This is a genomic window from Staphylococcus sp. GDH8C109P (assembly GCF_017893405.1).
In the GTDB taxonomy this organism is placed as follows: Bacteria; Bacillota; Bacilli; order Staphylococcales; family Staphylococcaceae; genus Staphylococcus; species Staphylococcus cohnii.
The window spans coordinates 170,016-285,358 of sequence record NZ_JAESMX010000014.1 but is presented as its reverse complement, the minus strand read 5'-3'; the positions used below and the strand labels follow the sequence as shown (position 1 = coordinate 285,358).

Below are 115,343 nucleotides of genomic sequence, written 5' to 3'. Positions count from 1 at the left end.
TAGCTTCTGTTGAAGTTCCTACCACTTTTAATGTTCCTGCTTCAACACCTTCTGGGCGCTCTGTAGTATCTCTTAGTACAAGAACAGGTTTACCTAATGATGGTGCTTCTTCTTGAACACCTCCGGAATCCGTTAAAATTAAATATGATTGATTGGCAAAATTATGGAAATCAAAAACATCTAATGGTTCTATTAATTCAATTCTTTCATGGTTTTTCAAATATGTTTTGGCTATTTCTCTTACTTTTGGGTTTTTATGAATTGGGTAAACAACAACTACATCTTCGAACTCATCAGCTATATTTCTGACTGCTCGAAAAATATTATGCATAGGTTCCCCAATATTTTCACGTCTATGTGAAGTTAATAATATTATTCGTTTGCCTTTATGCTTTTCATTTATTTCTGAATAATATTTTTCATTAATTGTTGTCTTCATCGCATCTATAGCAGTATTACCTGTTATAACAATTGTATCTTCAGGTTTATTTTCATCTCTTAAATTTTTCGCCGCAATACTCGTAGGTGCAAAATTCAAGTCAGCCATAGTACCTACCATTTGTCTATTCATCTCTTCTGGGAAAGGAGAATATTTATTCCATGTACGCAACCCTGCCTCAATATGACCTATTGATACTTGATTATAAAACGCAGCTAGACCTCCTGCAAATGTAGTCATAGTATCTCCATGAACTAAAATCATGTCTGGTTTCTCAAATTGTATAATATCATCCAATTTTGTAATTACTCGTGATGTAATTCGTGATAATGTTTGATTTCGCTTCATAATATCTAAATCATAATCTGGTATAATTTTGAATATTTTCAAAACGCTATCCAACATTTCACGATGTTGAGCTGTAACTACTACAACTGGTTCTAAACCATCTGTTTGTTGCAACTCTTTCACTAACGGTGCCATTTTTATAGCTTCGGGCCGTGTACCAAAAATCGTCATTATTTTTTTCATCTTCTATTCTCCTATTTAAATATTAATATTTTATTCTTATTTTTAGATGATATTCAGAAATACAGCATTAACCTAATTATCTTTAAAACAAAAGTCATCCAATCTTACTATACTAGCAAATTCTATATGCATATTTATCTACAAAAAACTGTTGGTTACTTAAAAAGTAATGAACAGATAAGTTAAAGTTTCAGTATTTTATTTTAACTTTAACTTAGCTTTATAATATTTAATAGTTTTTCATTATCTCTTAGATAGAATCAATAAAGTTCACCATTACCTAACGTTTTTTAGCATTTCACTGTGTGATGATTTAAAGATCTTTGAGCTGCTTTATTGTCAGATCTAATTACATTTATCTCTGTTAAACTTAAATTCTTCTTTACATTATCTTCGACAGAATTAAAAATTGTGTTGCTTATCATAATAGAGCTTAGTTTAAGTGATTTTTAACAACTTCTCAATTACAAGTTACTGTAGTTCCAGTCTATTTTCGTCTCTATCTGTCCTGTTTTTCTACTTCTCGTTAGGACTAAAGCTTCTCCCCTAACCATATGGTGGCTTTTTCATTCTTCAAAGTTATAACCTTGTGCATTAAAATTATCCTTACTCATATCATCAACACCTTTGATTTTGTCGATAAGTGTAGAAACGCCATCCTTATTACTTTTAATCCAGATAAATTTAAATCATGTCCACTATTAAATAAGTGTACAGAAAACAGAAATTATACTATAGAAATTCGTAGACTTGTTTGGCAAGATGATTTAAATATAATCGAAGATTTAAGATTTCTCGATACAATTAAAAAAGTCTACAAACTTAGAAGTCAGAAAGTAGAAAGACGATTTAGTGATACAAAAGAACAGCATGGTAATGGTATGAGATGGACTAGATATAGAGGTATTAAAAAATTCCCATGGATAGCAGCTTATTTGTACTGCCACGAATCACAAAAATTGGCAATGTGGCTCGTAAAAGAGCCACAAACAGCCTAGTTTTAGCTTATTTTTTATTATCAAAATTCCATTAATTCTGATATATCGAGTATTTTTAATCATTATTTTTCTAATAATAATACATTAGATATTTAAAAAATTTCATTTAATTTTTAAAGTTTGAATATACGATTCAGTTTCTTCAATAAAATTATCATTATAATTCACTTCATCTATATTCCTTGAATACACTAAATTTCCATATAATTTATTTAAGATTGACATTTTTCTAAATAATTTTAATAAACTACTTGGTAATTTAATACTGAGAAATTTTTTATCTTGTATTCTTCTCATTTCAAAAATTGCATGATTAGTATTTAAGTAGTAATTATTTTGAGGATGAAATATACCTGAACTTTCATTCTTAATAAGTTCATTAATATAAATTTTAAGATTTTCAATATATATACTACTTCTTTGATTTTCAATACGAGGATAACAAGGTAATATTCTAGATAACTTAATCAACTTACTAAAATTACCTGGAGCTGATTCCCCATAAATCATTGGTGGTCTTAAAACAGCTACCTTAAATGCATTTGATTGAATTTCATGTAACATTTCTTCTGCACGTAGTTTTGATATTCCATAAGAAGTTGTCGGTTTAGTTAAAGTGTTATTATTTATAATAACTTCTTTCCCTACTTCGCCATCAAGTCCAAATACGGACATTGTACTAAAGAAAATAAACTGATTAACGCCTTCGGTTTTAGCTTTTTCAGCTAGCTCTTTAGTTAAATGGTAATTTACATTCATATAATCTACCATAGTAGCATTTGGGTTATTATTATGTACAATTGCGGCTAAATGTATAACGACGTTATATTTACTAAAATCTAATGCTTTCCAATGATTTCCTCTAACATTAATTTGATCAACAACATGACCTTGTGCTTTTAAATAATCATTTAAACGATTCCCAACATATCCATTCTTACCAGTGATTAAAATTGTTTTTGCCATTAATGTTTCACACCCTCAGATGTTATCGTGTTTCTAATCGTTTTGTATATAATAAACATATCTAAAATAAAAGTTTGATTTTCAACGTAATATTTATCATATTGAACTTTTTGATCATCTGTAATATCATCTCTACCCATAACTTGTGCTAAGCCTGTTAGTCCAGGTTTTACCGTATGTACATTTTCATTCGTTCTTTTAGCAATCAAATCATATTGATTATATAAAGCTGGTCTTGGACCAACTACAGACATATCGCCTTTAATAATATTAAATAATTGAGGCAATTCATCGATTGAAGTTCTTCTAATAAAACGTCCTGATTTAGTAATGTACATATTTGCATCAATTTTATCAGTTGCTACATCTGGCGTTTCAACTTTCATAGATCTAAATTTATAAATATTAAAGATTTCATTATTTATACCAGGTCGTTTTTGTTTAAAAACGATTGGACCTTTGGATTCTAGTTTAATAGCTATAGATGTGACGATTAATATTGGTGAAAAAATAAACACTGCAAATAAAGAACAACATATATCAAATAACTTTTTCATAATTCTCCACCTTTATTTCAGTAAATTATAATACTTTTCTGTACTTAATTCTCTTGTATAATTTTCTTTGTAAATTTTATATGCATTACTGCCCATTTGTTCAAAGTCTTTAGGACTATTATTTTCCACAAAGTTTATAATCGATTGAGAATCTTGATTATTGACATGAAGACCTGCATTATAAGATTTTATTTGTTTAACAATATCTGTTTCTTTATCCATAATTGCGATAAGTGGCTTTCCAGCAGCTAAATATCCATAATTTTTACTTGGTACTCCTAGACCAATACCCTCGGGTATGAGTGAAGCAATGCAACAATCTGCAATATTAAGTACATCAGAATAATCTGTTCCAGTAAGAAAATCATAAACAAAAGCATTCTCTATATTATTATTTTCAATAAAATTATCTACTATTTCTTTTTTCTTACCGTGTCCACATAAAACAGTAGCTACTTCTTTGTTGTCTTTAACACCATTAAGAAATTGCATTATCGTTTCCATATCTTGAAGTTGTCCCATATTTCCACTATATAAAAGTATTTTATTATATTTACTTTTAATATCTTTAAAAGCATCATTATATACTGTGTCTTTACTTAATGATTTTTCATCATACCAATTAGGTATAACATGAATATTATTTTTATTATTAGAAATTTTATTCTCTAATATATAATTTTTCATTTCAGTACCTAAGACAATAACATGCTCTGCATTTTTATAAACATGTTTATTAATATATTTCATTACCTTATCAATCATACTACCTGGTTTAGTAGCCCTTGTTTTAATTGCATTATCTGGTGCTATATCATAAGCAACAAACGAATATTTCTTCTTAAATATTCTGTGTATCAAATCAGGTATAAAAGGTAGAATTGGAGGATTAGAATAAACAAGAATATGATCGTATTTCAACATTCTTGGCATATTAATTAAGAACATTGCAAATAACGAGAAGAAGTTTATAAGTCTACCAATTTTTGACTTATTATTAAATTGAGCATATTTCAACCTTCTAATATTTATTCCATTATACTTTTCTTTTTTCAATGTTTTATGTGATTGAGAGTATTCATATGGCCAACCACACATAACATCTATTTTTATACCTTTATCTACTAAATCTTCAGCCATTTGTGTTGGTAACGTTGCTGATGAAACATATTCAGGATAAAAATACTGACAAAGGATTAATATCTTCTTGGTTTTCATATTTTAAACCTCTTTTGTACTATAAATGTTATTGAAATTGTAATATTTAATTTCTTCAGTATTTCCAACAATATTTTTAGTATCAAATACAATATTTTGTTTCATTATTCCATTCACATAGTTAGCTAATTCTTTATACTCATTATGATCAGTTAGAACTAATGCTAAATCACTATTTTCAAGTGCTTTTGTGATATCATTTTCAACCCAGTCAAGTTGTACATGGCTATCTTGTGCAACAACTTCATATTTAGATTTTAATTTTAATTCATGATAAATATCTAGTGCTGGAGATTCTCTTATATCATCAATATTCCCTTTATAAGTTAAACCAAGAACAGTTAATTTTTTACCTTGAATGGAATCCATAATACTATTCACTTTTTCAATTACATATTTAGGCATACTATTATTAATTCTACGTGCATTTGCAATTATTTCTGAATTTTCAGGGTCACTTGCAACAATGAAATATGGATCAACAGCTAGACAATGACCACCCACACCTGGCCCAGGTAGATGAATATTTACTCGAGGATGTTCATTTGCTAGTTTAATTACATCTAGTGCATTAATATTTAACTTTTCGCTTATTTTAACTAATTCGTTTGCTAATGCTATGTTTACATCTCTGTAAGTATTTTCCATTAATTTAGACATTTCTGCAGTACTTGCTTTTGTTTCAAGTAATTTACCATGTACTAATTGTTTATACAACTCAATAGCTTTTTTAGCACATGCTTCAGTAATTCCACCTATAATTCTATTATTATGAATCATTTCATGAATAATTTTTCCAGGTAAAACTCTCTCTGGACAATGAGCAAGATAAACATCTTTTCCGACAGTATAACCAAAAGATTCAATCATAGGTTGTACAATATCTTCCATAGTCCTTGGTCCTATTGTAGACTCTACAATTATAGTGTCTCCATTTTTAATAACATTTTTAAGCTTCATAATTGCATCTTTTAAATAAGAAACATCGCAACTATTATCCTGTAAATGTGGAGTTGGAACAGCAATAATATAATAGTCCGACTGTTCTACTGCAGTTGAAGCTTTGAAATTATTAGAATCTACTGTTTGTTCTAATAACTGTTGTAGCCCGTTCTCTTCAATATGTAATTCTTTGTTGTTCAATTTTTCTACAACAGCTTCATTAACATCAACACCAGTAACTTCGATACCTTTTGATGCAAATAATAAAGCTGTAGGCAAACCAATATAACCCAAACCTGTTACTGAAAGTTTCATTTTTATCTCCCTTTACTCTTATTGATTAATTTCAGCCACTCGCTTTTAATTTTAGTACTATCAAATTCCTCATTATACAAAATGGTATTTTTCGAAAATTTCTTTCTTAAATTAGGATCATTAAGTAATTTTATTATTTTATCTTTCATTTCATCTATGTTATTATCCTCAACTATAAATCCATTTATATTACTTGTTATTATCTCTGAAGTTATTCCCTTACATGAAAATCCAACAACTGGAATTCCTGCCATTTTAGCTTCAAGTGTTACAAGCCCAAATCCTTCACTTCTAGAAGTTAATACAAAAATATCTGAACTTTTTAAATAAGTAGATATATCCTTTTTATATCCAACAAAAAAAACATTATTTTCTAAATTATGTTCTTTTATTTGTTCCCTCATTTTATTAAGTAACGGTCCATCACCAACAATAATCCATTTCCATTCTTTATAGTTATTAAAAATTTCTTTACCAATATCAACAATATGATCAAATCCTTTAATATAATCAATTGTACCTATACTTAAAATAGTTTTACTCTTTCCCGAAAAATAATTACTATAATTATTTTCATTAAAGTTATAAATCATAACTACTTTTTCTTTTTTTCTTAAGAATAAATCTTGATTAAAATTAAAGAAATCTTTTTTAGTTATTGAAATTATTTTATCCATAAAAATATACGAAAATATTTTCCCTATCCAATTTAGACTCATAAACTTTATATTACTGTATGCTGAATGAGACCAAATCATTTTAGTATAATGTTTACCCAAAACTGATAAAAATGGAGCATAAAATAATCCACAACCAATAACAATATCCGAATCATTGCTCCTAAAATGTTTTTTTAGATTAATCAATAAGTTAAAATAAATTTTCTTGAAATTACGAGACCCTTCGTATATATATGTAATTTCACATTTACCTTGTATTTCATCTATAATTTTATCTGACTTATTAGTTTTGAAGACCGAAACTATACTTATTTTTTCAATATCATTATGTAGTTGATTTACAAAATTTTTAACAACATTTTGTACTCCGCCATCATTCGAAATATCTGTTAACAAAATTGTGATTTTCATTAAGTCTCCCTCTCCATATACTTAAATCCAGTGTATATCATTAGAAAATATCGTATAACATTTGTACTAGTAACAGAAATAAAAAATCCCATGAGTCCCCAAGCTAATGTAAGTGGAATACATAGTAAAAAATAAAGTATAAAATATATAGTTTGTACAATAGTTTGATATTTTATATTCGTGTATTTAATATTCATGGGAAATAGTATATTGCCCATGATCAAGGTAATAACGCTTAAATTCCCAATAATTAAATATCTGTTTATAGAACTATAATTAATATCATATAAATGAACTACTACATATTTTGAAATAGGTAAAACTAATAAAATGGTTAATAAACCTACTATTAAAGAAGAAAAAATTGCATACCTATATATTTTCAAAGTATTCGCCTGTGTTCTTGTCGAAATATATGTTAATATAACACCATTTATAGGTGAAACTATTCCCGATAAAATTTTACCTACAAAAGTTGCCACAAAGGATATTGTTACAACATTTCCTCCTAGTACTGAGTATATTAAAAATCTATCAAAATAAATTATTAAGTTATTAACAAAATTCACACTTGATAGTTGCCAGAATTTTATATTTAATTTTTTAAAATTTATATGAGTTGTATTGAATGAATATCCCTTATTTACAAATTGAGTTAGTAAGTATAATAAACCAGCAAGTTCACCTATCAATATAAATATCCACCAAGACATATTAATTTTTAATACATATACTAAAAAGATTATTACTAAACCTTGTATTATTGACATCACTAGCAGTTTATTAAACAATAGTTCTAATCTCAAATAGACTTGTAAATAGTTTTTCAATATCATTATCACTATTATTATATTTAATATGATTATTTCACCAAGATTATACTTAAAATTAAATATAAAAATTAAAGTTGTAATTAGAATATTAAAAAATATACTAATTACAATAAGCTTTAAATAATCAATACCAAATTCTTTATTTTTGTATATATTAGAATCTAGCAATCTTAAGTTATTAAGCGTATTTCCTATTACTACTGTTGATATTGAGAAAATACTATATATAGTTAAAATTTCTCCAAAAACTTCACTTGTATGCTTATTTGAAAAATAAGGGAATAATACAAATTGAATAACTACCATCAAAAAAGTTGTACTCAATAATGTTTTGATTGAGTCATTGATAAACATTTTTACACTCATTTTTCCTCTCCCTTGTAACACTAATAACATAAAATATAACAAACCATAGTTCACTTAATATTAAAAAATTACCGCTAAATAATAGGAATACAATGGGATAAGCAAAAATATATATAACTAATTTATCGATAGAGTCCTTTTTATATAATTTAATAAAGTTGTAAATATAATAAAAAGTTATAAATAAAGCTATAATCAATCCCAAAAATCCAGATATTAATAATATTTCTAAAAAGATATTATGTGGAGTGCCTCCTAATAAAGGATAGTAATTAAACATACCGTATCCCGTTAATAACTTTTCTTTTATTAATTCAATACTATTGCTATACAAAATATCTCTACCAGAAGTATTTCCAATTTGAAACTGACCGTCTTTAAAATAAGATAGTATTCTGTTTTCTTTTAAATTCATAAATAGTACATATGCTAAGAAGATTAATAAAAAGCCAAAAACAATAAATCTCACTTTTTGAACAAGTCTCATTGATTTATTATTAATCAGTTGTATAACTGTAAATAATCCATACAATATAAGTAAAATAAACCCTCCTCTACCTTGAATTATGAAGATAATTGGTACCATTAATATTACTAAAATCAAATATAAAAATTTAAATTTCACATTAGGTTCACTCAAAAAATATAGTCCAATTCCAAAAATAAATGCAGTAATATAAGAGGCATTTTGATAATTCAATAATCCACTACTAATGAATGTAGAGGCTGATCCTGTAATAAATGGAATTATAAATAAAAATACTAAGCAAATAGAAAAACTAAAGAATATAAATTTAAAGAAATTAGTAAAAGTTACTTTTTTAAAATTTCTAGATTCAATACCACATATACACCCTGGAACAGCCCATAACCAGAAGAATAAAATTGAATTTCTTATATCTTCTTCCATTTTGAATGGGCAAGCGATGTATGAAATCATGACAATACTAATAATTAACACTAAAAAGAAGTAGGTTTTATTAATTCTTTTTGTAACAATTATTTTAGTTAAGGGAAAAAAAATAGTATAACTTGCAATTATAGACATAACTATAAAATAACTATTACCAACATCAATATTTAATATGTCGTTTAAAAAAGTAGAATAAATTATAAAAATATTCATACTCATAATTCCTAATAGTAATATATATTTCATATAAACCTCTTTTATGTATTTTTTTTCGTGTAAATCTCTATTAATTTTAATTCCTCATTTTGCCACTTTAATTCATCTGCAGCTTTAATCGCATTTTTTTTAAGCTTATTATAAAGTTCTTTATTATCATTTAATTTGAGTATTTCTTTTGCTATTAACTCTGGTTTAACCTCATCTATTACTATGCCAAAATTATATTTATTATTTAGGTAAATATGTTCTTTAACTGGAGATAAAATTACTGGCATTCCAGCATGTAAACATTCAAATATTTTATTGGATACAGTATACTCAAAATTAATTGAAGTAGGTTTTGTTAAAACTACGCCAACATGACTATTACTCATGGCTTTTACTAATTGACTCATTTCTACTGGATCTTCAATATCTACATTTTTAATATTTGTTTTAATTTTTAATTCTTTAAGCTTATTTTCTAAGTGTCCAAAACCTCTTATAATTAATTTTATATTTTCATCATTAATATATCTTCCAGCATCCAGAAACTCTTCATAACCCCTGTTTGAAACTAATTGTCCTTGATAAACAACTTCAAAATTATTTCTTCCATTATTTTTAATTTTTATATTTTCTTTAATTGGTGCATTTGTTATTACAATAGGTTCTTTTTTATATCCTTTTGAAAGATAATAATTTTTTGCTGCATTACTTACTGTTATAAAGGAATCTACTCTATTGATTATTTTTTTCTCAATAAATTGAATAATTCCCGATAAAACCTTAACTTTATTAATAAATGCGTTTTTAGAATATATTTCGTGAGCATCATATACTATTCTAGCTTTTGTATATCTTGATAAGAAAACTATAAATAATACATCAAAATCATTAGCATGTATTACATCTGGTTTATAACTTTTAATAAACAGAATAACACTTCTTCCAAATTTTATTCTGTTTATTATTTTCTTTATGATAGAATTTTCTTCTATATTTTGACCGAATAATTTGTAATTAAAATTCAATGTTTTTAATCTTTCATCCGTAACATTAATATTACTTTTTCCTAAAACAATATAATCTTCTGTAATTTGTTTTATAGTTTCCATCTGCTTCAAAATTCTCGGATCTTGAACAATATTACTAGATACTATATTTAAAATTCTCAATAAATATCATTCCTTTTATATAAGCCTTATAAATTAAATTGTGAATCTATTAATTCTTTAGCATCTCTTTCCCACCATTTACTCTCTAGTAATTTTTGAATTGTCGATTCATCAAATCTCCTTTTTATTACCTTAGCAGGTACTCCACCTACAATTTCATATTCTCCGACATTTTCCGTGACAATACTACCTGCAGCAATTATAGCTCCATTACCAATTGTTACACCATCTATAATAATTACATTAGTTCCAATCCAAACATCATTTTCAATAATTGTTAAATCAGGACGATCATCATATTTAACCTTATTTATGTTTAGATTAAATGGATTTTTACTTGAATAAAATATTGGTGAAGTACTAAAAAAATTTATAGGATGTTTCCCTAAACCAATTTTCACGTCGGATGAAATAGAGCAATAACTCCCTATTTGAACATTATTTAAATCTGAGTTAAAACCAATATAACTATAATTTCCAAATGATGTGTTACGAATTCTACATAATCTATCGACAAAGTTATTACCACTAAAATTTGAATTAACCACATATGCAAGAGGGTTAATTATTACATTTTTGCCTTTTACATTGTTTTTACCCTTAATTATTTTAAACAATAATTTCTTTAACATTACTTCCTCCAAGTATTTCTATTAATAATTTCTGTATAACTTTGAATTATTTTCACTACTTTTTGAGAAACATTATCGTCTTTATAGTCAATTGCATCTATTATAGGTTCATTATTATTTTGCATGTCTCTTGCAAGTTCTACTGATTGGACTAAATTATCATATTTAATTCCTCCAATTATAACTGTTCCTTTATCCAAAACTTCCGGTCGTTCGGTAGATGTTCTGATGAGTACGCCTGGGAATTTTAATATTGATGACTCTTCTGACAAAGTTCCACTATCTGAAAGCACAACAAAAGCATTTTTTTGTAATGCATTATAATCAAAGAAGCCGAATGGTTTAAGTTGTTGTACTAATGGATGAAACTCAAATGATCTTTCTTCGATTTTCTTCCAACTTCTTGGATGAGTTGAATATATAACAGGTAATTCATATTTCTCTGCTATCTCATTTATAGCATTCATTAAAGAATTGAAATTATTCTCTATATCAATATTCTCTTCTCTATGTGCAGAAACTAAGATGTATTTGTTCGGTTCAAGATTCAATGTTTTTAACGCATCACTTGTATTAATTTTTTCTTCATATTGCTCTAATACTTCACGCATTGGTGAACCAGTTACAAAAATGTTTTCTTTTTTGAATCCTTCATCTAATAAATATCTTCTACTATGTTCTGTATATGGTAGATTCACATCACTAACATGATCCACTATTTTTCTATTTATTTCTTCAGGTACATTTTGATCAAAGCAACGATTTCCTGCTTCCATATGAAATACAGGTATCTTTAATCTTTTAGCTGATACTGCAGCTAAACAACTATTTGTATCTCCAAGTATTAATAATGCATCTGGTTGTTCTTGTGCTAACACTTCATAAGATTTAGCAATGATATTACCCATTGTCTCACCTAAATCTTTACCAACCGTTTCAAGATAATAATCTGGTTCTCTTAATTCTAATTCTTCAAAGAAAACTTGATTCAATGTATAGTCATAATTTTGACCTGTGTGTACAAGAATCTGATTAAAATATTTATCGCACGCTTTTATTGTTGCTGATAATCTAATTATTTCTGGTCTAGTTCCAGCGATAGTCATTAACTTCAATTTATTCATTTTAAACCTCCAAGTAATATGTGTCTGGATTTTCTGGGTCAAACATTTCATTAACCCACATAATAGTTACCATATTTTCGTCACCTAAATTTTCAATATTGTGGGTATAACCTACTGGAATATCCACTACTTCTAATTCTTCACCTGACACATAATATTCTAGAATTTCATCTGATTCAGGTAATCTAAATCTAATTACACCCTTACCAGACACAACTAAAAACTTTTCATTCTTTGTATGATGCCAATGATTACCTTTAACTATTCCTGGCTTTGATATATTGACAGATACTTGCCCTCGATCCGGTGTTTTTAAAAACTCAGTAAATGAACCTCTTTCATCAATGTTCATTTTAAGCGGATAGCTAAATTCATTCTTTGGTAAATAACTTAAATAAGTGCTATATAATGCTTTTTCAAAATCATTATTTAAATTTGGTAAAGTTTTATTAGCTCTCATATCTTTAAATGAATAAATCAAATCACTTATCTCACCAAGATTTACTTTATAGACATTCGGCACTTCAACTTTATTATTAATAATTGTTGGTTTTCCTTCTATAGCTCTTTTTATTTCTGCAATTACATCATCAATGTAATTTAAGTTCAATTCAATTTTTCTGTCATTAATATGAATATCTTTATCATGAGCAATATTATGACAAAATGTTGCAATTACGGAATTGTAATTAGGTTTACTCCACTTTCCAAATAAATTTGGGAATTGATAAACATAAACTTTATTTCCATATTTTTCAGAAAAGCTTTTCAGTAAATTTTCTGCCTCATTTTTACTTTTTCCATATAAATTACCACTGTTTGCTTGAGTAGATGATGATAGTATTATTGACGGTTTATTAGGATTATCTTTAATAATTTCAAGCATTTCTTGTAACAATGATACGTTACCTTCATAAAATTCATCTTCATTTTTAGGTCTATTAACACCTGCTAAGTGAACTATACAGTCTACTTTAAGTAGATAATCAATTGTATCTTCGATAAAAGTATCTCTTGATATCTCCAATATTTCATAATCAGTTGTTTGATATAAATCATGCTTTAAATTTTTACCTACAAAACCATTCGCTCCTGTTATAACGATACTTTTCATATAAACCTCCTATATAACATTATCTTTGTATAGAGTTAGTTCTTTTTGTACATAATCTAATGTAAGTAATTTTTCTTTAATTTCTTCAATAGAAAGTCTATAAGTATTATCAGAATTATATTCAAACGCTTCAGTAATTTCTTTGCTACCATCCTCAAAATAATTACTATAATTTAAATCTCTTGAATCTGCTGGAATTCTATAATAATTACCCATATCTTCTGCTTGAGCATATTCTTCTCTAGTCAGTAGCGTTTCTGCCTGTTTCTCACCGTGTCTAGTACCAATAATTTTGATTTCATTTTTCGCTTCAAAGAGCTCTAATAATGCTTGTGCTAAATCTCCAACAGTAGAAGCTGGTGCTTTTTGTACCATTATATCTCCTGTTTCAGCATGTTTAAATGCATGTATAACTAATTCAACTGCTTCTTCTAAACTCATTAAATATCTTGTCATGTTAGGATCTGTAACTGTTAAAGGTTCATTATTTTTTATTTTTTCTATAAATAAAGGTATTACAGAACCTCTTGATGCCATTACATTTCCATACCTTGTTCCACAAATTAATGTTTGATTTTTATCAACATTTCTTGATTTAGCAACAAAAACTTTTTCCATCATAGCTTTTGAAATACCCATAGCATTAATTGGATATGCAGCCTTATCAGTAGAAAGACAGATAACTTTTTTTACATTCGCTCTTATTGCGGCCTGCACCACATTTTCAGTACCTAATATGTTTGTTTTAACAGCTTCTATTGGAAAGAACTCACATGAAGGAACTTGTTTTAAAGCTGCTGCATGAAACACAAAGTCCACACCTCTCATAGCACTCTCTACACTTACAACGTCCCTTACATCACCTATATAAAATTTTAATTTATCATTGTTGTATTTCTTCCTTAAATCATCTTGTTTTTTTTCATCTCTAGAAAACACTCTAATTTCTTTTATATCCGTATGTAAGAACCTTTTCATTACAGCATTACCAAATGAACCTGTACCACCCGTAATTAAAATTGTTTTCCCTTTGAACATTTCCTCACCCATTACTCTTTTATTTTTCTATATGCCTTACTATCTACATAATCATTTGTAAAATGTATTATTTTTTCTTTAGTAAAGTTATCAATGATGTCCGTAATAAATTCATTAACCTCTTCTATATTTATTTCTCTTACTTTCCCGCGATAAATTTTCTCATAAACTTGTTCTGGATGTATCTCATCTTTATTGAATAATTCTTCAAATAATTTTTCACCTGGTCTAATGCCACTGAATTCGATACCAATGTCCTCTTCTTTATATCCACTTAATCTTATTAAATTCTTAGCTAAATCAACTATTTTGACGGGTTTACCCATATCTAATACAAATACTTCTCCACCTGTTGCTAATGCACCTGCTTGAAGTACAAGTCTTGAAGCTTCAGGTATGGTCATAAAGTATCTTGTCATTTCTGGATGTGTCACAGTTACTGGTCCGCCTGCTTCGATTTGCTTCTTGAATAGTGGTATTACAGATCCTCTTGAACCGAGTACATTTCCAAATCGTACTGCCACGAAATCAGTGTTACTTGTTTCATTGTTCATACTTTGAATAATCATTTCTGCAACTCTTTTAGTTGCCCCCATGACATTCGGTGGATTGACTGCTTTATCAGTTGATACCATCACAAATTTACTTACTTCAGCAAGTTTTGCAGCTTCAGCTGTATTTCTAGTACCAAGAATATTATTTTTAATAGCTTCATGTGGGTTGTACTCCATTAAAGGTACATGCTTATGTGCTGCGGCATGATAAACAACATATGGCTTATATGTTTTCATAACATCTTTCATGCGCTCTTTATCTTGAACATCTGCAATAACTGGTATAATCTCTATTTCGTCTTTATAATATCCACTCAGCTCTTGATGAATATGATAGATGCTATTTTCTCCGTGACCCAATAAGACGATTCTTTCAGGTTGGAATTTACAAACTTGTCTACAAATTTCAGAACCGATAGAACCACCAGCACCTGTAACAAGTATGGTCTTATGTGTTAACTCTTTAGAAATAGAATTCATGTCTAGTTCTACTGGATCTCTGCCTAACAAATCTTCTACTTGCACTTTCTTTAATTGGTTTACTTCTATGTCCCCTGACATAACATTTTCAATGTTAGGCATCTTAAATACTTCTACATTTTGACCTTCACATAATTGATTAATTTCTCTTAATCTACTTTGTGAAAGTGTCGGAATTGCTATAATTATTTTTTTAATATTAAATTTCTTAACTAAATCCGGTATATCTGTAATGTAACCTTGAACTTTAACGCCCGTTGCAATTGACATTTTCTGTTTATTTGGATCATCATCAACTACTAACACAGGTTCCATTCCCATATAAGGTGTATTTCTCATTTGACGTATAAGTAGTGAACCACCTCTTCCGCCACCTACAATAAGAGTTGGTTTTTTCTTAACATCTTTATTGATAAACGTTTTCCTATAAACTCTCCAAGACAGTCTAGAACCACCTATTAACAATAAGTGCATCATCCAAGTTATAAAATATAACCTTAAAAATGGTGGTTGATGTGTCAATAATGGAACGATAATTGCGGTAGCAATAATGGAACCTGTAATCGCTTTAACAATTAAGATTAATTCACTTACACTCGCATATTCCCATGCTCTATGATACAAATCGAAGATTTGAGCAAATATATGGTGAGAAACCAGTAGAATAATTGATGACAAAATTAATAGTTTTGTCGAATATCCTTCAAAAAATGGTTCTAAAATGTAGTAACCTAAAAATACTGAAAATGTCACGATAAGTGAGTCTATAATTAATAACAAAACTAGCCTCTGCTTAGCTGATATAACTTTCAATTTTCATTCCCCGATTCCCTAATTAAAATAGACCGAAAAATTTACTTTTACTAAATTCAATAGGTCTTTCCCTTCTTATATACTTATCTTGAATTAATGCTTTATTATTTTGTAAAAACATTTCTATATCCGCTTCTATATTTTTTAACTTTGGATTATTAAATAAGTTATTTAACGTAAATGACCTGTTTAATGCATGATGCGCATCCGATGCAATAAAATGAATTAAATTATGTTCAATCATTTTTATAGATATCTTTTGCAAATTTTTCCCGAGTTCACCATTTAGAGATGACGCTGTAACTTGACTTAAAGCACCATTATTAATTAATTCATAAAGTAAATTTATGTCTCGTGCGATAGCTTTATTTCGCTCAGGATGAGCGATTATTGGTATAAAGCCTTTATTTTGAATTTCATATAGAAGTTTCATAGTGTAATGTGGCACTTCATTAGATGGAAGTTCAATAAGTAAGTATTTTGTATCATTTATCCCGTATATCTTGTGTTGTTTGATGTCTTGTAATATTTGATCTGATAATCGTATTTCTTGACCTGGGTAAAGTTGAATATTTAACTTTGCTATTTCATCGATTTTATTTAATTCTTCGATACCTTTTGCAACAGTATCAAACGTATTTTCATATTTTGGATGTAAATGATGTGGCGTCACAACAATATCATTAATACCTTGTTCTTTAGCTTGTTGTAATAATACTATTGCCTCATCTATAGATTTCGGGCCATCATCTGCCCCCACTAAAATATGATTATGAATATCAACCATTATTTATCTTTCCCGTAATAATAGTAATAGCTAGATGACTTATCTTCAGGTGCTTTATTTAATACAACGCCTAATATTTTAGCACCAGCTTTTTCAATCAATTCTTTACCTTTTTTTATGGCATTTCGATCATTTTTTTGCACATCAATAACATACACTACATATTTAGCAATTTCTGAAAACAGTTGTGCATCCGTAACTGTATTTACTGGAGGTGTATCAATAATAATGAAATCATATTCACTTCTTAAATAATCAAATACTTCTAATGATTTTTCAGATCCTATTAATTCAGAAGGATTTGGTGGTATTGGACCTGACGTTAGTAAGTCTAAATTGACTATATCTGTCTTATGAATTGCTTTATGATAATCCGTCTTATTAATAATTAGATTTGAAAAGCCATCCATATTATCTGTGTTAAATAAGTAATGTTGTGACGGTTTTCTCATATCTCCATCAATCAATAATGTTTTATATCCTGCTTGTGCATATGTAATTGCAACATTTGCCGAAATTGTTGATTTGCCAGCAGCAGGCTTTTCTGATGTAAATACAATTGTTTGGACATCATTGTCTGCAGTTGAGAACAGGATATTTGTTCGAATCCCTCTAAATTTTTCACTTATGACTGACTTTGGCTTTTCCACTGTTATCAGTGGGTTAATAATTCTATTTTTGGCCATTAGTTTACCTCCCTTTACTTACTAAAATTTTGTATTGTTCCCAATACAGGTAAGTCTAAAATTTCTGAGACATCTTCTTCTGTTTTAATTCTCTTATCCAATATTTCTTTCAAAAATATTATGATTAGTGCGACAATTAAGCCCGAAAAAATACCGACCACTGAATTAACGAGCGGTTGAGGCGAGATTTGGTTTCCTTTTGTGTCTGCTTTGGATAGTATTGAAACATTATCTACATTCATAATTTTACTTACATCTTTACTAAATACATTCGCAATTTCATTAGCAACTTTACGTGCAGCTTCCCGACTTTCATTTTCAACTACAATATTTAATATTTGCGATTCTGATTGGTTACTAACAGTAAGCATTCCTGAAATTTCTTTACTAGAGTATTTACCTTTTAGATTTTTAGATACTTTATCTAGTATTCTTGGGCTTTTAATAATTTCTGAATATGTATTGACTAGTTGTAAATTAGATTGTACTTGTTGTGCCATCATTTGATTATCTATTTCTTTTTGGTTAACAAGCACTTGAGTAGAAGATGAATATTTTGGTGTCATAAATACAAATGTGATCACCATGCTTAATACTAGAAAAACAATTGGTAGGATAATTAAATACTTCATGTTTTTCTTTAAAATTGTAAATAGTTTGCTTAAATCAATTGTTTCTTCCATAATACCCTCCGCAATTTTGATTATGCACAATTTTAATTTGCACTTTTTTATATTATACACCTTTGTTGTATACATTCAAACTAATTTTTAAACTAAAAATTATTAATTATATTTACAAAAAAACAAATAAAATGTTATAAATATAGGATAATAGAAGCTTCAAAAGTAATAGAAGAATTCCTTCAAATGGCTAAAGAAATTAAGCAAGAACAAAATCGAGGTAATGACTTAGGTTTAAGTACTGAGGAAATTGCTTTTTATGATGCGTTAGCTTCACATGAAACAGCTAAAGAAGCTTTAGGCGATAAAGAGTTAAGAGCCATTGCACATGAGTTAACTAAAACAGTTAAGGATAACATGAGTGTTGATTGGTCTAAACGAGACAGTGCTAAAGCTAAAATGAGAGTTCAAGTTAGACGCCTATTAAAGAAATATGGCTATCCACCAGATCTTCAAAAAATGGCTGTGGAACAAGTTGTAGAGCAAGCAGAATTAATGGCAAGTCAGCAATAAAAAAATAAATCATAATGCGGTTAGAGAAACATTTCTCTAACCGCATTTATTAGTATCCTCGTTCAATTAATTTTTGTTTTTCCTTCTCAAGTTCAGGAATATCTTCTTCATCTGGTAATGCATCTATATAATCTACTCCTAGATGATTTAATGCTGTTTCTAAATCAACATCCTCGCTTTCCATGTACCTCCAAACTTTCAAACTAATATATTCATCATAAACCTCATTGTAATGGTAATTACCAACAATCATTTTATCACCCTTCGCCATATAATTAAGCTTATTCTAAACTAAAGGTCAATATTGGTCAATGTTTTATTCTTAATTAATTTTCCATCATCATACACTATAAATGAGTTAGTGACTGAACCTTTCTTGTATATAATTTTCCAGCTAATTATAATTAAAGTAAAATAAATGTACCATCTATGCATTATTAAAAAAACTCTATTTGAATACTTTACAATTTGGTGGGGACTCGTAATTCGTCTTTTAAGATAACTCAAAGTATCTATTTTAATCATTTGCAGTGAAACGATGTTGATTTGTTTTGTTTCCATATTGACCTCCATGTATTTGCTATGATTTCAAAATCCATTTTTGACGTGCCTTAGGGTTGAGTGGATGCATAATTTCATTCGTTTCTGGGTTGATGAGTTGTTTCACTTTCTTTTTATGTGGTTTCAACATCTCTAATACTTCATTGACACGTGCTTCAACAACTGGCTTCTTAGCATAGGCGCCCCAAGCTAATATCACTTCATCAGATTCTTTCACAGCTTTCATAATTTGAATATCTGTATGCTTATCATAAGCATTTTCCAGATGTTTTAGGTTGATTGGTGTTGTTATATTGGAGTATAGGTTCACAAAATGGATTGAACCAAATACACCCATTTCTGAAACTTTGTTCATAATCAGTTGTGTTGTTAAGTCTATGTTGAGTACGCCATCATAATGTGGATACATAGTAATGATTGTGATAACTTGTTTATCTTTATCCCATGTCTTTTTAAGTAGATAGCGATGTTGTTGGTCATCACTGAAAATAGCTTCAGTTTCTAATGTGTTCTTTATTGTCTGCATGTTTGTTTCCTCCTAGTTAATATTCTTCTGGTAATAACATGACGTAATAAGAAAGGTCTACATCATCTTCTCGAATAATGTAGACCTTATTAATATTGATAGCTTTTGAATAATTAGTTTTATGAATTTTGACATACTCAGAACGTTCTTGTTTGTGTTTTACATATAATTGATTATTGTACATGTTGAACTGGAAGACATGAAAGTAATCTATTTCTTCTAGTTCCTTGGACTGTTCGTTTTCACGTTGCGCTACAAGTTGCCATAATTGATGTTGTAATGTGGTAGGTAAGTTTTGGGCAATACCACGAGTGATATATCTATTCATAAGAGACTTCCTTTCGTTCTGATTCTTTCATCCAAATAATAACTTCACTAAGGATTGTGATGACTAGTTGCGTGATTTTGATGTATTTATGCATATTATTTTCCTCCTGTTAGTAAGTATCGTTGATCCAAAAGGGGTATGACTGTGTTGTGTAGATATAAAAAATTCATATCGTGATTTTCATCGATATAGCCGATGGCTATGAGCTGTTTTTGATAGTAGAGAATGAAAGGATAGATATTACTTTCGTGAAGTATTTCAGAATAATAGGTATACGTATGAAGTATTTTGTTGGATAGTGGACCAAGCCTTACATACTTGTCAGGAAGAATATCATTAGCTATTTCATCGATTGCTTCACAGTCCCATACCTCGTCTTTGGGTAGGTTGAATAAGTTTGTTATATAGTACTTGAGTTGTTGTTCCAATGTCATTGTCATGACCTCCTAATATGTTTTCACGATGTATTCAATTGCTACATCGTATTGATAATATATATTTCATTTTTATTTCATTTCGCTCACTTTTATCACTTATGACAAAGTGGCAAAAGTGGTAATTTCGTCGATAGAATATTTCTGTGTACCATAAATCACAAAATGAATTTTTGGCATAAAAAAAGACCCCCAATCTTTTTTCAAAGATTGAGGTATAAGGCTTTCGTCAATTTTGTATCGTACAAGCTTCACTTTCTTATCTGTGGTAATTTCAATAGAGTCAATCAACATCTTCATAAGCTGATTCTTTGCTTCTGGACTCGCTTCTTTGAGATAAATACTAAATCTACTAATCATCATGGTTAAGCGACTCTTCAACTTATCGAAGTCTGGAACTTTTGTTTCTGCTTGATTAGATTGTTGAGCCTTTTTTATTTGTTCTTCAAGTATCTGGAGTTGATTATTCAATTGATGCTGTTTTTCTTTCAACATTTCACTATCCATTTGATCATCTAAGAACAATTCCAACAGGCGTTCTTGTTGTGTTTTAATTTTAGCTTTTTGCTTTTCTAGGCTATCGGTATCAATTATAATCTTACCTTTAGTATTATGCTTACGTTTCAGTTCTCCTATCACATTTGTCGCAATCTGCTTAATAACATTTGGTTGGGAAAGGATACGATTAAGATGAACGTTAATGACTCTTTCTACAACTTCGGCATTAATGGCATTGCTATGGCACGCTGAACTTCCAGAACGGTTGAACAATGAACAAATGTAATAGCGTTTGATTATGCGTTCTTTTGATTTTTTCGTGTTGTAATAAGTTCGTCGACATACCATATTATTACCGCACTCTGGACACTTAATTAGTGAACGTAAATAAAAGTCTCCACCAATCGGACGTCCTGGTTTGAAACTTTTAGCTGCTAATTTTTCATGAACCTGATCAAATACTTTTTCGCTTATGATTGCTTCATGCTTTCCTTTCACCAAAATGACATCATTTTCATCACTTTTCCCACTTCTTCGTTGTACAGCCCAATTTTGATGGTTATTAAATCTGACATAACCTTTATATACTGGATTATTTAAAATGTATTTAACACCAAATACAGAAAACGGCTTTTGATTAATAGTGCGGTATCCTTTTTGATTCAGTACGATTGTAATGGCTTTGAGTCCTTTATTATGATTCAAATATAAATCGAAGATTTCACGTACGATATTAGCTTCATTTTCATCAATAACTAAATCATTTTTCTGCGTAAGTGGATTAAGTGACAACTTATATCCGAGCACTCTACCTGTAATAGCCTCTCCACTACGTGCTTTGGCATTCATCGACATCTTGACGTTACTGATAAGTGTTGAACGTTCGATTGATCCTATTAATCCAAACATAGTCACGAGCACTTCCCCAGAGGCATTCGATGTATCAATATTCTCAGAAATCGACTTATATCCTACGCCATGTTCTTTGAATTCATGAATGATATTAAACACGTCTCTCATTGATCGTGAAATGCGATTCAATTTCCAACTTAACACCATTTCGATTTTATTATCTTTAACATCTTGTAATAGGCGTTTCATTGCTGGTCGACCTTCAATATTTTTACCTGATATACCGGAATCGATATAAGTTTCATAGTCATAACCCGGGAAATTTTTAACAACTTCTTTAATGAGCACTTGTTCCTGTTCATGGATTGAATATCCATATTCTGATTGTTCGGATGTACTCACTCTTGAATAAAGTGCAATTTTCTTCTTCATAAATAATGTCGCTCCTTTTAATGAATGATTGCTATAGACCATCGGTCTTATAACATCATATTGATAATATATATTTATAACTTCGTTTCATTTTTATCACTTTTACCACTTAAAAACATGAGTACTACAGGCCAATACCTGTAGTACATAATTAGCTTACTTACCTTTATGAATACGTTCTTCTATAATAGGTACAAGCACTTCTACAAATGCTTCAATTTGTTCATTATTCATCGTCAAATTCCTCCCAATCAAAGTCCAAGTTCTCTTCTTGTAATACTTCATCATCTGTTACGTGCTCATTTTTATCAAAAGTTATGATGTTATCTGCTTTAGAAATATTATGAGTTACTTCTTCGTCAGTATTTTTCCAACCTAAATCAGTCCAATATTCATAACCATCATTTAGTTTAGTTTGAGTACCAAAGTTAGCCAAAACTAGTTTTTTGATAACCTGACTGCTTATATTAATTTCTTTCTTAATTATGTTATTAATATCAGCCACTTTAATCCGAGACCCCGAATCATTTTTAATTAGCTCTCTGAGTAAGTTAATGCATATTTTCTGATCTTTATTATTAACTGATTTGCTAGGAACAAATTCATATCCAAAATTCAGCCAATCATGTGATATTTCAGTGACGCGCTCATTTTCGAGATATTCCCTATCTTCATTAACAATTTGCTGATAGACATGCATCAAATAGAGGAAGATCGCTTTCTTTTCATTCTGTAACTTTTCACTTAAATTCGGATCAGCTTTTTCGACATAGTATTCACAAGGTATAACAGCAATTCGACGCTCTAGTGCTTTCGCATGAGCAGATGGAAAATTAAGTCTTGCATTTGTACCAAAAGCAAGTTTTAAATCCAAAGTAGTTTCAACTTGTGTTTTACCTTTACGATCAACGTGCACTGGTTCAACAGATACTAACTTTTTTAAATCATTTACAATCTTTTCTTGAATCCTTGATTCCCCAATTTCGTCACTTGCCATAAGTTTTTTACCCACCAAGCTCTCTTTGTCAAAACGGCCTTGAAGCTCGTTAAGTGCTTTAGACACAATGTCTTCGCTGTAGAAAAATGACCTAACTAAATTTATAAATACGGATTTACCATTCTTAGCTCCACCATATAATAGTAAGGCTCTGCGATACTTTGTGTTAGCTGTAAGAAGCACCGCTGTATGTTGAAAAAGAAAGTACTGTAAATCAGAATCAAAATTAGCAAACTCTAACATGTATCGATTAAAATGTGGAGGTGTTTTTTCAGTTATGACATCACTTTTAACCAACTCTAAATTCAACCGTGTTGCGGGGAAAATCTTTATAGAATTTCCAACCACTTCAAATGCGTCTAGATTAAACATGTTATGACCGCATCCAATGTACTGTTTATTCTCAACTAGTTCTTCTACATCTATTGAATTTTGTAAGCCAACCACTACATTCTTTAGAATACTTAATGAGGGCTTATAATCAACTAGCAACACTTGTATCATTTTAGATATCAGCCCTTGCAATTCATCTTCATTTACCTTTTGCCAACCTTTATCTTTGAAAACAAACAACTCTGAATCAAAACGCTTGATATGAAAAATACTTATCATCATTTCCACTAATATTGTGTCATTTGGCTTTTTTTGAATACCAAAATAACTGTATATGTTAGGTCTATAGTCGACATCTTTAGGAATGTTAAGCTGTAGTTTATCGATAAGCTCGTTATACACCATTACAGCTTGTTCAGAATCATCCATTTCATCATTTCCAATACTACTAGTTAGGATGGCAATCAGACCTTTACGGTCGATTGCCTCCATACCCACTTTTAATAATTTTATTAACATTTCTAAAATATGATTCATTACAATACCCCTCCAAATCCATCTAATGGTGCTACATCTTGAACATAATAGTTTCCGTTATATTGACCCACATAGATTAAATGCTTTCTATCAATGTAAGGATCATAATTCTCATGAGTGGAACTATAATTACTATGACGTCTAAGCCAATCAGTAATTGATAACTGCTTATCGGTAGCATCTTTCGAAATACTACGATTCACATAAATAACTTTCTGATCTATCTTTATTTCATACGTAAACTGGTGTTTAACATCACCATTGAAATCTGTTTGGGTTACAGAATATAATGAAGCAACGTATATATAGCCTTCTGTTAGTGGGGTGCATTTTGGAATTTGTAAACTTTGACCTCTATCATTATTCATTGCTTACACCTCCTAATGCTTCCACTGTCACGTGCGCAAACTCACCATTAAACAATTTATTAGCTTTACTTTTCATTAGTTGGGCTACACTTTGTGCTGTTTCTTCATCGTCGCACTCAATCATAATGGCATCATGAATTGGCAAAATGATTTGAAAGCTCTTTTGTGTACACTGCGCTTTATAAACTTCCAATAGAATGTGTTTGAAAATATAACTCGCTACAGTTTGTACATAAATTGCCATAATACTGCTACCTTGAAATGCGCTCATATTATGCTCAATACTATAAGGCATAGGCATGGAATTACTCTTTTCAACGTGCTTCTTAAGTTCAATGACTTTTGTAAGTTGGCTGACCGCATCCAACCATTGTACTTCACTTACATATTGATTCAGCTTGAACTTAGGATTTTTGAAGTTACCTCCAAATAGAAACGAACCAATAAATGCACGTTTAACAAATACACGTAGCTCATCTGATAAGCCTAATTCACTTAGCAATGCGTCATACAGTCCGTCTTTCTGATTTAACAAGTCAATCAGTTTTGAATCTTGAGTCATGTACGCTGCAACTGATGGTTCAAACGATTTAAAATCGACTGTATACACCTTCTTAAATTTTGAAGGTAAAATCGTATGTTGGACTGCTTTAGGTAAGCCTTGAAGATTAAAATTTTTAGTTGTAATTCGATGTGTTCGTGTACCAATCAACGATAATTGCGTATATAATCGATTCGTACCATTTAATGCCTGTTCTAACCTATCAAATAGCTTTTCGATTTTATCAGAATGTTCATCATTCTTGGCTCTTTCAAGCATTGTTGCTTTGATATCGGGTAATTTATCAATATTAAGCGTAATAGGTTCTGATTCAATCTCTTCCTTTAATGATTCCAATCCTTGATGTACTTCCACGTATTGGTCTAACTTAGCTTTTTCATCAGCTAAAAGTGCATTATATTGTTGATCAAGCTGCTGACTGAATTGTTGCTGCAGTTGCTGAACATCATCTTGGTTAGATGATTTGTCCATTAACCACTGCTGTGTTTTGTTACTTTGAGTCAACGACATCAGTTTGTCTCTTGTCTCCATGTAAATCTTCTCCTTTATGGTTGAAAATGGCGCGCTCACTTTCAACTTAAAATTTGTTCAAAACGTTTTGATAAGACAATCTTAATACTAAATAGAGGTCGTTGATGAAGTGGCAAAAAAATTCAAAAAAATTCCCACCAAGCAAATAAGCTCAATCCCTTTATATGAGGGATTGAGCTTATCAATTATTAATCAATTTTCTACTTAACTTCAATTAGAGCTTTTCCGGTTATTCCTTCTTTTTAACAGTTGATTCTTAAATTGCTTCATTAACATTGCCATTGGGATGTTATTTTCGTGCGTCTTAATCACTTCAATTTCATTATTATATGCATTGTAAAATGATTTATATTCATTAATATAGCCATTTTTCATATCATTATAATGTTCATCCTTATTAATGTATCGGTCTATCAATGTTACAACTTGTTGCATATCATCCATAAAATATTGGAACATTTCATTGCCTATGTGTGAATGATTTTTCTGATTTAATACTGCTGCAGAATGAAAGTCTAATCGTTTACGTAACTCTAGTAAATGCTTTCTAATTTGTTCATCTTCATTAAAAAGCTCAATATTGTCATTAATGACCTTTATCTTATTATCGAAGTCATATTTTTTAGATTGCTTATTTAAGTTTTCCTTTTTGTTAAGCTCTTTATCTATCATTTTCGATACATCTCTAAGGAAATAATACTCCATATCTCTAAATGTTTGCGTTCTGTGATGCGGTTTAGCATTTCTCATTCCCCATCCATCGGCAGCTCGTTGAACTTTATTTAGTATGTTAACTAATAACCAATCTAATTGTTCATCTCTATCATAAATAAATGCTCTCTCTTCATCTATACCTTCAGTTATTACATTATCTGTTAATTGATTTACAAAATAATTATATCGAAAATCATGCTGACTTGACCTTTCACTCGTTTGATGATGTTCATTAATTCGTTCATTATATTTGCTTTCTGAAAATGATGAATAAATAGTTTCGTGTATAGCAAGTGCAATTTTGTCACTTAATTCCACTTGTTTATCTATAGGTAATTGACTCATTACTTCAGAAGCTAATTGTAACTTATCGTTTATTTTACTCCCTGAATCAAACACCTTTTTTACATCTTGGTATACTTTTTGTGCATGTATATGTAACTTTAATGGTTTAAATTCAATTTTATCTATGTCATTCTTAACATTTTTAATAAAATTCGCATATTGGGTAATATCAATATTTTTTATCGCATCTTTTCTCAGCCTTACATCTTCATCCGTAATTGCTTTTGGTATGTTATCATCTGTCATATTATTTAATAAGACACATAATATATCAAAAGCAATCCCATTGAAACTATAAGCTGCCCTTTCACTTTCCCCAGAATTTTTTTGAAATTTCTTCATATCAACCTTATAAATATCAACTAATTTATCAATTCTTTTCTGCAATTGAGCTTTATTTTTAAGACCTAGAGCTTTCTCAAGGTCTTTTTTTGTATATGTTTTTTGAATTCTTTCTCTAAAAGTATTTTTCGTCATAATCTCAACTTTCTATTAATTTTTTATATAAATTAAAAATCGGGTAAGCATTAAATATTTCCAAATCTGCAGCATTGAGGGTTTCATATCTTATTTTTGCTTCTTGTTTACTCCCTGATACTACATTTATATACAATGTTGCTATTTCTTTATCAATATCTATTAATTTATCTTTCAATTCGAATAAGTCGCTTAACAATTTTTCATCTACCATATTTTTTCTTCTCTTTATAATTTGAGCTTGGTTGATCAAGTTCATAAACATTTTATCATTATCATAATTCAGCAAATTATTTAATATATATTCAGCTAATTCTAATAAATCGATACTTTGAGTTTCATCATAGGCTGCGATTAATTCTAATGCAAAATTATTTAGTTTCTCCCATTTAATGTCAGATTGCATAGCAATTTTATCTGATTCAACACATTTTTTAATAACATTTATATCAAAATTTAGTACATCTACAATCATATCTCTTGTTAATGTGTACACAATTGGCATTTGTACAGATTCTTCTTTTGTAATAGCTTCAAATCTATCCATAAATTCATTAGAGTATACATTATACAATGATGTATTATCTTTAAATAGTAATATAAATTTCCCGCAAAATTTCATTTTATAGTATCCATTATTATGTATTTTAAAATCTTTAAAATTTTTATATTCCAATAATTCTAATAAACCTTTTATTTCATTCATTTGCTTATCAAATTCTGTAGTTTTTAGACTCACATTAAACGAAAGCAAGTTACTATACTCTGATAACTTAATTTTTAATTTATTTATTGTTTCTTTTATTTCAATAATGTTAATTTCAAAAGGTTCTATTACTAATTGGATTTGATCCAAAAAGAATTCGCCGCCTTTCGACAATTCGTTTATAACATTAAAAGATTGTTCGGCTATATTTAATTTTTTAAATGGTAACATTGTATATGTACTTTTGTTATCACTTTCAAATGTTTGAATTTTGAAAATATCATCTATAGTTATAGAGATGGACTCCTTTGAAGTTTCAATACCTACCATACCTTCAAATAATAATTTACCTTCTTTTGTTATCTGCTTTTTGTTCACTCTTTTTACTTTTTCCATACTTAATACTTCATTTGGTATAGTTACATCTAATTCAGATGAATCAATTTTTATATAGCCATAAAAATCATTTAATGGTAAACCTCTGTGATCCATCACAATATTTTCAGGCGTAGCTATATATGATAAAGCATTTTCTTTTTTCTTTACTTTAACTTGATCTACTTGGTTTTGTAATCGCTTTTCATTTATATATTTTAAACAGTTATTATATAAAATTTTTTCATTTTCAATTTCATACATTTTTATAGTGACAGTTTTCTGCTTTTTTTAATATAAACAAAGTATAAATTTCTAATTATCTTTTTATATTTTCTTAAATGCTCGTAAAGCCTTATTCTATGTGCTTTCGAGTATTTTTACTGTAGGAAGATACTTCACGTTTCTTTGCATATTTCCTCATGTCTTAGCTGTCAGAAGTGGTAAATAAGTAGTAAATTCATTTGTACTACTAAGCAACAAGACGCTCCTGTTGCTTCTCTTTATTCAAGCGTTTCATTTCTGCCATTGCAGAATCGAATGTTGCATGTGCGTAATAGTTCAGCGTCATGGCTATATTAGCATGTCCCATAATGTACTGTAATGCCTTTGGATTCATTCCTGCATTTGCATAGTTGGTACAGAATGTATGTCGCAAACTATGTGGAGTGATGTGTGGCAATTTATCCTCGTTATACTTATTGTATTTCTTAACAAGACCTTTCATCATGCCGTTGTAATCACTTGCCACTTTTGGATAGTTCTTTCTATTAAGAAAGAGGAAATCACTATATCCATCAATCTCAACACGCTTATCATTCTTTCGATTCGCTAACACTCGCTTAAATGCTTGATAGGCTTCTTCAACCATAGGAACTTGACGTTCGCCACTTTTGGTCTTTGGTGTTTCAATGTAGTACCCAATTTCAGTATCTCTCAATAGCTGATGGTCTATATTGACAAGACGATTCTCAAAATCTAAATCTGGAAGTGTCAAACCACCAAACTCTGAAATACGAAGACCTGTTTTTAAGAGTATCAGAATTTCATCATAATTTTTGCTGTAGGTTTTATCAGCTTTTGCAAAGGCTAACAGTTTTTCTTCCTGTTCTTCTGTTAGTACGGTCTTAGGGACAGTATCATCATCAAGAACTGCTTTCAGTTGAAAGTCAAATGGATTCTTCCGAACACAATCATCTTGTATAGCAATATAGAATGAAGCCTTTAAAGAACGTTTGTAGTTATTGATGGTTTGATAAGCATAACCATTTTCACTCATTCTAATAGCCCATTCTTTAGCGTTTGATGGCTTAATACTGTCAATACTTCTTACACCTAACTTGTCTTTCTTCAAAATATCCATAAGATATTTGCGTCCAGTTTCAGTGTTTTTTCTAACCTTTGGTCTTTGAGCGTTCTGTTTTGCGTAAAGCTGGCAGAGTGTCATTTTCTTTCCTACAACATCAATACCATCATGAATGTCTTTCTGTAACTCTGCGATTTTCTCTCTAAGTGAGATACAATCACGCTTTCCTGCTGGTACTCGGTCTGTAGCCACAAGTTTCCACGAGTAAACAAATTGCGGTTCTCCAAATGAATCTATATATTTGTATAAGTATCTTCCGTCTTTTCGTTGGCTCTCTCCAGTCTTTAAGATTCGACCTTTATTGTCACGTCTTTTTTCTGACATGGCATTTGCTCCTTTCCTTTATGGAAAGAGCCTTGATACGACTTAATACTATTTTATCATATACAAGACCCTTTGGCGACGCTAGATTGCGTCCAATGTATCTATAATTTTTTCAAATTGTTTTCGTTTAATCTGAATACGATTGCCATTCATAATCAGCCAATTTGCATTTTTATTTTCCTCTGCCAAGCGTCGTAGCTTGTTTTCGCCAATACGAAAATATTTTGACGCTTCTTCAATGGTTAGGGTATAACGTTCCCAAATAGGAATGTCAGTCTGCTTCATAAAATCCTCCTTTCCAAATCACTTATTTGGATTTCATAAAAGTTGTTTTACCAGCAATCGAACAGCTTTAGCAAAGCTCACGGGAGTTCCACCCCTGCATGGTTCTCATGTAGCCATACTCATTGCCTGCGACGGTTTTATCACGCTCGGACTATTGACTGTATGGGAGTATCATTATCACGATAAGAATGTCGTTGCAGGCAATCCTGCTAAAGATTGCTTCTCGGATCACTAACATGAATCGCTCGCTATCTTTATAAGATAGGTCATGGCGGTTAGTTCCGTTGGCTCTTTTCTTATCGAAACGTATTCGATTACTTTTATTCAGTTTTCAAAGAACAATGGCTCGTTAGCCTATCAAAACACATTGAAAGCTCAATATGCTTTGGTGGAATAACAAACCTCCCTGTTCGGGAAGCGTGGAATGGTTTAGCACGCTTCCACGAAAGGAGAGAGGATATTACTTAATTTCAAATGACAAAATCTTTGTAATCAGTCTGGTTTCCATTCTTCCACGTAAGACTTCATCAACGACCATACTTTGATTGCCATATTCATCTTTCATAAGTCGTAGGGAACGCTTCGTTATGTACCCTCTGTAATGATGTAGAATCTGGTTAATCGCTTCGGTATCGCCATCTGTTGCCTTTACAATGAGAGGAAAGGGAATCATAGGATATTGTGTTTTCATTCTTCAAATTCCTCCATAAACTTTTTAATTAAGGCTAGTCCACTGGTTCTATGCCGATAGACAGTAGAACGGTTCAATTTCAACAGGTCTGCAATTTCTGAATCGCTCATGTCCATAAAGTAAAACAGCAGTAGAATTTCACGTTTCTTGTCTGGCAACTCACGTAATGCTTCACTCAACAAATCATTTTCAACGCCTACTGATAACCCATTGAGTGTAAAAATCTGAAAGTCAGTTGAATAGTTATCTGTTGTCGCAAACTGGCTAACAAGATAATCGCCAACATCCGAAAAGGACACCTCACGCTTTGCAATCCTTGAAAGATAAAGCATATAATTCTTTCGCTCGTCTTCCATAGCACGTTTACAGATATAGTCAAACTGATTTTCTATTGTGGTCTGAAAAGAAGATGGTTTCATGTTTCTCACCCCCTTTCTGTCTAGGAAAGGAAGTGAGCCTTGCTCGTTTATCTCCTTTCACTCTTAGTCCCAATGTGAAAGGGGGATTTGTTGCATTACTGATAAATAAACTTTGTAAAAAAGTTCTGAATAGCCAAAAAAGCATATAAACAGATTTATTTCTCTGTTTACATGCTTCTGTTATTCTATCTATATGATTTATAAAACCACATTGGTGGACGTACTTATCTATTGCAGATAGACGACTTTTTTTGACAAGAACCCAATGTAAGGAAATTTATTGTATATGATGTACTTCATGGCGACGTTGACCTCCAACAAACCGCCATTTGGAAGTAATATACAATATTTTAACAGCGTAAATAGCACTACCATATAACGGTTTTTTTTATTGGCGTTTAGTAGTGCTTTTTATTAAATATAAACCTATAAACCATATAACACGTTTTTCTATACCTGTTTTTAATTCAGTAGGAACAATAAAATGTATAGAGGTGGTCTACTATGCGTAAAAAAGAAGATAAATATGATTTTAGAGCCTTTGGTTTAGCCATTAAAGAAGCTCGATTGAAACGAGGTTTAACTCGTGAACAAGTGGGAGCATTGATTGAAATTGACCCACGGTACTTAACTAATATTGAAAATAAAGGGCAACACCCCAGCATACAAGTTCTTTATGACCTTGTATCGTTACTTCATGTTTCCGTTGATGAATTTTTCTTACCTGCTAATAACTTGGTAAAAAGCACCCGACGATTACAGATAGAGAAATACATGGATAGCTTTACAGACAAAGAACTATCCTTAATGGAATCTTTAGCCAGCGGTATCAACGAAGCAAGAAACATCGAAGACTAATTAAAAGAATCCATACATAACGGAAAGAGCCGATAAAATGAGATTGTATTAATCTCATTTTATCGGCTCTGCGTCTTTGCGTCTGGCTCTGTAATCACAGTTACTTTGAACTGCTTTATTTCAATTAAATTTTCTTGTCTGCATTTCGGACAATAGAGGGGGAATTTTTTTAATTCAGTATCTTCCCTTATCTTTAATCGTGTTTTATTTCCACATACAGGACACAATATCCACTTGTAGTTTATAATAACTATCTCCTCCTTTACACTTTAATTCAAATCTTTATTAAAAAATATTTCATCTTATTTAACAAGAAACCATATTTATATAACAACATAAAATACACTAAGTTATTTTATTGAACATATATCGTACTTTATCTATCCGACTATTTGGACGACGGGGCTGGCAAACAGGTTCACCGGTAGTAACATGGTACCCTTTTAACTCTGTTAAACAAACACTACGTCCATTTGTAAAGAAAGTTAAATCACTACGATATTCTTGAATACACCGAGCAGGGATTTCTCCACTAAGAATGACCTCATTATTTTTCAATTGAGTGTCTACGATGTTCGCACAATATTTAGGAGCATCGTTGTATGCTCGTGAAAGATATTCCTGTGGCGCATAAATTTTAAAACTAAGATATGGCTCTAACAATTCTGTTCCAGCTTTTTTTAAGACTTGTTCCAATACAATAGGAGCAAGCATCCGAAAATCTGCTGGGGTACTAACAGGGCTATAGTATAAGCCATACTTAAAACAGATTTTACAATCCGTCACATTCCAACCATATAATCCTTGTTCGCAACCATAGCGTATCCCTTCCATAACTGCATTTTGAAATGATTGATTTAAGTATCCAAGAGAAACCGAGCTCTCATACTGCATTCCACTTCCCAACGGAAGCGGTGATACAGATAAACCAATGGAAGCCCAGAAAGGATTTGGCGGCACTTCGATGTGAATGGTATATTCTGCATTTTTTAACGGTCTCTCCATATAAATGACTGTAGGCTCTTTTAGTTCTATCTCCACATGATACTTTTCTTGCAACAGTGCACTAATCACTTCCATTTGTACTTTCCCTAAGAAAGAAAGTATAATTTCATGTGTCGTAGAATCCACGTAATATCGTAGAAGCGGATCACTATCTGAGATTTCCAAAAGGGCATCAAGCAACATTTCTCTCTGTTCAGGTTTACTCGGTTCAACAGTTGTTTGTAGTAGAGGGTGCGGATTTTCAATCTTTTTTCTCTGTGGCAATAGTTTTGTATCTCCAAGAACACTATTTAACTTCAAAAACTCATTTTGCAAAATAACAATTTCTCCAGAATAAGCTCTATCAATCTTACATAATTCACCATTTATTGAAGTATACATTTCTGTAACTTTTATTTTTTCTTTTTCTGATACTCTAACCGAATCTCGTAAATGTAGTACTCCACTATAAAGGCGTATATATGCAAGACGTTGTCTTTTTTTTGTATATTCAATTTTGAAAACATTTCCGCAAAGTTCAGACGGACCTCGATGTGTTGATGAATAAAATTTATTCGTAATCACTTCTATAAGGTTATCAATCCCTATATTGTTTTTTGCACTTCCGTGATAAACAGGGAACAGGGAACAATTATGAAATCTTATGCTTTCCTCTTGTTCGAGTTCCAATGCTTCTAATGATTTACCGGACATATATTTCTCTAAAAGGTCATCGTTTCCCTCTATTACCGTATCCCATTGTTCAGATTCGGTAAAGTTCGTCACACACATATTAGGATACAGTTCTACCTTCTGTTTGATTACAATTTCGGCAGAAAGTTTCTCTTTAATATCCTGATAAACCGTTGATAAATCAATTCCATTTTGGTCAATCTTATTGATAAAAAAGATTGTGGGAATCCCCATTTTCCTAAGTGCATGAAATAATATACGAGTTTGTGCTTGTACGCCATCTTTTGCAGAAATCAGTAGAATTGCCCCATCTAAAACTGATAATGAACGATATACTTCTGCTAAGAAATCCATATGTCCTGGCGTGTCTATGATGTTCACCTTCGTATTTTCCCACTGAAAAGAGGTTATTCCTGTCTGAATTGTAATTCCTCTCTGACGTTCTAAAAGCGTATTATCCGTCCTCGTTGTAGCTTTGTCCACGCTTCCTAATTCTGTAATCGCTCCACTGTTATATAATAAGCTTTCTGTTAAGGTAGTTTTTCCTGCATCAACATGAGCTAAAACTCCAATATTAATAATTTTCATGTGATTTTCCTCCATTCAAAAACCCAAAAGGGCATAAAAATCCCAGTGATAAATACTTTTATCACTGGGATTTTTATGCATAACCATAGGTATACAAAGCATACAGATATTCTCTGGATACTTTAGAATCACATGATAAAGGTATTCTTAAACTGGGTACAAAAAACTAAGCCCTCCTAAAAAAGGACATCTAATTATTTGTTCCCGCTATCAAATTGACGGTTTATTTAAGAATACCTTGCCGCATATTTATTAACTCCTTTTAAATAGTCACTTAAATAATAGCACGTAAGAGCATATTTGTAAAGGAATCTCCAATTTTTTATCAAAAAGAGTACATGATTACAAAGTATCTGTATCAAGCCATTTTTAAGTCGATAATACATTTTAGGGAAGTAGGTTATCTTTTCCTTTGTACGACCAGCACTATCTTTAAAGAAACCCTCTGTTTTGACCTGTTCAGATTCATACCACTTGTTTTCAAGTATCATCTTTGCCAGTTTTTGACGGTGGTAAAGTTGTTTAACCGTATCATAGCGAACCCGTTTGAATACAAACGCTACCAGCAAGCAGATAAGAATTGCGACACTGAAACTGATAATTAAATAGGGAATGTCAATCTTATCTGCTTGTGATAGGTTAAAATCCTGCCAGTTGATCTGCTGGATTGTCTTCACATGAAACAGTCCGACAACCAGCAGGAAAACAGGCAGGAGTGACGCTATCGTAAAATGAAAGACTAAATCTTTACCAGATGGGCGAATCCTTTTACCACGCTGTTTCATGCGAAAAAGTCTCCTTTCTACCTAGCGACTATTTGTCTTGTGTCGGTTCTTTCTTTGCTTGTGGTTGAGCTTTGAATGAACTAGAATCCTTTGTCAGCACAATATCGTCTGCCTTGATATACCAGTCAACATCTGCTCATTGATAGGTGGCAGTAGCAACGGTGTCCGCAATGGGATTGATAAGTTCCACCCGTGCGTTATAATCAAACTCTTTCAAAGGCACGCTGGCAGGAATACTTACTTGAATCATGCGTCCTTGTCCTTTGGATTTTAAGTCATAGGTACGTTCCTTGATTTCATCTGAAACCGACCCGTCTTCATTTTGGATTCTCACTTCACGACGTAGAGCAGAGAATTTCAATTCTCCAAAAGTCGTGTCTTTATCTAATACAATGCCATTTGCTAATCTCATCATTTTTCCTCTCTTTCTTTATTCTTTTATCATGTCGTCAGCATGTAAAAGGTAATTTGTAAAACCACGAGTGCCGATTTTGTAGCCCTCTGCGGTAATACGTGGATTGACTAACTTCACACGTTCCTCAAAGCCGAAATGTTTTTCGCCAGCTTCAGCAGGAAGCACCACCACAATATCATCTGCTCTTTGAACATCAGAATAGAGATTATAGCTTCTTGATAAGACAGTTAGCCGTCCGTTGATTCTTCGCTGAACGACTTTATCCTCGCCAGCAAATTCTAAATTGCCGAATGTTTTTTCCATGTTGGGAATCACAAATTTAAGTTCCATATTTTTACCTATCCTTTCTTTTTTATTGGCTGAATGAATGTTTGATGGTCTTAAAGAGTGGGGAACGACCTTTTGATTCTTGATTTTTTGTTTTCATAAGTTCACTTCCTTTCAAAATCGGGTAAAAAAATAGACACCTCATTTTTTGAAGTGTCTACCTATTAAATATTCAAATTTTATTGGAAGTATCTTTATATCTTCACTTTTCAAGGATAAATCGTCGTATCAAAGCTCATTCATAAGTAGTAAATTAGTAGTAAATTGAGTGGTTTTGACCTTGATAAAGTGTGATAAGTCCAGTTTTTATGCGGATAACTAGATTTTTATGCTATTTTTGCAGTAAAAGTTGTAAATCTAATTGATGTAATTGTTTACCATAAACTTGCTTCTCAACAACTTTTTTATTCTCAATGATTAAATACACGACAAAGTAATACACACCACCTTCTCGTTGATATGCCTTTAAATCATTCACATTGACATTACTTCGATGAATAACCTTACCTCCTCTTTTAGGTACTTCTTTTCCTTTAACTTGAACTTGTATTTTTCCAACGAAATTTTTTTTATTCAAATTTTCAGAATCATACACTTCCAATTCTCCATCGAAAGACATTTTTGTATCGTTAGAATTAATGTCTGGGTTTATTTTCAATGTATTAGTGGCCATAGATTCAATTTCTAAGGTAGCTTCCCTTTCAATAATTTTTGAATTCAAAGTTTTAATATAAATCCGCTCCTTTTATATTATACACAATCTATTTTTTAGTTTTATTTATGATACGCTTCACCGCGCATGATTTTAAACGCACGGTAGACTTGCTCGATTAAGACGACGCGCATCATCTGGTGTGGAAATGTCATTTTACTGAATGACAGGGCGTAGTCGCTTCTGTTTAAGACGTCTTGATGCAAGCCATTGGAACCACCGATGATAAATGTGAAGTCGCTTTGGCCGCGTGCCATGCGACTTTCTAATTCTTTAGCAAGTCCTTCAGAAGTCAGCATATTGCCTTTTATTTCTAAAGTAACGACTGTGGATTGTGGTTTTACTTTTGCTAGTAAGCGTTGGCCTTCTTTTTCTTTCACTTGTTCAACTTCTTTGTCACTCATATTTTCGGGTGCTTTTTCATCTGGTACTTCAATAATTTCAATTTTGGAATACGCACCTAAACGTTTTTCGTATTCAGCTATTGCTTGTTTCCAGTATTTTTCTTTTAATTTGCCAACTGCAAGTATAGTAATTTTCATAATTTGCCTCCTGTAAAAGCTCAAAAATCAATAGTTATTAGACTTATCCACAAGTTATGCACTTATTCACACAATTCCCTCTTATTATAACAGGAATGTATACGATAATTTAAAATAATTTACGTTTTTTTCACAAGTAAGGGTGGATAACCTGTTTATTTGTGGATAACTCTGTGTATAATGTGGGTACTTCTCTGTTAATTGTGCACATCTCTGGATATCTTTGGATAAATACGTGGATAAGTTGACGATTGTCTTACATACTTATTCACAAAATTTACGTTTATTTTACAAAATCTCATCTTAATTCAAGCTATAAGGTAAGTTATCCACTGTTTATAAATTATCAGATAAATGCATATATGTAACTACTTTAATTAGCTCGTCATTTTATAAATTAATAGTTAAACAAACCTCTAATTTAGTTAAATTGATTTCGTCGTGTCATCACAGCAAGATGACTAGGGTTAAAGTGAGACGAAGCTAAGGTTCATGCATAAGTCTCCGATAACTCAATAATATGAAAACTGGTGCTTTAACTAGATTTACGTTAAGCCATCGTGTTAAAAAGTACTCAATTTCACTTCATATGCTAACTACGACTTGCATCATCTTCAACAAATCCATCAAGATCCTCTATCTTTTCAAACAAGCCGTTTCAACAATAGCTTACAGTAGTCTTGGGTTAGTGCATAAAAAAGCCCTAACCGCTTCAATGAAGGGCAAGGGCTGCTTTATTATAGTGTATATATTGGTGTGGCTTGAGCTTTGTCTGTGTCGCAGAGAAGTACTTCTTTTTCTGTATCGATGTCGTGTTCGTTTAGGACTTGGCCAACGCTCATGCGGGCAAGGTCTTTCATATTGTTGTCTTGCGATAAGTGGGATAGGTAGATGCGTTTCGTGCTGCCTGTAATGACGTCTGTCATGGCAAGCCCTGCATCTTCATTAGATACGTGTCCCATATCACTGAGGATACGTTGTTTTGTCTTCCATGGATAGCCACACATACGAAGCATGTCAACGTCGTGGTTACTTTCGAATACGAAAGCATCACTGCCTTGAATCATGCCTTTCATGCGATCTGAGACGTAGCCTGTGTCTGTCAGTATCGTGAATTTTTTATAATTATTATGGAAGATATAAAACTGTGGATCTATGGCATCGTGAGACACGTTGAATGATTCAATGTCAAAGCCTGCAATAGACTTAGTCTCGTATGGATTAAAAATGAATTTTTGATCCATTGGGATTTTACTATCTTTCTTTTCGATTGCTGACCATGTTTTTTCGTTTGCGTATATTGGCAATCCGTATTTACGCGCTAAGACACCGAGTCCTTTGATATGGTCGGAATGTTCATGTGTTACTAAAATGCCGTTTAAATGCTTAATTTGTTTGTCGATCTGGCCAAACAGTTCTTCCATTTTCTTACCTGTCAGGCCTGCATCGACGAGAATACTACCTTTATCACTTTCTACATAAGTGGCGTTTCCTGTACTACCACTCGCTAAGACACTCATTCGTATCAAGCGATTCACCCTTTCTAATCGATAAACACTCGTTGCTTATAATTTGTATAGGCAGTCTACGGTTTATGTGACCTCAACATGCCCTCTGTCTAATTATTAAAGTTTTTATATCTAGTTGAAACTGTCTTTTAAATTATGTACTTTTGAACTATCCTATGTGGTACATATTTATGTTTACATGCGTTCATCTTAAATCAACGCAGTTGGTTTATAACTTTGATTTAACAATAATCTATTTTAACATACTTTGCAGCTTAAATTGAATTTAATGTTTAATGTGGTGTCATGTTTTTTAAATACTGTGTCTCAAAGTACATAATAAAAGAGCGGTATCAAAATCAATGTTAATACTTTTGATTTCGTATATCCGCTCTCTTATTTTTATGATAAATCTTTCAATACTCACTAAACGGTATGCTTGTGTGAAGTCGTAAATGCTATGTTCGCATTATTCTTCAACTATTTTGGGACTGTCTGAAATGGCTTCGACGTAATATGTCTTGGATTCGTTTTTATGTTTTACTTTGATTTCCCAATTGGCTTCTAGTACCTGCACGTTAGGCTCTTTAACGACGGTATAATAACCGAGTCGGACATTGGTCACTTCATCGTTTCGTTTAAGATAACGATTATAATAGAGTGCTTCTATCGCGCTTTTCGCAGTGTTTACTTGTTTCTTATCGTTGTTTGCACCTTCTGATGGCTCTATGGATTTCATAGCTGTTTGTCTGTAGCTTGATGCTTTACCATCGTCATTGATATTAAATTTGAGTTGTGCTTTACTATTATTCATGATTGGGAAGTCGTTATAAGTCTGTTCAAAGGTAACATTTTTATCGTCAATTTTACTCATTTCGTAATTTTGACCTTTAAAGATTTTATCTTTAACATACGATTTTAAATCTGTATATTGATCGTTACTCACATCAATTGGATTATTGATGTCACCTTTGATTTTTTGACCGTCTTCTTCGCTTGTAATACTTGAACGTGCTTTTGCATAAGATGAAAAATCATTAGATCTTGCAGTGAGTAGTTGCATTTCTATATTTTTAACGCTTGGCAAATTTTCAGGAATTTCTATTTTTTCTTGTTTAAAATTCACTGCATTTTCGTCGGCGCTATCGTTAATATGAGATTTATTGACTTTATCAATATAGATGATGATAAGGCTGATGTTCACTAGAATAAATACAAAAATAAATAATGTTTTCGTGTGTTTCCAGTTCATTTATTCTAGCCCCCCATCTTTGTATGCACGCCACTTATTATCGTACTCTACATACCAACATGGCTTAAACTCACTATTGCGCTGGATTTCTATATCACCGTTGTCCTGTTTGTCTTCCATGCGGTAACCAATGGTCATGTTTGTTACCTTTTCGAAATCTACTTCAGGATTATTGGCTAGTTCCGAACGGACAGTTTCAGCGCCTGGTAGGTTGACTTCTTTTTCGCCACTATCAATAGTTACATTCGCTTTTAATAACGTACGCGCATAGCTATAAATACCTTTATTGCCCCAAGAGACTTTCAATGTATTTAAATCGTCATCGTTAAACGTTGGTCGTCCATTCAAGAACAATTGATAAGTCAGATCGCCACGTTTATCGTCCGTATGGAATAATCTGAAATCATCTGTAAAACCACCGTGATTGTTGATGTATGCATAGGTGCTTGGAATGCTTTCTTGCATGTTCGTTGACCGGTTTTCGTCCTCTAATAGATTCGTGTAGCGATATTTTTCGGTTTCATCGTTGTAGTTGGCCACACCTGTATTATTGTTGTAAGTGACTGCACCGCTTCTTGAACTACGCACTACCACTGAATCGTTAAATAGTATTGAATTCATGGTATCTACACTAATGTGATTATAGATTGTATGGTAGGATTTTTGTCCTTTTGGTGACTTCGGCGCAAAGATATGTGTCGCTTTATCTATCGTATCTTTATTGGTAATAATTTCTGTGTATGGTTGCATATGCTTATGCTGGTTTTCTAATGCTTGTGTGAATTTATCTGTCTTCACCGATGTGGTCATGCGTACAACATTATGTCTATCTTTACTAATCGCATAAAGTTTAATTTTGCCGTCTTGATTGTTATCTATTAACAGGCGATCAAATTTAAAGTTGTTGGGTACTTTGGCATTGATATTTAATACTTGGCCTAAATATGTAGCAAGTGGCATATCGTAGGTAAAGTCCAATACTAAAAATTCATCGCTCAAGTCTGGAATAATTAAATTATGATTACTGTGCATTTGTTCAGCGTGTAATACACGATGATTTTTTAAGGGTTTAATGATTTCTTCGACATTGCTGCGAGTTGCTTCCATACCTTCTGTGCTTTCACCTTTAGAGTGAATGACTTGGTATGGTGTGATCACTTGAGGCATTCCTTGTTTCAAAGGCTTACCGATTGTATTTGATTTCGCTTCTTTTTTACTATTGTCTTGTTTATCTACATTAGCCAAATCAGGTGAAAAGTTCCAAGTCATATAAGTTAAAATCGCACTCATGAGTACTAAAAGAAATAGGATAATAGATTTAATTAGTTCTTTACTCTGCATCCCAATCACCATCTTCTAGTACTTCACATGGAAGTGTAATAAAGATTGACGTACCTTGTCCTTCTACACTATTTGCCCAGATGCGACCGTTATGTGCTTCGACAATTTCTTTAGAAATGGCTAGTCCTAATCCTGTACCACCCATTTTTCGTGTTCGTGCTTTATCTACACGGTAGAAACGGTCAAAGATTTTATCTACTTTATTAATAGGAATACCAATGCCGTTATCTTTGACGCGGATGGTCATACGATTATACAGTGAGTTCTGTTTCACGTGAAACTCAACACGTTTATCACCACGTGAATACTTCATTGCGTTGGTAATGACATTGTCAAACACTTGTGTCATCTTATCTGGATCAATTTCTGTAAAGATTGTTTGTTTTGGAATCTCACGTACAAATGTCGTATCCTTCGCTGACATTTCATGGCGGTTAATAATTTTATTGATAAACATATTAAAGTCGACAATTTCTTTGGTAATTTGATCTGATTCGTTATCCATTTTTGATAGTTGTAGTAAATCGTTTACGAGTCGAATCATACGTTCTGTTTCTTCACGTGTCACTGATAAGAATTGTGGCGCTAACGCATCATCTTTCCATGCACCACTTTCTAATGCTTCGATATAACTATTCATGGATGTTAACGGCGTACGTAATTCATGTGAAACATTTGCCACGAATTCGCGACGTTCTTGTTCCACTTGTTGTTGTTCTGTTACGTCATGAAGTACGGCAATATAACCTGTAACGAAGCCGGTCTCTTGTACGATGGTACTAAAGTTTACACGAGCGATAATACCTTCACTTTCATTGATATCTAATAAGAAACTATCATTATTTTCTTGAATTTCATCTAAAGAAAAATCTTCTTCTAATTTAAGCATATTTAACATGTAATGACCGATAATTTCTTCTTTCATCATGCCTAACATCGTTAATGCCATATCGTTGACAATACGCACACGGCCGCGACGATCGGTTGCGATAATACCATCACTCATATGCGTAATGACAGAGTCTAGACGTCGTTTTTCACTTTCAGTATTTGCTTGTGCTTCTTGTACACGTTTGGATAAATTATTAAAGGCTAGTGCAAGTTCACCAATTTCATCATTACCGTAAATTTTAACACGTTGCGTATAGTTACCTTTAGACATCTCAACGGTTTGGTTACGCATATCGGTAATTGGCTTTGTGATTGTGCGCGCAATAAAGAAACCTAGTATCACTGTAATTAATAGCGAGATGCCTGTCCCAACAATAAAGATTTGGTTGATGTTACTTAATTGGTTATAGACATCGTTGATATCTGCTTCTATATAAACATCACCAATTGTGCCATCATCTGATGTCTTCACTGGTAAATTGTAGACCCACACACGTTGTTTTCCATTACCATAGTCTTTTAATACTGTATGGCTATTAATTTCTCCTAGAGATAGTGCTTTTTGTATGGAGCTGTCATTAGCTTTTTGATTTATTAGACTACGCGTAGACTGCTTTGAGGTAGCCATGATAATTTGATCTTTATCAATAAAACGAATTTCTTCTATTTCTTGTCTATTGGCATACTCATTCAATAAATTTTGGACTTCTTTTTGTGCATTGACTGAGTTGTCTTCGTCATAGACTTTTTCTATATTAATTTCTATTTGTTTCGCGTATTGCGAGATATTATTTTTAAATGTTTGTGTTAATTCTTTTTCTAGACTATTGGTAAAGTATAAACCGATAATCTGCATACCGATTACGATTAACAATACATAGACAATAACAAGTTTCGTGTGTAGAGATTGAAAATGTTTAAGCCATTTCATTTAATATTGTCCCCTAATCGTGTTGTTGGAGGAAGTATCCAACACCACGGCGCGTCACTATATATTCTGGATGTGATGGATCGTCTTCAATTTTTTCACGTAAGCGACGAATCGTTACGTCTACTGTACGTACATCACCAAAATAGTCATAGCCCCAAACAGTTTGTAATAAATGTTCACGTGTCATAACTTGACCCATGTGTTTAGATAAATAATGGAACAGTTCGAATTCACGGTGTGTTAATTCAATGTCTGTACCACGTTTTTTAATAGAATATGCATCTGGATAGATAACAATATCTTTAATTGTAATTTCATTAGATGCATCGTTCACTTCTTGTGCTGGTTGTGAATAATGACGACGTAAGTTTGCTTTGACACGCGCAATTAATTCACGCGTGCTAAATGGTTTCGTCACGTAGTCATCGGCGCCAAGTTCAAGACCCAATACTTTATCGATTTCTGAGTCTTTTGCGGTTAACATAATAATTGGCATTTCATATTTTTTGCGTACTTCACGGCATACTTCCATACCGTCGCGACCAGGTAACATAATGTCTAATAAGACAATGTCTGGTTCTTCATCATATATTAAATCTACTGCGTCATTACCATCATATGCACAGAATACTTCATAACCTTCTTTTTTCAAGTTGAACTCTAAAATATCAGCAATTGGTTTTTCGTCATCTACTACCACAACTTTTCTAGCCATATTTATAAACCTCATTTCTAAATTGTAGTACGTTTACATATTTTTCTACGCATTTCTCTATAATATAATTTACCATTTATAGCGTGCTAATTCTATTTTTCTAAACAAAAAAATAAATTGGTATATTGTAAAATTATAACATTTTTTATTATTAATAGGTTAATTATAGATATATTAAGCCTACACAACATGATATCACTGTGCGACTATATTGCCCATAGTGTATAAAAAAGTGATACATATCTCAGCAAAGGTCATGTTATTTTGACTAAGGTGTTTTGAGATAACTTAATCATAATTTAAACATGATGTCGCTTATACTGGAAATGCATCACTGATAATATTAAATATTTTTAGATTTTTTAACGAAGAGTGATAATATAAATCCGATAACTGTCAATATCACAATAAAGAAACAAGTATATTGGATACCATAAGACAGTACAACTTCTTGTTCTGCATTCGGATGACTTGCGCCAAACGTACGCATTGCTGTGCTATAAATCGTAATGGCAATTGCTGTACCAGCTGAACCTGATACTTGAATTAACGTTGTAATCGTTGCTGAACCATCAGCATAAAGGTGGTGTGGCAATTGATTTAAGGCATTTGTCTGTGCTGGCATCATGACCATTGATATGCCAAAGAAAAGCACCATGAATGCCAAAATAATAGCCCAAACAGGTGTAGAAACTGAAATCATTAATGCGAATGTTAATGCTGCAATAAACATCAGTAAAAATCCGAAAATGCCAAAGTATCTAGCACCAAAACGATCAAATAAAGCACCAACAATCGGTGATAGGATTAAATTGATTGCATTACCTGGTAATAAAATTAAACCAGCAATAATCGAATTAAATAATAAAGCACCTTTTAAATATAGCGGCAACAGTATACCCATAGATAGAATGCATAATATCGTAACGAAAACCATTGCAGCCCCTATGACAAACATTGGATATTTAAATACGTTTAAATTAAGCATCGGCGAATCAATCTTGAATTGTCGTATGATAAAAATAGCCAGTGCCACAACGCCGATCAATAATGGCAACCATACAATACTACTTGTGAATGGTGCTTCAGCTAATGTGCTTAATGCAAAGATTAATCCCGCAAATCCTATTGTAGATAATGCAATCGAAATCATATCAATTTTAGGTTTGGTAAGTTCTCCAACATTTTCTACTTTTGAAATTGCCATAAATAAAACGATAAGATATAAAATCGCACTAATCCAAAAAATATAATGCCAGTTGGAAGCTGAGATAATGATACCTGACAGCGTTGGTCCAAGCGCAGGGCCAGCGGTAATCACTAGACCCATAATACCCATCACGGCACCACGTTTTTCTATTGGGAATATGAGCATCAATACCGTCACCATGATTGGTAGTAAAATACCTGTGCCAAGTGCTTGTACAATACGTCCTAACAATAAGAAACTAAAATTAGGCGCGAGTGCACCAATAATAACGCCTAATAATGATAATACAATTCCTGTAATAATAAGTGGTTTCGTATTAAACCACTTGATTAAATAAGAAGAAGCAGGTACTAAACAAGCCATAACGAGTAAATATCCCGTCGTCAGCCATTGCACCACTGCAGCTGAAACTTGAAAATCAGCCATAATATTTGTGAGCGCCATGTTTAACGCTGTTTCACTAAATAATCCCATAAATCCACCAATCATAAGTACAAGTGCGTACATGCTTGGATTCTTTACTTTTACTTGCGTTGTCATTTTAAATACTCCTTTTTAATGGTGCCATGAAGTATAAGTATTATTAAGAGACCTAACATTGATATGTAATGCTATCGCACGTGATAAACTTCGTACGCATTTACCTTTAAAATTAGTCTCTTCGATCCATAACTTATCTCGATATACCATTCAAATTTGTTTTATATCATTGAGCATTTACAATATGAATTTTAAATGATAAACACATCTTTTCATTGATATGTATACGTTATTTGTTACTTCAAAGTAATGTCCTCGAACGAATCAACTTCATTACTGTATCAAAATTTTTCTTTTATTGTCAACTAGGTTGACAATATTTAGTGCAAAATTAAAAGTATTGTCACCACTGCTTTTAAAACGGCACAATACTTCATACTTGGATATTTTATTGTAAGTCTTTCAGTTGCCAGTCTTGATGTAAAATCGTTTTAAATAGCTGCAATTGCTCGGTTCCAATGACTTGTGCAAGGTGTTTTTCAATAGATTGTTTATAAGTCATATACTGTTCAATGCATTCGATGCCGCTATCTGTTAATGACACACATTTCTCTTTTTTATTATGAACTAAGTTTTCAACTTTAACTAATTCTTTTTCTTCTAATTGTTTAATCGCTTTATGAATGGCTTGCCTTGTTAAATTAACCGATTGTGTTACTTCAACAAACGTAAGTTTACTTACATATAATTTTGCCATGATATACCATTCTGAACTGGAGTTGTGTATCCCGTTCTTGTCATTTGCTTTGTTTTCAACAATATTCCTCAATGCGCCGTGTCGTTCGCTCAGGGCATCTAGCATATCTAAATTTTTCAATTCTGGATCTACAGTCATTATTGTTTCACCTCTTGTCTCATTCAATACATTTAGTTTAACCTTTTTTATTTTAATTGTATAAAAAAGTGTTATTGCAAAGCAGCATCGCATTTACAATGATACTTTTATGAACTGTGCTAATCTGCACTAACATGAGGCATTTAACAATCTACGTATTTAGATTGAGCATTCACATAGCATCAGCTCTATTCACAAACGAAGGCGCAAGCTTTAATGTTTATACATAAATAACTACTACCTTCAATATGAATTGAGTTTAAAATATATATCTTAGAAAATTGTACAAAAAAATGCCCATCCTATTGGATGGGCAATACGGTCTCGACGGGAATCGAACCCGCGATCTCCTGCGTGACAGGCAGGCGTGTTAACCGCTACACTACGAGACCTAAAAATGGTGACTCCTACGGGACTCGAACCCGTGTTACCGCCGTGAAAGGGCGGTGTCTTAACCGCTTGACCAAGGAGCCTCTCTTAAGCACAAGATAAATTATATCAACTCTCATTATGGTTGACAAGCTATTTTTTAAATTAATTTAGTATAATTTTCTATCATTAATGTATAAAGTAAGAAAACAATACTCGAAACTGTCAAAACAGCATTTTATCTATTTATTAACTCACTTTTGAGAGACATCAATGTGCAATTACTTCTATAATTATCTACTTTTACATTTTTATTTCAAAATGCAAATAATAAATACAAAATCTTTTTTGTTTTAAATTCATTTTGCTAAAATTATAATTAGTATAAATAAGGAGGCGCAATATTGGCAAAAATATTATTTGTTAATCCAGGTTCTGCTGGACATGTAAACCCAACAATTGCAGTTGTTAAAGCATTAGTTGATCGTGGCGAAGAAGTTGTTTATTACGCTAGCGATATATATAAAGATAAATTGAAAGATACTGGCGCTGAAATTAGAACGCTACCTACAGAAGCGATTATGACAGCATTTACTGATCATGAAAATCATCATTTATTCAATGTGATTAATGGTTTATTAAAAACTGTAGATATCATTGTGCCACAAATTTTAAAAGAAACTGAAAATGAGCATTTTGATTATATGATTCATGATTCTATGTTTAGTTGTGGCTATATATTAGCACAAAAATTAAATTTACCATCGATTTCATCTGTATCTTCATTTGCTCATACAAAGACATCTTTTGAAACATTTATTAATCATTTAACTTCTACTGTGAGCAAACAAGAAATTCAACACGCTGATGAAACCTTTCATAATTTAAAAGCCTATGTTGAATCAACATATGATGTAACCATTCCTTCTCGTTTTGAAGTTATGAATAACCCGGGAAATATTAATATCACTTATGTAATGAAAGGTTTCCAAATTGGTTATGACGCCTTTGACCCTGAATATTACAAGTTTGTTGGTCCTTCCATACTGGAACCTAAAGATTCTGGCTTTATGGACAACATTGATACCACACGACCAGTCGTCTATATTTCTCTAGGAACGGTATTTAATCAAAATATTGAATTTTTCAATCTCTGCTTTGAAGCATTGGCAAATATCGACGCTTCATTTGTTGTATCCATTGGTCATGATAATCAACTTGAAGATTTTAATGCGATACCATCTAATTTTACCGTTGCACATGTTGTGCCACAAACAGAGTTATTGCAACATACGTCACTCTTTTTAACACATGCGGGTATGAATAGTACGAATGAAGCAATGTTGATGGAAGTACCTATGTTGGCTTTTCCGCAAAGTGCAGATCAACCCGTTGTGGCTCGCCAAATCGAAAAACTACTTGTTGGTCATCAGCTACAATTAGAAAATATAACGCCTCATGAGTTAAAACAAATTGTCTTAGATATGCTAGATGATATACCAAACTATCAGCGTAATATCAGAAAAGTTAAATCTATACAATCTAGTAATAAAACAGGTTATCAGTTAGCAGTCGATCACATTCTAAATTTTCGTGATCAATATGTAACACATTCAAATATATAAATAAAAAACACCTTGTAAAGATGGCCATAATTGGCTACATCAACAAGGTGTTTCTTTCATTTCAACATTTTACTTTTTAAATTTATAAATCGGTTTTATAGGAAAATGACTTACCATAATGATTTTAATAAGTTTGTTTGGTTACGATCTGGTCCTACAGAGAAGATTGAAATTTGAACGTCACATAATTCAGAGATACGTTCTAAATATCTACGTGCATTGTCTGGTAGCTCATCTAATGAGCGACAACCTGTGACATCTTCTGTCCAACCAGGTAATGTTTCAAAGATTGGCTTACAACGTTGTAAGTCTTTTAAATTCGCTGGATATTCAGTAATTTCTTTGCCGTCCAATTCATACGCTGTACAAATCTTCACTTCTTTAAGGCCTGTTAAGACATCGATAGAGTTGATTGATAAATCAGTAATACCACTCGCACGACGAGAATGACGTAATACAACTGAATCGAACCAACCTACACGACGTGGACGTCCTGTAGTTGTACCGTACTCACGGCCAACTTCACGGATGTGGTGTCCATCATCATCAAATAGTTCTGTTGGGAATGGGCCATCACCGACACGTGATGTATAAGCTTTACATACACCAATGACTTTAGATACGTACGTTGGACCAACACCACCACCGACAGTGACATTACCCGCAACTGGGTTACTTGACGTAACAAATGGGTATGTACCGTGGTCGATATCTAACATAACGCCTTGAGCACCTTCAAATAACACTTTTTCTTCAGCTACAAATGCATCATCCAATACTTTTGCAGTATCCGTAACGAACGCCGCTAAACGTTGGCCTGCTGCATAATAAGTTTCAAAGATTTCTTCAAATGAAGGACATGCTTTATCAAACATACCTTTGAAATATGCTGATTTGTATTCAATATTTTCTTTTAGTAATTTTTCAAACGTTTCTTTATCTAATAAATCTGCAACACGAATACCAATACGCTGTGCTTTATCTACATAAGCTGGACCGATACCTTTTTTCGTAGTACCGATTTTATTATCTCCACGACGTTCTTCTTCATATTCATCTTGTTTAATATGATAAGGTAAAATAACTTGCGCACGGTTTGAAATACGTAAATTATCTGTTGAAATACCTCTTTCATTTAAAGCGTCTAATTCTTTTAATAGTGCTACTGGATCGACAACGACACCGTTACCAATGACTGCTAATTTTTCTTTATAAAAAATACCAGATGGTACTAAGTGCAATTTATATGTTTCGCCACCAAATTTAATTGTGTGGCCTGCATTGTTACCGCCTGAAAAACGCGCAATAACATCTGCTTGTTCTGCTAAAAAGTCTGTGATTTTACCTTTACCTTCGTCTCCCCATTGTGTCCCAACAACTACGATTGATGACATATGAGCACCTCCAAGTTTTTCTCAATTAACCATTAAGTATTCTACCAATACCACACTAATAATGCAAACAAAAATCGAACATTGGTTTTTTACATTTTTCTGAATTTCATTAAATGTTTAAAAATGTGATTACACACCTTAAACATAGTGTCATCAAGGTTTTCAAAGCGATAGCTATTTAATTACAACACATACTTCCTCAAAAAAGAAATAACCAAATACAAACAAAAACCGTACGATAAATAAACCCATTTATAAATCGTACGGAAAAAATAAATTTTATTCTTTTTTCTTAACCCATGTCTGCATGTGCATAATCGATATCAGTAAATTTATTATACTGCTTCATAAAGTGTAATTTAACAGTTCCTGTTGGACCATTACGTTGCTTCGCTATTATAATTTCAATCTCACCATTATCATCATTTGTTTGTGGTTCAAAGTTCGTATCTCCATCATCATCGTCTTCATCTTCGCCACGATTATAGTAATCATCACGATATAAGAATGCGACGATATCAGCATCTTGCTCGATTGATCCTGATTCACGAATGTCACTCATCATTGGCCGTTTGTCTTGACGTTGCTCTACGCCACGTGACAACTGACTTAGTGCAATGACTGGACATTCCATTTCTCTGGCAATCGCTTTTAATGTACGAGAAATCTCTGATACTTCTTGTTGTCGGTTATCTGAGAATCTTGAACCACTACCTGAGATTAATTGCAGATAATCAATCACTACCATGTCTAAACCGTGTTCTTGTTTTAAACGACGGCATTTTGAGCGAATATCTGTAATTCGAATACCTGGTGTATCATCAATAAATATCTTTGTTCTAGATAATTTACCTACTGCAATTGTAAAGCGATTCCAGTCTTCTTCTGTCATCATACCCGTTCTTAAACGGTTCGAATCTACGTTACCGGAACTACAAATCATACGTGTTGCTAATTGATCTGCACCCATTTCTAGCGAGAATATGCCAACTGAGAAATGGTCTTCATGTGTAGCAACTTTTTGTGCAATATTAAGTGCGAAGGCAGTCTTACCTACTGATGGTCTGGCAGCCAGAATGATTAGATCATTACGGTTAAAGCCCGCGGTCATCTGGTCTAAATCTCGATAACCAGTTGGGATACCAGGTGTTTGACCACTATTTTGATCAAGTAATTCTGCATTCTCATACACTTCTCCAAGCACATCTCTAATATCTTTAAATCCATCACTTTCACGTGTAGATGACAATTCTAATATTCGACGTTCTGCATCGTTCAATATTGTATCTAATTCTAATTCATCATTATAACCATCGTTAGCAATGCTATCGGCAGTTTGTATCAACTTACGCTTTGTCGCATGCTTAAATACAATATCTGTATAATATTGAATATTTCGAGTTGTCGGTACATTACTAGATAATTCTGCTAGATATTGTGGGCCACCCGCTTCATTCAGTCGTCCTTCATACGACAGTTGATCCATAATTGTAACCACGTCAATATCTTTATTATCTTCGTTGAGGTTCATCATGGCTCTAAAGATGTGTTGATGCGCGCCTCTATAAAAGGACTCAGGAAGTAAGACTTCCTGAGTTCTGTTTATCAATTCCGGATCTATGATAATGGCACCTAAGACAGATTGTTCAGCCTCATTACTGTGGGGCATTTGATTTTGTTCATACATTCCATCCATTATGATTACACCTCATATCTCAATCCGTTTTTATTGTTCAACTGTGTGTACACGAATTGTACCTTCTACTTCTTTATCTAATTTAACTGGTACATTTGTGTAACCCAATGCATGTATACCGTTTGGTAAATCCATTTTACGCTTGTCTATTTTAATATCATGTTGTTGTTGCAATGCTTGCGCGATTTGTTTTGTACTAACTGAACCGAATAATTTTCCAGCATCACCTGTTTTAGCAGATAATTCAACTTCAATATGACTTAATGTTTCTTTTAATTTTTTAGCTTCTTCAATTTCTTGTTGGCGTTCTGCTTCTGCAGCTTCATTTTTCTTTTCAAGCTGTTTTAAATTACCTGGTGTAGCTTCTACTGCATAATTTTTCTTCAATAAGAAATTGTTTGCATAGCCTACAGGTACATCTTTAACTTCGCCTTTTTTACCTTTACCTTTAACATCTTGTGTGAATATTACTTTCATGAATTTTCACTCCTACTCATTTGTTCTGTTATAGCTTGTTGTAATTGTTCTATTGCTTCATCCACAGTGACATCTTTTAATTGTGTAGCTGCATTAGTTAAATGACCACCGCCACCAAGTGCTTCCATTGTCAATTGAACATTAACTGCACCGAGTGACCGGGCAGACATACCGACTAGATTATCTTCTCTTCTAGCAACTACATACGAAGCTTCTACACCATCTAAACTTAACAGTTCATCAGCTGCTTGTGCAACTGTTACAGGATGATAGATTTTTTCGTTCGAACCATGTGCAATTGCGACACCGTTCTCTTGTAGTTTCACTGTTTGGATTAATTCAGTACGATTAATGTACGTATCTAAATCATCCTTCAAGAAATGTTGCGTTAATATTGTATCTGCACCATGTGCACGTAAATAACTTGCCGCATCAAATGTTCTTGAACCTGTACGTAATGTGAAATTACGTGTATCTACAATAATACCTGCAAACATAATTGTCGACTCTAAACGTGTTAATCGTTGTTCTGTTGGTTGGTATTCTAGCAATTCAGTCACTAGCTCTGCAGTTGAACTTGCATATGGTTCCATATAAACAAGTAATGGGCTAGAGATAAAGCTTTCACCACGTCTATGATGATCGATTACAACTTTACGATTTGCCTTGTTTAATATATTTTCGTCGATAACCATTTCAGGTTTATGCGTATCTACAATTACTAAAGTTGTCTTAGACGTCATGACATCCCATGCTTCATCAGATGTGATAAAACGCTCTTTTAGTTCAGGCTTTTCATCGACTGCATTCATCACACGACGTAGCGTCGGATCAATATCTGAATCATTTAACACAATGTAAGCATCTAAATTGTTCATCATAGCAAACCTTGAGACACCAATGGCTGCGCCTATAGCATCTAAGTCTGGACGCGTATGTCCCATAATGATGACTTTGTCGCCTTCCATTAAAATATCTTTTAAGGCATGAGAGATAACACGTGCTCTTACACGTGTACGTTTTTCCATCGGGTCAGTCTTACCGCCATAGAAACGCACATTACCGTTCATATGCTTAATTGCAACTTGGTCACCACCACGACCTAGTGCTAAATCAAGTCCAGATTGCGATAATTCACCTAAATCGATTAAGTTCTCTGAACCTTCACCTACACCAATACTTAATGTCAATTGCGCACGGTAACCTACACTCTTTTCACGTAATTGACTCAATATACTAAAATTAGATGCTTCGATTTCATTTAGAATGCGTTGGTTTAAATAAGCAACAAATTGATCTGAACTATAACGTTTGAAATAAATGTCATATTCGGTTGCCCATCTACTTATTACACGCGTAACCATAGAGTTAATTTCTGAACGTTGTGTATCATTCATATTTTGCGTGATTTCATCATAGTTATCTAAAAATAGTGTTGCAATAATTGGTTTAGATGCTTCATATAATTCTTGTGTATGTATTTCTTCAGTAATGTCGAAGAAATACAATACGTGTTCTTTTTCTGAATATCTTACACGATAGTGATATTCATTTTCTTGAATTTCCACTTCTTGTGTTTTTTCTAACTGTTTTAATATATTAGGATATACTTCATTGACTGGATCAGAAATGACGTTTCGGTCTAGACGATCCGACATAAATTGGTTCATCCACTCTATGTTTTCATTTTCATCTAAGATAATCATCCCAATAGGTAACCTTTTAATAGCAGTATTACTGCTTGCTGAGATTTTTCCACTCAGATTATCTACATAGTTATCCAATTTTTGTAAAGCTTGTCTTACCATCAGTACTGTCCCTACAATTATGATGAGTAATACAACAGTAGCTATACCTGCAATCAATTGGTTAAAAATAAACCAAACGACGACAAGCGCTATTGCTGTAAGCACCATAATAATAAATGGTAAAATCAACGCTTTTTTAGTGGATTGACGGTTCATTTTTCCACCTCAAATCATTTTTTAATGATACGTTTTAAATTGATACATAAATCTACAAATCCCAGGAGACTCACAATATGTGTTAATGGCATTAAAATTGTCCCTATTACCATTAATATCACAGTAAGTGCTGTCGGCATTGATTTCGCTTTTCCGAAAAAGTGAATCACACTTAACCCCTGAATGTACATACATAATGATAACACAATTTCAAAATTTAAGACGATCGTTTGAAACGCACTTGGTTGCGTTGAAAACATAACACAAATTAAGACAATAACATACATCCATAAGACAGAACGCTTCATTTGCCAAGCATATAATGGTTTGAATATGGGTGTAGCGATTTTGAATTTACGCAAGATTGGAAAAGTGATAATTAAATTGATTAATATAAGTAGAAATACGCCAACAATCATATAACTTGGTAGTTGCACTGCTGATTGGCGGAAAGTCTCTTCAAACATTTGTTTATAATCCGCGTTGACTGAAGCGCTAGAAATGATGCTATACATCTGTTCTTTAATCGGTTTGATTAATGAAGCAGCACTTGGTATTTTTTTAAATGCTTGTAACACCATAAATGCAATTAATGCAATGATACTAATAAAAGTCGTTGTTATATAAAGTATACGTTCTTTTGATGTACGTTCTTTTAATAATTGACCCACTACAACACTCACCACGAACAAGAGGATCATGATACTTAACACGAATATATTACCTAATAACGTAGTTAGCACAACTGTAATGACTGCCGTTAAGCCAAAAGATTCTACAGATTTATGCCATAAAATAATACCTGGAATTGTTGCAAATAAACTCAACACGAGTCCAAGTAGCGGTAATATATGTAAAGCTAAAGCTACTATAATTAACGTGATTACACTAAGTATAGTGGCTTTAGTATGTATTTTAGAAAACAAATTCGCCACTCCTATACAATTTTTGTCTATGTTTATTATTTTAACCTCTTTAAAACTTTTATACAATTATTGACAATTCTTTTTGTCAGAAGTTCAACATTAGCGACAAAATCTGATAATGAGCGCCTTTTAAAATTATATCTCCCCTGTTAATACTAACTTCAAACTTCACATTTTACACACCAAAAAATAAGATGTCATAGGAAACAGTTATTTTCACTTTCAATTAAGTATAAAATTACTATCCCAGACGTCTTATCATACAAAATGAACTAAAATGTAGCATATCGTCATTTTCTTTTGAACTTAGAAACTTTTAAAAAATGATATAAATTGGGTGCCCAATCGTTAAAGTTCAGCAAGAAACCATCATGTCCTACATTATCTGGCACAAAGCAATGTTTATGATATTTAAATCGCGCACCTGTGGCATATACTAAATCGTCTGGATATAATAAATCATCCGTAAAGCCCATAGTCATAACTTTAGTATCTAGTCGTCCAAACACTTCATCTACATCAGTACGGTCTCTATCTATATCGTGGCTATCTAAGACGTCTAGCAGGGTTAAATAACTTAATGGATCAAAGTGCTTTTTGAACTTATTCCCCTGATGTTTCTGGTAGTTTACAACTTGATCTGGTGTAAATCGTCTATCGTAACTTTTAGAAGAACGATACGTTAAGAAACCAAGTTGTCTTGCGATACTCATCCCTTCACCATGATCTAATCGAATCGCTTGTCTCGCAATTTCATTAAATGCACGACTATATGAGGAAGTCTTATCTGTCGCAGCTAAAATGACCGCTTTATCTACTTCAAATTTATGATTATACAATAATTCCAGCGCTTGCATACCTCCTAAAGACCCACCGATTAAAATACTAATTCGATCAAACCCTAATGTTTGAATACCTAATTCTATTGCATTGACAATATCACGCAATGTTAAATGCGTAGGAAAGTCAGCATCTGTAAGTGGCGAACTGGAGCCATATGGACTACCTATCACGTTGAATGTTAAAAATTGATAATCATGTATTGGCATGTACCCACCATCTATAATCTCTCGCCACCAACCAGGATTGTCATCCGTCCCATATGTCAAATGATTACCTGTCAGTGCATGGCATACAAGTACAAGTGGCTGTCCTTCATATCCAACATGTTCATAACGTAATTTTAAATTTAAAATCGTTTCACCTGATTCAGTTGTAAATGGTCCCAATTCTAATGTATCAACCGTATAATTTGTCATCATTTACCTCCTACTTAATAAAAAAACTTCTCACCTATTCATAATAAGTAAGAAGTTACAATACTTATTATTCGAGCGAATCGTTGGTATTAGCACCGTGCTTCTAAAGTCGGTTGCTGAAGCTTCATTGGGCCAAGTCCCTCTGCTTCTCGAAATAAGATTTAATTTTAATTGTAAAAAGCTGTGCATAAATCAAATATCTATTTTAACAAGTATTTCTTTAAAATTATCAAAATTTTCTAATTATTGCTATTCTAACGGATAATGTGAGCCACTTCAATAATATATTTAAAATATCCATCTTAAAACTGCCATTATTAAAATACCACTGACAATCGTAATCGTTAAACTCCGTGTAATAATGGCAATGATTATTGTCGGAAGCATCGTTACTAAAAACGGTAAATTAACACTATACACCATTGAATCTTCATGTTGTTCTAGAACGCCGTCTACAATCAATGCCGTAAATAATGTAATAGGAATGAAGGAAAGCCACTTTACAACTGTCTCAGATAGTTTAATTTTCGTAATTAATATAAACGGTATAATACGTGTTAACCAAGTGACCACACCACATAAAACAATAATTAATAACATATGTAAGGTCGTTGTCATTTGTCGATCACCACCCCTAACCCCGCAGTAATTGTCGAAGCTAAGATAATTGCTACATATGAAGGCATAAAGAAACTTAAACTAAGCATTAATATAATCACACAAACAATCAATACTAAATATGTTTTAAATTGTGATTGTTTAATAGCATCAAACTGGGAAACAGCTAAGAATATAAACATTGCAGTAATAGCAAAATCTAACCCAAACGCATCTGGGTTTGTTATGTATTTACCAAAAACAGCACCAACAATGCTTGCAAATGTCCAAAATAAATAAGCTGTGATATTTAATCCATGCAACCATCGATCATTGATTTTTTCACCTTTTAGATGTGGTGTAATAGCGACACCAAATGTTTCATCTGTAATCAAAGAAGACATGCCTATACGATTCCAAAACCCATACCCTTTATAACTTGGCGCTAAGGTCATACTTAATAAAAACATCCTAGAATTTACAATAAATGTCGTTAATACAATTGCAGAAATTGGCGTTCCAGCAATGACTAACGCACAAATAATAAATTGTGCCGCGCCAGCATAGACAAGTAAGCATAACAAAATGATTTCAATCAAATTGAAACCTGAAGCCACTGCAACAATACCAAATGAAAGACCAACACCAGCATAACCTAACAAAGTCGGTACACATTCTTTTACACCTTGCTTAAAAGTTAAATGTGTTGCCATCATGCCACCTCCCACACATTTTTTAAAAATAATAGAATTAGTTTAATACAAAATGAAAGAGACATTCAACGTTTTTAGACTTACGTATGTGTAACCTAAGACTTACGTTCGTCTAAAAATGCTGTTATTAAAATGTTTTTAATTTCAGAATATTGTGTTTTTATTTTAGACTACCCTCTATTTTTTGAATAAAATAAGGTATTTTTCAAATTAAATAACCTGCAAAACAAGATATTTAACACCTCCCCTACCCTTTCTTTATTTTCAAAATATCTAAGGTATTTAGAAGATCAGAAGGCTCATCACTCATTATTTATATAAAATGAGAGGTTGAGACATCTATTTGTCCCAACCTCTATTTTTATTTCATCATTTTATGGCATCTATTTTGAAAGTTCAACGCTTAAGCTAGCTCAAATGCCACTGATGATATTCATTCAAACGAATCTATTTTTCTTTAACTGGGTGAATCACTGTTTTACCGCCCATATATGGTACTAATGCATCTGGAATAGTAACTGAACCATCTTCGTTTTGATAGTTTTCTACGATTGCAGCAAATGTACGACCTACTGCTAAACCACTACCATTCAATGTGTGCACTAATTCTGGTTTTACTGTTTTATCACGTTTAAAACGAATATTAGAACGACGTGCTTGGAAATCAGTAATATTTGAGCAAGAGCTAATTTCTTTGTACTCATTATAGCTTGGTAACCAAACTTCTAAGTCATACGTTTTGCTTGAACCAAAGCCTATGTCACCTGTACATAAAATAACTCTACGATACGGTAAGCCTAACTCTTCTAAAATTGCTTCTGCATGTTCTGTCATTTCTTCTAATGCTTGCCAAGAGTCTTCCGGTTTTTCAAAACGTACCATTTCTACTTTATCGAATTGGTGTAAACGGATTAACCCTCTTGTATCTCTACCAGCTGAACCTGCTTCACTACGATAACACGCTGATTGCGCTGTGAATTTAGCAGGTAAGACATCCGGACCAATAATTTCATTACGATAATAATTCGTTAATGGTACTTCTGCCGTTGGTATTGTATATAATCCTTCTTTTTCAATTTTGAATAAATCTTCTTCAAATTTTGGTAATTGGCCAGTACCATACATTGAATCAGCATTTACTAATTGTGGTACCATCATTTCTGTATAACCATGTTGCGTCGTATGTTTCGTGACCATATAGTTCATTAATGCTCTTTCTAACTGCGCGCCTTCGCCAGTTAAGAACACAAATCTTGCACCAGAAACTTTTGCACCGCGTTCAAAGTTAGCCATTTGTAATGACTCTACTAAATCCCAGTGTGCTTTTTCATCAAAATCAAATTTCCTTGGTGTACCCCAACGCTTTAATTCTACATTCTCTTCATCAGAATCACCTTCAGGCACATCATCATGAATTGTATTTGGAATACGAGATAATAAGTCTTCTAGCTCTTTATCCACATCATTTAAATCATTATCTAGAAGTTTGATGTCGTCACCTAATTTTCTCATTTCTGCGATAACATCATCTGCATTTTCTTTATTACGTTTTTTTTCAGCAATTTCACCGCTCACTTTGTTACGTTCAGCTTTCATTTCTTCAGCTTTTCGAATTAATTCACGGCGTTTGTTATCAAGTGATAATACATCATCTACTACTTTTGTATCCATACCACGTTTTGCAACTTTGTCTTTTAAAAACTCTGGGTCATTACGAAATAGTTTAATGTCTAACATGTCACTTTCCATCCTTTCAATTTCTATTTTTTTTTAGAATAGAACACAAAAAAGACCACATCCCTGTACAAGGGACGTGGTCTTTACGCGTTGCCACCCTATTTAACAGCCAAAGAGACTGCACTTTCACCAAAATAACGGTTAAACCCGATTGTTCTCATATAGTAGGTAGATTCACATTGACCCTGATTACTTGTTCTCACTAACCACAAGCTCTCTGAAACCAGAAGTACAATACTACTTAGCCTACGAACAATAGCTTTATTAACTTGATTTTAATATAGCAAATAACCTATCACTTTTCAAGACCAAGGATATGCAATCGCTGAATGTTCATTAAAAATTCACTCAACTTAATTAGCATAAGCGTGATCTAATAAATACTGTGAAACAGCTTCTATGTCTTTATGAAATTGGCGGTCTTCAGTGATAGATGGTACAACTTTTCGTAAAGCTTGATATTTTTCATAGGTTTTAGGTGATAATTTTTCAACATCTTTATATTCTACTGCTTGAAGTGCGATGATTGTTTCTATTGCTAACACACGTCGTGCATTTTCAATCATTTGGTAACCATGGCGTGAAGCAATCGTCCCCATAGACACGTGATCTTCTTGATTAGCTGATGATGGAATAGAATCTACACTAGCTGGGTGTGCGAGTGTCTTATTTTCCGAAACAAGACTTGCAGCTGCATATTGCATGATCATTGCACCACTCTGTAAACCCGGTTGAGGGCTTAAAAACGCCGGTAAACCATTGTTCAATTGTGGGTTTACTAATCTCTCTAAGCGTCTTTCTGAAACATTGGCTAACTCACTTACGCCTAACTTTAAGAAGTCTAACGCGAATGCAATCGGTTGACCATGGAAATTACCGCCAGAAATAACTAATGTCTCATCGTCTTCATCAAATATTAATGGATTATCGTTCGCCGCATTCATTTCAAATTCAAGCTTTTCTTTTACATAATTAAAAACTTGGAAGCTCGCGCCATGTATTTGTGGAATACAGCGTAATGTATAAGCATCTTGTACGCGAATTTCTCCCTGTGTCGTTGTTAATTTAGAACCTTCAAGCCAGTCTAACATGCGTGAAGCAACATCTATCTGTTCTGGAAAATTTCGGACGCGATGCACTTTTTCATGATATGCATCAGTAATACCATTTAATGCCTGATGTGTAAGAGCAGCAATCCACTCCGCTTGGTAACCAATATCTTCCGCTTCTATATAATTAATTACACCTTGTGCAGTCATAGCTTGCGTGCCATTAATTAAAGCAAGACCTTCTTTAGCCTGTAAGCTCAAAGGTTCACGATTTAATAAATTTAAGACATGCCGACTGTCTACTTCTTCACCTTTATAATAGACGCTTCCTTCTCCAATCAGTGCTAAAGCTAAATGTGAAAGTGGTGCTAAATCACCTGAAGCACCAAGAGACCCCTGTTGTGGAATGACTGGAATAATTCTATTGTTAATAAAGTAAATGATTTGATTTACTAAATCGATTGTCACACCAGAATGACCTTTTAGCAACGTGTTTAGACGTAAAACCATCATCACTAACGCGACATCCTGTGAAAAAGGTTTTCCGATACCACATGCATGCGAACGGATTAAATTTACTTGTAATTGATTGTATTCTCCCTCATCAATACGCACATCACTAAATAAACCAAATCCAGTCGTTATACCATAAATTGTTTCTTTATCATCTATAATCTTTTCTACTGTTACCCGACTCTGTTTTACACGTTCATATGCATCCTCTGTTACTTTTACATCATCACTTTGATATAAAAAATCTTTAATTGCATTAATTGTTAAATTTTCACCATTAAGCTGTAATGTCATTTCCCCATCTCCTTACTTCTGATGATTTTCAATTAATTAGAGTATACGCTTCCATATTTTTAAGAACAATAGGTTCGTCCATATCCGTAACATGGTATTAAATTAGTATTTTAATAAGATAAAGAAGGCAAATTTATTATTTCTAAAAATAAACAAATTCTTAATGCTTTTACCTATTGACTTAAGTGCAAAGCAGGTATAATATTTTCTATTGTATTTAAAAAGTAAATTAATAAAAAGCTACAGATAAAACCTTTCATAAAGCTTATAAATACACAATTCTTATCAAAAAGTATAAACTTACGAATCAACAAAATAATGATCAAATATACAAATTAAAAGTTGAAATAACTAATATGATTAAAGGAGGTTTCAATGTTGGAAACAATTTCATCAGTAAGCATTCCAAAACGTAAAGATGAAACGCATAAAGGTGATTATGGCAAAATTCTTTTAATTGGAGGTAATGCGAATCTAGGTGGGGCAATCATGCTTGCTGCACGTGCTTGTGTCTATAGTGGCAGTGGTTTAATTACAGTAGCTACACATCCAACAAACCATGCTGCGCTACATTCACGCTGTCCTGAAGCAATGGTGATTGATATCAATGATACTAAAATGCTCACTAAAATGATTGAAAATACAGATTGTATCTTAATTGGTCCTGGCTTAGGGTGTGATTTCAAAGGAAATAATGCTATCACGTTCTTATTACAAAACATTCAACCACACCAAACACTTATAGTGGATGGAGATGCTATTACTATATTTAGTAAATTAAAGCCAGATATTCCAACTTGCAATGTTATTTTCACACCACACCAAAAAGAGTGGGAACGTTTAAGTGGCATCGCAATAGAAGAACAAACCTATGAACGTAATCGCGAAGCTGCTGATAGAATTGGAGCAACGATTGTATTAAAAATGCATGGCACTGAAATTTATTTCAAAGATGGAGATTACAAACTACCAATTGGTACACCTGCGATGGCTACAGGCGGTATGGGTGACACACTTGCCGGTATGATTACAAGTTTTGTAGGTCAATTCGACGACACGAAAGAAGCGGTTACGAGTGCCACTTATACACACAGTTATATCGGTGAAGAGCTATCAAAGAAAATGTATGTCGTACCACCTTCTCATTTAATTAGCGAAATTCCATATGCCATGAAAGCATTGGAAAGCTAAATAAACACCTACGATATAAATATGTTAAACCAAAATAAAATGAGCCTGGAACATAAAGTTCTTGGACAAGTAAAAAAGGCAATTTCTATTGAAATAATATAGAAATTGCCTTTTCAATATTGTTTTGATTATAGCTGTCTCGTGGAGCTACTACTTCTCTTATATTAAGTGCGTTAATACAAAGAACTAAAGATGCTAATAGGGCATGGGCATCTACTTTAGGATTTACTCTAAAACGATTCATTGTTTTTATAAGAAGGCGTTTGATTTTGTGATAGCCACATCATTCAGGTACGATTATTTAGTAGTTTTTCTATTTTACGACTAGAGTATATGAATTGAGTGAAGACAGACATATAGATCAATTTTTAACATTATTATGAGATGATATGATGTAGCACCACGATGATGTTTAAATTCATCGAATGTATTTTCAAGGGTTGTTTCAACGCTTTTATTCACATATTGTGACATATCATTTGTGGGATACTAAACTGAAGTTTCCATTGTTAGTGTATGTTGAGTCACGTAATAATTTTTATACATATGTGACTCGTTAATTTAATAGTGCTTATTAAATTATACGTAAAAGCCTTATTTTTTTGAATAACAAAATATAAATTGTAGCGATTTTGCATCGTGCGGACGCCCGGGGAAATGATATGAGCGAGAGACTACTGGCTCGAGCCATATCCCCAGGCAAGCATGCACGATCAAAATCGTAATATTTTAAATATAAAGAGGACCAATCCATATTAATGATTGGCCCTCTTATTTTGAGAATGGGGATTTATGTCCCAAACTCATTTGTATATTTAGATTTTTCAATTTTGAATGTAACTATTGGTTTACTTCTAAAAATTGAGATTATTCGTCATCTTCGTTTTCAGTTTCTTCATTATCACTATTATCGATGTCTTCATTGATACGGTCCATAAAGTCTTTTCTCACTTCTTGACGACCATCTTCATCTGTATCTTCTTCAACTTCGGTATGAACGACGCCTTCTGATAAATCATCAGTTACTATAGATTCTGATTGTTGACTGTCACTTGAAGTGCCTTCAATTTGTTCATTTTCTGTTTCTTGAAGTTCAATTTCTTCAGCTTCTTTTTCTTCTTCATCTACTTTAGCAACTGTAGAAACAAATTGATCGTCGTTTAATTTAATCAATCTTACACCTTGGGCTGCACGTCCATTTTGTGAAATATCTTCAACGCCGATACGGATAATTACACCAGCATTTGTAACAATCATCAAGTCTTCTTTACCTTCGACGGATGTGATACATACAACTTGACCGTTACGTTCTGTAATCGTAGCAGTCTTAATACCTTTACCACCACGGTTAGATAAACGATATTCACTAACTGGTGTACGTTTACCGTAGCCATTTTCAGTCACTACTAGAATTTCATCATCTGTTTCTGCTTTAGTAACATCTAATCCAACGACGCTGTCGCCTTCTCTTAATGTAATACCTTTAACACCAGCAGCTGTACGACCTAAAGGACGTAATGCAGTTTCGTTAAAGCGGATTAAAGAACCATGAGCAGTACCGATTAATACATCATCTTCACCATCTGTTAATCTCACTGCAATCAATTCATCATCTTCTTTGAAACCAATCGCAATCTTACCGTTTTTATTAATGTGTGAGAAATTACGTAATGCTGAACGTTTAACAATACCTTTTAACGTTGCAAATACTAAGTAGTCTTCTTCACTTTCTAAATCTTTAACGGCAATCATTGTGCTAATCGTTTCATCATTATCCAGTTCAATCGCATTGACTACTGGGATACCTTTAGACTGACGGGAAAGTTCTGGCACTTCATAACCTTTAAGTTTATACACTCTACCTTTATTCGTGAAGAATAAGACATGATCGTGCGTACTCAATGTAACAAGTTGACTTACAAAATCTTCTTCTAGTGTTTGCATGCCTTGTACACCACGACCACCACGATGTTGAGCTCTATATGTTGAAACGGGTAGGCGTTTAATATAGTTATTGTGACTTAATGTAATAACGATTTGTTCTTCTGGGATCAGGTCTTCGTCTTCAATGTTGTCGAGACCACCCAATTGAATTTCTGTTTTACGTTCGTCACCATAGCGTTCACGAACATCAATTAACTCATCACGAACAAGTTGTAATAGTTTTTCTTCGTCTGCAAGAATCGCCTTTAATTCTTCTATATATGCAATTAATTCATTATATTCAGATTCAATTTTATCTCTTTCTAAACCTGTTAAACGTCTTAATCGCATATCAAGGATGGCTTGCGCTTGTCGTTCAGTAAGTTTAAATTGTTCTTGCAAGCTTACCATTGCAACTTTATCTGTATCAGATTCACGGATCACACGAATAATTTCATCAATGTGATCTAAAGCAATTCTTAAGCCTTCTAAAATATGTGCACGGTCTTGTGCCTTCTTCAAGTTGTATTCTGTTCTTCTTCTTACAACTATCTTTTGATGTTCAAGATATTCAACCAATGCTTCTTTAAGGTTAATTAATTTCGGTCTGCCATCAACTAAAGCAATCATGTTAACACCAAATGACGTTTGTAATGGTGTCTGTTTATACAAGTTGTTTAATACAACACTGGCATTGGCATCTTTACGTATGTCAATCACAACACGCACGCCAGTACGTAAACTTGTTTCGTCACGTAAATCTGTAATGCCATCGATTTTTTTATCACGTGCCAATTCAGCAATTTTTTCAATCATGCGGGCTTTATTTACTTGATATGGAACCTCTGTTACAACGATACGTTGACGGCCACCACCACGTTCTTCAATTTCAGCTCTTGCTCTCATTTGAACCGAACCACGTCCAGTTTCAAATGCACGGCGTATACCACTTTTACCAAGAATAATACCTGCTGTAGGGAAGTCTGGCCCTTGGACATCTTCCATCAATTCTGCAATCGTAATATCTGGATTATAGCTTAAACTTAATACGCCATTAATCACTTCAGTCAAATTATGTGGCGGTATATTAGTAGCCATACCTACTGCGATACCTGATGCACCATTTACAAGTAAATTTGGAAACCTTGAAGGTAAGACTGCCGGCTCTCTTTCGTTACCGTCATAGTTATCAACAAAATCAATCGTATCTTTGTTAATATCTCTCAACATTTCGAGTGTAATTTTAGACATACGCGCTTCTGTATAACGCATCGCCGCTGCACCATCACCATCCATAGAACCAAAGTTACCTTGGCCATCAATTAAAGGATATCGATAGCTGAAGTCCTGTGCCATTCTAACCATAGCTTCGTAAATTGAGGAGTCACCGTGAGGGTGATATTTACCCATAACATCCCCAACAATACGCGCAGATTTCTTATATGATTTATCAGGTGTCATACCTTGTTCGTGTAAGCCGTAAAGTATGCGTCGATGTACTGGTTTTAAACCATCTCTAACATCTGGTAGCGCACGTGAAACGATAACGCTCATCGCATAATCTAGGAACGATTCACGCATCTCATTCGTTATATTTCGTTCATTTATTCTTGATTCAGGTAATTCAGCCATCAAGATATCCTCCTTCAAAAATTCAGTTCATTGTCTTAGAAATCTAAGTTTGCATAAACTGCATTATCTTCAATAAACTGTCTACGGTTCTCAACAACATCGCCCATTAACATTTCAAAAACTTGGTCTGCTTCAATCGCATCATCTAATGATACTTGTAACATAGCTCTGTTTTCTGGATTCATAGTTGTTTCCCATAATTGATCAGCATTCATTTCACCAAGACCTTTGTAACGTGCAATAGACCATTTTGGACTTGGATCCAATTGAGCTTTAAGTTTTTCTAATTCACGTTCGTTAAACACATAGTATTTCTGTTTACCTTGTGTCAATTTGAATAATGGTGGCTGTGCAATATAAACATATCCAGCTTCAATTAACGGTCTCATAAAGCGATAAAAGAATGTTAATAATAAAGTTCTAATATGTGCACCATCAACATCGGCATCTGTCATAAGGATAATCTTGTGATAGCGTGCCTTACTTAAATCAAACTCTCCACCAATACCAGTACCAAAAGCAGTAATCATAGAACGTATTTCATTATTATTTAAAATTCTATCTAAACGTGCTTTTTCAACGTTCAATATCTTACCACGTAATGGTAAAATGGCTTGCGTTTCTGAGTCACGACCAGATTTTGTAGACCCTCCGGCAGAGTCCCCTTCGACGATGAAAATTTCACTTCGAGAAGGGTCTTTACTAGAACAATCTGCAAGTTTCCCTGGTAAACTTGAAATTTCTAACGCAGATTTACGACGTGTCACTTCACGCGCTTTTTTAGCTGCAAGACGTGCTTGTGAGGCCATCATTCCTTTTTCTACGATTGTTCGACCTACTTGTGGATTTTCGTATAAAAAGCGTTCAAACAACTCGGAGAATATACGATCAACAACTTGACGTACTTCGGAGTTACCTAATTTAGTTTTAGTTTGTCCTTCGAATTGTGGGTCACCATGTTTGATTGAAACAACAGCTGTTAAGCCTTCACGTGTATCCTCACCTGAAAGTCTTTCTTTATCTTCTTTCATAATCTTACTGTTAAGACCGTAGCTATTTAACACACGAGAGAGCGCTCGTTTAAAGCCTTCTTCATGAGTACCACCTTCATAAGTGTGAATATTATTCGCGTATGTTAGAAGATTCGTAGCATAGCCTTTATTGTATTGAAGCGCGATTTCAACTTCAATATCATCTTTTGATTGATGTACATAAATCGGTTCTTCGTGAATAGGTTCTTTATTTTCATTTAACATTTCAACGTAAGATTTTATACCACCTTCGTAGTGATAAGTATCTTCACGAACCTCTTCTTCTCTTTCATCTCTTAATGTAATTGAGATCCCTTTATTTAAAAACGCCAGTTCTCTGATACGTTGTTGCAATACTTCATAATTATATGTTGTTGTTTCAGTGAATATCTCAGGATCAGCTTTAAAACGAATCGCAGTACCAGTAGAACCAGTGCTTTCATCGGTTTCACCAATGATCTTTAAATCAAACTGAGGTATGCCTTTTTTATATGCTTGATGATATATATTTTCATCCTTGTACACATACACTTCCAAATCTTCTGATAAAGCATTTACAACAGAAGAACCTACACCGTGTAGACCACCGGAAACTTTATAACCGCCACCGCCGAATTTACCACCAGCGTGTAGCACAGTTAGAATTACCTCAACGGCAGGTCGTCCCATTTTTTCTTGTATACCAACAGGAATACCACGACCATTGTCTGTTACTTTTATCCAATTATCTTCTTCAATAATAACGTCGATTTGGTCAGCATAACCTGCGAGTGCTTCGTCAATACTGTTATCAACAATTTCCCAAACTAAGTGATGTAGTCCTCTTTCTGAAGTTGAGCCTATATACATACCTGGTCTCTTACGAACCGCTTCTAGACCTTCTAATACCTGAATCTGACCAGCACCATAATCTTCCGTGTTGTTCACATCTGACAATGCTTCCACCTTCACTTTCCGTTACTTTATAATTTCGCCATTATTTATGCGATAAAGTTTAGCGTTTTTCATAATTTCATGATCAATGCCATCAACTGATGTTGTCGTCACAAATGTCTGCACTTTATGTTGAATTGTGCTCAATAAATGAGACTGACGTGAATCATCTAATTCACTTAACACATCATCTAGTAATAGGATGGGATACTCACCTACTTCAATATTCATCAGTTCGATTTCTGCAAGTTTGATTGATAAAGCCGTCGTTCTTTGCTGTCCTTGCGAACCGTAAGTTTGAGCATCCATACCATTTACGTTGAAACCTAAATCATCTCTGTGAGGGCCAAACAAACAGACACCTCTATCTTTTTCACGATCTTTATTATCATCTAGTAAAGTTAAGACTTCCTCTAAGCGTTCCGTCTCACTTTTTTCCTCAGCATCTAATTTGATACTAGGAAGGTACTTTAATGACAGTGTTTCATTCTCGTCTGTAATGCCAGAATGAATAGGTTTGGCTAATGATTCAAGTTCTTTAATAAAATGTTCACGTCTTAATGTAACTTTGAGTGCATATGTTGCAAATTGTTGGTTTAAGACATCAAGCATAGTGCTGTCAGTCTTTTGACCATATTGCAATTGCTTCAAATAATTATTCTTTTGTTTTAAAATTCTTTGATATTGAGACAAATCATTTAAGTACACTGCTGAAATTTGTCCAAGTTCCATATCTATAAACCTACGTCTTATTTGAGGTGCGCCTTTGACAATATTCAAATCTTCAGGTGCAAACAAGACAACGTTTAAGTGACCGATATATTGTGTCAGTCTACTTTGTTCTAAGTGATTGATTTTAACCTGCTTACCCTTTTTAGTTATAAACATCGTTAAAGGCATTTCTCCATATCTATAACTGAGTTCACCCTCTATTTTAGCATAGTCTCGATCAAAACGTATGAGTTCTTTATCATTTGATGTTCTGTGACTTTTGGCTAATGCTAGTGTATAAATAGATTCCAATAAATTAGTCTTCCCTTGCGCATTCTCGCCAATCAATATATTGACTTCAGGGTGACAATTTAGGGTAATTGACTCATAGTTACGATAATTGTCTAACTGGAGTGTCTTTAGTTTCATTCTTCACCTTGATGTATAATCAAAAATGAACCGACTTCTGGTATAACGATGTTATCTTGATGGTTTAATTTTTTACCACGACGCATTTCGCGCTCACCATTGATCATTACTTCAAAATCTTGCAAGAACCATTTCGCTTGACCACCAGATTCAATAATACCTTCTGTCTTTAGAAATTGCCCTAAAGTAATGTCTCCATCAACAATTACTTCTTCAACCAAATCAATCACTCCATTCCTTTTAAACTCATCTATATATTATACCTTTTTTTGAGAAAAATTTCATGCAAAATGCAGATAGAAAGCGTTTTCTTATGTATAATTTTTACTATTGTTGAAATTTATTTACAAAGGTACTTTTAACAATGTAACACTCATATATTATAACAAACTTTTATTCCTAATATTCTATTTCTTTAAAAAAGATTCTAACTAAAAAATTAATTATTAATGTTTTTAACTAAGCGATACTTCATAAGGAATTTTTATATGAGTTCAACGGTAACGTTATGATTTTGAATTTTAACGACTTTCTTAGCTTATTCATTCGTTTTAGGTATCATAAGTCTAAAAAAGATTAAATTGCTTATATTTAAGCTCTAAATAGCATGTAAGTAGCGTTAAATGTTTATGATTAAGATATCTTTATCGATATACACGTTTTGCTTTATGAAATGACTTCGAAAAAAAGAGTGAAGTAATGGTTTATACGTGACATAAAGTTGAGACATAATAAATTTGCCTCAAACGCATTTCATATTGGCAGTAGATGGCTAAACTGAAAATGCGTTTTAAATCAAGCTTCTGTCAATTCTAATCATCCTTGCCGGGTGAGACGATGAAATCTATTTAATAAAATTAGAGTTCTGTCCACACGCCTAAGTTATACTTACTAGGTCTTAAATATCCACAATAAAAAAACCCGAGACATAAATCTGTCTCAGGCTCTCTGTTGAACAAAATTTAATATGTTCTAATTGGTAAAATTAATTGTGTAACTGAATCGTCATCTTTTGGTTTTAAAATAAATGGTTTCATCGTACCAAAGAATTCGACTTCAACTTCATCGTTATCGATTGCTTTAAGTGCATCCATCATATATTTAGAGTTAAATGAAATTTTTAAATTACCACCATCAACGTTATCTGCTTTCACTTCTTCTTTCACAGTACCAATTTCTGGTGATGTAGAAGATAATTCGACTAATTCATTACCTGTACTTAATTTAATAACATTGTTTCCACCTTCACGTGCTAATAGAGATGCACGATCAATAGCATGATAGAATTCTCCGTTATCTATGCCTATTTTAATTTCATAGTTTTCTGGGAATAAACGTGAAGTATCTGGATAATGACCTTCTAAAAGACGTGAAATAAAGTTTACGTTTCCAACTTTAAATAATACTTGGTTTGATGCAAAGAAAATATCAATATCTTCTTCACTATCAGACATGATTTTATTTAATTCTGCTAATGCTTTACCAGGAATAATAACATTTTTATTTTCAGATTCATCTTCTAAAGCCACTTTTCGTACAGCCAAGCGATGTGAGTCAGTCGCTGTGCATATTAATTCATTATCTTGTATAAGCCAGTTAACACCAGTAAGTACTGGGCGTGTTTCTGAGGTGGACACTGCGAAATTCGTTTGTGCTATCACGTTTTTAAGCACTTTTACAGATAATTGAATCGCATCATCACGAGAAACTTGTGGTAATAAAGGATATTGATCTGGATCTAAACCACTTAAATTAAATTCTGAATGTCCAGAAGTTATTAAAGTTTGGAATTGTTCATTTGTTGATAATTTAACTTCTTTTCCTGGTAGTTTTTTAATAATATCTACAAAGAAACGACCAGGGAGTACAACTGAACCAGTTTCTGTAATTTCGATAATGTCTTCTCCATCTACTTGTTTAGGAATTGTAATTTCTATTGAGATTTCTGAATCTGAACCAGTAAGTATGACTTCATTGTTTTTAACTTCAATTTTTATACCCGTTAGTATAGGTAATGTAGTTCTTGGTGAGATTGCTTTTAATGTGTCATTTAATTGATTTATAAAATAATCTCTTCTAATTGTAAATTCCATTTTTAAACTCCTTCCAGTCGTTTATATAATAATTATATAGGTTTTAAACCCGTAGTAATAGTAGTAGGGCTTGTGGATTAGGGGATAACTCAAATTAATGCAATCATGTCATTGTTTGATGACTGTGGATAACTTGTGCACAGTGTGTATTCCTTTTGCACATTGTCCACAAAATTAAAAACAAGTTATTTGGTTATACCTCTAATTTGATTCATTAATCTGTTATAGTACAGATTGTTTTATGGGTTTCTAATTTCTTTTTCAAGATTTTCAACTTCTTGTTTAAATGTTGGATCATTATTGATATCTTTTACTATTTTTTCATGTGCGTGAATAACAGTAGTATGATCACGTCCACCAAACTCTTCTCCGATCTTAGGTAGCGAAAAGTCAGTCAATTCACGTGATAAATACATAGCAATTTGACGTGGATAAGCAATCGATTTTGTACGTTTCTTGGCGCTAAAGTCTTCTATTCTTACACTATAGTATTCTCCAACAACTTTTTGTATATCTTGAATAGTAATTTTTTTAGATTTAGGTGCTTGGATGATATCTTTCAGTGCAGCTGCTGTTAATTCGGTTGTGATAGGTTGTCCTTGTAACTTTGAAAAGGCTAATACACGATTAAGTGCTCCTTCAAGTTCACGTATATTGGATTGTATTTGATTAGCGATATACGTTAAGGCTTCAGTAGGAATATTTATATTTTCTTCACCAATTTTTTTCTGCAAAATCGCCATTCTCGTTTCGTAATCTGGTGGTGTAATATCTACTATCAATCCCCATTCAAAGCGAGAACGTAGTCGATCTTCTAATTTAGCAATTTCTTTAGGGGGTCTATCACTAGAAATAACAATTTGCTTATTTGCTTGATGTAAATCATTAAATGTGTGGAAGAATTCTTCTTGAGTTTGTTCTTTGTTTTGAATGAATTGTATATCATCTATTAAGAGCACATCGATATTACGATATTTTTCTCTAAAACGTTCTGTTTTATTGTCTCGGATAGATTTAATGAATTCATTGGTAAATTTTTCACTAGATGTATAGATTACTTTGGCATCTGGATTGTTATCTAAAACATAATGGCCAATAGCATGCATTAGATGGGTTTTACCTAATCCTACACCACCATATATAAATAATGGATTATACGCTTGAGCCGGTGCTTCGGCTACAGCTAAACTCGCTGCGTGTGGGAATCTGTTTCCGGGACCGATGACGAATGTTTCAAATGTATTGTTGATATTGAATTGTTCATCACCAACTTTTGCTACATCGACAGTATCAAGGTCTACTTCTTTTTCATTAGCACTTTGTTTAACATCTTGTTTTTTTTCAGTTTTCAAACTTTCTAATTCATCTTCAGAGTAAAATACTGGCATGATTTCGTGACCAATAGCTTCATATAATGCAGATTGTACGATTTCAACATAATGTGTTTTTAACCAATTAGCTACAAAAGGATCGTCAATGACTACAATAGCTTCATCATTCTGTAACGAAAAAAGTTTTGTATCTTTCAAAAAAGTTTGATAGCTAGGATAGCTGACTTTTTCTTGAGCTAAGGTTAAAACTTTTTCCCAAATTTCTTGTTCTGACATAATAGCAAACTCCAACTTTCTATATTTTAAAAGTTATACACAGAAATAACATGTGTGAATAAACATAATCACAAGCTGTTAATAATTATCCACAAGTTACACACAATCAGTGGATAACTCACTGTGGATTATAAGTTATACACAACCATTTAGGATATATCTTCATAATATAACCCCTTATTTATCAATATTTACATAACTTATCCACACAATTATACTTTTTAACAAACACCTCTGTCAAATGGCTGTGAATATGTTGTTAAATCGTAAATAACCCTGTGCATAGATGAAATATTATCCACAAAATAAGCATGCTTATATGTGAATAAGTGGATAACTTACAAGAATAAATAGTATATCAAAAATTAAGCGGTTTGTGGGCTTGGGAAATAATTTATAAAAAGTGTATGGAAATTGTATAATTAAAAACCCTCTAGATTTGAAATGAAAAATATTTATATGATAAGGTGAATCTTCTATATTAATAGACGTATTTATCAATACAGTTTTAAAATAGCTAGGACTAATTCGTATTATAATGAGATAAAAACATGCTTGAAATTGATACTTGCTTTATAAAAAAGATTTTGTTATATTGTAGTAGTTGCTTGAATTATGACTAGAAATTAATAATATTAAATCAAGACTTGAAGCAAAAAGCTTATATTAATTTATCTATTATAATATTTAGATAACCGAATACAGATGGAGGTGTTTTTGCATGGTAAAACGTACTTATCAACCAAATAAACGTAAACATAGTAAAGTTCATGGTTTCAGAAAACGCATGAGCACAAAAAACGGTCGTAAAGTTTTAGCGCGTCGTCGTCGTAAAGGCCGTAAGGTATTATCAGCATAAGATCACTGACTCATCAGTGGTCTTTTTTTTGGTTTAAAATAACGAAAATATGTAGCAAAATTAGTGTTATTATTAAAAAATACAACGCATGTTAGATATATAATAATAAATGTAATGAAAAGATAAGCGAGTGATGTTTCGTGGAGAAGGCATACCGAATTAAAAAGAACAGTGATTTCCAATTTATATATAAAAAAGGAAAATCAGTAGCAAATCGTCAATTTGTAGTCTATACGAAACCTAATAAAGAATTAGAACACTTCAGACTAGGTATTAGTGTTTCTAAAAAATTAGGTAATGCTGTTGTTAGAAATAAAATTAAGCGTGCTATTCGTGAAAGTTTCAAGGTACATAAACAAAATATATTACCAATGGAAATTATTGTGATAGCCAGGCAGCCAGCTAAAGATATGGATACACTGCAAATCCAAGCAAGTTTAGAACATGTTTTAAAAATAGCTAAAGTTTTTAATAAACGAATTAAGTAGGGTAGGGGATAATTAAGCCTACCGTTAGCCTAACGTTAGACAACCCTAAGACTAACTCGGTGAAAAGTTTGAACAAGATGTTAGCTTTTTAATCGAAAACTATTTACAATATTATAATGATAAATTTTGGAATAAAGGAGGCGAGATGGATGATGGATTTAGATACGATAACGAGTATATCCACACCAATGGGTGAAGGTGCTATTGGTATTGTACGTTTGTCAGGTGTTGACGCGGTAAATATTGCAGATAAATTATATAAAGGGAAGGAACCATTAGAACATGTACCTTCTCATACAATAAATTATGGGCATATTGTTGATCCTGAGACAAATGAAGTGGTCGAAGAAGTGATGGTGTCTGTCTTACGTGCACCGAAAACATTTACTAGAGAAGATATCGTTGAAATTAATTGTCATGGTGGTATTTTAACCATCAATAGAGTGTTAGAGTTAACGATGACACACGGTGCAAGAATGGCGGATCCAGGTGAATACACAAAACGTGCGTTTTTAAATGGGCGTATAGATTTATCTCAAGCCGAAGCGGTGATGGATTTTATTCGTTCTAAAACCGATCGTGCATCTAAAGTTGCAATGAATCAAATTGAAGGTCGTTTAAGTGATATGATTAAGCGACAGCGACAATCCATTCTCGAAATCCTTGCACAAGTAGAAGTTAATATAGATTATCCAGAATATGATGATGTGGAAGATGCCACAACAGAAGTTTTATTAGAAAAATCAAATCAAATTAAGGCAGAGATTAATAAGTTATTAGATACAGGTACACAAGGGAAGATAATGAGAGAAGGTTTAGCAACGGTCATAGTTGGTAAGCCGAATGTTGGTAAGTCATCCATGTTAAATAACCTGATCCAAGACAACAAGGCGATTGTTACAGAGGTGCCTGGTACAACTAGGGATACTTTAGAAGAGTATGTAAACGTCCGCGGTGTACCCTTAAGGCTAGTAGATACTGCTGGAATACGTGAAACGGAAGATATCGTTGAACGTATTGGTGTAGAGCGTTCACGCAAAGCTTTAGGTGAAGCGGATTTAATCTTGTTTGTGCTAAATTATAACGAATCATTAACAGAAGAAGATCGCAAGTTATATGAAGTTATTAAAAATGAAGATGCCATTGTCATAATTAACAAGATGGATTTAGACAAACAATTAGATATTTCAGAAGTTAAAGAAATGGTTGGAGATATGCCAATCATTCAAACGTCGATGTTAAAACAAGAAGGTATTGACCAGTTAGAGATACAAATTAGAGATTTATTCTTTGCAGGAGATGTCCAAAATCAGGATATGACATATGTATCGAATTCAAGACATATTTCATTGTTAAAACAAGCGAGAAACTCGATTCAAGATGCTATAGATGCTGCAGAAGCTGGTGTGCCAATGGATATGGTTCAGATAGATTTAACGAGAACTTGGGAAATTTTAGGTGAAATTATCGGAGAATCCGCAAGTGAAGAATTGATAAATCAATTATTTAGTCAATTCTGTCTAGGAAAATAAAAGGGAGGAAAAAGTATGGCTCAAGAATATGATGTAATAGTAATTGGAGCCGGACATGCTGGTATTGAAGCTGGACTTGCTTCAGCAAGACGTGGTGCCAAAACGTTAATGTTAACAATAAATTTAGATAATATTGCATTCATGCCATGTAACCCATCAGTTGGTGGCCCGGCTAAAGGAATAGTAGTTCGTGAAATAGACGCATTAGGTGGCCAAATGGCGAAAACAATCGATAAAACGCATATCCAAATGCGTATGTTAAACACTGGCAAAGGTCCAGCAGTAAGAGCACTTCGCGCACAAGCTGACAAAGTACTTTATCAACAAGAAATGAAAAAGGTAATTGAAGATGAAGCAAACCTTGATATTATGCAAGGCATGGTGGATGACTTAATTATTGAAGATGAAGTCATCAAAGGCGTACGTACGAATATCGGCACAGAATACTGGGCAGATGCGGTCATCATTACAACTGGTACATTTTTACGTGGTGAAATCATTTTAGGTAATATGAAATATTCAAGTGGTCCAAATCATCAATTACCATCTATTTCACTAGCTGATAATCTTAGAAATCTCGGATTTGAAGTAGTGAGATTCAAAACTGGTACACCACCGCGTGTTAACGCCAAAACGATTGATTATTCTAAAACAGAAATACAACCAGGTGACGACGTTGGTAGAGCATTTAGTTTTGAAACAACGGAATATATTTTAGATCAATTACCTTGTTGGTTAACATATACTAATGGAGAAACCCATCAAGTTATAGATGATAATTTACATTTATCTGCGATGTATTCCGGCATGATTAAAGGTACGGGACCTAGATATTGTCCATCAATTGAAGATAAATTTGTAAGATTCAATGATAAGCCTAGACATCAACTTTTCTTAGAACCAGAAGGTAGAAATACCAATGAAGTTTATGTCCAAGGTTTATCAACAAGCTTACCTGAACATGTTCAACGTCAGATGTTGGAAACAATTCCAGGCTTAGAAAAAGCGGATATGATGCGTGCAGGATACGCAATTGAATATGATGCACTTGTACCAACACAACTGTGGCCAACACTAGAAACTAAAAAAATTAAAAATTTATATACTGCAGGACAAATCAATGGAACTTCTGGTTATGAAGAAGCGGCAGGACAAGGGATCATGGCTGGAATTAATGCAGCGTCAAGAGTACTAGGTGAGGAAGAAGTCATCCTAAGCCGTTCAGACGCTTATATTGGTGTTTTAATAGATGATCTTATAACAAAAGGTACCAATGAACCATATCGTTTATTAACATCTCGTGCAGAATATCGTTTATTATTAAGACATGACAATGCAGATTTAAGATTAACAGATTTAGGTTATAAATTAGGTATGATTTCTGAAGAACGTTATGCACGTTTCAATGAAAAACGTCAAATGATAAAAGATGAACAAGCACGCTTAAATGAAATTAGAATAAAACCGCACGAACGTGTACAAGAAATTATAGAAGCGCAAGGCGGTTCTCGTTTGAAAGATGGTATATTAGCATTAGAATTATTGCGTAGACCTGAAATGACGTATAACCTAATTCTAGAAATTTTAGAAGAAGAAAATCACTTACTTAGTGATGTAGAAGAACAAGTTGAAATTCAGACAAAATATGAAGGCTATATCAATAAGTCGTTACAACAAGTTGAAAAAGTAAAACGTATGGAAGAAAAGAAAATTCCAGAAGACTTAGATTATAGTAAAGTTGATAGTTTAGCGACTGAAGCACGCGAAAAATTAGCGGAAGTTAAACCGTTAAATATTGCGCAGGCATCTCGGATTTCAGGTGTAAATCCTGCAGATATTTCAATCTTATTAGTGTTCCTAGAACAAGGTAAAATACAAAGGGTGGAAAATTAAGATGAGTGTAAAATGGTTAACTGAGCAACTCAGCACACAAGATATCGAACTTACAGAAAAACAACAACATCAATTTCAAACGTATTTTCAAATGCTCGTTGAATGGAATGAAAAAATGAATTTAACAAGTATTACTGAAGAACTTGAAGTGTATTTGAAACATTTTTATGATTCCATTGCACTAAGTTTTTATACGGATTTGACACAAGAGCTGACAATTTGTGATATTGGTGCTGGTGCTGGTTTTCCAAGTATTCCATTAAAAATTATTTATCCTAATTTAAAAATTACAATTGTAGATTCATTAAACAAACGCATCCATTTTTTAAATCAATTAGCAGAAGCATTAGATTTAGAAAATGTGAACTTTGTACATGATCGCGCAGAAATTTACGGGAAGGGAGACTACAGGGCGTCTTATGATATTGTAACTGCACGTGCAGTTGCCAGACTTTCCGTATTAAGCGAATTGTGTTTACCGTTAGTTAAAAAAGGTGGACAATTCATTGCTTTAAAATCAGCTAAAGGCGAAGAAGAGTTGGAAGAAGCGCGTTTTGGTATAGGAGTCCTCGGTGGTAAACTTCAGGATGTCATTTCATATGAATTACCAGAAGATGCTGGTGAAAGACAAATGATAAAGATTGATAAGAGAAGTGAGACACCAAAGAAATATCCAAGAAAACCAGGAATGCCCAATAAGTCTCCATTACTTGAAAAAGAAAAGTGATTTAATACAACTAATTTAGAGGGAGCGCATAAAATATGAAGAAACCTTTTTCTAAATTATTTGGTTTGAAAAATAAAGATGACATTGTTGGTTATATTGAAGAGGATCATAATAGTGTTGAATCTATTCATACTGAACGTATTGTGCCAAATCGTTATCAACCAAGACAAGTATTTGAGCCAAATAAGATTAAAGAACTCGCAGAATCAATAGATGAGCATGGATTGTTACAACCGATTGTAGTACGTCCGATAGAAGAGGATATGTTTGAAATCATTGCTGGAGAGCGTAGATTTAGAGCCTTACAATCGTTGAATAAGACATACGCAGATGTCATTATCAGAGATTTAGGTGATGAAGAAACTGCAGTGGTTGCTTTAATAGAAAATATCCAACGTGAAAATTTATCTGTTGTAGAAGAGGCGGAAGCTTATAAAAAACTTTTAGAACTAGGTGATACTACACAAAGTGAATTAGCTAAAAGTGTAGGTAAAAGTCAAAGTTTTATAGCAAATAAATTGAGATTATTAAAATTAGCGCCAAAAGTGATAGAACGTTTACGTGAAGGCAAAGTTACAGAACGTCATGCACGTGCGATGCTAAGTTTATCAGATGAAGATCAAGAAACATTAGTGGAAACGATTATAAGCCAAAAGTTAAACGTAAAACAAACTGAAGCTAGAGTAAAACAAAAAGTCGGCCCTGAAAAAGTAAAAGCGCAAAGTTTTGCTTTTGAAAAAGATTTAACAGATGCACGTGAAGCGGTAGGCAAAAGTTTAGAAGAAATTGAAAAAAGTGGCATCAAGTTTGAACATCAAGCTAAAGACCACGATGATTATTATGAAATAAAAATTAAGCTTTATAAAAAATAACAGTTGAGTTTAATTAAACATATAGCTTATTCAAAAAGTACAACTTCGTTTAAATTTAAATGAGGTTGTACTTTTTTTATTTATTATAAGTGTTAATGAGTCAGATATCGTTTAAATGTAAAGATTATTTTAAAAATATATTTTATTTTATATTCCTCAAAAATTAAAAATAATTAAATAAAAAACATTTACAGGATTGTAGAATAATAAAATATGTGATTAAATTAAGAAAACGCTTACATATTATTAAAGGGGGATGTTAAAATGGTAACGTTTATTGTATCTATTATTTTATTAGTTATAGGTTATTTCACTTATGGGAAGTATATCGACAAAATGTTTGGAACGAAACAAGATAGACCAACGCCAGCATATAATCAACGCGATAATGTCGATTATTTACCTATGAAGACGTCATCAAATTCACTCATTCAACTATTGAACATTGCAGGTGTAGGACCGATTTTCGGACCGATTATGGGGGCATTATATGGACCTGTAGCATTTATATGGATTGTTGTGGGATGTATTTTTGCAGGTGCAGTACATGATTATTTGACTGGGATGATTTCAATTCGAAATAAAGGGGCACATTTACCGGAGCTTGCTGGTAAATTTTTAGGTCAGGTCATGAAGCACTTTGTAAATATCTTCTCAATCTTATTATTATTGCTAACTGGAACAGTTTTTGTAACCAGTCCAGCATTGTTACTACATAATTTATTAGATGGTCGAATCGCATTAGGTATCATTATCTTTGTCATTTTTGTTTATTATATTTTGTCTACAATTTTACCTATAGACAAAATCATTGGACGCATTTATCCAATTTTCGGTGCATTGTTATTAATTAGTGCAGTAGGTATAGGTTTCCGTCTTATTCAAACAGGTGCACCGATACCTGAAATTAATTTGAAAAATATGCATCCAGATGGCGCTCCTATATTTCCACTACTATTTTTTACAATTACTTGTGGTGCTTTATCTGGTTTTCATGCTACACAAACGCCTATTATTTCGAGAACGACAAACAAAGAGAAAAATGGCCGTTTCATATTCTATGGAATGATGATTGCAGAAGGTATTATAGCAATGATTTGGGCAGCTGCAGGCATGAGTTTATTTAATGGATATAGTGGATTAAGTGATGTTTTAGCACGTGGGGAAGCGGCACTTGTTGTAAGTGAAGCATCACATCTATTATTGGGTTCTGTGTTTGGTACGATTGCAGTACTGGGTGTGATTGTCTTACCAATTACAAGTGGTGATACATCTTTCCGTAGTGCACGTATGATTATAGCTGATTATTTAAATTATGGTCAGCGCAGTATGTTAAAAAGAGTGATCGTAGCTGCACCATTATTTGTCGTAAGTTTTGGTTTGACTCAGGTAGACTTTACCATTTTATGGCGCTATTTTTCTTGGGCAAACCAAACTACAGCTGTTGTCGCTTTATGGGTAGGTGCAATGTATTTACTTATCGCGAAAAAGAATTTTTGGGTGGCTGCAATTCCGGCAGTCTTTATGACTTGGAATATTTTCACTTATATTTTAAGTCAGAAGATTGGTTTAGGTCTGGATCTTAATTTAAGTTATGGTCTCGCATTTGTATTCACAATTTTATGGATTGGCTACTTTACTTATCAATATAAAAAAATTACTGCAGGTGCTTCATTTGAATTAGATCATCCTATACCATATCAACAACAACAAACTGTGACATAAATATAAAATTATGATAGGGTACTGATTTCTTAATGCTATACGGGTTAATTAAATAGTAATAATAATGATAGGAGTAAGAAACGTGATTAAAAACATGATTTAGTTGCGGTCTTACTCTTATTTTGTGTAAGTCTAAGGGAGGTCTAAAAAAGGCGCTATAGCTATATGACAAAAACTTTTTGCATAATTAAATGTGCGCATGTCAATACAATTTGGTAGTCTAAAATAGAATCACACTATAGTCTCAAGTTAAAGGAGCTTGGCAAATGAACATAGGTAATCAAATTAAATTTTTTAGACAGCGTGACCATTTATCACAAGAAGAATTAGCTGCAAAATTGTATGTTTCACGACAAACAATTTCAAATTGGGAAAATGATAAAAGTTATCCAGATATACATAATTTGTTAATGCTTAGTTCTTTGTTTCAAGTTTCTTTAGATAATTTAGTTAAAGGAGACATAGAGATTATGGAACAAAAGTTAAAACAGAGCAAATTTAATTTATGGAGTCATTTAATGATTTGGCCTATGTTGTTATCCGCAATTTTAGCAGGTCCAACCCTCTACTATTGGACGACATTATGGATTTCAGCTGAAATTATACTCTTAATAACTATGATTATTGCATCATTTAAAGTAGAAGCCTTAAAAAAATCGTTTAGAATACAAACGTATGATAGGATAGTTGCTTTTATGCATGGGAAAGACCCTAATGATGTTTATAGTAGTAAATTGCGTAATACTGTAACTTTTATGTACAGTTTTATACTTTGTGTCGGATTATTTATTATCATTATGCTATTAAGCATGTATTTTTTTGATATATTGTAATAGTTACTTTTCATAACACCTTGTAGTTAAAGATTTATCATAACTATGAGGTGTTTTATTTATGAAATCTTTGATTATTGCAATCGTATCCCCCACGCACTCGTAAATATTATTTCTTACAATAATAATATTCAAATCTTAATAATAGTATTGCTTTACCAACTGGGGAATATTAATATTAAGTAAATAATTTGTAAATAAAATGTTAAGAAAAATGATTGCTAATTTAGGGGTGATTGTATGTTTCGTTTTTTAAAGCCAGCAAAACATGTGGATCCTTTACCAGCTGAAAAGGTAGATGATACATATAAAAAGTTACGATTACAGGTTTTTTTAGGTATTTTTATCGGTTATGCGGGTTACTATTTGCTGAGAAAAAACTTTTCATTAGCGATGCCTTCATTAATTGAAGATGGTTTCAGTAAAGGAGAGCTTGGTATTGCGCTATCAGCGATTTCAATCGCTTATGGATTTAGTAAATTTGTAATGGGAACTGTAAGTGATCGCAGTAATGCGCGTGTATTTTTAACTTTGGGTTTGATGCTTACGGCAATTGTTAATTTATTATTAGGATTTGTACCATTTTTTACTTCTAGTATAACAATCATGTTTATTATGTTATTTCTAAATGGATGGTTTCAAGGTATGGGATGGCCGCCATCAGGACGTGTACTCGTGCACTGGTTTAGTGTTAGTGAACGTGGTAGTAAAACGTCTATTTGGAACGTTGCCCATAATGTTGGTGGAGGTCTAATGGCACCAATCGCGACTTGGGGAATATCTATGACTGCCCTTTATAATTTTGGTTATTTAAGAGGATTTGAAGGCGTATTTATATATCCAGGATTACTGGCAATTGTTATCGCAATTATTGCATATGTTTTAATTAGAGATACACCTCAATCACAAGGGTTACCTCCTATTGAACGCTTTAACAAAGATTACTCTACGACGTCACATGAAACACTTGAAACAGAACTAACTACAAAAGAGATATTGTTTAAATATGTATTGAATAACAAATGGGTATGGGCGATTGCTTTTGCCAATATTTTTGTCTATTTTGTACGTTATGGTGTGTTAGATTGGGCACCTACTTATTTAAGTGAAGAAAAGCAATTTAATTTAAGTGAATCAGGTTGGGCTTATTTCCTTTATGAATGGGCAGGCATTCCAGGTACACTACTTTGTGGTTATATTTCCGACAAAGTATTTAAAGGGCGCCGTGGTCCTGCAGGTTTCTTCTTTATGCTTGGCGTTACAATCTTCGTATTGATTTATTGGTTGAACCCTCCAGGTCATGCATGGTTGGACAATTTATCATTAATTGCTATTGGATTTTTAATCTATGGACCAGTAATGTTGATTGGTTTACAAGCATTAGATTATGTACCTAAAAAAGCAGCAGGAACAGCTGCAGGTCTAACGGGTTTATTTGGTTACTTATTTGGCGCTGTGATGGCAAACATTGTTTTAGGTTTTGTCGTACAACATTTTGGATGGGATTTTGGTTTTGTCTTATTAACAGTTATTAGTATTTTAGCGATGTTAAGCTTTATTTTAACTTGGAATAAACGAGGCCAAGAACAATTACATTAATAAAATAAGTATTATAAGGCGTGACTATGAGATCAATGAGATATTTTGATTTCATAGTCATGTCTATTTTTTAAAAACGAAATCTATTTTTGAAATCATTATTGCGGTTGTTATTTGTGTATGTAATCAACAAACTATAAGTATTTTGAAACGCTGAATACGAAAAAATGAAATATTTCATTAATAATGGTTATTTAATGAATAATTTATATAAAATTGTGGTAATTAAATAATAAGTAAGTACACTAAAAATTTTTTATGGTATGGGTACATCATTGATTTAATGCAAAAAGTTGCTCAATACTTCAGTTGTTTCACTAGTAAAATACGCATTAAGGCACCAAAAATATATTTAAACGAGCAAAACTACATGAGACTGTTTTGCAATAGTTTAATTAAGAAAGGTGATTTATTATGTATAAAAATATTTTACTACCATACTCTTTTGAAAATGATTTCGATAACATTCCTGAAAACTTAGCGAAATTGGTTGGAGAAGATTCTATTGTAGTTGTTCATAATGTCATGACTGAAAATGATTTATTGGCGAGTGTACGTTATGAAAATAAACATAAAGAAGATATCATTAAAGAAAAAGAAGAAGAACTTTCCCCGTTTCTTGAAAAATTAAAAGAGCAAGGTATTAATTATAAAGTAGCCATTGAATTTGGACCTGTAAAAGATACCATACTTGAGAGAATTAGTTTTGGAGATATGGATGTAGGCGATTTTGATTTAGTTGTAATGAGTAACCATCGCGTAAGTATAGATATCAAACATGTACTTGGAGATGTAACACATAAAGTTGCTAAAAGAAGTCCTATACCAGTACTTATAGTGAAATAATATTGAAGTATAAAGTATTGAAATACTTTTATTGTAGCGATGAGCGTTATGTTTCCTCATAAAAACATCATATTTTAGACTAGAATGTAATGGTTAAAATTACTTTCTAGTCTTTTATTTTTTAAATTAAAACATGAGCAAGTTTATTTTAAAGTTAATGAATTCAACTTTAATAAATATATTTATAGAAATATTGAATTTTTATGTTTAGTTTTGTAATCCTTTTATGACGGCTTTAGCCACACGATATATATATGAAAACAAATATTAGTGCTGTTGTTTTCATATATAAAGTCTGTTATTCTGCCTAATGTTCAATTATAAGGGAGGTTACTAATTTTGGAAAATAAACAACATAATGCTAATGGTAAGAAACTGTCTTCTGTTTTTACTTATAGTATTATTATTACCGCAATAGTTGTATTGTTAGGTGCAATATTTCCAAATCAGTTTAATTCAATAGGGACAAATATTACTGGTTGGATTACTGAATACTTTGGTTGGTATTATATGGTTATTGTAGCTCTAATGATATTCTTCTGTGTCTTCTTGATATTTAGCCCAATCGGAAAATTGAAATTGGGTAAACCTGAAGATAAACCAGAATTTAACACAATTTCATGGTTTGCGATGCTATTTAGTGCTGGTATGGGAATTGGTTTAGTATTCTGGGGAGCAGCTGAACCAATCAGTCACTTTGTATCACCACCATCTGGAGAACCACAATCAGCACATGCTTATAAAGAAGCTTTAAGAGGCGCATTTATGCAATGGGGCTTCCACGCATGGGCAGTGTATGGTGTTGTTGCATTAGCGTTAGCTTACTTCCAATTTAGAAAAAATGAACCTGCATTAATTTCAAAAACATTACGTCCTATTTTCGGAAATAAAGTAGACGGTCCGCTTGGTACAGTTATTGACGTAGTGTCTGTTTTCGCCACTATCGGTGGTGTAGCGGTATCTCTAGGCCTAGGTGCTATGCAAATCGCAGGTGGTCTAAACTACCTATTTGATATTCCGAATAATATTGTGACTCAAGGTATTATTATTGTGATTGTCACAATCTTATTCTTAGCTAGTGCTTGGTCAGGATTAAGTCGTGGTATCCAATATTTAAGTAATGCTAATATTGGCTTAGCAGGCATCATCTTATTATTTATTTTTATTGTAGGACCAACCGTTTTAATCTTAAACATGTTAACAAGTTCAACAGGTGAATATTTGAATACATTATTATTTAATATGTTTGATACTGCACCATTAGATCCACAAAAAAATGAATGGATGAAATCATGGACTTTCTTCCAATTAGCTTGGTGGATTAGTTGGAGTCCATTTGTGGGTATATTTATTGCACGTGTATCTAAAGGACGTTCAATTAGAGAGTTCGTATCTGGAGTTATGTTAGCACCGGTACTTGTAAGTTTAGTTTGGTTTGCAGCATTCGGTGTTCTAGGTATCGAAACTGCAAAAGACAATCCAAAAATATTTGATATGCCACCAGAAACTGCATTATTTGGTGTGTTTAATGAAGTACCATTAGGCTTTGCGTTGTCCATTGTGACATTGCTCTTAATAGCAACATTCTTTATTACGTCAGCCGATTCAGCGACATTCGTATTAGGAATGCAAACAACATTTGGTTCATTAAACCCATCAGCAATGATTAAAGTGGTTTGGGGTGTTGCACAAGCATTGATTGCATTTATCTTATTATTCTCAGGTGGAGATAATGGATTAAATGCCCTTCAAAACATGGCAATCATGACCGCCTTACCATTCTCTATCATCATTCTTTGTATGATGGTTAGTTTCTATAAAGATGCGAATAAAGAGCGTAAATTCTTAGGTTTAACATTATCACCAAATAAACATAGATTAGAAGAATATACGAGAATTGCAGAAAATAGAAGCGACAATAAATCAGAATAATTATTAAATATAAGAAATAGCTGGGACACAAACCGCAATCTCAAAATAAAGGACTAATTCGTTTTTTAAACGGATTAGTCCTTTTTAAATGCAATTTATTATGATTTTGATCGTGCATGCTTGCCTGGGGATATGGTTCGAGCCTGTAGTCTCTCACTCATATCATTACCCCGGGCGTCCGCACGATGCAAAATCTCTATAAGAGATGTGTTTTAATGCAAAAGAAATAGCTTCGTATTATTTAACTCATACAACTAATAAAAAGTCATGTTTTTAATTAACCAATTGGAAGAGTCCTTTTAATATGCAAAGTATTATGATTTTGATTGTGCATGCTTGCCTGGGGATATGGTTCGAGCCTGTAGTCTCTCACTCATATCATTACCCCGGGCGTCCGCACGATGCAAAATCACTATAAGAGATGTGTTTTAATACAAAAAAAATAGCTTCGTATTATTTAACTCATACAACTAATAAAAAGTCATGTTTTTAATTAACCAATTGGAAGAGTCCTTTTAATATGCAAAGTATTATGATTTTGTCGTGCATGCTTGTTCGGAGTAAGTTGTAGCATAGTTCGCGAATGTTCATTCTCACTCATGTCATTTCTACAAGTAACAGTACAACACAAAATTGCTACAATGTAATATACTCTCTCAATGAATAACTAAGTTCTATAGCAACAAAACAAACGTCAATGCCTATCATTGTAATAGAAATTGACGTTTTTGTTTTAATCAGAGATATTAAGCTTCCTATTTTATCTTTTGGTGTGAATGAAAAACATAAAAAGATTTTAGTATGCTGTCACTTTCATAAAAATTGATGAACTTATCAAAAGTGATAGAAAGTCATAATGTTTTCTTTCCTGTATGACACCCACGCTTAGAGCCACAAGAACTACATTTACCTGCTTTAGCTTTCTTGAAAAAGTTGAATAATGTAAAAACAACATAACTAATAATAGCTAGAAAGATAACAACATTGATAATAATCGTCATTAAATCACATCCTTAATAAAATAATAGTCCAATTTGATAAAAGACAAACGAAAGTAAATATGCAGTGATTAATGGATATGCTACAGCCAGTACAGTCCGTTTAAGAGAATATGTTTCTTTGCGAATGGTTGCGACTGTAGATAAACATGGTATATATAACAAGATGAAAATCATAAATGAATATGCCGATAATGGTGTGAAATGACTTTGTATAATGTTTACAAGACCGGCTTCGTCTGATGCATAGATAATTGCCATCGAGCTAACGATAACTTCTTTTGCCAAGAATCCAGGTATTAATGTAGCACCCGCTTGCCACGAACCAAAACCTAATGGTGCAACTAATACAGCAAAGAAACTTCCAATTGAGTGTAAAAAGCTATCATTAACGTCTACATTGAAACCGCCAGGACCTGTATAATTCAATAACCAAATAATTACCGAACCAGCAAAGATAAATGTTCCTGCTTTTTTAACAAAACCTTTAGCTTTTTCCCATGTACTTCTCCATAGTGTTTTAACGGATGGTAATCGATAAGTAGGTAATTCGACGATAAATACAGAGTCATCATTTTTTAATACGGTTTTCGTTAATAGTACACTTGTTAATAAAGCCACAATGATACCCAGTACATATAAGCTTAGGACGATGAGTGCCTGATGAGATTCAAAAAACACACCTACAAACAATGCGTAAACGGGTAATCTCGCAGAGCAAGACATAAAGGGTGCAATCAAAATCGTTGTAAGTCTTTCCTTCTCACTTTCAATACTACGTGCTGCCATGATACTTGGCATGTTACATCCAAATCCTATAATCATTGGTATAAAAGATTTACCACTAAGACCAAAGTATTCCATAATTCGATCCATTAATATGGCAATACGAGACATATAACCAGAGTCTTCTAACAGAGAAATAAAGAAGAAAAGCACCAGTATTTGTGGCACAAATACAAGTACTGCACCTACACCAGCAATAATACCGTCATTGATTAAATCTTGTAAAAATGGAACGAGACCTAATTTATCCATCAAGTTTGATACCGTATCCGTAAAGGTACCACCTAAAAATTCATCTAATGCGTCGGATATAGGTGTACCGATCCAAGTGAAGGTAACGTGGAAAATCAACCACATAATGATTAAAAAGATTGGGATGCCTAAATATTTATTTGTTAAAATGCGATCTATGCGATGTGTGAAATATTGTCGTTCTTCATCAGGATATTCAACCGTATCTTTTAAAATATTGTCTATATATGTATTCCGTGTTGCTTGTATCTCATCACGTATAGAATTATCTAATTCTTCTGATAAGTTTTGACGTAATAATGTTATTTCTTTCAAAACAGAGTCATCTAGAAATTCGTAAATTTTTGGGTTCTCTAATAAAAATTGTATTGAGATAAAACGTGCTAAATGTTTATCAATAGAGGTGCTTGATGTTAAATGTGCTTCAATTTGTGATATTGTAGCTTCAATGTTTTTACCATAATTTAATTTCAATGGTCTGTTTTTTGATAAGCCATTGTCTTTCAAAGATTCTAATAATTGATGCGTCCCTTTACCATTTCTTGCTATGATAGGTAGCATTGGCAATTTTAATTTTTTCATAAGTGCTTGTTGGTTGATACGAATACCACGTTTTGTAGCAACATCAACCATATTTAATCCAATAATTAAAGGTGCACCTAATTCCATGAGTTGAACTGTTAGTTGTAAGTTACGTTTGAGTTGGCTTGCATCTATAATATTAATCATGCCAGAAAATGAATTATTCAATAAATAATCTGTTACAACCATTTCATCTTTAGATATAGGTGACAATTCATAAATACCTGGTAAGTCAACTAGGTCTCCAATATGTTGTTTGAGGCGACCTACTTTTTTCTCTACAGTCACACCACTCCAGTTTCCTACATATTCGTATGTGCCAGTCAATGCATTAAATAAAGATGTTTTCCCGACGTTAGGGTTACCTAAAATACAATAACTATTAGTCATTGGCTTCCTCTAATTCAATCTGACATGCATCACAACCGCGAATACTTAAACATTGACCATTCACTTCTAATATACAAGGACCCTTGAACAGGCACTTTTGCTTAATCTTTAATTTAGTACCATTCACTAAACCAAGTGCATTTAATCGATGGCGCATGTGTTGATTTTTAATGTTCATTTCTTTGATTTTGTAATTCTTTTTTAAGTCTCCACTTTTTATGCTTAACATAAAACTCACTCTTTCTTATAATGAGATAATAATAATCATTATCAATTATACAGTTTTATCAAAAATAATAGAAGTAAATTTAATATAATTTTGTGAATGTTTTGTTAAGCATTATTGTACGTAACATATATTGGTTTGATTTTTTGCTTTTGAAAAATAAATGACCAATAAATGAGCAAAGAAATTGATATAAATGTGATGTAATATTACACTTGAATTAAGAAATAATTTACTAAATATGAGATGACATACCCTTAGTCCAAAAGATGGTTTGATGATTGACTGTTGTTCAAAATTTTTGAGCTTCGGATATGAATCATGAATCGTTATATAAAAATATATGTTTTTAAAATTGATTTATTTATTGAGATAGGAGGGATTCAAATGGTTATCCGTGATAATAAACGCATAAAAGTAAAACGTTTAAATGAAACGCGCTCAAGTGGGATTTCTGTCATGATTGAAGAAGGTGGTTTGGGAGCTGACCAATATTATCAAATTGAAAAGCAAAATGCGAAAACATCTGAAGAACATTTACATCAATTTGAACATGAAGTGAGTGAAAAAAATAATGCTGAACTGATTGATCTCTTAATTATAAATGCACAGGAAAGTACGAATAAAGACTATAATGAAGCATTAAAAACAATTCAGCAAGAAGTGTTAAACCGAATGAGATCATAAATAATGTATTTGAAACCAAAGCCAAAAAAAATTAAGCGTTAACCATTAAGACTATTGATAAAGCTATTTAACAGCTGTATCGATAGTCTTTTTTGTATTTAAATATAGGTAAGACTTAGGGTGCGCTAAATTAAGGTATAAAACATTAGAATTAACAAAAAATTAAACTAATATAGTTATAAATTAAATAATCAAAAATTTATTAAAAATTCTTTTTTAAAAGGATATGTACATTATAGTTAAAAATCACTATACTGTAATACGTGTTTGTACATAATTAGCAAGGAGAAAATTAATGAATCTTTTAAAACAAATCTTTAAAAAAGAAGATATTTCTAAATTTCAAAACAAAGATGCTCATTTAGAGCGCACGTTAAGAATAAGAGACTTTTTAGCTTTAGGTGTAGGTACAATTGTTTCTACTGCTATTTTTACATTGCCAGGTGTTGTAGCTGCTGATCATACAGGTCCATCAGTCAGTTTGTCCTTTTTAGTAGCAGCTATTGTAGCAGCTTTGGTGGCATTTGTTTACGCAGAAATGGCATCTGTTATGCCTTTTGCTGGATCAGCATATACATGGATTAGTATATTGTTTGGAGAATTTTTTGGATGGATTGTAGGTTGGGCTTTAATTGCTGAATATTTAATTGCGGTTGCTTTTGTGGCATCAGGATTTTCAGCTAATTTGAGAGGTTTATTAGAACCTTTTCATATATCATTACCTAATTCATTATCTAACTCTCTCGGTACAGACGGAGGCATCATTGATTTATTAGCAGCTATCGTAGTGATTATAACGGCGATATTGCTATACAGAGGAACGTCAGAAGCGGCACGTGTTCAAAATGCACTCGTGATACTTAAAGTATTGGCTATTCTCTTATTTATAATCGTAGGTTTATCAGTCATTGATATTGGTCATTACATACCTTTTATTCCAGAGTATCGTGAAACTGCAGCAGGCGCGTTTGGTGGCTGGCAGGGTATATATGCAGGTAGCTCTGTCATTTTTGTTGCTTATATAGGGTTTGATTCAATTGCTTCAAACTCTGGTGAAGCGATTAATCCGCAAAAAACAATGCCACGAGGAATCTTAGGTTCTTTACTAATTGCAGTTACATTGTTTATCGTCGTTTCACTTGTATTAGTAGGGATGTTTGATTATGGGCAATATAAAAATAATGCTGAGCCAGTAGGTTGGGCTTTACGTATGAGTGGACATAGTACTGTTGCGGTCATAGTGCAGGCAGTCTCAGTAATTGGTATGTTTACTGCTTTAATTGGTATGATGATGGCGGGTTCTCGCTTACTTTATTCGTTTGGTAGGGATGGTATCTTACCGTCTTGGTTAGGAAAATTAGATAATAAAAATTTACCAAATCGTGCATTAATTATATTATCGATTGTTGCAATTATTATTGGCTCTGTTTTTCCATTTGGCTTTTTAGCACAATTAATTTCAGCAGGGGCGCTTGTAGCATTTATGTTTGTTACAGTAGGTATTTTTTCATTGCGTAAAAGAGAAGGGCATGATTTACCAGAACCAGCATTTAAATTGCCATTTTACCCAGTGATGCCAGTGATTATTTTTATTTGTGTATTTATTGTGTTCTGGGGATTAAGTGGTCAGGCCAAGATCTATACATTGATTTGGTTTTGTATCGGCATCATTTATTATGTACTGTATATTTTAAAAAATCTTAAAAACATCAAAAATTAACATGTTAAAGATGAGATTTTTAAGTTGTTGAGTAAATAAATTATAAATCTTTAGAAATAAAAAATTTAAAATAAAATTATAGCGATTTTCAAAATTAAGTAATACTTACTGAATGGGCTAGAAATAGTCATAGCTACAATCGTAGTAAGTGAATCGTTGCTTATTTTATAGTTTGATTAAAAATAATAAAACGCTCTTTAAAATTTTCACTTTTTAGTGTCTATTTTAGAGAGCGTTTTTAAATGTGTGTAAAGTATTATAGCTATTATTAATTGATAGTAGGATAAAAATATAATGCTAACCATCATAACATCTTATAAGTTTATATATCATGTTTTGTAAATTGAGTTAGCTATTTTAAATATCAGTATAGTCTTTGATTTTAAAATCAGATAATAAATCATCATAATCAAGTACGTATTGTGAATGGATAGTTTGATCATCCTTATCTTGCTTTTCTACTTCAATTGTAATTGTATCACCTTTTTTACTATATTTAACGACTTTTGGATCTGAATAATCTGCTTCGTCACCAGATTCCACTACTTTTTTCATATGATTAGCCGTGTCAGTGCCATGTTTTATATAGCTAGAAATATAACTATATTCTTCTTCTTCATATGCCTCGTTCAAATCTTCAGTATAGTCTTCTATGAAAGTTTGAACATTTTCTTTAATATCTTTATTTTCTTGATGCGCTTTAATTTTTTCATTGTCAAAAGACAAATCAATAGGTACTGGTTCATTCTCTTTCTTAGGTTTAGGTGCTTTAACTACATTAGATTTGAATTTTTTGTCATCAACATGTGCTTGTGCATATACTTCTATTTTTTCATCTGGTTTGTATGGACCATATAAATAACTATCATAATCATCTTGAGCGGACAGCTTTTTATTATTAATGTATAAATCTATTTGAGTATCGCTGTCTAGTTCGCTATCATCAATGTTAATATCGAGATATTTCTCATTAAATTGTTCTTGAACCTCATTTTCATCAGACATATTGATAATTAATTGCCCATCGAATTTTTCATTGTTTACTACTTTTTGAGCTTTTAATTTATAATTTCCTAATGGTAATGTTGCAAAGGTTTTAGATTCATCTTCAGATAATTTAATTTTATGTTTTTTGCCATTGTATTTATATGTAACTTTACTATCAGATTCAGGAGTGATTGAAACTTTTTGCTTAGAAACTTCGAAGTCATAATTATTAAAAATACCATATTTTTTACCATTTTTATGAATATGAATAACTTCCGTATCGCTGATATCTACTGAAGCAGTGTCCGATTTATCTTTTGTCATCTGTTTAGTTTTATTTTCAATATCATCTGCGATTCTTTCTGGGTTATCAGCATCAACAACATATTTATAAAAGGCTTTTGCTTCATCTTTATTCAAATTTCTATCATTGAATATTAAATGATTTGATAAGTTTTTAGTATCACCCTTCTTTAAATCTTCAGAAATTGTTTTAGCTTCACTCTCTGGCGATATGCTTGCAGCAACGATTTTATATAAAATAATTAAAAGAATGCTGATAGCTATAATAATACCTATTACTAAATACATTTTTTTATTTCGCTTTGATGTATTATTTTGATTTTGAAGTGGGTGGCCACACTGTGTACAAACTTTTTGATTATCCTTTACATGGGCCCCACAATTTTTACAATACTTCATTACCTTTCCTCCTAATATGGATTGAATTTAATCTTTGCAACAATGTCTTTCTTTTAAAGTCAAATTAAACTTTTCTTTGAACAACTGATATTACTAAATACAAATATCTAAAATAATTGCCTCAAAATTTAAATAAATAGCCCAATATTAACTGTTTAATTATATAAATTGAATTGTAACATATTTATTAATATGTAATTAATATGAAATTGATTTTTGTTGGAATTTCATATATAAATAAGTTATTTATTGTGTGTCATATACAAATTGAATCGTTTGATTAAAATTTTAGAATGAGTAATGTTGTGTGATTTAGCAAAATAAAAAACATGAATCCAATATCAGTTTTTGGAATCATGTTTTGGGTTTAAGTTAAATTGTTTATTCTATATTATGTTGTTTTTTTAATGATAAAGCTAAAATGAGGACGATAATCAGTAGAATGCCAATAAGTTGAAAACTACGAAATGTAACATTTAGCCAAACTGCGCTTGCTAATATGGCCATAACAGGTTCGATTGTGCCGAAAAGTGTGGTTTCTTTTGCTGATAAGTAATTTAAACTTTCAATAAAGAAAAAGAATGCTATAGCAGTTCCGGCAATAATACCAAAAGTTAAATAAAGTACAGTCGATACTGTTAAATGGGGCCAATCAAACTGCCATATAGGTGCTTTGAAATTCATGACAATGCCTGAAATTAACATTGCCCAACCGACAACTAAAATAGACGGAAACCGAGTTAATAATTGTGTTGCGTAAAGTGTATAAAATGCAAGTGCTAAACCAGATATAATCCCCCAAATTACACTCGGTGTCGATACCACAAGTTTACTAAAAGATCCGTTGGTTAGTAGCAAAAATGTACCTGATAATGTAAGGACAATCGCGATTAAATCAAAAAGTTTAAAGCGCTCTTTACGTCTGATAACATACCAAATAATGATATATACTGGTGCTATATATTGGAGTAAAGTAGCGATTGCTGCATTACCGAAATTGATAGACGCCATATAAGCGTATTGAACGAGCAACATACCAAAAATTGAAAAAATAAACAATTGGAATAGGCTATGTTTATTTTTAAATATATCGAATAATGAAGATTTTCTATTTATTATTTTGTAAATCATTAATAAGACGAAGCCACTGATTAATAACCTCGCAGTTACATACCAATTGATATCAATGTCCCTTTGTTGAAAAAGAAAATCTGATACTGTGCCACCGAGTCCCCAAAAAGATGCTCCTACAATAGCTAATAAAATACCTACGATTCGAAATTTTGTTTCATTTACCATATACTCACCTGTTAAATATTAATATATTCATACTATAGCGTGAAAATAAGCGATATAATATATAAAAATAAGCTTAAAATAGCAAAATATTGAGGTGTCTAATTTATGTATCAAGAAATTATCGTAGAAAATACAAGAGAAGAGTTAATACAATTTCCTGATAAACAATGGAAACATATTATTTTACATACGTATTTAAATCGCACGATATTTGGCTACATTCCTATACATTGGCACCACGCATTGCAATTCATGTATGTGATTAATGGAGCACTCAATGTTTCAATTGGTGACGATACATTTAATGTTAAAAAAGGTGACGGGCTTTTTATCAATTCAAATGTTGTGCATGAGTTAACGAGTGAATTATCGTATACAGAGTATTTTTGTTGGAATATTGAAATACCAGAAACTACCAATTATGTAGAATTTAATTATGTGTCAGAAATTATGAATAAAGCACATCATGTGCCGTATATATACTTATCTCAAGATGACAAACAGCAACAAGAACTTATAGAGATTATTAACTCAGCGGGGCAAATATATGAAAATCAAAATTTATATTTTGAACTAGAGATTACTGCCAAATATTATAAAGCAATAAAATGGTTATTGTTGCATTCAGCAGTGGTAAATGAACAAAAACGATACTATTTTGACTACCGTATTAAAAGACTGATGACGTTTTTACAAAGTCATTTTCACAAGAAAATTTCATTACAAATGTTAAGTGAAGAGATTCATATGAGTAAATCTGAAACGGTTAGATGCTTCAAATACTATGTAAACCAAACCCCTATGCAATACTTAGTGAATTTACGATTAGAGCACAGCGTAAGAATGTTGCGTAGTAAATATCCGTACACGATTACTGATATTGCAATGGCATGTGGTTTTTCAACTACGAGTTATTTTATAAAAGTTTTTAAAGAAAAATACAAACTAACACCAAAACAGTTTCAGAAAAAGCAAATTACCACAAAGTAATGATTCAATGCTTATTAGAAAAATTGTTAATTATAATGATAAGTAGATACAATGAGTTTAATGCTAAATAAAGGGGGATTTTTTATGAATATTAAACTGATTGTCGTAGATATGGATGGCACATTTTTAAATGATGACAGCCAATTTAATAGTGAGACTTTTCAACTGTTAAAGGAAAATTGTGCAGATCAAGATATCCGTTTTGTTTTTTGCACTGGTAAACAATGTGAACGTGTGGAAAATATCGTAGGAGACCTCGCAACAAATACATTTATTGTAGGTGATAGTGCAACACGAATTAAATATAACGGAGATTTTATTTACAATGCGGAGATAGAAAATCAAAAGGCAAAAGAAATTATTGATACGATCAGAGAAATTGATGATGCACAAACCATTCTGGCTTGTTCCAAAACGGGTGCTTATGTGTTAGACAATATTTCTGAGTCAGAGAAAAAGCATGTGCATGGTTCTTATCAACATGTGAATTATATTAAAGATTATAACGATATTGCCGAAGATTTATTAAAAATTACAGTTCATGACGCAAGTGGTCATTGTAAAGAGACTGCCGACCGTCTAAAACATTTTGAAAAAGACGTTTATATCGTAGCTTCAGATGAGGCATGGATTGATATTGCAGATTTGGGCGTGAATAAGGGAACCACAATTAATCGAATTCAGAATTTACTTCAAATTACGCCTGCAGAAACCATTGCATTTGGTGACGGATATAATGATTTAGATTTATTTAAAGCTGCCAAATATAAAGTCGCAATGGATAATGCCTATCCCGAATTAAAAAAAGAGGCTAATTTAATTGCAATTAATAATAATGAAGATGGGGTTGTACAAACTTTAAATTTACTTTTAGGATTCAAATAAAAGTAAATTTTTATTTGAAGTAGAAAAATAGTAAAAAATCATAAAATAAATTGTACTTTGTATGATAATATCTATCTAGTGTGTATTTTTATATGCAATATTTAGATGAGGAGGCTCATGCATCGTGAGTACAAAGCAACAATCAAACAATAAATTGATTTTAGCTATTGTGTTAAGTGTGTTAACGTATTGGCTTTTTGCCCAATCGTTTATTAATATATCTACACAGGTTCAAAATACCTATCAAACAACACCAGGCGTTGTTAACTTATCTGTCAGTCTAGCATCATTTGCTACTGGTATTTTTATGGTAGGTGCAGGTGATGTTTCTGATAAAATAGGAAAACTAAAAATGACTTATATTGGTATCATTTTTAGTATTTTAGGCTCATTACTCATTATTGTATCTAGTGTGACAGCGTTCTTATTGGTAGGACGTATGTTGCAAGGACTTTCTGCGGCTATTTTACTTCCTTCTACTGTAGGCGTGATTAATGAGCAATTTAAAGGTAAAGAAATGCGTAGAGCGTTTAGCTACTTGATGATTGGTAGTGTTGGTGGTATCGGTTTAGCATCGATGGTTGGTGGATTGATAGCTACATATGTCAATTGGCAATCTAACTTTATCATCTCTATTATTATTTCAATTATCGCATTTTGGTTATTGTGGGGAACAGAAGAAGTAGAAAAAGAAAAAATTGACACAAGACCATTTGATTATATTGGTATGTTTTTATTTGCAGTTTTAATAGGAAGTATTACTTTATTTGCTACACAAGGATTTGAACAAGGATGGTTTAGCACCTTTTCAGTTACGTGTCTTGTAATTTTTGTACTTTCTACAGTTGTCTTTATATTCTTTGAAAGACAAAAACATGCACCATTCATTGACTTTTCACTATTCCGAAACCGTGGATTTGTGGGTTCTTCAATGATTAATGTTGTACTCAATTCTGGCGTAGGTACAACAACAGTATTTAATATGTATGCGCAGACAGAGTTAGGGTTAAATGCCTTTCAAGCAGGTCTTGTGACTGTACCTTATGTCATCATGGCAGTTGTGATGATCCGTTTAGGAGAAAAATTATCCTTACGTTTTGGTGGGAAACCATTGTTATTAGTAGGACCACTATTTCCAGCAATAGGAATTATGTTTATTAGTTTAACTGTATTACCAACAGATTGGTATGTAGGCATTGTCGTGTTTGGCTTTGTCATTTGTGCTATAGGAAATGGTTTATGTGCCACGCCAGGAATTACAGTTGCCATTTTAACCATACCTGATGAAAAAGTTGGTTTAGCTTCAGGTATCTACAAAATGTGTGCAACACTAGGTGGCGCGCTAGGAATTGCGCTTAATACAACTATTTTTGCAGCAGTGCAAGTGAACCATAGTGCTAGTGTAGCTGCGACTACTTCATTTTTAACAGGTTTATCAATTATGATTATTGGTGTGATTTTGACTCAAATCATTATACCTAAAAATATAAAAGCTTAAGCATTTATTGAAATTTATTAATAAATGATACTGTGCTATAGATTTCATATTTAAAAGGTACCTTGTCAAATAGACAGTAAAAAATAAAATGTTTATGAGTTTGGTACATAAATCCCAGAAAAAAGCACTCAGATGATTTAATTCATCTGAGTGCTTCTTTTTAATTCAATACTTCGTATTGTTGGCTCGCTTTCTTAGGGGACAGCTTCAGCCTGTAGTCTTCAGCTTGTCCTGTTCCCTCAAGAGTCTCGCCAAAATACGTCCCATTTGCCCAAGAACTTTATGTCTCTGGATAATTTTTAATGTGCTTCGTTTTTTATTAAAAATGAAACTATGAACGATGTTAGAAAAGCGCTTGAATTTTATAGTTATGTTTCCGACCGGTTACGTTATATTGGTGACCTCTTACGATAAAAGTACTGACAAAATAGAAGGGAATTATATAGTATAAGTAAAAAGAGGGGGCGGTACTATGGAAAGTGACGTACGAGTTCATCTGAAAATAGACGAAGTTCGCACTATAACAGAAGTAAACATCGATACTTTTGATAGAAAAACAGGTGAAAGTTTATTAGAACACATAAATAATTTCACAATTTCAAATTTAGATAAACTAGGGATTAAAACATCAGAAGGTATATTCATGATCAGTAAATCAGATATTATGTTCGCTGAAATATTTGATAAAGAAATCACAATTACGACAACAGAAAAAGAACTTACAACACGCATGTCTTTAAGTACATTACAACATAAATTGGCCGGAGCTTTCTTTATACAAATATCTAAATCATCAATTATTAATGTTCATTTTATAAAGAAAGTTAACCCATCATTCTCAGGTAATCTAATAGCTACACTTACGAATGGTAAGAAAGTGTCTATATCTCGAAGATACGTCAAAAATTTAAATAAAGCATTAGGCATATAACATATAAGGAGAGGATTATAATGAAAAGAATCTTAAAAGAAATGTTACAAGGTGTCGGATTTAGCAGTAGCATTACGATTATATTTCTCGCAGCTAATCATATGAGCATTGATTTTGGCGATGTAATAGGAATATATTTCTTTGGAGCTGTTTGTGGTTTATTATCTAGTATTTATGTAGTAGATAATATACCTTTATTACTGCAATTATTCATTCATTTAAGTGGTAGTGTTATTTCATTTATTGCTGTAGCTTATCTTAATCATTGGTTACCAATGGAGGTTTCCACAGTAGTTTCATCAATTACTATATTTGTGATTATTTTTCTAATATTATGGTTTATATTTTTTTTTAATAATATAATACACAGTAAAAAAGTTAACGCTAAACTAAAAAACTAAAATAGAATTTGGCACAAAAGGATGGGTGTAAAATTCAAAAGAAAATAGCAATATAATCATTTTCGCTTACAGTACAGCACATCCTAATGATACCAAGATACCATAAAAAATATTTAGTATTTTTCAATAATCTCTTGCTTGATATCGCACTCTAAGGTTTATGGTTGAAATATATTCAAAGGAGGTTATATAATATGGGTAAATTTAATAGTCTACAGGACAAAGTTGTAGTTATTGCTGGTGGTGCTAAGAACCTTGGTGGTTTATTAAGTACTACTTACGCTAAAGAAGGAGCCAAATTAGTAATCCATCACCATGATGAAAATTCTTTAGATGATGCAAAAGCGACACTTACAAAAGTTGAAAACTTAGGCGGAGAAGGTACATTATTTTCTAGTGATTTGACAAACGTTAGTAATGTCCAAGCTTTATTTCAACATGCTGAAGAGACATTTGGAAAAGTTGATATTGCAATAAATACTGTTGGTAAAGTGCTTAAAAAACCTATTTCAGAAACGACTGAAGAAGAATTTGATAGTATGGCAGACATCAATGCAAAGTCAGCTTATTTCTTTATTAAATATGCTGAAAAATCTATGAATGATAATGGTAAAATCATCACTTTAGCCACTGCATTGCTTGCTGCATACACAGGCTTTTATTCAACTTATGCTGGAGGCAAATCGCCTGTTGAGCATTATACACGTGCAGCCTCAGCAGAGTTTATGGATAGAGGCATCTCAGTGAACGCGGTCGCTCCTGGACCAATGGACACACCATTCTTCTACCCACAAGAAAGCGATGATGCTGTAGCATTCCATAAATCTCAAGCGCTTCATAACCAACTTACAAAAATAGAAGACATCGCGCCAATTATTACTTTCTTAACTTTAGATGGATGGTGGATCAACGGACAAACATTATTTGCTAACGGCGGTTATACGACACGCTAGTTTACTTTTTAATCATGAGGAGGTCATTTTGATATGAATTACTTTTTAGCAATATTTAAAGGGAAAGAAACAGATATCAAAATTATTACAGAAACAAAGGTAATAGATGAAAAGAGTGTATCTGTGCCAAGTCATAATTACGTTAAATCATTAGCTGAAGAGATTATTGAGTTATCGCATCAAAATAATTTATTCCATAATGATATTAAAGGTATTGGTTTAAATATAGATGATCCTGAACACATTGGTTATAACAGTGTGGAGTCATTAAAGAATGATATGACATCAACATTTGGATTTGAAGCTATCATTAATAATGATTATGAAGATTTACTGGTTCAACTTATGAAATAGACAAAAAGGTGACTTTATAAAGTCACCTTTTTTTAGGAGGTAAATTATGCAAGTAAAACAAGTTGCCGATAATTTAGGTATCAGTGAACATACCATTCGATATTATGATAAAGCAGGACTTTTTCCTTTTGTTCAGAGAAATAAGAATGGTTATAGAGATTTTTCAGAAGAAGACTTATATTGGATTGAATTTATAAAATGTATGCGCCAGACACATATGCCTATATCAACGTTAAAAGAAATTGCGGAGTTATACCATCAAGGAAGTGACACAAAAACGAAGCGAAAAAATATATTTTTGGAACATCAAAAAAATTTAATGGAACAAAAAAAGATTATAGATCAAGGACTTCAAACATTAGAAAAAAAATTTAAATTGTTGGAGAATGAATAGATAAAAGCACAGTACGAGAGAGAAAAAAGGAAAATGCAAATTACTTCTACCATTTTTTTATAGTACTTAACTTTAAATAACAATTATAATTAACTAGAAAAAATCTATGTGATAGAAAATAAAATGAATGTGTCTGGGACGAATCAATGCTGTCCCAGATTTTTTATACTCTCAGGACATATTTACTTTTTTAATAAACAATTTGATTTATATACCCCTTATTCAACTATTTTCATATTTTTCTTAATCCGTTTCTAAAACTGTCACAGTAGATGTTGTGCGCATTTTCACAATTCACTATAAACGTAAAATTTAAAATTTTTGCATAAATTTCAAAAATAATGGTATATTACATGTAAGGGCTTACATACATAAAGAAAGGAGATATTTATAACTCAAAACTTTAATAGTTGGATTAAACATAGATAGGAGAAACTGTATGAAAATTATTCCATTTTCAGATTTGAAAGACATCGTAAATGAAGGTGATGTTATAGCTCTGGCAGCCTTATCTACGGCAAATTTACCAGCTGAGATACTTAAAACGTTAGTCGAACAATATGATGAGAATCAATCACTTAATAATTTAACGTTCATGCTTGCAAATGATATTAGTGATTATAGAGGAGACAGTTTTGATTTAGATTCATTCGTTTCAAGGGGTATGGTCAAACGATTAATCACGAGTATTATTACTGGTTCGCCAGTAACGATTCGAGCAATGCAGAACAATGAAATAGAGGCATACTTCCTACCTCAAGGTGTAATAACTACACATTATCGTGGAAGTACGGAAGCTTTTCCAGGTCCGATTACTAAAATTGGATTAAATACAAACGTGGATCCACGTTATTCTGGTGGCAAAGTCAATTCATGTACGACTGAAGATTTAGTTTCTTTAATAAATATAAATGATGACACTTATTTGAACTACCGTTTTCCAGACATTGATGTAGCTATACTAAGAGGTACATATGCTGATGAAGAAGGCAATATTTACATGCAGCATGAGACACATTTAGGAGAAGGCTTTAGTTTAGCGGCAGCTACGCATAAAAATAATGGTAAAGTCATTGTTCAAGTTAAAGAAGTGATTCAAAGTGGTCGTTTCAATCCAAGTGAAGTGTTTATACCTGGTAAATTAGTAGATTATATTGTAGTGAACCGTGATCCAAAATATCATAGACAAGTGATGCAAACGTATTATGATCCGGCACTTTCAGGACATTATCAAATTACAGAGATGCGAGAACCATATATAGCATTGAACACTCGAAAAGTAATTTTGAGACGTGCTGCTCAATTTTTACTTCAAGGTGATGTCATCAGTATTGGTTTTGGCATAAATAATGAGTTATCCAATGTTTTAACTGAAGAAGACGTTAATAATTTAGTACAGCCCAATATAGATACAGGCGTGTTTGGTGGTTTGATTAGCAGCGGAAAATATTTTGGTATGAACTATAACTTAAGTGCACGTATGAGACACGATATGACTTGGGATTTCATTTATAACGGAGGTGTTGATATAGCATTTCTAAGCTTTGCTCAAGTAGATTCCAAAGGTAATGTAAATGTCTCAAAATTTGGCAATAAAATGAATGGCTGTGGTGGATTTATCGACATAAGTCAAACGGTAAAAACAATTGTCTTTTCCGGTTCATTAGTTGTCGGGGGTCAACTAAGTTATGCACAGCGCAAGGTCAATGTAGAACAAGAAGGTCATATACCAAAATTTATCAATGAAATTGATAATGTTGATTTCAATGTTGAAAATGCGTTTTTGCTTGATCAAGAGGTGTACTTTGTCACCGAAAGGGCTGTATTTGAACTTACACAACAAGGATTAATGCTCATTGAAATAGCTCCTGGTCTTGATTTAGAGCGAGATATTCTAGCAAATATGGAATTCAAGCCGCTCATTGCAACACATTTGAATGAAATGAATAGCGATATCTATCAAGATAAGTGGGGAGGATTGTCTGATGCAATAAAGTCGGATTATCGTATTTAAACTAAGGGGGAGAAAAATATGAACTACGACTGGATTAAAACGAGAGCGACATTTGACGATGAAAAAGCCGCAGTGATTGACCCATTCAAAGGCACGGAATGGACCTATCAAGATTTGAATATTCGTGCAGAAAATTTAGCTAATTATTTACAAAATCAAGGTGTAAAACGTGGTGATGTCGTCGGTATATTCACGCCTAATGATGTAGCGTTATTAGATTTGATGTTCGCTTCATTTAAATTGGGTGCCGTATACTTACCAATTAATTGGCGTTTGAAAACACAGGAAATAAAAAGTGTGATTGAAGATTCCAATGTCAAACTCATTTTTTACGCTGAGAAGCATGTTTCAAGTTTAGAAGGCATTGCAGATGATTTGCTACACATGGATATTGACTCAAATGCATACGATGAAGTAGTAGATCCTTCGCAACACCGTCCATTCAATACTGTTAGTGTGGAAGGAAGCGATTTAGCGTCATTAATGTATACAAGTGGTACGACAGGACTACCTAAAGGCGTTATGTTTTCATACGATTCTTTTGTAAATAATCCAATTAATATAGCACTGACTTATAAAATTAATTCGACGTATACAACAATTGTTTCCACACCAATGTTTCATGTCTTAGGATTTAACGATTTGACACTACCTTTATTAATGGCTGGTGGCACACTGATATTACAGCGTTACTTTAATGGCGAAGCGTTAAATGATTTAATGGCTCAGTACCAACCTAATTATTTAATTCAGATTCCAACGATGTATTACGCCATGTTAGTAGCTGAAAATTTCGATTTGAAAAACTTTGAAAGTATCGATTTCTTAATTCAAGGTGGTTCATCACCTTTACCAATGGTACAAAAGAAATTTAATAGCTTGGGCTATTCAATTATTAATGGTTATGGTTTAACTGAAGCACCGCTTGTCATGGTTAATACACCTGAGAATGGCGCACAGAAACCAGGCAGTATTGGTAAGCCGGTCATGTTTATGGATATATGTATATTTGATGATAATTTTGAAGAAGTAGAAGTTGGTGAAATTGGTGAACTTGGCGTTCGTGGTAATAATATAACACCTGGTTATTGGAATAAACCGGAAGAAACTGCAAAAACATTTCACGGCGAATATTTCTTAACAGGTGATTTAGCAAAAGTAGACGAAGATGGTGATGTCTATATCGTTGATCGTCGTAAAGAAATGATTATTACTGGTGGTGAGAATGTTTTACCTTCCGAAGTAGAAACGGTATTAGCAGAACACCCACTCGTAGCTCAAGGTGTTGTCGTTGGATATGACAGTCCCAAATATGGTGAATCAGTTGCTGCAGCAGTTGTACTTACCAAAGATGACCCAGACTTTGAAGCAAAATTAGACGCGCATATGCGTGAAAATATTGCTGGTTATAAAATTCCGAGATTATATCTGAAATTGACACACATGCCATTGAATTCAACATCAAAAGCAGACAAATTAGAACTTCAGAAATACATGAATGAGAAAGCCCAACAAGAAGTGAAAAATGTTGACGATTTGAATTAAAATAAAATGCTGAAAAGCACAAAATTTTTTTACTATAAATGTAAGCGCTATCAAAAAATGGAGGTTTTTATTATGCCAACAAAAGAAGAAACATTAAAAGCATTGTACCCAGAAGATATTTTAAGTATTGGAAAAGATTTAACAGAAGGTGAAGTTAAATTATTAAAACAATTGAATGACATGTTAGAAGAAAAGTATCGTGATTCTGTCAATGAACATTGGTTAAATGCCACTGAGCCAGAAGATTATTTTGATGAATTAGGGAAACTTAACTATTTTAATAATCCATTGCTTTTTGAAGGACGTGAAGGCGCTCGTACACCGAGTCAAATGTTCCAATTTTTCATGTCATATACGATTGCAAGATTTGATGTATCTTTAGCAACGTTGTTAGGTGTACATCAAGGATTAGGACATAATTCATTCTGGTTTGGCGGTAGTAAAGAGCAACAGGCATATTACCTGCCAAAGTTACAATCACATGAATTACGTACTTGCTTTGCACTTACGGAACCAGAACATGGCTCTGATGTCGCAGGTGGATTAGAAACAACTGCAAAACGTCAAGGCGATGAATGGATTATTAATGGTGAAAAGAAATGGATTGGTGGAGCAAATGTTTCAGATGTCATGCCAGTCTATGCCGTAGATGTAGAAACAGGAAAACCTAAAGGCTTCATTATTGGACCAAGCCAAGAAGGTGTAGAAATTGAACTGTTAGAACATAAAATTGCACTAAGAATCGTACCTAATGCAAAAATTCGTTTGAAGAATGTCGTTGTCAAAGAGGAACAACGTTTACAAAATATCAATAGTTTTAAAGATATAGCGAAAGTTTTATATTCAACACGTGCAGGTGTTGCATATATGGCAACAGGTGCAATGGCTGGTGCATTGAAGGCAACGACAGATTACGTAACAAAGCGTAAACAATTTGGTAAAGAAATTAGTAAATTCCAACTCATTCAAGAAAAATTGGCAATGATGCAAGGAAACTTAGCACAAGCTATGGCTACATGCGCACAGCTCGCACGTATGCAGGCTAACGGTGAATATGATGAAGTAGCGACTTCAACAGCTAAAATGATGAATTCATTAAGATTAAGAGAGACTGTAGCTATGGGTCGTGGTGTTCATGGTGGTAATGGTATCTTAGCTGGAGAGTATGATATTGCTCGTTTCTTTGCGGATGCAGAAGCGATTTACACATATGAAGGTACGCACGAAGTCAACGCACTGGTTATCGGCAGAGCAATTACAGGAGATTCCGCATTTATATAAAATTTTATGCTTAAATGGTTAATGAAAAAATTGGAGGGTTTAGTATGACGATAAGAAAAGCAACAGTGCTAGGTGCAGGAACAATGGGTAGTCAAATTGCTGCACTACTTGTAAATGCAGGCTTAAAAGTTAAATTATTGGATATTGTCATTGATGAAAATGATCCTAATAAAATCTCGAAAAAGGCTTATGAAGTAATAACAAATCCTAAACGTCCACAACTGTTTGATTTATCATTTGCCTCAAACTTATCATATGGTAATTTCAATGAAGATTTACAAGATGATGATGCAGATATATATATTGAGGCAGTTAAAGAAGAAGTGGACATAAAGCATCAAATTTGGGATCAAGTTAAAAAAGTAGCAAATGATGATGCAGTGTTTGCAACAAATACTTCAGGTATTCCAATTGAAGCAATTGCAGAGGTATTTGACGATCGTGATAAAGAAAGATTTTTCGGTATGCACTTCTTCAATCCACCAAGAATAATGAAATTAGTGGAAGTTATCCCAAATAAACAAACGCATCCAGAGGTTGTCGAACGGGTACAAGCTTTTGCAGAAGATGTATTAGGTAAAGGTGTAATTGTAGCAAACGATGTACCTGGATTTGTTGCCAATAGAGTCGGCACACAAACAATGAATGATATTATGTATCGAGCAGAACAACAAGGTTTCTCTATTACTGACGTTGACGCATTAACAGGTCGCAGTATTGGTCGACCTAAAATGGGCACATATGGGCTATCTGATTTAGTAGGATTAGATATTGCTATGGCTGTGATCAAAGGATTACAAAAAATTCCAGAAGAACAACCATTCTTCAAAGATGTAGCACTTTCTGAAAAATTAGCGAAAAATGGTGCATTAGGTAATAAAACAAAACAAGGGTTTTATAAAAAAGTAAATAAACAGCGTTATGTTTATGATGATAAGCAAAATGACTATGTTGAACCTAAACAACCACAATTAGAAATTTTAGGTCGCTTTAGTAAAGATCTTGCTTCAAATTTAGATGTTATCTTTAATGCGCAAGATGATGCGGGTGTATTCTTATGGGAAACATTGCGAAATAATTTCTATTATTCAGCAGTGAATGTACCAAAAGCTGCGGAAGATTTTAAAGATATTGATCGCGCATTAGTTTGGGGCTTTAACTGGAAATTAGGACCATTCCAATTATGGGATTTAATGGGATATGAACGTGTTAAATCTCGTATGAAAGAAGAATTAGGTCAATTACCTGATTGGATTGAGCAACGCAACGAAGCGTTTTATGCTGAAGGTGAATCTATTGAACGCGTAACACCAGTAGCAGCTTATATCGATTCAGAGTTGTGGGATAGATCGGATTCAAATTTATCTATCGCGAACAAAGATCAACTATTATTAAAATTACAAAGCAAAAATAATGTCATTTCAAATAGCTTCTTATCCGATTTATTAGAAGCGATTGATAAGCTTGAAAATGAAGACTTTACGAGCATGGTGATTTACGCAGGCGGTAACAACTTTAGTGTAGGTGCTAATTTATATCAAATGAAGAAAGCACATGAAGACGGAAAAGTAGTTTCTGAAGTAGGTGAAGCGGTCGAACAATTACACCATGTATTTGCGAGACTAAAACATTCATTGAAACCTGTTGTAACAGCTGTTCAAGGACGTGCATTAGGCGGTGGTTGCGAACTCGTACTACATTCGCCAATTGTTGTAGCGGCAAGTGAGTCTTACATTGGTCTTGTAGAAACAGGTGTAGGTTTATTGCCAGCAGGTGGTGGACTCGCAGAACTCACGGATCGCATTATGCGTACTAATCATAAAAATGATGATAAACAAGCGTCTATTACTAATATTTTAATGCAGATTGGTTTAGCAAAAGTCTCTACAAATGCTTATGAAGCTAAGAGATATGGCTATTTAAAAGAAACAGATACAGTTATTTTAAATACAGAAAGACGTATTGAAATTGCATTGAAACGTGCGCGCTATGAATCTGAAGCGAATTATGTACCACTTCCAAAATCTCAATATATCGCTTTAGGTCGAGACTTTAAAGCCTTAGCAGAAGGTCAATTAGATGCACAGCGTGTAGGTCACTTTATTAGTGATTACGATTATGAAATAACATTGAAGGTTGCAGAAGTACTGAGTGGTGGAGATGTTCCACGTAACACCTATGTAAATCAAAGATATTTACAAAAACTTGAAAAAGAAAGATTTTTAGAATTACTTCAAAATAAAAAAACATACGATAGAATTTCTCACATGTTAGAAAAAGGAAAACCACTACGCAACTAATAATCGAACATTATAGAAGAAAGGGTGAAACTAAATGCGAGATGCATATATAGTAGCTTATGGACGTTCAGCAGCTGGTAAGGCAAAAAATGGTGCAATGACTCATGAAAGACCCGATGAAGTTGCTGCAAAAGTATTGAAAGGTGTTTTAGAAAGAGTTGGAGGTTCGTTTGAACCTAATATGGTTGAAGATGTCATTGTTGGGAATTCATTTCCAGAAGGCTTGCAAGGGCAAAATATTGCTAGAACGATTGCTTTATTAGCAGGAATGCCAAATGAAGTACCAGGTCAAACAGTCAATCGTTATTGTTCTTCAGGCTTACAAACGATTGCACATGCAGCAAATCAAATTAAAGCAGATCAAGCGGACATTCTTGTTGCTGGAGGTATTGAACTTATGAGTGCAGTACCGATGGGGGGCAATGAACCGACCAATAACCCAATTCTGCAAGACGAAGATTCTGGTGTTTCTTATCCGATGGGTTTAACTGCTGAAATGGTTGCTGACACTTATAAGGTTTCTAGAGAAGATCAAGATGCCTATGCAGTACAAAGTCATGCTCGTGCTGCTAAAGCACAAGCAGAAGGTAAATTTGAAGATGAAATTATTCCGATTGAAGTGAATAAAGTAGATTATAATGAAAATGGTCCAGTCGTGTCGCAAAAAGTATTTAAAGATGATGAATTGATTAGACCAGATACGAATCAAGAAGCATTATCTAAATTACCCACTGTTTTTAAGGCGGACGGCACAGTGACTGCAGGCTCCTCGGCACCTTTGACTGATGGCTCAGGCTTTGTAGTCGTCATGTCAGGAGAAAAGGTGAAGGAATTAGGCGTAGAACCAATTGCAAGATTCGTAGGCTTTAAAGCAGTAGGGGTAGATCCTAAATTGATGGGCATTGGACCTGCTTATGCAATTCCTGAAGTGTTAAAACAAGCAAACTTGAATGTAGATGATATTGATTTAGTAGAGTTGAATGAAGCTTTTGCATCTCAAACAATCGCTTCAATGAGAGAGACAGGTTTAGATACTCAAAAGACCAATGTTAACGGCGGTGCAATTGCCTTAGGCCATCCATTAGGTGCTACGGGTGCGATGTTAGTCGGCAGATTACTTTCAGAAATGAAAAAACGCCCAGATACACAATATGGCATGGTTACCATGTGTATCGGTGTTGGTATGGGTGCTGCAGGTATCTTTGAATATGTAAGGTAATAATTTAATGATTAAGTAGTAATAAAACCCTGAAATATTAATATTTTGTTAGGAATGGGTTTAAGACAATTAATATGCTCCCTTCAAAGTGACATTTAAAAAATGAAACTTGGAGGGAGCGTTTCTATGCCGAAAAATTATTTTAACATATACTTATCACATCTATAGCGATAAGACGTGATAAGTATTGGTAGGTCAGTTTTGAGTACGTAAGCGTTGTTTAGCAGTGTGTGTAGCTTTGGTTACTTTTTCATTTTTTCGCGCTTTTCCTAAACCAAAAGCTGGCATATTTATATAAATATTTTCATGTTGGTTCGCATCGACATTATAAGTCTCATGATAAAAACCTACAGCATCATTATGCTTGAGTTCTTTCATAAATCGTCGCCACGCTTTTAAATGCACAGGCATTTTTGAATACGAAAGTAATTTTTCATTAGATTCCCAATATTGAACAATCATCACACCACGATATTTAAATAGCATTTCAAAAGATAAACAACCCAGCGTTTGGTCTTTTGATAATTCTCTAAACATAGGTGGCATAGCTAAGAGTACAGGTAACCATTTATGAATTTTATGCCATTTGTTTATATGAAGTCCTATTAGAAAAACTGTAATCGATGTATTAGGTATTACAGTGTATCTACCTTTATTCATGTTTTTCATCCTTCCTTTTTGAAAGCATAGCGTTAATCTCATTGATATCTTGTTGGTTACGCTTCGTTTCTATTGACCAAATGATAAAATAGACAATGGTATAGATGACGACAAAAGATAATAAAGCTGAAACTTTAAGTGGAAACCATCCCGCTAGAATTGCTAAAGGGAGCATGATGACAAACATTAAGATGAAGTGAAGTAAAGTTTTAAATAATAAAGATTTTCTAGAATTTGAAAATATGAGTGCTCCAAAACTGAATGTAATACCAATTAATGCCCAGATGGTAACTGCGATAAACATCGTTTGTAATTCACTTAAATATTGAAAGTATAAATGGCCCATTGTTGAGACAGGGGAGACTGGATGAAATGAGTTATGTGAAAAAATAGTTGAAAACAATAACGAAATTATAACTCCAATAGCAATACCTGTGATTGCGCCGTGTATTAAACGTTTCATAATTTTAATGCCTCCTTGATTAATGGCAAGTACCTTCTTGATGAATAAGTGAAATCATTATTAGTAAAACGAACTTCAATTGTGCCATTTTTATTGAGTTTCAAGTAATCAATATAATTAATATTAATTATTTCAGATTTAGAAATTTGTAAAAAATAGGTGTTGAGTTGAGATTTGATTTCGTATAGTCGTTGATTCATGGTGAATTGTTTATCTACAGTAATCATAGTTAGGATTTTATTTTCTATACGAAATGAAATAATATCTTCCTGTTTTATAAAGTGTGTTTCTCCTTTATATTTTCCGGGAAATAATTTGGTTTTAGATAGTTTGTTAATATAGTTAACGATGTCAGTCACGTGTTCAGTGTGCTCATTTACTTCAATGATGATTTGATTGTTGTCTAAATTTTGATTATATATTACTTTCACATCCATGCTCAGTTCGCCTCCTTCTTATGATAAGTAAAACAAATATATGTCTGGGTTACCATATTAAATGGATAAGTGGTCGTAATCATATGCTAAATGGCATATTTAGTTGTATATTTAGCAATAAAAACCACCTCAATACGATTAACTGTAAAGTAATCGCTCAGACTGTCGACAAAGTTTCCGATTTTGTTGGCAGTTTTTTTATGCACGCTTTCCGCGGGCACTGCCTTAGCCAATAGTCTTCGGCTAGTGCTATTCCCGCAGGAGTCGGCATAAATTACTGCCGATATCACACTAAAGTATTACTAATTCAGAGACTATCTTGTCTCATTGATTTGAATTTCTAAAAATTGAAATGGCTCAGACTGTCGACAAAGTCTCCGATTTTGTTGGCAGTTTTTTTATGCACGCTTTCCGCAGGCACTGCCTTAGCCAGTAGTCTTCGGCTAGTGCTATTCCCGCAGGAGTCGGCATAAATTACTCATCTTTATATATTGACTCCGCACTTATTTAAAGCAAATGCAAATAAAAAAAGTATATAACTGAATTAGCTGAAAAGGACGCACTCCATTTTCAAGAAGCATTAAATAATGAAATTAACGAATAAAAATTAGTTCAAGGGAAAAGTTCTATTTGAAAAAACGATATAAATAGAAAATAAACAAACCCTTCGCAAATTAATACGAAGGGTTTGTCTACTTTCTGTACGATTAACTGTAAAGTAATCGCTGAGGTGGTTATAGGATTAAAATTGATGTGATGATAGTGTAGTGGCTGGCGCAACTATCAATAAACATCACGTTGATATCTTTGATTTTTAATTAGTTCTGTTAAATAATCTTCTGCTTGTGCTTGATTAAAGTTACCGTGCTGAATGAGTACATTGACAAAGGATTGGTGTACACCTTTTGCCATCTCTTCTTTGTCACCACAAAGATAAATGGTTGCACCGTTTGTTAGCCATTGATAAAAATCTGCCCCATTTTCTTCAATTCGGTGTTGAACATAGATTTTATTTTCTGTATCTCTTGAAAATGCTAAATCTAGTTTGCTCAGCACGCCTTGATTAAGCCATGATTCTAAATCTTTACGATATAGGAAATCTGCATCAACATTTTGATTTCCAAATATGAGCCATTGGTTACCTTTAAGTCCTAAATGTTCTCTTTGTTGGAGATATGCTCTGTAAGGCGCAATGCCAGTACCTGCACCAATCATAATGACTGGTGTTTGCTCATCATAAGGGAATTTAAAATTTGGATTCTTTTTAAGATAAACAGGTAATTTATCGCCTAATTGTGTACGGTCTGCAAGTTGTACAGAGCATACGCCATGGCGTTCACGATGATGTGCTTCATATTTAACCACGCGTACAGTTATATGGACGGTATGTGGATTTACTTGATTGCTGCTGGCAATAGAGTATTCCCTAGGTGGCAGTTTTCTTAATAAGTCTTTTAGCATATCAGGTGATAGTGCGACAGGTGTAAAATCTTTAATTAAATCGATGAAATCTCTGCCATAAATATAATCTTGCACCCATTCCTTGTTTTGTACATTTGCATTTAGCATAGGATTACCAAATAATGCAGCTGCATTATTTAATATAGATGGCGTTAATTTAGCAATTTCAAACTCATTCGTAAGTGCATCCTGTATAGTAGCTCTATTGCCGCTATTGTCTACATCTATTGTTGTTGTGCTATCCCAACCCAATGTATTGATCAATTCTGCTACAAGTTCTGGATTGTTTTTAGGGATAATTACTAAACTATCTCCAGGTTCATAGGCTTCACCATATCCATCTAAGGATAATTCAAGATGTCTGACTTCACGGGTAGCAGTTGGTTCAGTTAACACACTATTTTCGATGATTTCAGCATAAAATGGATGTGTTTTTGAATAAGCTGCTTGTGGTTCTTCGACAACAACATCTTCATCTTTGGGTTCATTGTTTTGACTACCGGGAGACATTTGAGACAAAAGTTCAAGCATGTCAATAATCCATTGCTCAGATACTTCTTCAAAATCAAAGTCGCATTCAACACGATCTGCTAAACGATGGCCGCCTAAATCACCTAAGATTTTGTCGAAATCTTTACCTGCTTGGCAGAAATCAGGGTAATCTTGATCACCTAACGCGAGTACTGAGAAGTTTAAATGACTTAAATCTGGTGCCTCATCACTATGCAGGTAGTCATAAAAATCTAACGCATTAATCGGAGGTTCACCTACGCCATGCGTTGATGTAATGATAAACACATGGTTAACTTTCGATAAGTCCTCTTGAGGAAAGTCATCCATTTCCCATGTGTGAACTGTAAAATCATGTTCTTTTAATTTCGTTTCAAATTCATCAGCAATTTCTTCAGCATTGCCTGTTTCTGTACCAAATAAAATGTTTACTTCTATGGGTTCATCTGTAGATATTGTCGAATGTGACGTATCTTCTGTTGGTACTTCAGCAGTAGTTGAGTGAATGGATGATGTTGCTTCAGCTGTTGTGTTTGAGTGCTCAGATGTTTCAGGATGATCAGTATATTGTAATGGGTCACCTTCATCTGTAGAAGTATTAAGCAAATAGCCGCTTAACCAAGACTGTTGATTTGATGACAGTGTTGGCATAAGTTGTTGTATAAGTTCCAATTGATTTTCATCAAAAGGGGAATTTGTTCTATTTAATTCCAAAAAGGTCACCTCGTATTGTATTAAAAATTTATAGTAAAGCATGAACAATAACACGCTATTTATATAATAGAATTTAATTGAAGTATAACATTGATTTTATTTTTTTAAATGATAGAGATTATCATCTGTCAAAAATCCAACTTATGACCTATGTATTTATTCCATAAAAGTGGGACGGGATAGAAATCAAATATGGTATTTGATATCAAATTCCCGCCCCAGTTAAGTTGGTAATATGATTTAATATGTTGGTTTCTATAAACAGCAAATGATAATAATCTGTGTAGTATCATTTTAAATCGTTACGCATCAACATAATCATACTTTAGAATTTATTTATGATTTATAAAAGAGAAATATCAATATAAGAAGTGCTCAATTTCTTATATATTATAATGGCTAGGTTTTATAAGTTTCATATTATAGAGGCGAAATGGACGGTCTCGCATCATGTTTATGGTTTGATAGCAAAGGCACGTACTGGAAAACCAGGTGCTTTGTTTGGTTTTGGACTAATAGCATAAATAATGGCACCTCGTGTAGGCAGTTGATCCAAATTGGTTAGTAACTCAAGTTGGAAAGTATCTTGACCTAATACGTAACGCTCTCCGACAATATCACCGTTTTTGGCAACATCTACGGAAGCATCTGTATCGAATGTTTCATGGCCGATTGATTTGACTTGTCTATCTTCTAGTAAATATTGTAAGGCATCCAAGCCCCAACCAGGTAAGTGTAGTTGTCCTTCTGCATCTTTATTTTCAAAGCGTTCAATATCTGGCCACCGTTTGGACCAATCGCTACGAAAGGCAACAAAAGTCCCTGGTTCGATTGAACCATATTCAGCTTCCCATTGTTTAATATGCTCACGCGTTAAAATAAAGTCAGCATCAGCTGCTACTTCTTGTGAAAAATCTAAAACAACGAGTGGTAATACGAGTTCTTTTAAATCAATTTCATGAAGATAGCGTGTTTTTTCGACAAAATGTATCGGCGCATCTATGTGTGTACCATACTGAGTCACAATATTCCAATTTTGGACATAGAAGCCATCGTCAGCAACATTAAATAGTGTAGAGACTTTGGCGCGTTCAAATTCACTAAAACATGGAATGGTTTCATCAAATGTATGGGTTAAATCTACCCATGTTGAAGTTTTTAATTGTTCTAACTGCTCCCATAGTGGATAATTCATTGATATCACCTTCGTCATTAATGATTAAACTGTTGCTGGGTTTGTTGATTTACGTAATTTGTCTACTGAATTCACAAGCACAGTCAATGCTTCTCTTACTTCGTCCTCTTTACGTGTTTTCAAACCACAATCTGGATTAACCCAGAATAAAGAACGGTCAATTTCTTGTAAAGCGCGGTTAATTGCTTCAGTGATTTCAGATTCAGTAGGGATACGTGGACTATGGATATCATATACCCCTAATCCGATACCTAAGTCATAAGTAATATCTTCAAAATCTTTA

The 115,343-nt window shown here is 32.8% G+C and carries 102 protein-coding genes, 2 tRNA genes, 4 pseudogenes, 1 riboswitch and 1 other annotated feature (2 of these 110 cut by a window edge); of the genes and pseudogenes, 31 read left to right on the top strand and 77 right to left on the bottom strand.

Features of this window, described 5'->3' with window-relative positions:
• Nucleotides 1–970, bottom strand: the 5' portion of a protein-coding gene (gene wecB / locus KA867_RS08125) for a non-hydrolyzing UDP-N-acetylglucosamine 2-epimerase (protein ID WP_210137663.1). 161 nt of this gene lie to the left of the window's left edge; 970 of the gene's 1,131 nt are visible here — the first part of the coding sequence; it begins with the start codon at nucleotides 968–970; the stop codon falls past the left edge of the window.
• 554 nt (nucleotides 971–1,524) lie between these two features.
• Between wecB (KA867_RS08125) and KA867_RS13430 the strand changes: the two genes are divergently transcribed.
• Nucleotides 1,525–1,968, top strand: coding sequence for a transposase (locus KA867_RS13430; protein WP_245355946.1), 444 nt, complete (start codon nucleotides 1,525–1,527; stop codon nucleotides 1,966–1,968).
• A 102-nt stretch (nucleotides 1,969–2,070) separates the two neighbouring features.
• Here the strand turns inward: KA867_RS13430 and KA867_RS08115 are convergent, their stop codons facing one another.
• The 16 genes from KA867_RS08115 to KA867_RS08040 are packed head-to-tail and all read right to left on the bottom strand — an operon-like array spanning nucleotide 2,071 to nucleotide 18,456.
• Entirely contained in the window at nucleotides 2,071–2,934 is an 864-nt protein-coding gene (locus tag KA867_RS08115; protein WP_210137662.1) for an NAD-dependent epimerase/dehydratase family protein, read from the bottom strand.
• Nucleotides 2,934–3,491 (bottom strand): sugar transferase, encoded by a 558-nt coding sequence (locus KA867_RS08110; protein ID WP_210137661.1) that lies wholly within the window; start codon nucleotides 3,489–3,491, stop codon nucleotides 2,934–2,936. The genes KA867_RS08115 and KA867_RS08110 overlap by 1 nt, the downstream gene beginning before the upstream one ends.
• 12 nt (nucleotides 3,492–3,503) lie before the next feature.
• Nucleotides 3,504–4,709 carry a glycosyltransferase family 4 protein gene (locus KA867_RS08105; protein WP_210137660.1) on the bottom strand — a complete coding sequence of 402 codons (1,206 nt, stop codon included), beginning with the start codon at nucleotides 4,707–4,709 and terminating at the stop codon, nucleotides 3,504–3,506.
• 3 nt (nucleotides 4,710–4,712) lie between these two features.
• Nucleotides 4,713–5,966 (bottom strand): nucleotide sugar dehydrogenase, encoded by a 1,254-nt coding sequence (locus tag KA867_RS08100; protein ID WP_210137659.1) that lies wholly within the window; start codon nucleotides 5,964–5,966, stop codon nucleotides 4,713–4,715.
• Nucleotides 5,967–5,968: 2 nt separating this feature from the next.
• Nucleotides 5,969–7,057 carry a glycosyltransferase gene (locus KA867_RS08095; RefSeq protein WP_210137658.1) on the bottom strand — a complete coding sequence of 363 codons (1,089 nt, stop codon included), beginning with the start codon at nucleotides 7,055–7,057 and terminating at the stop codon, nucleotides 5,969–5,971.
• Nucleotides 7,057–8,256, bottom strand: coding sequence for a polysaccharide biosynthesis protein (locus KA867_RS08090; RefSeq protein WP_210137657.1), 1,200 nt, complete (start codon nucleotides 8,254–8,256; stop codon nucleotides 7,057–7,059). Before KA867_RS08090 ends, KA867_RS08095 begins: the two co-directional genes overlap by 1 nt.
• Nucleotides 8,231–9,415, bottom strand: a complete 1,185-nt coding sequence (locus KA867_RS08085) for an O-antigen ligase family protein (RefSeq protein ID WP_210137656.1) — start codon at nucleotides 9,413–9,415, stop codon at nucleotides 8,231–8,233. Before KA867_RS08085 ends, KA867_RS08090 begins: the two co-directional genes overlap by 26 nt.
• Nucleotides 9,416–9,426: 11 nt before the next feature.
• Complete coding sequence (locus KA867_RS08080; RefSeq protein WP_210137655.1) at nucleotides 9,427–10,545, bottom strand: glycosyltransferase; 1,119 nt, start codon at nucleotides 10,543–10,545, stop codon at nucleotides 9,427–9,429.
• Nucleotides 10,546–10,571: 26 nt separating this feature from the next.
• Complete coding sequence (locus KA867_RS08075; protein ID WP_210137654.1) at nucleotides 10,572–11,177, bottom strand: CatB-related O-acetyltransferase; 606 nt, start codon at nucleotides 11,175–11,177, stop codon at nucleotides 10,572–10,574.
• Complete coding sequence (gene wecB, locus KA867_RS08070) at nucleotides 11,177–12,301, bottom strand: non-hydrolyzing UDP-N-acetylglucosamine 2-epimerase (RefSeq protein WP_210137653.1); 1,125 nt, start codon at nucleotides 12,299–12,301, stop codon at nucleotides 11,177–11,179. The genes KA867_RS08075 and wecB (KA867_RS08070) overlap by 1 nt, the downstream gene beginning before the upstream one ends.
• Nucleotide 12,302: 1 nt before the next feature.
• Entirely contained in the window at nucleotides 12,303–13,415 is a 1,113-nt protein-coding gene (locus KA867_RS08065; RefSeq protein ID WP_210137652.1) for a polysaccharide biosynthesis C-terminal domain-containing protein, read from the bottom strand.
• Nucleotides 13,416–13,424: 9 nt separating this feature from the next.
• A complete protein-coding gene (locus KA867_RS08060; RefSeq protein WP_210137651.1) occupies nucleotides 13,425–14,453 on the bottom strand; it encodes a nucleoside-diphosphate sugar epimerase/dehydratase in 1,029 nt (342 codons plus the stop codon).
• Nucleotides 14,454–14,464: 11 nt separating this feature from the next.
• Nucleotides 14,465–16,300 carry a polysaccharide biosynthesis protein gene (locus KA867_RS08055; RefSeq protein ID WP_210137650.1) on the bottom strand — a complete coding sequence of 612 codons (1,836 nt, stop codon included), beginning with the start codon at nucleotides 16,298–16,300 and terminating at the stop codon, nucleotides 14,465–14,467.
• A 22-nt stretch (nucleotides 16,301–16,322) separates the two neighbouring features.
• On the bottom strand, nucleotides 16,323–17,087 hold the full coding sequence (locus KA867_RS08050; RefSeq protein WP_210137649.1) for a tyrosine-protein phosphatase: 765 nt from the start codon (nucleotides 17,085–17,087) through the stop codon (nucleotides 16,323–16,325).
• Nucleotides 17,087–17,773, bottom strand: coding sequence for a polysaccharide biosynthesis tyrosine autokinase (locus KA867_RS08045; RefSeq protein ID WP_210137648.1), 687 nt, complete (start codon nucleotides 17,771–17,773; stop codon nucleotides 17,087–17,089). The genes KA867_RS08050 and KA867_RS08045 overlap by 1 nt, the downstream gene beginning before the upstream one ends.
• A 14-nt stretch (nucleotides 17,774–17,787) precedes the next feature.
• A complete protein-coding gene (locus KA867_RS08040; RefSeq protein ID WP_210137647.1) occupies nucleotides 17,788–18,456 on the bottom strand; it encodes a Wzz/FepE/Etk N-terminal domain-containing protein in 669 nt (222 codons plus the stop codon).
• A gap of 126 nt (nucleotides 18,457–18,582) precedes the next feature.
• Here KA867_RS08040 and KA867_RS08035 point away from each other — a divergent pair.
• A pseudogene (locus KA867_RS08035) lies at nucleotides 18,583–18,969 on the top strand (type I restriction enzyme endonuclease domain-containing protein); the annotation flags it as partial.
• A 49-nt stretch (nucleotides 18,970–19,018) separates the two neighbouring features.
• Here the strand turns inward: KA867_RS08035 and KA867_RS08030 are convergent.
• The 15 genes and pseudogenes from KA867_RS08030 to KA867_RS07960 form a co-directional block, all read right to left on the bottom strand.
• Nucleotides 19,019–19,222, bottom strand: coding sequence for a hypothetical protein (locus KA867_RS08030; protein WP_210137646.1), 204 nt, complete (start codon nucleotides 19,220–19,222; stop codon nucleotides 19,019–19,021).
• A 221-nt stretch (nucleotides 19,223–19,443) separates the two neighbouring features.
• A pseudogene (locus KA867_RS08025) lies at nucleotides 19,444–19,530 on the bottom strand (JAB domain-containing protein); the annotation flags it as partial.
• A 19-nt stretch (nucleotides 19,531–19,549) separates the two neighbouring features.
• Nucleotides 19,550–20,056, bottom strand: a complete 507-nt coding sequence (locus tag KA867_RS08020) for a DUF1643 domain-containing protein (protein WP_210137645.1) — start codon at nucleotides 20,054–20,056, stop codon at nucleotides 19,550–19,552.
• Between the two features lie 16 nt (nucleotides 20,057–20,072).
• A complete protein-coding gene (locus tag KA867_RS08015) occupies nucleotides 20,073–20,384 on the bottom strand; it encodes a DUF960 family protein (RefSeq protein WP_210137644.1) in 312 nt (103 codons plus the stop codon).
• 95 nt (nucleotides 20,385–20,479) lie between these two features.
• Entirely contained in the window at nucleotides 20,480–20,818 is a 339-nt protein-coding gene (locus KA867_RS08010; RefSeq protein WP_210137643.1) for an SAUGI family uracil-DNA glycosylase inhibitor, read from the bottom strand.
• A 99-nt stretch (nucleotides 20,819–20,917) separates the two neighbouring features.
• Nucleotides 20,918–22,600 carry a cassette chromosome recombinase CcrC gene (gene ccrC / locus KA867_RS08005; RefSeq protein ID WP_210137642.1) on the bottom strand — a complete coding sequence of 561 codons (1,683 nt, stop codon included), beginning with the start codon at nucleotides 22,598–22,600 and terminating at the stop codon, nucleotides 20,918–20,920.
• Nucleotides 22,601–22,826: 226 nt separating this feature from the next.
• Nucleotides 22,827–24,467, bottom strand: a complete 1,641-nt coding sequence (locus KA867_RS08000; protein ID WP_210137641.1) for a DUF5906 domain-containing protein — start codon at nucleotides 24,465–24,467, stop codon at nucleotides 22,827–22,829.
• On the bottom strand, nucleotides 24,467–24,835 hold the full coding sequence (locus KA867_RS07995) for a hypothetical protein (protein ID WP_070044802.1): 369 nt from the start codon (nucleotides 24,833–24,835) through the stop codon (nucleotides 24,467–24,469). The genes KA867_RS08000 and KA867_RS07995 overlap by 1 nt, the downstream gene beginning before the upstream one ends.
• Nucleotides 24,828–25,928, bottom strand: coding sequence for a DNA polymerase (locus KA867_RS07990; RefSeq protein WP_070044803.1), 1,101 nt, complete (start codon nucleotides 25,926–25,928; stop codon nucleotides 24,828–24,830). Before KA867_RS07990 ends, KA867_RS07995 begins: the two co-directional genes overlap by 8 nt.
• Before the next feature lie 210 nt (nucleotides 25,929–26,138).
• A complete protein-coding gene (locus tag KA867_RS07985) occupies nucleotides 26,139–27,464 on the bottom strand; it encodes a DUF6038 family protein (RefSeq protein ID WP_070044804.1) in 1,326 nt (441 codons plus the stop codon).
• A 4-nt stretch (nucleotides 27,465–27,468) separates the two neighbouring features.
• Entirely contained in the window at nucleotides 27,469–28,809 is a 1,341-nt protein-coding gene (locus KA867_RS07980; protein WP_198052419.1) for a hypothetical protein, read from the bottom strand.
• Nucleotides 28,810–29,017: 208 nt separating this feature from the next.
• Nucleotides 29,018–30,235, bottom strand: a complete 1,218-nt coding sequence (locus tag KA867_RS07975; protein WP_210137640.1) for a tyrosine-type recombinase/integrase — start codon at nucleotides 30,233–30,235, stop codon at nucleotides 29,018–29,020.
• 81 nt (nucleotides 30,236–30,316) lie between these two features.
• Nucleotides 30,317–30,520: an excisionase gene (locus KA867_RS07970; RefSeq protein WP_000814511.1), complete on the bottom strand. Its 204-nt coding sequence runs from the start codon at nucleotides 30,518–30,520 to the stop codon at nucleotides 30,317–30,319.
• A 460-nt stretch (nucleotides 30,521–30,980) separates the two neighbouring features.
• On the bottom strand, nucleotides 30,981–31,211 hold the full coding sequence (locus KA867_RS07965; RefSeq protein WP_000857133.1) for a helix-turn-helix domain-containing protein: 231 nt from the start codon (nucleotides 31,209–31,211) through the stop codon (nucleotides 30,981–30,983).
• Nucleotides 31,208–31,630, bottom strand: coding sequence for a sigma-70 family RNA polymerase sigma factor (locus tag KA867_RS07960; protein ID WP_000804885.1), 423 nt, complete (start codon nucleotides 31,628–31,630; stop codon nucleotides 31,208–31,210). Before KA867_RS07960 ends, KA867_RS07965 begins: the two co-directional genes overlap by 4 nt.
• Nucleotides 31,631–32,134: 504 nt before the next feature.
• Between KA867_RS07960 and KA867_RS07955 the strand changes: the two genes are divergently transcribed.
• Complete coding sequence (locus KA867_RS07955; RefSeq protein ID WP_001227347.1) at nucleotides 32,135–32,488, top strand: helix-turn-helix transcriptional regulator; 354 nt, start codon at nucleotides 32,135–32,137, stop codon at nucleotides 32,486–32,488.
• A gap of 59 nt (nucleotides 32,489–32,547) precedes the next feature.
• On the opposite strand, the gene KA867_RS07950 is transcribed toward KA867_RS07955, so the two are convergent.
• The 17 genes and pseudogenes from KA867_RS07950 to KA867_RS07865 all read right to left on the bottom strand — a co-directional run bounded on the left by KA867_RS07950 (nucleotide 32,548) and on the right by KA867_RS07865 (nucleotide 47,230).
• Nucleotides 32,548–32,715: a cysteine-rich KTR domain-containing protein gene (locus KA867_RS07950; RefSeq protein ID WP_000336323.1), complete on the bottom strand. Its 168-nt coding sequence runs from the start codon at nucleotides 32,713–32,715 to the stop codon at nucleotides 32,548–32,550.
• A 118-nt stretch (nucleotides 32,716–32,833) separates the two neighbouring features.
• Nucleotides 32,834–34,753, bottom strand: a complete 1,920-nt coding sequence (gene tet(M), locus KA867_RS07945; protein WP_198052420.1) for a tetracycline resistance ribosomal protection protein Tet(M) — start codon at nucleotides 34,751–34,753, stop codon at nucleotides 32,834–32,836.
• 15 nt (nucleotides 34,754–34,768) lie between these two features.
• Nucleotides 34,769–34,855, bottom strand: coding sequence for a tetracycline resistance determinant leader peptide (locus KA867_RS07940; protein ID WP_011058339.1), 87 nt, complete (start codon nucleotides 34,853–34,855; stop codon nucleotides 34,769–34,771).
• A gap of 248 nt (nucleotides 34,856–35,103) precedes the next feature.
• A pseudogene (locus tag KA867_RS07935) lies at nucleotides 35,104–35,538 on the bottom strand (ATP-binding protein); the annotation flags it as partial.
• A gap of 136 nt (nucleotides 35,539–35,674) precedes the next feature.
• Nucleotides 35,675–35,953 carry a YdcP family protein gene (locus KA867_RS07930; protein ID WP_462981891.1) on the bottom strand — a complete coding sequence of 93 codons (279 nt, stop codon included), beginning with the start codon at nucleotides 35,951–35,953 and terminating at the stop codon, nucleotides 35,675–35,677.
• A gap of 15 nt (nucleotides 35,954–35,968) precedes the next feature.
• Nucleotides 35,969–36,283, bottom strand: a complete 315-nt coding sequence (locus tag KA867_RS07925; protein WP_000420682.1) for a YdcP family protein — start codon at nucleotides 36,281–36,283, stop codon at nucleotides 35,969–35,971.
• Between the two features lie 328 nt (nucleotides 36,284–36,611).
• Nucleotides 36,612–37,001, bottom strand: a complete 390-nt coding sequence (locus tag KA867_RS13420) for a hypothetical protein (RefSeq protein WP_245355945.1) — start codon at nucleotides 36,999–37,001, stop codon at nucleotides 36,612–36,614.
• 53 nt (nucleotides 37,002–37,054) lie between these two features.
• Complete coding sequence (gene rlmH, locus KA867_RS07910) at nucleotides 37,055–37,534, bottom strand: 23S rRNA (pseudouridine(1915)-N(3))-methyltransferase RlmH (protein WP_210137639.1); 480 nt, start codon at nucleotides 37,532–37,534, stop codon at nucleotides 37,055–37,057.
• Nucleotides 37,535–38,271: 737 nt separating this feature from the next.
• Complete coding sequence (locus KA867_RS07905) at nucleotides 38,272–39,072, bottom strand: MBL fold metallo-hydrolase (protein ID WP_103211427.1); 801 nt, start codon at nucleotides 39,070–39,072, stop codon at nucleotides 38,272–38,274.
• A gap of 439 nt (nucleotides 39,073–39,511) precedes the next feature.
• Nucleotides 39,512–40,294 (bottom strand): two-component system regulatory protein YycI, encoded by a 783-nt coding sequence (locus tag KA867_RS07900; RefSeq protein ID WP_210137638.1) that lies wholly within the window; start codon nucleotides 40,292–40,294, stop codon nucleotides 39,512–39,514.
• A complete protein-coding gene (locus KA867_RS07895; RefSeq protein WP_210137637.1) occupies nucleotides 40,295–41,635 on the bottom strand; it encodes a YycH family regulatory protein in 1,341 nt (446 codons plus the stop codon). It lies immediately after the preceding gene.
• Entirely contained in the window at nucleotides 41,625–43,457 is a 1,833-nt protein-coding gene (gene walK, locus KA867_RS07890) for a cell wall metabolism sensor histidine kinase WalK (RefSeq protein ID WP_046207189.1), read from the bottom strand. The genes KA867_RS07895 and walK overlap by 11 nt, the downstream gene beginning before the upstream one ends.
• Nucleotides 43,458–43,470: 13 nt before the next feature.
• A complete protein-coding gene (gene yycF / locus KA867_RS07885) occupies nucleotides 43,471–44,172 on the bottom strand; it encodes a response regulator YycF (protein WP_019468531.1) in 702 nt (233 codons plus the stop codon).
• A gap of 343 nt (nucleotides 44,173–44,515) precedes the next feature.
• Entirely contained in the window at nucleotides 44,516–45,922 is a 1,407-nt protein-coding gene (locus KA867_RS07880; protein WP_210137636.1) for a DHA2 family efflux MFS transporter permease subunit, read from the bottom strand.
• A 388-nt stretch (nucleotides 45,923–46,310) separates the two neighbouring features.
• The gene (locus tag KA867_RS07875) at nucleotides 46,311–46,757 is read right to left on the bottom strand and encodes a MarR family winged helix-turn-helix transcriptional regulator (RefSeq protein WP_245355944.1); all 447 of its coding nucleotides are present in this window, start codon (nucleotides 46,755–46,757) and stop codon (nucleotides 46,311–46,313) included.
• A gap of 319 nt (nucleotides 46,758–47,076) precedes the next feature.
• Nucleotides 47,077–47,149, bottom strand: a tRNA-Asp gene (locus KA867_RS07870).
• A gap of 6 nt (nucleotides 47,150–47,155) precedes the next feature.
• Nucleotides 47,156–47,230, bottom strand: a tRNA-Glu gene (locus KA867_RS07865).
• Between the two features lie 300 nt (nucleotides 47,231–47,530).
• Between KA867_RS07865 and KA867_RS07860 the strand changes: the two genes are divergently transcribed.
• A complete protein-coding gene (locus KA867_RS07860) occupies nucleotides 47,531–48,751 on the top strand; it encodes a macrolide family glycosyltransferase (RefSeq protein WP_210137635.1) in 1,221 nt (406 codons plus the stop codon).
• A 110-nt stretch (nucleotides 48,752–48,861) separates the two neighbouring features.
• On the opposite strand, the gene KA867_RS07855 is transcribed toward KA867_RS07860, so the two are convergent.
• The 10 genes from KA867_RS07855 to hutH form a co-directional block, all read right to left on the bottom strand.
• A complete protein-coding gene (locus KA867_RS07855) occupies nucleotides 48,862–50,145 on the bottom strand; it encodes an adenylosuccinate synthase (protein ID WP_210137634.1) in 1,284 nt (427 codons plus the stop codon).
• A gap of 292 nt (nucleotides 50,146–50,437) precedes the next feature.
• Nucleotides 50,438–51,841 (bottom strand): replicative DNA helicase, encoded by a 1,404-nt coding sequence (gene dnaB, locus KA867_RS07850; protein WP_019468526.1) that lies wholly within the window; start codon nucleotides 51,839–51,841, stop codon nucleotides 50,438–50,440.
• A gap of 30 nt (nucleotides 51,842–51,871) precedes the next feature.
• The gene (gene rplI / locus KA867_RS07845; protein WP_210137633.1) at nucleotides 51,872–52,318 is read right to left on the bottom strand and encodes a 50S ribosomal protein L9; all 447 of its coding nucleotides are present in this window, start codon (nucleotides 52,316–52,318) and stop codon (nucleotides 51,872–51,874) included.
• Entirely contained in the window at nucleotides 52,315–54,282 is a 1,968-nt protein-coding gene (locus KA867_RS07840; protein WP_107386092.1) for a DHH family phosphoesterase, read from the bottom strand. Before KA867_RS07840 ends, rplI begins: the two co-directional genes overlap by 4 nt.
• A 14-nt stretch (nucleotides 54,283–54,296) precedes the next feature.
• Nucleotides 54,297–55,223 (bottom strand): DUF2232 domain-containing protein, encoded by a 927-nt coding sequence (locus KA867_RS07835; RefSeq protein WP_210137711.1) that lies wholly within the window; start codon nucleotides 55,221–55,223, stop codon nucleotides 54,297–54,299.
• 275 nt (nucleotides 55,224–55,498) lie between these two features.
• Nucleotides 55,499–56,467, bottom strand: coding sequence for a homoserine O-acetyltransferase MetX (gene metX, locus KA867_RS07830; RefSeq protein WP_019468522.1), 969 nt, complete (start codon nucleotides 56,465–56,467; stop codon nucleotides 55,499–55,501).
• 61 nt (nucleotides 56,468–56,528) lie between these two features.
• A riboswitch (SAM riboswitch) is annotated at nucleotides 56,529–56,628 on the bottom strand.
• A gap of 127 nt (nucleotides 56,629–56,755) precedes the next feature.
• Nucleotides 56,756–57,085: an AzlD domain-containing protein gene (locus tag KA867_RS07825; RefSeq protein WP_210137632.1), complete on the bottom strand. Its 330-nt coding sequence runs from the start codon at nucleotides 57,083–57,085 to the stop codon at nucleotides 56,756–56,758.
• A complete protein-coding gene (locus KA867_RS07820; RefSeq protein ID WP_210137631.1) occupies nucleotides 57,082–57,777 on the bottom strand; it encodes an AzlC family ABC transporter permease in 696 nt (231 codons plus the stop codon). The genes KA867_RS07825 and KA867_RS07820 overlap by 4 nt, the downstream gene beginning before the upstream one ends.
• Before the next feature lie 447 nt (nucleotides 57,778–58,224).
• Nucleotides 58,225–59,514: a serine--tRNA ligase gene (serS, locus tag KA867_RS07815; protein ID WP_210137630.1), complete on the bottom strand. Its 1,290-nt coding sequence runs from the start codon at nucleotides 59,512–59,514 to the stop codon at nucleotides 58,225–58,227.
• Nucleotides 59,515–59,581: 67 nt separating this feature from the next.
• Nucleotides 59,582–59,771: a binding site (T-box leader), on the bottom strand.
• 96 nt (nucleotides 59,772–59,867) lie between these two features.
• Nucleotides 59,868–61,370 carry a histidine ammonia-lyase gene (gene hutH / locus KA867_RS07810; RefSeq protein WP_210137629.1) on the bottom strand — a complete coding sequence of 501 codons (1,503 nt, stop codon included), beginning with the start codon at nucleotides 61,368–61,370 and terminating at the stop codon, nucleotides 59,868–59,870.
• A 378-nt stretch (nucleotides 61,371–61,748) separates the two neighbouring features.
• Here hutH and KA867_RS07805 point away from each other — a divergent pair, with 378 nt between their 5' ends.
• Nucleotides 61,749–62,561 (top strand): NAD(P)H-hydrate dehydratase, encoded by an 813-nt coding sequence (locus KA867_RS07805; RefSeq protein WP_481906160.1) that lies wholly within the window; start codon nucleotides 61,749–61,751, stop codon nucleotides 62,559–62,561.
• 181 nt (nucleotides 62,562–62,742) lie between these two features.
• Here the strand turns inward: KA867_RS07805 and KA867_RS13415 are convergent.
• From KA867_RS13415 to dnaA, 7 genes and pseudogenes are all read right to left on the bottom strand, one after another.
• Nucleotides 62,743–63,107 (bottom strand): annotated as a pseudogene (locus KA867_RS13415) (transposase); the annotation flags it as partial.
• A gap of 321 nt (nucleotides 63,108–63,428) precedes the next feature.
• Nucleotides 63,429–66,116 (bottom strand): DNA gyrase subunit A, encoded by a 2,688-nt coding sequence (gene gyrA, locus KA867_RS07800; RefSeq protein WP_210137627.1) that lies wholly within the window; start codon nucleotides 66,114–66,116, stop codon nucleotides 63,429–63,431.
• A 35-nt stretch (nucleotides 66,117–66,151) separates the two neighbouring features.
• Nucleotides 66,152–68,092, bottom strand: coding sequence for a DNA topoisomerase (ATP-hydrolyzing) subunit B (gene gyrB, locus KA867_RS07795; RefSeq protein ID WP_210137626.1), 1,941 nt, complete (start codon nucleotides 68,090–68,092; stop codon nucleotides 66,152–66,154).
• Nucleotides 68,093–68,104: 12 nt separating this feature from the next.
• On the bottom strand, nucleotides 68,105–69,220 hold the full coding sequence (gene recF / locus KA867_RS07790) for a DNA replication/repair protein RecF (protein WP_210137625.1): 1,116 nt from the start codon (nucleotides 69,218–69,220) through the stop codon (nucleotides 68,105–68,107).
• Nucleotides 69,217–69,450 (bottom strand): S4 domain-containing protein YaaA, encoded by a 234-nt coding sequence (gene yaaA, locus KA867_RS07785; protein WP_171027031.1) that lies wholly within the window; start codon nucleotides 69,448–69,450, stop codon nucleotides 69,217–69,219. The genes recF and yaaA overlap by 4 nt, the downstream gene beginning before the upstream one ends.
• Nucleotides 69,451–70,182: 732 nt before the next feature.
• Nucleotides 70,183–71,313, bottom strand: a complete 1,131-nt coding sequence (gene dnaN, locus KA867_RS07780) for a DNA polymerase III subunit beta (RefSeq protein WP_019467929.1) — start codon at nucleotides 71,311–71,313, stop codon at nucleotides 70,183–70,185.
• A 239-nt stretch (nucleotides 71,314–71,552) separates the two neighbouring features.
• Nucleotides 71,553–72,920 (bottom strand): chromosomal replication initiator protein DnaA, encoded by a 1,368-nt coding sequence (dnaA, locus tag KA867_RS07775; RefSeq protein ID WP_210137624.1) that lies wholly within the window; start codon nucleotides 72,918–72,920, stop codon nucleotides 71,553–71,555.
• Nucleotides 72,921–73,641: 721 nt separating this feature from the next.
• Here dnaA and rpmH point away from each other — a divergent pair.
• The 11 genes from rpmH to KA867_RS07720 all read left to right on the top strand — a co-directional run bounded on the left by rpmH (nucleotide 73,642) and on the right by KA867_RS07720 (nucleotide 86,226).
• On the top strand, nucleotides 73,642–73,779 hold the full coding sequence (rpmH, locus tag KA867_RS07770; RefSeq protein ID WP_000240855.1) for a 50S ribosomal protein L34: 138 nt from the start codon (nucleotides 73,642–73,644) through the stop codon (nucleotides 73,777–73,779).
• 140 nt (nucleotides 73,780–73,919) lie between these two features.
• The gene (gene rnpA / locus KA867_RS07765; RefSeq protein ID WP_046207171.1) at nucleotides 73,920–74,267 is read left to right on the top strand and encodes a ribonuclease P protein component; all 348 of its coding nucleotides are present in this window, start codon (nucleotides 73,920–73,922) and stop codon (nucleotides 74,265–74,267) included.
• A gap of 152 nt (nucleotides 74,268–74,419) precedes the next feature.
• The gene (gene mnmE / locus KA867_RS07760) at nucleotides 74,420–75,799 is read left to right on the top strand and encodes a tRNA uridine-5-carboxymethylaminomethyl(34) synthesis GTPase MnmE (RefSeq protein WP_210137710.1); all 1,380 of its coding nucleotides are present in this window, start codon (nucleotides 74,420–74,422) and stop codon (nucleotides 75,797–75,799) included.
• A 15-nt stretch (nucleotides 75,800–75,814) separates the two neighbouring features.
• Complete coding sequence (gene mnmG / locus KA867_RS07755) at nucleotides 75,815–77,692, top strand: tRNA uridine-5-carboxymethylaminomethyl(34) synthesis enzyme MnmG (protein WP_210137623.1); 1,878 nt, start codon at nucleotides 75,815–75,817, stop codon at nucleotides 77,690–77,692.
• Between the two features lies 1 nt (nucleotide 77,693).
• The gene (gene rsmG, locus KA867_RS07750) at nucleotides 77,694–78,419 is read left to right on the top strand and encodes a 16S rRNA (guanine(527)-N(7))-methyltransferase RsmG (protein WP_210137622.1); all 726 of its coding nucleotides are present in this window, start codon (nucleotides 77,694–77,696) and stop codon (nucleotides 78,417–78,419) included.
• 35 nt (nucleotides 78,420–78,454) lie between these two features.
• A complete protein-coding gene (locus KA867_RS07745; protein WP_040030046.1) occupies nucleotides 78,455–79,291 on the top strand; it encodes a ParB/RepB/Spo0J family partition protein in 837 nt (278 codons plus the stop codon).
• 264 nt (nucleotides 79,292–79,555) lie between these two features.
• Entirely contained in the window at nucleotides 79,556–81,016 is a 1,461-nt protein-coding gene (locus tag KA867_RS07740; RefSeq protein WP_210137621.1) for a carbon starvation CstA family protein, read from the top strand.
• Nucleotides 81,017–81,282: 266 nt separating this feature from the next.
• Complete coding sequence (locus KA867_RS07735; protein WP_210137620.1) at nucleotides 81,283–81,849, top strand: helix-turn-helix transcriptional regulator; 567 nt, start codon at nucleotides 81,283–81,285, stop codon at nucleotides 81,847–81,849.
• A 240-nt stretch (nucleotides 81,850–82,089) separates the two neighbouring features.
• A complete protein-coding gene (gene glpT / locus KA867_RS07730; RefSeq protein ID WP_210137619.1) occupies nucleotides 82,090–83,448 on the top strand; it encodes a glycerol-3-phosphate transporter in 1,359 nt (452 codons plus the stop codon).
• 414 nt (nucleotides 83,449–83,862) lie between these two features.
• The gene (locus KA867_RS07725) at nucleotides 83,863–84,294 is read left to right on the top strand and encodes a universal stress protein (protein ID WP_210137618.1); all 432 of its coding nucleotides are present in this window, start codon (nucleotides 83,863–83,865) and stop codon (nucleotides 84,292–84,294) included.
• Between the two features lie 336 nt (nucleotides 84,295–84,630).
• Nucleotides 84,631–86,226 carry a BCCT family transporter gene (locus tag KA867_RS07720; RefSeq protein ID WP_348634803.1) on the top strand — a complete coding sequence of 532 codons (1,596 nt, stop codon included), beginning with the start codon at nucleotides 84,631–84,633 and terminating at the stop codon, nucleotides 86,224–86,226.
• 851 nt (nucleotides 86,227–87,077) lie between these two features.
• Here the strand turns inward: KA867_RS07720 and KA867_RS07715 are convergent.
• From KA867_RS07715 to KA867_RS07705, 3 genes are read right to left on the bottom strand one after another with little or no spacing between them, the layout of a single operon-like run.
• A complete protein-coding gene (locus KA867_RS07715; RefSeq protein WP_071562293.1) occupies nucleotides 87,078–87,227 on the bottom strand; it encodes a FeoB-associated Cys-rich membrane protein in 150 nt (49 codons plus the stop codon).
• Nucleotides 87,228–87,239: 12 nt separating this feature from the next.
• Nucleotides 87,240–89,234 (bottom strand): ferrous iron transport protein B, encoded by a 1,995-nt coding sequence (feoB, locus tag KA867_RS07710; RefSeq protein WP_210137616.1) that lies wholly within the window; start codon nucleotides 89,232–89,234, stop codon nucleotides 87,240–87,242.
• Nucleotides 89,227–89,463 (bottom strand): FeoA family protein, encoded by a 237-nt coding sequence (locus tag KA867_RS07705; RefSeq protein WP_040030384.1) that lies wholly within the window; start codon nucleotides 89,461–89,463, stop codon nucleotides 89,227–89,229. The genes feoB and KA867_RS07705 overlap by 8 nt, the downstream gene beginning before the upstream one ends.
• Nucleotides 89,464–89,847: 384 nt before the next feature.
• Between KA867_RS07705 and KA867_RS07700 the strand changes: the two genes are divergently transcribed.
• Nucleotides 89,848–90,147 carry a hypothetical protein gene (locus KA867_RS07700; RefSeq protein WP_210137615.1) on the top strand — a complete coding sequence of 100 codons (300 nt, stop codon included), beginning with the start codon at nucleotides 89,848–89,850 and terminating at the stop codon, nucleotides 90,145–90,147.
• Between the two features lie 295 nt (nucleotides 90,148–90,442).
• Nucleotides 90,443–91,867, top strand: coding sequence for an APC family permease (locus tag KA867_RS07695; RefSeq protein ID WP_210137614.1), 1,425 nt, complete (start codon nucleotides 90,443–90,445; stop codon nucleotides 91,865–91,867).
• Nucleotides 91,868–92,224: 357 nt separating this feature from the next.
• Here KA867_RS07695 and KA867_RS07690 read toward each other — a convergent pair whose 3' ends face one another.
• Nucleotides 92,225–93,556, bottom strand: a complete 1,332-nt coding sequence (locus KA867_RS07690) for a TcaA NTF2-like domain-containing protein (protein WP_210137613.1) — start codon at nucleotides 93,554–93,556, stop codon at nucleotides 92,225–92,227.
• Nucleotides 93,557–93,937: 381 nt separating this feature from the next.
• Entirely contained in the window at nucleotides 93,938–94,855 is a 918-nt protein-coding gene (locus KA867_RS07685) for a DMT family transporter (RefSeq protein WP_210137612.1), read from the bottom strand.
• 105 nt (nucleotides 94,856–94,960) lie between these two features.
• Between KA867_RS07685 and KA867_RS07680 the strand changes: the two genes are divergently transcribed.
• The 13 genes from KA867_RS07680 (at nucleotide 94,961) to KA867_RS07620 (ending at nucleotide 109,620) form a co-directional block, all read left to right on the top strand.
• A complete protein-coding gene (locus tag KA867_RS07680; protein ID WP_210137611.1) occupies nucleotides 94,961–95,845 on the top strand; it encodes an AraC family transcriptional regulator in 885 nt (294 codons plus the stop codon).
• Between the two features lie 84 nt (nucleotides 95,846–95,929).
• Entirely contained in the window at nucleotides 95,930–96,730 is an 801-nt protein-coding gene (locus KA867_RS07675; RefSeq protein ID WP_210137610.1) for a Cof-type HAD-IIB family hydrolase, read from the top strand.
• Between the two features lie 121 nt (nucleotides 96,731–96,851).
• Nucleotides 96,852–98,228 (top strand): MFS transporter, encoded by a 1,377-nt coding sequence (locus KA867_RS07670; protein ID WP_481906159.1) that lies wholly within the window; start codon nucleotides 96,852–96,854, stop codon nucleotides 98,226–98,228.
• Nucleotides 98,229–98,700: 472 nt separating this feature from the next.
• Nucleotides 98,701–99,159, top strand: a complete 459-nt coding sequence (locus KA867_RS07665; protein WP_210137608.1) for a LytTR family DNA-binding domain-containing protein — start codon at nucleotides 98,701–98,703, stop codon at nucleotides 99,157–99,159.
• 20 nt (nucleotides 99,160–99,179) lie between these two features.
• On the top strand, nucleotides 99,180–99,560 hold the full coding sequence (locus KA867_RS07660; protein ID WP_210137607.1) for a DUF3021 family protein: 381 nt from the start codon (nucleotides 99,180–99,182) through the stop codon (nucleotides 99,558–99,560).
• Nucleotides 99,561–99,754: 194 nt separating this feature from the next.
• On the top strand, nucleotides 99,755–100,513 hold the full coding sequence (locus KA867_RS07655) for an SDR family oxidoreductase (protein ID WP_210137606.1): 759 nt from the start codon (nucleotides 99,755–99,757) through the stop codon (nucleotides 100,511–100,513).
• Nucleotides 100,514–100,546: 33 nt separating this feature from the next.
• Nucleotides 100,547–100,867 (top strand): hypothetical protein, encoded by a 321-nt coding sequence (locus tag KA867_RS07650; protein WP_210137605.1) that lies wholly within the window; start codon nucleotides 100,547–100,549, stop codon nucleotides 100,865–100,867.
• A 46-nt stretch (nucleotides 100,868–100,913) separates the two neighbouring features.
• Entirely contained in the window at nucleotides 100,914–101,261 is a 348-nt protein-coding gene (locus KA867_RS07645) for a MerR family transcriptional regulator (RefSeq protein ID WP_210137604.1), read from the top strand.
• A gap of 439 nt (nucleotides 101,262–101,700) precedes the next feature.
• The gene (gene fadX, locus KA867_RS07640; RefSeq protein ID WP_210137603.1) at nucleotides 101,701–103,275 is read left to right on the top strand and encodes a fatty acid degradation protein FadX; all 1,575 of its coding nucleotides are present in this window, start codon (nucleotides 101,701–101,703) and stop codon (nucleotides 103,273–103,275) included.
• 18 nt (nucleotides 103,276–103,293) lie between these two features.
• Nucleotides 103,294–104,820 carry a long-chain-fatty-acid--CoA ligase FadD gene (gene fadD / locus KA867_RS07635; RefSeq protein WP_210137602.1) on the top strand — a complete coding sequence of 509 codons (1,527 nt, stop codon included), beginning with the start codon at nucleotides 103,294–103,296 and terminating at the stop codon, nucleotides 104,818–104,820.
• Nucleotides 104,821–104,892: 72 nt separating this feature from the next.
• Nucleotides 104,893–106,101 carry an acyl-CoA dehydrogenase FadE gene (gene fadE / locus KA867_RS07630; protein ID WP_481906157.1) on the top strand — a complete coding sequence of 403 codons (1,209 nt, stop codon included), beginning with the start codon at nucleotides 104,893–104,895 and terminating at the stop codon, nucleotides 106,099–106,101.
• Nucleotides 106,102–106,145: 44 nt separating this feature from the next.
• Nucleotides 106,146–108,401, top strand: a complete 2,256-nt coding sequence (fadB, locus tag KA867_RS07625; RefSeq protein ID WP_210137601.1) for a 3-hydroxyacyl-CoA dehydrogenase/crotonase FadB — start codon at nucleotides 106,146–106,148, stop codon at nucleotides 108,399–108,401.
• 34 nt (nucleotides 108,402–108,435) lie between these two features.
• Entirely contained in the window at nucleotides 108,436–109,620 is a 1,185-nt protein-coding gene (locus tag KA867_RS07620) for a thiolase family protein (protein WP_210137600.1), read from the top strand.
• A gap of 195 nt (nucleotides 109,621–109,815) precedes the next feature.
• On the opposite strand, the gene KA867_RS07615 is transcribed toward KA867_RS07620, so the two are convergent.
• The 6 genes from KA867_RS07615 to metE all read right to left on the bottom strand — a co-directional run.
• Nucleotides 109,816–110,280 (bottom strand): DUF4188 domain-containing protein, encoded by a 465-nt coding sequence (locus KA867_RS07615; protein ID WP_210137599.1) that lies wholly within the window; start codon nucleotides 110,278–110,280, stop codon nucleotides 109,816–109,818.
• Nucleotides 110,273–110,743 (bottom strand): DUF3021 domain-containing protein, encoded by a 471-nt coding sequence (locus KA867_RS07610; protein ID WP_210137598.1) that lies wholly within the window; start codon nucleotides 110,741–110,743, stop codon nucleotides 110,273–110,275. The genes KA867_RS07615 and KA867_RS07610 overlap by 8 nt, the downstream gene beginning before the upstream one ends.
• Complete coding sequence (locus KA867_RS07605) at nucleotides 110,740–111,180, bottom strand: LytTR family DNA-binding domain-containing protein (RefSeq protein WP_210137597.1); 441 nt, start codon at nucleotides 111,178–111,180, stop codon at nucleotides 110,740–110,742. Before KA867_RS07605 ends, KA867_RS07610 begins: the two co-directional genes overlap by 4 nt.
• Before the next feature lie 783 nt (nucleotides 111,181–111,963).
• Nucleotides 111,964–113,865, bottom strand: a complete 1,902-nt coding sequence (locus KA867_RS07600) for a diflavin oxidoreductase (protein ID WP_210137596.1) — start codon at nucleotides 113,863–113,865, stop codon at nucleotides 111,964–111,966.
• A 454-nt stretch (nucleotides 113,866–114,319) separates the two neighbouring features.
• On the bottom strand, nucleotides 114,320–115,060 hold the full coding sequence (locus KA867_RS07595) for a cyclase family protein (RefSeq protein ID WP_210137595.1): 741 nt from the start codon (nucleotides 115,058–115,060) through the stop codon (nucleotides 114,320–114,322).
• A 24-nt stretch (nucleotides 115,061–115,084) separates the two neighbouring features.
• A protein-coding gene (gene metE, locus KA867_RS07590; protein WP_210137708.1) for a 5-methyltetrahydropteroyltriglutamate--homocysteine S-methyltransferase crosses the window boundary here: on the bottom strand, nucleotides 115,085–115,343 show its 3' end. It continues 1,988 nt past the right edge of the window; the window shows 259 of its 2,247 coding nt (coding positions 1,989–2,247); its start codon lies beyond the right edge, outside the window — the gene reads right to left on this strand; it ends in the stop codon at nucleotides 115,085–115,087.

Coding starts and splice junctions, on each gene's coding strand:
- KA867_RS08045 (WP_210137648.1), bottom strand. CDS start 17,773: ATGGCCAAAAATAGAATTATTAACCCACTGATAACAGTGGAAAAGCCA.
- KA867_RS07725 (WP_210137618.1), top strand. CDS start 83,863: ATGTATAAAAATATTTTACTACCATACTCTTTTGAAAATGATTTCGAT.
- KA867_RS07735 (WP_210137620.1), top strand. CDS start 81,283: ATGAACATAGGTAATCAAATTAAATTTTTTAGACAGCGTGACCATTTA.
- KA867_RS08050 (WP_210137649.1), bottom strand. CDS start 17,087: ATGGTTGATATTCATAATCATATTTTAGTGGGGGCAGATGATGGCCCG.
- feoB (WP_210137616.1), bottom strand. CDS start 89,234: ATGACTAATAGTTATTGTATTTTAGGTAACCCTAACGTCGGGAAAACA.
- KA867_RS07740 (WP_210137621.1), top strand. CDS start 79,556: ATGGTAACGTTTATTGTATCTATTATTTTATTAGTTATAGGTTATTTC.
- wecB (WP_210137653.1), bottom strand. CDS start 12,301: ATGAATAAATTGAAGTTAATGACTATCGCTGGAACTAGACCAGAAATA.
- KA867_RS07965 (WP_000857133.1), bottom strand. CDS start 31,211: ATGAAAACACAATATCCTATGATTCCCTTTCCTCTCATTGTAAAGGCA.
- KA867_RS08095 (WP_210137658.1), bottom strand. CDS start 7,057: ATGAAAATCACAATTTTGTTAACAGATATTTCGAATGATGGCGGAGTA.
- KA867_RS07645 (WP_210137604.1), top strand. CDS start 100,914: ATGCAAGTAAAACAAGTTGCCGATAATTTAGGTATCAGTGAACATACC.
- recF (WP_210137625.1), bottom strand. CDS start 69,220: ATGAAACTAAAGACACTCCAGTTAGACAATTATCGTAACTATGAGTCA.
- yycF (WP_019468531.1), bottom strand. CDS start 44,172: ATGGCTAGAAAAGTTGTGGTAGTAGATGACGAAAAACCAATTGCTGAT.
- KA867_RS08015 (WP_210137644.1), bottom strand. CDS start 20,384: ATGAATAGATATATCACTCGTGGTATTGCCCAAAACTTACCTACCACA.
- KA867_RS07605 (WP_210137597.1), bottom strand. CDS start 111,180: ATGGATGTGAAAGTAATATATAATCAAAATTTAGACAACAATCAAATC.
- rpmH (WP_000240855.1), top strand. CDS start 73,642: ATGGTAAAACGTACTTATCAACCAAATAAACGTAAACATAGTAAAGTT.
- KA867_RS07825 (WP_210137632.1), bottom strand. CDS start 57,085: ATGACAACGACCTTACATATGTTATTAATTATTGTTTTATGTGGTGTG.
- KA867_RS08060 (WP_210137651.1), bottom strand. CDS start 14,453: ATGTTCAAAGGGAAAACAATTTTAATTACGGGTGGTACAGGTTCATTT.
- rsmG (WP_210137622.1), top strand. CDS start 77,694: ATGAGTGTAAAATGGTTAACTGAGCAACTCAGCACACAAGATATCGAA.
- KA867_RS07685 (WP_210137612.1), bottom strand. CDS start 94,855: ATGGTAAATGAAACAAAATTTCGAATCGTAGGTATTTTATTAGCTATT.
- fadD (WP_210137602.1), top strand. CDS start 103,294: ATGAACTACGACTGGATTAAAACGAGAGCGACATTTGACGATGAAAAA.
- rplI (WP_210137633.1), bottom strand. CDS start 52,318: ATGAAAGTAATATTCACACAAGATGTTAAAGGTAAAGGTAAAAAAGGC.
- KA867_RS07855 (WP_210137634.1), bottom strand. CDS start 50,145: ATGTCATCAATCGTAGTTGTTGGGACACAATGGGGAGACGAAGGTAAA.
- KA867_RS07985 (WP_070044804.1), bottom strand. CDS start 27,464: ATGACGAAAAATACTTTTAGAGAAAGAATTCAAAAAACATATACAAAA.
- KA867_RS07960 (WP_000804885.1), bottom strand. CDS start 31,630: ATGAAACCATCTTCTTTTCAGACCACAATAGAAAATCAGTTTGACTAT.
- fadX (WP_210137603.1), top strand. CDS start 101,701: ATGAAAATTATTCCATTTTCAGATTTGAAAGACATCGTAAATGAAGGT.
- gyrA (WP_210137627.1), bottom strand. CDS start 66,116: ATGGCTGAATTACCTGAATCAAGAATAAATGAACGAAATATAACGAAT.
- KA867_RS07990 (WP_070044803.1), bottom strand. CDS start 25,928: ATGGAGACAAGAGACAAACTGATGTCGTTGACTCAAAGTAACAAAACA.
- KA867_RS08115 (WP_210137662.1), bottom strand. CDS start 2,934: ATGGCAAAAACAATTTTAATCACTGGTAAGAATGGATATGTTGGGAAT.
- KA867_RS08110 (WP_210137661.1), bottom strand. CDS start 3,491: ATGAAAAAGTTATTTGATATATGTTGTTCTTTATTTGCAGTGTTTATT.
- KA867_RS07745 (WP_040030046.1), top strand. CDS start 78,455: ATGAAGAAACCTTTTTCTAAATTATTTGGTTTGAAAAATAAAGATGAC.
- KA867_RS07880 (WP_210137636.1), bottom strand. CDS start 45,922: ATGACAACGCAAGTAAAAGTAAAGAATCCAAGCATGTACGCACTTGTA.
- KA867_RS07675 (WP_210137610.1), top strand. CDS start 95,930: ATGAATATTAAACTGATTGTCGTAGATATGGATGGCACATTTTTAAAT.
- KA867_RS08010 (WP_210137643.1), bottom strand. CDS start 20,818: ATGACATTGGAACAACAACTCAAGTACTATATAACAAACTTATTCAAC.
- KA867_RS08040 (WP_210137647.1), bottom strand. CDS start 18,456: ATGGAAGAAACAATTGATTTAAGCAAACTATTTACAATTTTAAAGAAA.
- ccrC (WP_210137642.1), bottom strand. CDS start 22,600: ATGAAGAAGAAAATTGCACTTTATTCAAGAGTGAGTACATCCGAACAA.
- KA867_RS07665 (WP_210137608.1), top strand. CDS start 98,701: ATGGAAAGTGACGTACGAGTTCATCTGAAAATAGACGAAGTTCGCACT.
- KA867_RS08065 (WP_210137652.1), bottom strand. CDS start 13,415: ATGAAAAGTATCGTTATAACAGGAGCGAATGGTTTTGTAGGTAAAAAT.
- KA867_RS08020 (WP_210137645.1), bottom strand. CDS start 20,056: ATGCAGACAATAAAGAACACATTAGAAACTGAAGCTATTTTCAGTGAT.
- KA867_RS07615 (WP_210137599.1), bottom strand. CDS start 110,280: ATGAATAAAGGTAGATACACTGTAATACCTAATACATCGATTACAGTT.
- glpT (WP_210137619.1), top strand. CDS start 82,090: ATGTTTCGTTTTTTAAAGCCAGCAAAACATGTGGATCCTTTACCAGCT.
- KA867_RS07680 (WP_210137611.1), top strand. CDS start 94,961: ATGTATCAAGAAATTATCGTAGAAAATACAAGAGAAGAGTTAATACAA.
- KA867_RS13430 (WP_245355946.1), top strand. CDS start 1,525: ATGGTGGCTTTTTCATTCTTCAAAGTTATAACCTTGTGCATTAAAATT.
- KA867_RS07820 (WP_210137631.1), bottom strand. CDS start 57,777: ATGGCAACACATTTAACTTTTAAGCAAGGTGTAAAAGAATGTGTACCG.
- KA867_RS07970 (WP_000814511.1), bottom strand. CDS start 30,520: ATGAAGCAGACTGACATTCCTATTTGGGAACGTTATACCCTAACCATT.
- KA867_RS07995 (WP_070044802.1), bottom strand. CDS start 24,835: ATGAATAATGATAGAGGTCAAAGTTTACAAATTCCAAAATGCACCCCA.
- KA867_RS07895 (WP_210137637.1), bottom strand. CDS start 41,635: ATGCAGAGTAAAGAACTAATTAAATCTATTATCCTATTTCTTTTAGTA.
- KA867_RS07955 (WP_001227347.1), top strand. CDS start 32,135: ATGCGTAAAAAAGAAGATAAATATGATTTTAGAGCCTTTGGTTTAGCC.
- dnaN (WP_019467929.1), bottom strand. CDS start 71,313: ATGGAATTTACAATTAGAAGAGATTATTTTATAAATCAATTAAATGAC.
- fadE (WP_481906157.1), top strand. CDS start 104,893: ATGCCAACAAAAGAAGAAACATTAAAAGCATTGTACCCAGAAGATATT.
- serS (WP_210137630.1), bottom strand. CDS start 59,514: ATGTTAGACATTAAACTATTTCGTAATGACCCAGAGTTTTTAAAAGAC.
- rlmH (WP_210137639.1), bottom strand. CDS start 37,534: ATGAAAATTACTATACTTGCAGTTGGCAAATTAAAAGAAAAATACTGG.
- KA867_RS07660 (WP_210137607.1), top strand. CDS start 99,180: ATGAAAAGAATCTTAAAAGAAATGTTACAAGGTGTCGGATTTAGCAGT.
- mnmE (WP_210137710.1), top strand. CDS start 74,420: ATGGATTTAGATACGATAACGAGTATATCCACACCAATGGGTGAAGGT.
- KA867_RS08075 (WP_210137654.1), bottom strand. CDS start 11,177: ATGTTAAAGAAATTATTGTTTAAAATAATTAAGGGTAAAAACAATGTA.
- KA867_RS07715 (WP_071562293.1), bottom strand. CDS start 87,227: ATGACGATTATTATCAATGTTGTTATCTTTCTAGCTATTATTAGTTAT.
- KA867_RS07840 (WP_107386092.1), bottom strand. CDS start 54,282: ATGAACCGTCAATCCACTAAAAAAGCGTTGATTTTACCATTTATTATT.
- KA867_RS07940 (WP_011058339.1), bottom strand. CDS start 34,855: ATGCTTTGTATACCTATGGTTATGCATAAAAATCCCAGTGATAAAAGT.
- KA867_RS08105 (WP_210137660.1), bottom strand. CDS start 4,709: ATGAAAACCAAGAAGATATTAATCCTTTGTCAGTATTTTTATCCTGAA.
- KA867_RS07595 (WP_210137595.1), bottom strand. CDS start 115,060: ATGAATTATCCACTATGGGAGCAGTTAGAACAATTAAAAACTTCAACA.
- dnaB (WP_019468526.1), bottom strand. CDS start 51,841: ATGGATGGAATGTATGAACAAAATCAAATGCCCCACAGTAATGAGGCT.
- KA867_RS07930 (WP_462981891.1), bottom strand. CDS start 35,953: ATGATGAGATTAGCAAATGGCATTGTATTAGATAAAGACACGACTTTT.
- KA867_RS08085 (WP_210137656.1), bottom strand. CDS start 9,415: ATGAAATATATATTACTATTAGGAATTATGAGTATGAATATTTTTATA.
- KA867_RS07650 (WP_210137605.1), top strand. CDS start 100,547: ATGAATTACTTTTTAGCAATATTTAAAGGGAAAGAAACAGATATCAAA.
- KA867_RS07705 (WP_040030384.1), bottom strand. CDS start 89,463: ATGTTAAGCATAAAAAGTGGAGACTTAAAAAAGAATTACAAAATCAAA.
- KA867_RS07610 (WP_210137598.1), bottom strand. CDS start 110,743: ATGAAACGTTTAATACACGGCGCAATCACAGGTATTGCTATTGGAGTT.
- mnmG (WP_210137623.1), top strand. CDS start 75,815: ATGGCTCAAGAATATGATGTAATAGTAATTGGAGCCGGACATGCTGGT.
- fadB (WP_210137601.1), top strand. CDS start 106,146: ATGACGATAAGAAAAGCAACAGTGCTAGGTGCAGGAACAATGGGTAGT.
- KA867_RS08000 (WP_210137641.1), bottom strand. CDS start 24,467: ATGAATCATATTTTAGAAATGTTAATAAAATTATTAAAAGTGGGTATG.
- dnaA (WP_210137624.1), bottom strand. CDS start 72,920: ATGTCAGAACAAGAAATTTGGGAAAAAGTTTTAACCTTAGCTCAAGAA.
- KA867_RS07925 (WP_000420682.1), bottom strand. CDS start 36,283: ATGGAACTTAAATTTGTGATTCCCAACATGGAAAAAACATTCGGCAAT.
- hutH (WP_210137629.1), bottom strand. CDS start 61,370: ATGACATTACAGCTTAATGGTGAAAATTTAACAATTAATGCAATTAAA.
- walK (WP_046207189.1), bottom strand. CDS start 43,457: ATGAAATGGCTTAAACATTTTCAATCTCTACACACGAAACTTGTTATT.
- KA867_RS08090 (WP_210137657.1), bottom strand. CDS start 8,256: ATGAGTGTAAAAATGTTTATCAATGACTCAATCAAAACATTATTGAGT.
- KA867_RS07620 (WP_210137600.1), top strand. CDS start 108,436: ATGCGAGATGCATATATAGTAGCTTATGGACGTTCAGCAGCTGGTAAG.
- KA867_RS07655 (WP_210137606.1), top strand. CDS start 99,755: ATGGGTAAATTTAATAGTCTACAGGACAAAGTTGTAGTTATTGCTGGT.
- metX (WP_019468522.1), bottom strand. CDS start 56,467: ATGACAAATTATACGGTTGATACATTAGAATTGGGACCATTTACAACT.
- KA867_RS07900 (WP_210137638.1), bottom strand. CDS start 40,294: ATGAACTGGAAACACACGAAAACATTATTTATTTTTGTATTTATTCTA.
- KA867_RS07700 (WP_210137615.1), top strand. CDS start 89,848: ATGGTTATCCGTGATAATAAACGCATAAAAGTAAAACGTTTAAATGAA.
- KA867_RS08100 (WP_210137659.1), bottom strand. CDS start 5,966: ATGAAACTTTCAGTAACAGGTTTGGGTTATATTGGTTTGCCTACAGCT.
- KA867_RS07695 (WP_210137614.1), top strand. CDS start 90,443: ATGAATCTTTTAAAACAAATCTTTAAAAAAGAAGATATTTCTAAATTT.
- KA867_RS07690 (WP_210137613.1), bottom strand. CDS start 93,556: ATGAAGTATTGTAAAAATTGTGGGGCCCATGTAAAGGATAATCAAAAA.
- KA867_RS07875 (WP_245355944.1), bottom strand. CDS start 46,757: ATGACTGTAGATCCAGAATTGAAAAATTTAGATATGCTAGATGCCCTG.
- KA867_RS07980 (WP_198052419.1), bottom strand. CDS start 28,809: ATGTATGAAATTGAAAATGAAAAAATTTTATATAATAACTGTTTAAAA.
- KA867_RS08030 (WP_210137646.1), bottom strand. CDS start 19,222: ATGATTGTTGGTAATTACCATTACAATGAGGTTTATGATGAATATATT.
- KA867_RS07975 (WP_210137640.1), bottom strand. CDS start 30,235: ATGTCAGAAAAAAGACGTGACAATAAAGGTCGAATCTTAAAGACTGGA.